This is a genomic window from Kitasatospora sp. NPDC023120 (genome assembly GCF_055560835.1).
The window spans coordinates 165,390-275,914 of record NZ_JBVHHY010000003.1 but is presented as its reverse complement, the minus strand read 5'-3'; the positions used below and the strand labels follow the sequence as shown (position 1 = coordinate 275,914).

The following is a 110,525-nucleotide window of genomic DNA, read 5'->3' as shown; positions in this document are numbered from 1 at the left end:
GATCCTGGACACCCCCGGCCCGCTCGGCGGACTCGGCTTCTACCTGCCGCCGGCCCCGCTCGACCACCTCGACCTGCAGACCGTCCCGCTCGCCCTGGTCGCCGCCCCCACCGACCCGCTCGCCGGCGCCACCGCCGTCACCCGCGAGCACCTGCGCGACCGGCGCCTCCTCGTCAACACCCCCGCCTGCTCCTTCCACCTCGCCGGCGAGCGCCTGTTCGGCCAGGACGTCGAGCGCGTCCGCACCGGCGGCATCGCCGTCACCCGTGCCTGCGCCGAGCAGGGCCTCGGCATCGCCCTCCTCCCCGAGTTCGCCGTCCACGACCAGCTCGCCTCCGGCACCCTGGTCCGCCTCCCCCTGCCCCTCCCCCCGCTGCACCTCCGCCTCGTCTGGCGCGCCGACCGCGAGACCGTACCGGGCCTGCGCGAGGTGCTGTACGCCACCCCGGCGTGAGCCTGCCTCAGCACCCGGACGGGAGGTCGGCGAGCCAGTTTCCGTGGAAGCCGAAGGGCACCCGGGCGGGCAGGTGGACGGTGGCGACCGGCGGGGCGGCGAGGTCGTCGGCGTCCAGGACGACCAGGTCACTGCGGTCGGTGGCGGCGTCGTGGACGTACGTCATGAGCCAGCCGGGCCCGCCGCCGGTCGCGTCGGCGGCCACATCACCCGGGTCCCGCGGGCCCGCCGGGGCGAACACGGCCTCGCCCGGGGTGCGGCCGGGACCGAACTCGTGCGCGGTCGAGGCACCGGTGCGCAGGTCGTAGCGGACCAGCGCGTCGCCGCAGGTGACGTGTCCGAAGTCGGCGCGGTGGCCGACCAGCCGGTCGTCGACCCGGGGGAACTCGCCGGGGCGGTCGTCGCACTGCTCCTCGGCGACGGTGCCGGTGCGCGGGTCGACCGTCCACTTCCACAGGACGGCCTGCCGGGCGCCGTCCACCGCGCCGTCGGCGGTCCGCCGCCACAGCTCGGGGTAGCGCATGGCGTGCACGACGACCGTCCCGTCGGGCGCGTCATGGGCGTTGAGGACGTGGAACACGTAGCAGGGGTCGATGCCGAACCAGCGCACCCGCCCGTACGGGTCGTCCCGGCGCAGCAGGCCGATCCGGGCGCCGTAGCCGTCGTCCCAGCGGTAGGGCATGGTGCGGCCGACCAGGCCGAGGTCGAAGACCACCGGCAGGTCCAGCAGGACGACGTGTCCGGCGGTGAGGGCGAAGTCGTGCATCATCGTCGGCCCGGGCACCTCGATCGGGCGGCTGATCACCAACTCGCCGTCGGCGTCGGCCCGGTGGTAGGTGAGGTAGGGCTCCCCGACCGCCGCGTAGCCGAAGAAGTGCAGCTCGCCGGTGTCGGGGCAGGCCTTGGGGTGCGCGGTCATCGCGGTGCGCAGCCGCCCGCCGAAGTCGTACGGGCCGACGGTGTCCAGATCGCCGGTCAGCTCGTACGGCAGGGCCGTCTCGACGAGGGCGAGGGTGCGGCCGGCGTGCCGGACGACGTGGGTGTTGGCCGGTCCGGCGGTGAGGTCGCGGCGGCCGAACTCGTCGTAGGGGCGGGCGCCGTCGGTGAGGCTGGTGGTGCGGACCCAGCGGTTGCGGTAGGAGACGGCCCGCCCGCCCTCCAGGCGGACGCCGTGGACCATGCCGTCGCCGAAGAACCAGTGCCCGGAGGCGGCGTCGGCCGGGTTGGGCCCGTTGCGCAGGTACCAGCCGGCCAGCTCGGGCGGGATGCTCCCGGTGACGTCCAGGTCGTACGCGGTCAACTCCTCGGCGACCGGGGCGTAGTTGCCCGCGAGGTGCCGCGGGGTGACCGGGGTGCTCGGAGCGCTCGGGGTGCTCGGGGTGCTCGTCACGACCGGGGTGCTCGTCACGACCGGGGTGTTGTCGGCGCTCACCGGGCACCGGCCTTGGCCTGCACCGCGGCGACGTAGCGGGTGGTGAACACCATCGGGAGGGCGAACCCGGCGACCTGGACGACCGTGGCGGCGGTCGAGTGGCCCTGGCCGGCGTGGGCCATGACCGCGAGCACGGCGGCGGTGGCGGCGAAGGCCGCGGTCCACACGGCGGTGATCACGGTGTTGACGCGGACGAAGGGCTTGAGGCCCCACACCTCGCGGGGCGTGCTCCGCTTGGCGATGCCGAGGGTGAACGGCTTGCGGATGAGCAGCGAGACACCGGCGATCAGCGCCAGGGTGCCCGAGGAGAGAGCGGCCGAGTAGCCGTGGACCGCGGAGTCGTGGTTCGCGAAGGCGACGGCCGCGAGGGCGGCGAAGTAGCCGGCCGAGCCGATTTCGATGATCAGCGCGTCGAAGCCCGCCCCGCCCTTGCGCTGCTCGGCGATGAGCCCCACCGCCACCGCCAGGGCGGCCAGCGCGGCCCACTGCCACTGCGCGGAAGGCAGCACGGCGAACACGATCCACGGCAGGAAGGAGCGTACGTACGACATTGCGGAGATCCCCCTCGATATTCCAGTTTCGACATGTCAAAACTAGAGGTTCTAGGTCTGACATGTCAATAGTGGAATGTAGGATGACCGGCATGAGCCTCCGACACGCCCTCCTCGGCCTGCTGTCCGAACGCCAAGCTAGTGGATACGACCTGCTCAAGACCTTCGAGACGTCCCTGGCGAACGTCTGGCCCGCCACCCAGAGCCAGATCTATACGGAGCTGTCCAAGCTCGCGGACGCCGGCCTCATCAGCGTCGCGGCCGAGGGCCCGCGCGGCCGGAAGGAGTACGCACTCACCCCCGACGGGCTCGCAGAACTGCGCCACTGGCTGACCGGGACCACCCCCCAGCGCAACACCCGCAGCGACATCCTGCTCAGGGTCTTCTTCCTCGGCGTCCTCCCCCCCGACCAGGCCCGCGGCTACCTCACCGGCCTGGCCGAGCTCTCCGCCCGCGAACACGCCGACCTCGCCGCCCTGGCCGAGTCCATCGACTGGGGCGACGACGACCTCTCCGTCCACGGCCGGATCGCCCTCGAATACGGCCTGCGCTTCAACGCGATGCGCCGCGACTGGGCCGAGTGGGCCGCCGCCCAGATCAAGTGACCCACCGGGCCCGTCGACGGGATCCCACCCCCGGGAGCCCCGACCCGGAGCCCGGGCACCACTTCGGGCCCCACCCCCCGTCGAGGGGTGGGGCCCGAAGTACGGGCCATGAACGGCGAGTACGGCGCCAGGCGCCCTCGGGCCCGGAGAGCTGCCACCCACACCCCGAGGCGCAGGGGCAGTTTGTGTGTGTCCAGTCAAGGCAATGCAAAGATCCATTCGGCCCCGCCCGACACAGCAGCCGTCTCCTTAAGCTCACTGGCACTCGCCGGACCGTCCGAGCGAGCCAAGGAGGATCACACGATGCGCCACAGGATCGCGGCCTTAACCGCAGCCACCGTTCTCCTTGCCGGCGGGGCACTCGCCGGCGCGACGTCGGCATCGGCGAGCATCGACCCGCCCGGCGGCAGCTGGGACCACACATGGACCACCGTGGACTCCGCACACGGCGGCACGGTCTACGTCGAGGAGCACGGCGACATCGTCTCCGTCTGCGACACGGCAGCCGACGGCATGGCCCCCAGGGTCGAAGTCTTCACCCAGAGCAGCTCCGGCCAGTACAACCACCGCTACACCATCGAGGCCACGGGCGGGCTCGGCTCCTGCAAGACTGTCAGCGCTTCGGACGGCGGCGTTTACGACCTTCCGGAGAACGACAACATCGCTGTCTCGATCTGGCTGGGCCCGAGCGTGGGGCATCTCGGAAGCGAGCACGTCTACTTCAACGACAACTGAGCCCAGGGCACTCCACACCGGGCCGGCAGCTGCACAGCAGTGGAGCCGCCGGCCCCACCCGGCCAAGCACGACGACCCGTCAAGGCTCAGCCGCCCTTCGGCAAGCTCTTCGGCAAGCCCTTCGGGCCCTGCCCCGGCAGGGGAAGGGCCCGAAGGAAGAAGAGAACGGCAAGTGGCAGTGACCTAGGCGTTCTTGGGACCGGCCGACTGGACGACGTCGAAGGACCAGAGCGTGGAGCCGGAGGCCGCGGGGCGCTTCGGCGCCTCGCCCTCACCGCCACCCTGGTGGGCCGCCTTCATCGGGCCCTCCATCCAGGCCTGGAAGGACTCCTCGTCACGCCAGCGCGTGTAGACGAGGTACTGGTCGGTGCCCTCGACCGGGCGGAGCAGCTCGAACCACTCGAAGCCGTCCGAGTTCTCGACCGCGCCGGCCCGGGAGGCGAAGCGCTTCTCCAGCACCTCGCGCTGCTCGGCGGGAACGGTCAGTACGTTGATCTTGACTACGCTCATGGGTCCATCCTGCCTCAACTGACAGGACGGGCAACGGACCGGCACCTCGGAGGCGCATCGACGAACCCGTCCACGCGCCCGCGCTCAGGCGATCCACGGCGGGAGGACGCGGTCGGCGTCGCGCGGGGCCAGGGCGCAGGCGCCGTCGGGGGTGCGGGCGTCGGGGTTGTAGGCGTGGGCCGGGGAGGGGGAGGTGACGACGGCGGTGAAGCCGTCGGCGGTGGTGATGCGGCGGGCGACGTCGGCGGGGAGGACGAGGGTGTCGCCGGCGGCGAGGGTGTGGGCCTCCCCGGCGATTTCGGCGGTGGCGGAGCCGGTGAGGAAGGTCCAGATCTGCTCGGTGTCCATGGCGTGCAGCGGACCCTGGGAGCCGGGCCGCATCTCGGCCTGCCACAGCGCCAGGGAAGTCGAGCCCTGGGTGGGCGAGGCGAAGGTGGTCATCTCGGCGTTCGGGGTCTCGGTGCGGCGGGCGTCGGATCGGCGGATCACGGGCATGGTGAAGGAACCCCCTAAGATGGTCAATGGCGTTGTCCATATGGTCAATGAGGTTGTCTATCGTGTCAAGTGAACCGGCCCCGCCGGGCTTCGAGCTGCCGCTGCGCCTGCTCCTCGCCTTCCGGACGATCATCGACGAGCTGCACGAGCGCATCGCCCGCGAGGGGCACCCGGACCTCCGGCCGATGCACGGCTTCGTCTTCCAGGCGATCGGGCCGGACGGCACCACCGCCGTCGAACTCGGCCGCCGCCTCGGCGTCTCCAAGCAGGCGGCGGGCAAGACCATCGAGGGCCTGGAGCAGCTCGGATACGTCGAGCGCGGCAGCGACCCGGCCGACGCCCGCCGCAAGGTGGTCCGGCTCACCGACCGGGGGGTGGACTGCCTGGTCCGCTCGGCCCGGATCTTCGACGAGCTGCGCACCGAGTGGTCCGCCACCCTCGGCGAGGAGCAGCTCCGTCAGGTGGAGGACGGCCTGCGGCGGCTCGCCCCCGGCGACCCGTTCCGCCTCGACACCCCCCGCTGGTTCGGCGCGCCGTGAGGACCCGGGCACGAACGCACTCGTGCCACCCGGCCCGGGTCGGGCGGGGTGGCACGAGTGCGCGCGGCTACCGGCCGGCGGTCGGCAGCTTCGCGGTGAGCACGGTCGGGACGGTGACCACGTCGTTCAGGTCGAACGTGCCCGGCCCGAAGTCACCGGCGGTCAACGCCTTCTTGCCGCCGCCCACGACCTGCCAGACGGTGGTGCTGTCGGGCGAGCGCCGCCGACCATCACGTACACCGTCGGGTCGGCGCCGGAGACGTTCTTGACGATCGTGCCGTTGGCGAGCGGGCGGGCCGTCAGCTTGCCCTCCCAGGTCTCCGTGCCCCGGCGACCGGGCGGCCGGCGCAGGGGCCGCTGAACTCGGGTCGGCGCCCGCCTGCCCCTTGATCAGGGTGCCGTCGGCGGGAGCGGCTGCAGCCGCGCGGCCCAGCCAGGCACCCGGCACGCCCACCGCCGGCTGGCTGCTGTAGCAATCGGCGGACCACTCGGACTCCACGATCAGTGCCGCCGCGCCGCCGGCCAGACCGCCGCCGGCCATCGCGTAGCGGTTCGGGGAGGTGCCGTTCTGGTCCATCACGACGGTGCCGTTCGGCAGCGACCTGGCCGCCGCGGCGCGCAGCCAGTCGCCGGGGACGCCCATCAACATCCGCCTGTCGTAGCCGTCGGCCGTCCTCGGCGCCGGAGATCGGCAGCGCGACGCCGTTGACCATCACGTAGCGGCTCGGGTCGGCCTCGGCGCAGCCGCTGGGCAAGGCCAACGCCAAGGACAGGAGCGGGCTGACCGCCCAGGAGGCGACGGTCGTCCGGCTGCTGGCCCAGGGACTCACCGACGACGCCATCGCCAAGCGGCTCGGTGCGCGCAGCCGGTTCGAGTTCGGCGTGCGGGCGGTCCAGACGGCTGGCTCCCCGCGAAGGCCTGACGGCCCGAAAGGACCGAAAGGACCGAAAGGACCGAAAGGACCGAAAGGACCGAAACACCTGAAATACCGGGAATGCCGGACGTCCTGAAAGCCTGAGAGGCCTCGGCCGGTACCGCGGGTCGCCGACGATGGCGGGCAGCGCGATGATCACTCCCAGCTCACCATGCCGTCAGGTTCGTCCCGATTTGTTCCGCCGGGTTGAGCCGAACGTGAGCACCGGGGACATCCGGGGCGTCAGGGACGTTCTCCGGGGAGCCAATCGGCACCAACCGGCACAACACCCCCGCGCGGGGCCGGACACCCCTGTCCACCCTCAGGGGCGTCCTGCATAATCAGGCGCGATCGTGCGCCCGGGCTCCGCCCCGGAGCCGCCGGGACCGTCCGCCGGACCCGCCCGTGCCACCGCCCGCACGACCACCCGCGAGACCCGCCAGACCCAGCCCGACCGTCCGCGAGAACGACGCGAAACCGAGGAGGACCGGCCGATGCCGGACCAGCACTGCCCGACGTGCGGCACCGCACGCTCAACCGGGTGCGGCTGCGTCCCGGACCCGAGCCTCACCGAGACCACCGTCCTCCCCCACGTCGAGGGCCCCCCGCTGGTCCGCCCGTACGTCCCGCAGGCGGCGGACCAGGTGGCCGAGGAGCCGCCGGCGAACGCCCCGGCCGTGGACCCGTTCGCGACCACCGTGCTGCCGCCCGTCGCCCCCGGGCAGCCGCCCGTCGCCATGGGACGGCCGCCGCTCGGACCGGACGCCGACGCCTACGCCACCACCGTGCTGCCGCCGATGCCGCCCGCCGGGCCGGGTGCCTACGCGGTCGCGCCGCAGCGGCCGCAGGCCCCGGACGGGTACGAGGCCGGGTACGGCGCCGGCGACGAGATCGGCCTCTTCCCCTTCGACAACGCCCCGGTGCTGCCCGGCCAGGAGCCCACCGGCGGCCGGGCCGCGCGCCGGGCCGCCGAGCAAGGGGCCGGGAACCCGCTCTCCGAGCGCAAGGGCCTGATCGCCGGGGTCGGGGCCGCGCTGGTGGCGCTCACCATCGGTGTCGCCTACGCGGTGACGCCCTCCTCCGAGCCGGACGCCAAGCAGGCGAAGCCGCTGCCGACCACCACCCTGGCGCCCGCGCCGGTGGACCCGGTGCCGTCGGCGGTGCCCACCGCGGCCACCTCGGCGCCGACCGGCGAGGCACCGAGCCCGTCGGCGACGCCCACCCGCAAGCCGACGCCGACGAAGACCGCCACCCCGACGCCGACCTCCACGCCCACCCCGACGGCGACGCAGGCCCCGGTCCAGACGCCCACGCCGACCCCCACCCCGACCCTGACGCCCACCCCCACGCCCACGCCGCCGTCCACGCCGCGCGTGCTGAAGATCGGGATGAGCGGGCCCGACGTCCAGGACATGCAGCAGCGCCTGTACGCCGCCGAATGCGGATTCGTCGACAAGTCGATCATCACCGGCACCTTCGACTACTGGACCCGGTCGGTGCTCAGCAGCTACCAGAAGGAGAACCGGATCAAGGGCGAGGACGGCGTCTACGGTCCCAAGACCCAGGCCTTCCTCACCGCCGACCCCGGCTGCTGACCCAGTCGGCCGACCCACTCCGCGACTCGGGCCACCGACCAGGTCCGCTGACCCAGTCCGCCGACCCAGTCCACCGACCCACCCCCGGACGCGCGAACGGGCGGCGCCCGCACCAGCGGACGCCGCCCGTCGACCAGTCCGTGGCCGTCAGCCGGTGATCGCCCCGAAGATGCTGACGCCCGCCAGCACCACCATGATCGCCGCCGCCACCCGGATGATCAGCTTCATCGGCACGTGCTTGAGCAGCTTCTGCCCGCCCACGATGGCGATCCCGCCGACCGCGCAGAGCGCCAGCCAGGAGCCGATGCCGACGGCCAGTGGATCGGCGTACTTGGCGGCCAGGTTGGCGGTCATGATCTGGGTCAGGTCGCCGAACTCGGCGATCGCGACGACCACGAAGCTCGCCCCGGCCACCTTCCAGAAGCTGTTCGAGGACGGCTCCTTGGCGGCGTGCTCGTCCTCGTCCCCGCCGCCGTGGAACAGCAGCATCGCCGCGCCGGCCAGGAACAGCACACCGGTGACGCCCTCCACCCAGCGGTGCGGCAGCATCGACAGCAGGTGCCCGGCGACCAGCGCGATGCCCACCTGGAGGGCGAAGGCGGCGGCGATGCCCGCGAAGACGTAGCTCGCCCGGTACTTGGTGCCGAGCACCAGACTGGCCAGCGCGGTCTTGTCCGGCAGTTCGGCCAGGAAGATGATGCCGAAGGTCAACGCGGCAACGGTCAGACTCATCAAAGGGATCCTCGGTCGGGCTGCCCGGCCTCCGCAGCTCCGTCAGGGGACGCTTCGGCCCGACAGCACTGGTCATGGTCACAGCACTGCGGCCGAAGGTCTCGCCGGCAACGCTCCGCGAGCGGTGCCCCGGGCGCCGGGCCCCTGAGGGCCAGTGTGTCGACGGTCCGGTGGAGGGCTACTCCCCTTCAACGCCCCCAAGGGTACCCGACACGGTTCGGTGCCCCGGCTCCGTCAACCGTCCGTCGTGACCCGCCCCCGGCCGACCAGTTCCAGCACCACCACGATCCCCACCGACTCCACCGCCAGCAACCCGACCAGCACGAACAGCTGCACCGCCCCCGCCTGGACCGGCGAGGCCCCGCCGAGCAGCATCCCGACGAAGGCCCCGGGCAGGGTGACCAGCCCGACCGTACGGGTCTGGTCCAGGGCGGGGACGAGTGAGGTCGCCGCCGCCGTCCGGCAGATCTCCAGCCGCGCCTCGCGCTCCTCAAAGCCCAGCGCCAGTGCCGCCTCCACCTCTCCGCGCCGCTGCCGCAGCTCGTCCAGGGCGCGCCGCCCGGCCAGCGAGGTCGCGGTGAGCGCGCCGCCGATCAGGATGCCCGCGACCGGGATGACCGACAGTCCCTCGGGCGGCAGCAGCCCGACGCCCAGTAGCAGCGCGAGCACCGGCAGCACCCCGGCCCCGATCGGGGCGGCCGCCCAGACCCAGCCCGGTCCGGGGGTCATCCGCCGCCCGGCGGTGCGCACCGCGACCGTGAACATCAGCAGCACGAACAGCGCCGACCACCAGAGCGAGCCGACCACCCAGGTGATCACCACGGCGACAGCCGCCAGCTGCACCACAGCCCGCAGCCCGGCCCGCAGCACCGCGTGCCCGTGGCCGAGCAGCCCCCGCCCGGCCACCGCGACGGCGGCCAGCAGCAGGACGGCGGTGACCACCCCGAGCACGGGGTCGACCGGCAGCAGTCGGCCGCCGGACGCCGCGAGGGCCGGCCGGACGAGCCCTGGGGACATCAGATCCAGCTGGTGAACCACATCCGGTCCTGCCAGGACGACATCGGGATCACTTCCGCCGTGTACAGCGGATAGAAGAAGGCGAAGCAGCCGACGATCGCCAGCACGATCGCCCCGGCCCCGATCGCGCCGATCCGGCGGCGCTCGCGGCTGCAGCCGGGCGGGCCGAGGATCGCGCCGAGCATCTGGGCGACGGCCAGGCACAGGAACGGCACCAGCACGACCATGTAGAAGGAGAAGATCGTCCGCTCCTGGTACCGGAACCAGGGCAGGTAGATCCCGGCCACCGCACACAGCACCGCGCCCGAGCGCCAGTCCCGCCGGAAGAACCAGCGCCACAGCAGGTAGACCAGCGCGAAGCAGGCCGCCCACCACAGGAACGGCGTGCCCAGACCCAGGATCTGCGCCGCGCAGCCGCCGGAGGAGGTGCAGCCGCGGGTGCCGTTCGGGACCTGCTCCCAGTACATGGAGACCGGGCGGGCGTCGACCAGCCAGGCGAAGGGATTGGACTGGTAGGTGTGCGGGGTGCTCAGACCGGTGTTGAAGTCGTACATCTGCGAGTGGTAGTGCCACAGGCTGCGCAGCGGCCCGGGCACCCAGCTCATCGGCACCTGCGGCAGCGGGATGCCGAGGAAGCTGTCCGGGGAGAGCCCGGCGCGGCCGTCGGCCCAGTGCCGGTCGTAGCCGCCGTCACCGTTGCCGCCACTGCCGCCACTGAGCAGCCAGCCGCTCCAGGCGCCGACATACACCACCAGGGCGGAGCCGACCATGGCCAGGAGGGCGGGTACGGCGTCCCGGCGCAGCATGGAGCGCCAGGGGCGGCGGGCACCGGCACCGCGACGGCCGGCCTGGTCCCACAGGACGGTCAGGACGCCGAAGGCGGCGAGGATCGGGGCGCCGTTCCACTTGACCGCGCAGGCGGCGCCGATGAACACCCCGGCGGCGATCCGCCAGGGGCGCCACCCGAGCCGCACCCGGTCGCCGTCGGTGGTCTGCGCGAGCCGGGCGCGGGCGTGGTCGCGGTCGATCAGCAGGGCGCCGAAGGAGGCGAGCACGAAGAACATCTGGATGCCGTCGAGCAGGCCGACCCGGCTCATCACCAGCTGCAGGCCGTCCACCGACATCAGCAGCGCGGCGGTGCAGCCGACCAGGGTGGAGCCGAAGAGCCGGCGGCCGATCCGGGCCAGCATCAGCACGGTGACGGTGCCGAGCAGGGCGGTCATGAACCGCCAGCCGAAGGGGTGCAGACCGAACAGCTGCTCGCCGATCGCCATCACCCATTTGCCGAGTGGCGGGTGCGCGATGAACTCCGGCGCGGAGCCGAGCGGGATCGACTGCGGGACGGCCAGGATGTCGGCGTTGGCGTGGTCGGGCCAGCTGCCCTCGTAGCCCTGCCGGAGCAGCGACCAGGCGTCCTTGGGGTAGTACGTCTCGTCGAAGACGAAGGCGTTGGGGTAGCCGAGGTTCCAGAACCGCAGCAGGCCCGCGAAGAGTGCGACGCCGATCGGCCCGAGCCAGCCTGAGCGGTCGGCCGCCCAGCGGACCGGGCCCCCGCGCGGGGCCGGTGCGGGGGCGGCGGGGGCCGGGACCGCCGGGGGGTGCGTGAGCGCCGCTTGCGTCATAGCCTCGCCGAATCGCCTGTCTGCTCTGCCCGGGGCCCGGCGTCGCGGCCGGATCCGGGCGGTCAACAGCCACTGACACTATGTGGCGGTGCTCGCGAAGCCAAGCGCGACGGGCGCCGACCAGGTGACCTGGTCGGCGCCCGTTTCGAACGCTCGTGCGCGCCGTGCCGTGGCTGACGACGGCGTGTCCGCTACGCGGCGGTCTGCAGCTCCCGGACCTGGACGGTGCGGACCACGGCCGGAGCGGCGTTGTCCTGCTCCGGGGTGAGGTGCGGGCGCAGCCGCAGCGCCAGGGTGACGATCAGCAGCGTCGAGCCCGCCATCGCCGCCAGGTAGAGCGGCCAGGTGCCGGAGCCGACCAGCAGCACACCGACGGCCGGGCCGACCGCGATCGCGATCTGCTTCACCAGGGCGTACCCGGCGTTGTAGGTGCCGAGCAGCCGGGCCGGGGCGAGGTCGGCCACGATCGGGCCCATGGTGGGCGCGAGCAGCGACTCGCCGACGCCGAAGAGGGCGTAGATCGAGACGATGGCGACCGTGGCGGCCATGGTCTCGGTCCGGATCAGACCGGCCACCAGGGCCATCGCCCAGGCGCCGAGCCAGACCAGGCCGGCCGCGGCCATCGCGGTGGTGCGGCGGCGGCGCGCCGTGATCCGCACCATGAACATCTGCAGCACCACGATGGTCAGCGCGTTGGCGCCGATCGCGAAGCCCAGGGTGGAGGGCGCGGTGCCGACGGTGTCGGTGGCGAAGGCCGCGACACCGGACTCGAACTGGCCGTAGCAGGTGAAGAAGATCAGCCCGGCGAGCAGGCAGAGCCGCAGCATCGCCTTGTCGGCGACCAGGGCGCGCAGGCCGGTCGGGCCCTCGCTCTTCCCGTGGACGACGCTGAGCTGCACCCGCGGCATCCGGGCGGTGCCGGTGACCAGGGCGAGGCCGAGGAAGGTCACCGCCTCGATGGTGAACAGCCGGGTGAGGCTGGCCGGGTCGGCGACGTCCACGATCTGCCCGCCGACCAGCGCGCCGATGCCCATGCCCAGGTTGACCAGGGTGAACTGCAGCGCGAAGGCGTGCGAGCGGGTGGCCGCCGTCGAGCAGCGGACGATCATCGTGGCGAGCGCCGGCTGGCAGGTGGTGACACCCGCGCCGAACAGGAAGGAGGAGACCAGCAGGCCCGGGGTGTCGGTGGCGTGACCGAAGGCGAACGCGCCGGTGGCGGCGAGCGCCGTCCCGGCCAGCAGCACCGGACGGGGACCGTACTTGTCGATGCCGCGCCCGGTGAACGGCAGGACGGCGAGGGCCGCCAGGGCGAAGACGGTGAACACCATCCCGGCCGCCAGCGATCCCAGCCCTCGCACCTGGTCCACGTACACGAACATGTACGGCATCGTGAACCCGCTGCCGAACGCACTGAGCGCGTTGCCGATCTGGACGCGGCGCAGCTGGCTGCCCGCCCCACGTCGCTGCTGCCTCTGCTGCTTCACCGTGCCGGTCACCGTGCACATCCCTTCCAAGGCTTCGACTGGATACTCTTAAGTCCAGAAGATTTCAGAGCTAAAGTCTGACGAGATAAAGTCTTAGCACCAGAAGGCTGCGGAGTCAAAGGCTTAAGGAGTGCACCCTCGTGCGACACTGGTCCGCATGACTACGGACAAGCCGGCGTCGGCTGCCGACAAGCCCGCCCCGGCCACCCCCCTGGAGCTCGGCATCGCCGAGCAGGTGGCGCTCTACCAGCGGGAGTTCCCCACCGTGGACCCCCAGGTGGAGACCATCGTGCAGACCCTCAACCGGGTCTCCCGGCGGATGGGCGTGGCGTACGACCGCCAGCTCACTGTGCTCGGAATCACCTCCGCCGAGTGGGAGGTGCTCAAGGCCCTGGTGGTCGCCGGCAGCCCGTACCGACTCGGGCCGAGCGAGCTGGCCAAGCGGCTCGGGCTCACCCCGGCGGCGATGACGCACCGGATCGACCGGATGGTGTCCGACGGCCTGGTGACCCGGGAGCGGGACGAGTCCAACCGGGTACGGGTGATCATCGAGCTGACCGAGACCGGCCGCGACAAGTGGCTGGAGTCCATGCGGATGGCCGCCGTGTTCGAGGAGGGGCTGCTCCAGGACATCACCGGCGCGGAGCGCACCGTCCTCTCCGGCCTGCTGGCCCGGATGCTCCGCCGGATCGAGGAGAGCCAGCCGGACGCGCTCGGCCGCACCACTGACCTGGGCTGAGTCCGGGCGGGAGGGCGGAGTGCCGAATTCCCGTCGGCGTTCAGCCTTTCGCATGCCAATCTGCGTGGCGCCGGAAGACTACTGACGCACCGTCACAGGATTGGCCTTCACCGTGCCGCTCAAGCGCACCTCCGCCCTGCTCACCACCGTGATCGTGGCCGCGATCGGGGTTACCGCCGGCAACGACGGGCGGCCCCGGACGAGATCCATGCTCGTCCGGGGCCGCCCGCGTTCGGTGCGAGGGTCCGTCAGGCCCCTCGGTCGCTCGGTGGTGCGTGGGTCAGCAGGGACCGTTGTCGGTCCAGACGCCCCACTGGCCGCTCAGGCTCGGGTCCTCGCCCTTGGTCCACCACTTGTTGGTGTAGTAGTGGCCCTTCCACGAGACCTTGGTGCCGCCGGCCGCGTAGGTGGTGTTCGGGTCCCAGCTCGGGGCGGCCGAGCAGGTGGCCGGCGAGGTCGGGGTGCCGGTCGGGGTGCCCGTCGGCGTACCGGTGGGGGTTCCGGTGGGGGTTCCGGTCGGCGTCTGGGTCGGGGTCTGGGTCGGCGTCGGGGTGCCGGTCGGCGGGGCCGGGCAGCCGGCCGCGGAGCCGTTGGTGGCGTTCACCATCGTGTCGAACAGGCCGGTCCTGGTGCCCAGGTCGTAGAGCGAGAAGGCGAAGGAGCCGCCGAGGCCGTTGCAGTGCGCGTAGTCGAGCTTGGCCTGGATCGACTTGGCGTCCTCACCGCTCCAGAAGGTGTTGCCGTCGTAGAAGTACGTGGCCTTGGCGTCGTCGTCCCAGAAGGTCTTGGAGGGGTTGTCGACGAAGCCCGCGAGCTCCTTGAACATCTGGATGCCGGGGACGTTGCCGGACATCGCCGCGCCGGCCGCGGGGCTGGCGGCGGGCTGGAAGAGGCCGTGCTTGCCGTTGTCCTTCACGCCGGTCCAGCCGCGGTAGTAGAACGGCACACCCATGTTGATCTTGTTGGCGGGGAAGCCGCCGGGGATGCCGTACTGCGCGTCGCCGACCGTCCACGCCTTGATGGCGTTGTCGACCGAGTACTTGCCGTTGCCCGGCTTGGCCGGGGTCGACGGGTCGTTCGGGCCGGAGTAGAGCGGCGCCTGGTGGTTGGTCGGACCCTGCGCGTCCCAGCCGCCGTGCATGTCGTAGGTCATGACGTCGAGGAAGGTCAGGTACTGGCCGACCTTGTCGGTCTCGACGTTCATGATCTTGTCCTGGCCGGCCCCGACCGCCGCCGACAGGGCGTAGGTCTTGTTGTCGGCCTTGCCCTGCGCGTCCAGCTGGGTGCGGAACTCCTTCAGCAGCGCCGTGAAGTTCTGCTTGTCGGCCGGGCTGGAGATGTTTCCGGTGTGGCCGCCGCCACCCGGGTACTCCCAGTCGATGTCGACGCCGTCGAAGATGCCGGCCGCCGAGCCCGGGCCCCCGTAGCCGGCGTCGGTCGGGAGGTTGCCCTTGAGGAACATGTCGAGGCAGGAGGACACCAGGTGCTTGCGCGAGGCGTCCGTGGCGGCGGCCGCCGAGAAGTACTTGGAGTAGGTCCAACCGCCCAGCGAGATCAGGATCTTGAGGTTCGGGTTCTTCGCCTTCAGCTTCTTCAGCTGGTTGAAGTTGCCCGCGATCGGCTGGCCCCAGACGTCGCCGACGCCGTCGACCGAGATGTCCGGGCCGAAGCTCTTCTGGTAGTCGGCGAACGCGTCGCCCGCGCCGTCACCCGCGTTCGGGTTGTTGTCGTCCCCGCTCGCCGCCTTGGTGGCCTCGAAACAGCCCAGGTCGGTCGGGTGGATGTTGGCGAAGGAGTAGATCAGGTAGTCCAGCTTCCCGGCGACGCCGGTGTCCTGGATGGTCTTGGGGTAGTACGCGTTCGCGTAGATCGACCACTGGTCGAAGTAGGCGACCTTGATGCCGCCGCTGGTGGCGGGCGCGCCGGTGGAGTTGGTGGTCGCGGCGTTGGCCGCGGAGCCGCCGGACAGCGCGAGGCCCGCGCCGAGCAGCAGGGAGGCGGTGGTGCCGGCCGCGACGGCGGCCAGGCTCTTCGGACGGCGTCGGCGGCCGCCCTGCGGAGCCGGGGTCCCGGCCCTTTCAATGCGTGAGCGCAGCATGGGTGCGTGACTCCTGGTTGTGGGGGTGTCCCGCCGGCCCGGGGGCGCGCGTCCGGGTGGGGCCGGACGACCGGGACATGACAGGAAAGGGTGGGGAATCGAGCGGGATCAGGCCATGACGGATGACGGATGACGGACACCGGGATGCGCCGAACCGGCGCCCCCGGCACGAGGCCGTTGACGCCGGTTCAGGGGCTCCCTGCACCTGGGGATTAAAAATGGACTAGACCAACTCGCCCGTCAAGGGGTCCTGTTGGGCCTTGAGTCCCGCTTAAGGTTCCACCCCCGCTCCGGGTCGGTGCCCGTCCGGCCGGATCCGCCGGACGGGCCCCTCGGCCTCAGTACCGGACGGCGTTGGCGACCTCGGCCTTGACCGTGCCGGAGAGCTCGAGGTTGCTGCGCGCGGTGGCCTGGACGCTCTGCCCGACGCCCAGGTCCTGGACGGTCACCACCGTGGCGTCGAGCACCTTGCCGGATTCGTCGGTGAAGTTCACCTGGATCACGTATCGGTACGACTGCTGGCCGTGGTTGGTGACGGTCAGCTGCGCCAGCGTCTTGTTGTCCGCGCCCGTGGTCACCGCCCCGACCGTCACGTCACCCTTGGCGTCCAGCCCGCCCTTGATCCCGGCGATGGCCGAGGAGGCCGCCGACACCGCCGACGAGGCCTGCGCCTCCACCGAGGAGAGCGCGGACGCCGCCCCGCCGGCCAGCGAGGCCAGCGCCGAAGCTGCGGAGGCGGCGGCGCTCGCGCCCTTCTCCAGCGCCGTGGACGCCTCGGAGGCCACACTGCTCGCGCTCTTGCCCGAGGAGCAGCCCGCCAGCACCGCCACGCCGAGCACGACAGGCGTCAACAGCCATGTCACCGCACGGTGTTGACGGCGCAGCGGCGGCGCGTCCACGTCCTGCGCGGTGACCCTCGGAGTCGGGGAAGCACCCCTCGGACTCGGCGAAGTGACCCTCGGGCTCGGAGAAGTGCCCCGGGTGGGCGGCTGGCGGTCCATGCGGTCCCTCGTTTCCGGTCGGCCGGTCGGCCGGTCCCGGGTCCGCCGGTTCCGGTCGGCGCCGGGCTTCCCGGCGCGCCTCCCCGCCCACCCTCCGAGGGCCCGGGGGCAGCCGCCAGCAGGGCTGCTGCCTCCGGGTGACTGCCGGCCCCGGCCACCGAACAGGGGCGGCGGTCGCGCACGGCCCCGGGGCCCAGGACTCCAGAGCCCCAGGACCCCAGGACCCCAGGACTCCAGGACCCCTGGGCTCCAGAGGCCCGGAGGCCGCGAGGCCCCCTCAGGACAGCCCCGAACCCTCCTGCTCGTCCGCCTCCACCGCGGCCCGCTCCTCGCGCAGGCGCACCACGTGCCGGCGCCGCGCCACCACGCCGTACGCCGCAGCCGCACTCGCCACGAAGGACAGCACGCCGACCCATTGCCGGTCGAAGACGTGCCCGGTCAGGTGGTCCAGCGAGTACCGGCCGGGGCCGGCCAGGCCGATCGCCAGCCCGGTCACGCCGAGGAAGGCCGGGTACTCGTAGCCCCCGGACATCGCGAAGAAGCCGGCCGGGGTATGCACCGCCACCGCGCCCGCCATCGTCCCGGCCACCACAGCGCCCGCCGCCGGGGTGGCCAGCCCGGCCACCAGCAGCGCGCCGCCGCCCGCCTCGCCCAGGCCGGCCGCGATCGCGCTCTCCCGGGCCGGGTGGAAGCCCATGTGGTCCATGGCCTGAGTGGTGCCCTCCAGGCCGCCGCCCCCGAACCAGCCGAACAGCTTCTGGGTGCCGTGCGCGATCAGCACCCCGCCGACGGCGCTGCGCAGGGCCAGCAGGCCCAGGTCCTTACGGTTCAGGCACATGTCGCATCCTCGATTCCGCGGCGGAGCGGTCCCTGCCTCGGTGGCAGTCCGGTCTCCATGGCAGTCCTGTCTCCATGGCAACCGAGACCGCCCACCCCTTCGAGCCGGGGCCGCCATCCGGGCGAATTCACCGCCGGCCGGGAATGAACCGCCGACCGGGAGATCCACGCCACGCCCGCCCCGGGGCGTGGCGGGCCGGCCGCAACGGGCGCCGCGGTCATGCTGGGCGCATGTTCGTCTTCAACCTGAGCAGCGCTTTCATCACCTTCTTCGCCGTGGTCGGGCCCCCGAAGGTCCTGCTGTCCTTCGCCCGGCTGGCCGCCACCCGCAGCACCCGCGAGCTGCGCCGACTGGCGGCGTGGAGCACGGTCATCTCGGCGGTGATCGGCCTGGTGCTCGGGTTCTCGGCGGACCAGGTGACGGCCCTGTTCCACATCAGCGACCAGTCGCTGCAGCTCGCCGGCGGTCTGATCTTCTTCGTCTACGCGGTCGCCCTGGTCTTCGGCGTCCACCTCGGGGCCGAGGACGAGCAGGCCGAGCACCTGCGGAACCCGCTGGTGGACGGCATCCGCGAGCTCCTGCTGCCGTACATCGCCAGCCCGCTCGCGGTGACCGCCGTGCTGGTCGCCTCGCTCAACCAGGACGGCGTGGGCTGGAAGGCCACCGTCGCCGGGGCGTACATGGCGGTGACGGTGATCAACTACGTCTGCGTGGCCCTGCTCGCACCGCTGATGCGGCGCACCCACCGCACCTCGCTCGAGGTGCTGTCCCGGCTGCTCGGGCTGCTGCTGGCGGCGGTCGGCGCGGAGCTGTTCCTGGAGGGCCTGGCCGGGCTCGGGGTGCCGCTGCCCGCGGCGCACTGAGCCCCGCGCGCCCTACGGCCGGGTCACGACCGGGCGGCGGTCAGGCGGCGGCCAGCTTGGCCAGCACCTCACCGATCCGCTCGCGGACCAGCGGGTCGGCGACCAGGCCGTCCGGGCCGACCGCCCCGCGTTCCAGCGGGATCCGGACGCAGGCCTCGTCCACCACGGCCGCGCCGGTGTAGCCGAGGACGGTGCGCAGGGTGGCCTCGGCGCCGCCGCCGCGGCCCGGGCCGGCGGCGTTGATCCAGGCGGTGGGCTTGTCCGAGATCTCCACCCCGCCGACCGTCCAGTCCAGCAGGTTCTTGAACGAGCCCGGCAGCGTCCCGGCGTACTCGGGCGTGCAGACCAGCAGCGCGTCGGCCGCCTCGATCGCGCCCCGCAGCGCTACCACCGGCTCCGGCAGCGGGTCGGTGTCGTGGTCCGGGTTGAAGTGCGGCAGTCCGGCCAGCCCGGTGTAGTACGTGGTCCGCAGACCGGGGGTGGCGGCGGCCACGGCGACCGCGGTGCGCAGCACGGTCTCGTTGGTGGAACCGGCCCGCAGGCTCCCCGGCAGCAGCAGGATGTGGCGCTCGTGGCACTCGTTCGACATGCCGTGGAACCTACTCCTTGACGCCCGCGTCAAGGCCAGCGGCCACAGCCGCGGCCGGCGTCCGGTCAGCGCGGCGCCAGCGGCCGCCACGGCACCGGGCTGGAGAGGATCATCGAGCTGGCCGGCTGGCCGTAACCGCCGAGCCGGTCGCACAGCGCCTCGAACTCGGCCATCGTCGGCACCGCGACCAGCAGCACGCAGCATGCCCCGCCGGTGACCCGGTGCAGCTGGAGCACCTCCGGCCAGCCCGCCACCTCCGGGTCGCGCAGCACGCAGCGCGGCCCATAGCACTGGATCTGCACCAGCGCGGTGATCGGCAGCCCGGCCCGGGTCGGGTCCACGTGGGCGTGGTAGCCGCTGATCACGCCCTCGGCTTCCAGTCTGCGGACCCGTTCGGCCACCGCGGGTGCGGACAGGCTCACCCGACGGGAGAGTTCGTTGTACGAGAGCCGGGCGTCGGCCTGCAGCTCGGCCAGCAGGCGGCGGTCGACGGCATCCATGGCCACTCCCCGGGCGGTCGGGATCAAGGGATTTTCATTCGTAAAGCGAAGCCGCCGAACGCATCGCGAACGACAGCTCGAACAGCGGTTGCGGTGTCCGTCGACCATTCAAGCGGGAGGCACCGCCGCCGCACAATGGGCACCCCGGTGGAACCAGACAGTCCGTCTGGTTCAACGGGAGCGGGCGACGAGGCCCGCACGGATCAGGAGGGATCGGGATGGGGCACGACACGGTGGAGACACCCAACCTGTCGTTCGGTCGGGATGGCGCGCCGGGTCGGAGCACGCCCTACGCCCGGTACGCACGGCTGGACGAGCTGCACAGCCTCCAGCACCCGCGCAGCAAGGAGCCCGCCGAGCTGTCGTTCATCGTCACCACCCAGGTCATGGAGCTGCTCTTCGACCTGGTGCGGCACGAGTGGACGATCGCCCGGCAGGCACTGCGCGAGGACGACCTGCCCACCGCGCTCGCGGCGCTGCGCCGGGGCACCCACGCGCAGGACGTGCTGGTGGACTCCTGGGACCTGCTGGCCACCATGACGCCGCAGGAGTTCAACTCCTTCCGCTCGCTGTTCGGCGAGGCCTCCGGCTTCCAGTCCGCGGCCTTCCTGCACCTGGAGTTCCTGCTCGGCAACAAGAACGCCGCGCTGCTGAAGATGTACGACGGCATGCCGCAGACCCAGGGCGAGCTGGCCGAGGCGCTGCGCTCCCCCGGGCTGTACGACGAGGCGCTGGCGCTGCTGGCGCGGCGCGGACTGGCGCTGCACCCGGAATCCTCCGAGCAGCGCTACCGCCCGTCCGAGGAGGTCGCCGCGGCCTGGCGGCGGGTGTACGACGAGCCGGAGTTCGCCGCGCTGCAGCCGCTCGGCGAGGCCCTGCTGGACGTCGCCGAGCGGGTCACCCGCTGGCGCCAGCGCCACCTCTCGGCGGTCAAGCGGACCATGGGCGGCAAGCCCGGCTCGGGCGGCTCCAGCGGACTGACCTGGCTGCGCAAGGCGGCCGAGCAGGACGTGTTCCCGGAGCTGTGGACGATCCGGGACGAGCTGTGACGGGACGGCCTGCGACGGGAGCGGCTTCGACGGGAGCGGCTTCGACGGGACCAGCGGTGAGCGGGCGAGCGGTGAGCAGGCGAGCGGTGAGCAGGAGCGACAAGGGAGAGATGGGCATGATCACGCGCGAGGAGTGCGAGGCGCTGGACGCCGTCGACCCGCTGGCGGCGTTCCGCAAGGAGTTCGCCCTGCCGGACGGGGTGATCTACCTGGACGGCAACTCGCTGGGCGCGCTGCCGGTGCGCACGCCGGAGCGGGTGCGCCAGGTGGTCGAGGAGGAGTGGGGCCGGGAGCTGATCCGCAGCTGGAACGACGCCGGCTGGTTCGAGCAGCCGTACCGGCTCGGGCAGCGGATCGCGCCGCTGATCGGCGCCGATCCGGCCGAGGTCGTCGTCTGCGACACCACCTCGGTGAACCTGTTCAAGGTGCTGTCCGCCGCGCTGCGGCTGCGCCCGGGCCGCGGCACGCTGCTCGGCGACGTCGAGGCCTTCCCGACCGACCTGTACATCGCCGAGGGCGTGGCCGGCCTGGTCGAGGGCGCACGCAGCGTACTGATCCGTCCGGAGGAGCTGGACCGACACCTGGACGGCGACGTCGCCGCGGTCGTCCTCTCGCACGTGGACTACCGCACCGGCGAGCTGCTGGACATGCCCGGGATCACCGCCCGGGTGCAGGCCGCGGGCGCGCTGATGATCTGGGACGTGTGCCACGCGGTGGGCGCCCTGCCGGTCGAACTCGGCGCCTCCGACGCGGACTTCGCGATCGGCTGCACCTACAAGTACCTGAACGGCGGACCCGGCTCGCCGGCCTTCCTGTACGTCGCCGAGCGGCACCTGGCGGCCGGTCCGCTGCAGCCGCTGAGCGGCTGGTTCGGGCACGCCCGCCCGTTCGCCTTCGAGCCCGGGTACGACCCCAAGCCGGGCATCGGCCGCTTCCTGACCAGCTCGCCCTCGCTGCTCGGCCAGGCCGCCCTCGGCGCCTCGCTGGACGTCTGGGAGCGGGCCGACCTCGCGGAGGTCCGGACGAAGAGCCTGGCGCTCACGGACCTGTTCATCTCGCTGACCGAGGGCCTGGACGGGATCGAGGTGGTGACCCCGCGCGAGCACGCCCGGCGCGGCAGCCAGGTCGCCCTGCGCCACGCCGACGGCTACCCGGTGGTGCAGGCGCTGATCGAGCGCGGCGTGATCGGCGACTTCCGCGCGCCGGACCTGATGCGCTTCGGCTTCACCCCGCTCTACCTCTCGTACACCGAGGTCTGGGACGCCGCCCGGCAGCTGGCCGAGGTGCTGGCGAGCGGCGAGTGGCGGGCGGAGCGCTTCTCCCGCCGGGGCGAGGTGACCTGACCGGAAGCCGCCCGCCGTCCGACGGGGGCCTGTCCGGCAAGATCCGCCGGACGGGTCCCGTGGACGGACCCTAGCGGGCCAGTTCGGCGACCAGCTTCCGGTAGGTCTCGAAGGCCGGTTTGCGCGAGTAGTCGTCGCGCAGCAGGCCGAAGTGGTGGAACAGCCCCGGGCCCGCGCTGTCGGCGTCGCGCAGGGCGAAGAACTCGTAACCGGTGACGGTGAGTTCGTCGGCCAGCCCGGCGACCGTCCGGACCAGCTCCTCCACCACCTCGGCCTGCCGCGCCTCGCTCCGCCCGGGGCCGGTGGGCCACCCGTTCTCGCAGATCCGCAGCGGGACGGCGGGCCCGATGCCGGCCCTGGGCAGCGAGTCCCGACGGAAGCCGGTGACCACCGCCCGTACGGCGTCGGCGAGTTGATCCGGCGGTACCGGCCGGAAGACGTCCGGAAAGAAGTCCAGGCCGACGTAGTCCAGGGCGCGGTGGAAGCGCTCGTCGGCGAGCTCTCCGAGCCCGGACCAGAAGGTGTCCGCGGGGTCGAAGGACGGCACCGCGTTGAAGCCGACGGCCAACTCGCCGTACCCGCAGGCCAGCGCCTCCTCCTTGGCCGCGACCACGCCCGCGACCAGCGCCCGGCGGACGTTCGGGATGCTGCCGTCCACGGGCGGCAGGTCGAGGTTGGGCTCCTCGCAGATCTGGAGCAGCGCGACCCGGTGGCCCTCGGTCCGGACCGCGTGCCGGACGAAGTCCAGCCAGCCCGCCAACTCCCCGCTGCGGTCGCGGTACTGGAGCACCAGGTCGAGCTTGCGCCCTTCGACGGCGTACTGCTCGGGCCGGGCGGGGGCGTGCCCGGGATCGGCGTACGAGCGGTAGGCGCGGACCAGGAACTCGGGTGCCTCGCCCTGGAGTTCGCGTAGAGCCTCGGTGATCAGCGCAGGATCGTCGGGGCGGACGGGAGCGAGGATGCCGGTTTCGTCGCCGAGCAGTCCGCCGGGGTAGATGCCGAAGGTGAAGGTCATGCCACCACCGTAGCCGATATTTTTGGAGTCACTTCAAGTTTGGTGCGACATCATGATTTCGGCATAGGATCCCGCCATGGGACTTCGCGAACTCAAGAAGCAGCAGACCCGGGACCTCCTGGCCGACACCGCCATGGGCCTGTTCGCCGAGCGCGGGTTCGACCAGGTCACCGTGGTCGAGGTGGCCCGGGCCGCCGGAGTCTCGCCGAACACGGTCTTCAACTACTTCCCGACCAAGGAGGACCTGTTCTTCGACCGGCAGGACGCCGTGGTCGCCCACCTGGCCGAGGTGGTCCGCCGCCGCCCGCCCGGCAGCTCCGCCGTGGACGCCGTCCGGGCCGACCTGCTGGCCGCGGTCGCGGACGGGGAGCCGACCGTCGGACTGGACCCGGGGATCGCGACCTTCTGGCGGATCGTCACCGACAGCCCGGCGCTGCGGGCCCGGCTGCTGGAACTCGGCGAACGGGCCGAGGCGGCGCTGGCCGCCGCCCTGGCGGAGGAGTCGGGAGCCGCCCCGGACGACCCGCTCCCCCGCGTGCTGGCCGGAGCCGTCGCGGGCGCCCACCGGGCAGTACTCGGCGAGATCCGGCGGGCCATGGTGGCCGGCGAACCGGCCGAGGAGGTGCGGCCCCGGATCGAGGCGACGGTGGAACGGGCCTTCGACCTGCTCGCCTCGGGGCTCGCGGACTACCCGGCAGGGCGGTAGGACGGCAGGACCGGGCCCGGGTACGACGCGGGCCGCCCGGTCCGATCGACTCGGGCGGCCTGGGCCGTCGGTCAGCCGTTCACCTGTTCAGGCGTTCGGCTCTTCAGGTGTTCGGCTCTTCAGGTGTTCGGCTCTTCAGGTGTTCGGCTCTTCAGGTGTTCGGCTCTTCAGGTGTTCGGCTCTTCGGGCGTTCGGCTCGTCAGGTGTTCAGCCGCTCAGCCGTGGCGGCCGCGACGGCGGGCGGCCATCACGGCGAGACCGCCGAGGCCGAGCAGGCCGACGCCCGCCAGGCCGAAGACCACCGGGGCATTGCCCGCGCCGGTCGAGGGCAGCTCACCGCCGCCGGGGTGGTGACCGGTCGACTGCTTGGTCGGGTGGTGGCTGGTCGGAGCCGGACCCGCGCTCGAGGTCGACGCACTGGCGGACGGCGAGTAGTGGTGGCTCGGGGACCACGCACTGGCGGACGGCGAGTAGTGGTGACTCGGGGACGACGCACTGGCGGACGGCGAGTGGTGGTGACTCGGGGACGGTGACGTCGGTTTCGAGGTCGGAGACGGCGAGGTGGGGGTGGGGGACGTCGGGGTCGGGGACGGCGACGTCGGTTTCTCGGTCGGAGACGGCGACGTCGGCGACGGCGACGGCGACGGCGAGGACGAGGTCGGCGACGGGCTCGGCGTCACCGTGCACTCCGGCAGGTCCCCGTCGAACGGGTAGCTGTGGATCTCGTAGCCGCCCGTTCCCGTGTGGATCAGGTTGCCCGCGAGGTACACCCGCCCGTTCAGGCCCGCCTGGGCGATGGTCGTGGTGCCGCCCGGGTTGCCCGCCATGACCGAGCCCTGGAACTGGGCGCTGCCAAGGAGCTGGGCCGAGGTCGCGGTCGGGAAGTTGTACAGCAGCTTCGAGCGCATCCCGGTGGTCTGGTCGCCCGCCAGCCCGGTGCCCGTGTAGGTGTTGATGATCGGGTTGTCGCCGAGCACGTTGACCACGACGGTGGCACCGGCCGGGATGTTGTTGAAGGCCAGGCCGATCTGCCCGCCGTTGGACGAGGCGAGGTTCCGGGTGACGTTGAAGACCTGCTTCATGCTGACCCCGTCGCCGGTGAAGGTCGCCGTGCCGAAGGAGATGTCGACGGTGCCGGTCGCGGTGGCCCGCCCCACGCAGTCGGAGACCTCCTCGATCCGGGTCAGCATCGTCCGGTAGGGCGCGGCGGCGTTGGAGTCCTGGATCGACTGCCCGGTGGGGTCGATGCTGACGGTGCCGGTGACGCTGCCCGCGTGGCGCAGGTTGCCGAAGGCCGGGCCGTGCGAGTCGCTGCCGCCGATCAGGATTCTGTTGCCGGACTTGACGTCGATGGTGCCGCCGGTGGTCACGAAGTCGCTGCCGTTGGGCGGCACGACGCGCGAGCCGACGCCGACGACGCCCATGTTGTAGACGCCGCCGCCGTTCTTGTCGACGGTCAGCTTCCCCAGCGTGACGATTTTGCCCTCGGCCTCGGCGGCGCGGCCGTTCACCGTGCAGTCGCCGCCGGTGAAGACGTTGATGCCGGCGTCCCTGCCGGCGAAGTCGCCGTTGTGCGGCGGCGTCGGCCTGGTGGCGGGGCAGTCGGGTCCGGTGCAGCCACCCAGCGGCGGGGCCAGCGGCGCTGCCGAACCGACCGTCAGCACGGCGGCCAGCGGCAGCGCGGCGACGGCGGTCGCCACCGCCATCCGGACGGCCCGGCGACCGCGGGTGGCCGGCGTCCTCACGGCGGTCGTTCTGTGATCCGGCGAACCGGTGGCCTGACCCATCGACAATTCCTCCGTGCATAAGAAAAGGCAGGCCTCGGACGACCTGCCGCGTTCCGTGATATCTGCTGTCGATCCCACAGATCCGGGATATCCAACCCCAAATCGGACTATTAACACCATATAGTTCATCAGATCGCGTCCGAAGTTCATCCCGCCGCCGCGCCGAGCCCCCGGAACATCCGGAACGTCCGGAATACCCGGAACGCCCGGTCGGCGAGAGAGGCGAGAGGCGAGGGAGGCGAAGCTCCCCTCCGACCGGGGCCGGGGTTGGAGCTAGGTTGGAGTCATGACCACCGAGGCCCCCGCGCCGACCGCCGACCAGAGCGCGCCGCTCGTCGCCGTCGCGTCCGCCGACGCCGTACTGCGGCACCCCGAAACGGGCGAGCACCTGCTGACCGCCCTCGAGCAGGAGCGCGCCGCGCGCTTCCGGCACGAGTCCGGGCGGGCCGACTTCACCGCCGGGCACCTGCTGGTCCGGCTCTGCGCCGCCCGGCTGCTCGGCGTTCCGGCAGCCGGCCTGGTGCTCGCCCAGCAGTGCCCGGACTGCGGGCTCGCCGATCACGGCAAGCCGTACCTACCGGACCACCCCGGGGTGCACGTGAGCCTGTCACACACCCGGGGCGTGGTCGCCGCGGGCGCCGGCCACCAGCCGATCGGCGTGGACGTCGAGCTCGCCGGCCGGGGCGGCTCGCTGAACTCGGTCGCCCGCCGGGTGCTCACCCCGGCCGAGCTCGCCGCGGTCGAGGCGGCCCCGGAGCCGGACCGGGCGTTCCTGCGGCAGTGGGTGCGCAAGGAGTCCCTGATCAAGATCGGGCGGGCCACCCTGGACACCCTCGGCGGGATCGACCTGTCCGCCCTGCCGCTGGACGTACCGCCCGGCGCCCCGCTGCGCAGCCGCTACGAGGATCTGCACCTGATCGACTGGACCGCCCCCGAGCACGGCGCCGCCGTCGCGGCGGTCAGCACCGCCCCGCCGCGGATCGTCGAGCCGTAGCCGTAGGGCCGTCGGGCCGTCGGGCTGTCGGGCTGTCGGGCTGTCGGGCTGTCGGGCCGTCGGGCCGTCGGGCTGTCGGGCTGTCGGGCCGTCGGGCCGTCGGGCTGTCGGGCTGTCGAGCCGTAGGACGGTCGGGCCACGGGGCTGGAGGCACCCGCGCGCGGGGCCGGTGGATAAGCGGTGTTAGCGTGCCTGGTCGTGGGCGCGCCGACCGCGCGCGCCCGCGGACCCCAACTGCCCACCGGATCCCAAAGGGTGCCCCGCCATGGCCAAGTTCCTGCTGAGCCTGCACGTCCTCGTGTCGGTCCTGTTCATAGGCCCGGTCGCGGTGGCCGTCAGCATGTTCCCGCGCCGGGCGAAGGCCGCGCTGGCCGGCGGACCGGACCAGGCCTCCGACGCGGGCGTGCTGCGCGTCCTGCACCGGATCACCCAGCTCTACGCGCTGCTGGGGGTCGCGGTGCCGGTGCTGGGCATCGGCCTGGCCCAGGTGATGGACGTGATGGGCCAGTCCTGGGTGATCGTCTCGATGGTGCTGACCGCGGTCGCCGCGCTCGCACTGCTGCTCTTCGTGCTCCCCGGCCAGCAGGCCGCCGTGGACGCGCTCGCCCTCGACCCGGCGGACGAGCAGCGCGCCAAGGCCGTCAACGGCCTGCGCCTGCTGCCGATGACGGCCGGGGTGTTCAACCTGCTGTGGGCCGTGGTCGTGGTGCTCATGGTCATCCGGCCGGGTTCCACCACCGGCGTCTGATCCCTCGGCTCCCCCGGATCCCCGCCCCTCCCGGAGTCCCTCACGACGCCCCGTTCCGCGGACCGGCCCGTTCGAGTACCGTCCCGGTCCATGACGATCATGGCAGGCATGGGCAGCCCGACGGGAACCGGAGTCGGCCCGCTGCTGCGCGGCTGGCGGGAACGACGGCAGCTCAGCCAGCTGCAACTGGCCCTGCGGGCGGACTCCTCCGCCCGCCACCTCAGCTTCGTCGAGAACGGCCGCTCCCGCCCTAGCCGGGAGCTGGTGCTGCGGCTGGCCGAGCAGCTGGACGTCCCGGTACGCGAGCGCAACACCCTGCTGCTCGCTGCCGGCTACGCCCCCGCCTACCCCGAGACGCCGCTGGACGACCCCTCGATGGACGCGCTGCGCGGCGGCATGGAACGGCTGCTGGCCGCCCACGACCCGTACCCGGCGGTGGTCGTGGACGGGAGCTTCCGGGTGCTGGCGGCCAATCGCTCGCTCGCGCTGCTCCTGGACGGGGTCGCCCCGCACCTGCTGCAGCCGCCGCTGAACGCGATCCGGGTCACCCTCCACCCGGACGGGCTGGCGCCGCGCATCGTCAACCTGCGGCAGTGGCGGCGGCACCTGCTGGAGCGGATGGAGCGACAGCTGGAGCTGGTCCGTGCCGAGCCGCTGCGGCAGCTGTACGAGGAGGTCCGCGGCTACCCCGAACCGGTCGACCATCCCGCGGACGACCCGGCCGAGGAGGGCTTCCCGTTCGCACTGCCGATGCGGATCCGCCATGACGGCCGGGTGCTCTCCTTCCTCTCCACCATCGCGACCTTCAACACGCCGCTGGACGTGACCGTCTCCGAGCTGGCCATGGAGACCTTCCTCCCGGCCGACGCGGAGACGGTGCGGTTCCTGCAGTCCGCGGTGGGTCCGGAGCGTCAGCTGTAGCGCCCGCCCGCTCCGGAGTCAGCCGTCACGGCCGCTGCGGCGCAGGGCGGTGAACTGCAGGACGGCGAACAGGCCCACCGTCGCGGCCTGCAGCGGGATCCAGACCAGCCCGGCCGTGGTCGGCTCCAGCCACACCTCCATCGCGACGAGGCTGAGCACCACCCAGACGAGGTTGAGGTCGATCACCGTCCGCACGCCCAGCCGCGGCGGCTGCCGACGGGCCGCCAGCACACCGACCGCGACGGCGTAGAGGGTGAGGAAGACCCCGATGTCGAGCAGGGTCGCGCGCCCGATGCCGAGCAGCTCGCCGAGCGGACCGGAGAAGGCCAGGTAGGCCAGGCCGTTGCCGAAGGTGGCCAGGGCGTCCAGGGTGAGGACGCCGCGCACCGTCCGCGGAGAGAAGGCGGAGTCCGACCTGGCGGGGGTGAGGATGTTCGCGTGGGCGGACATGGCGGATCGCCTCCTGTCTGGGTGGGATCCCGGGGCCGTGGCGGCTTCACCGGGTTGCCACCACCCTGCCCGGCCCGGCGGCAGGCGTCGATTACCCGATAGGTAAAGCCCGTGGTCAACGCGCCTGTGCCCGCCGCGGCGGCGGCTGCCGGAGCAGGACGCCCGCCCGCTTCACCGCGCGGGCCGTGATGGTGGTCTCGACGCGGGCGGCTCCAAGCGGGCCGAGGGTGTCGGTGAGGAAGCGGTACAGCTCGCCGTGGTCCGCGCAGAACAGCGTGGCCAGCAGGTTGGTCGGGCCGCTGGTGGCGAACACGCCGTGCACCTGCGGGTGGCGGGCCAGTGCGGTGCCGACCTCGGCGAGCCTTCCGGGCGGCACGTCCAGCCAGAGGTTGGCGTCCACCGCCATGCCGAGCAGCCGCGGGTCGACGGTGGCGTGGGTGCGCAGCTGCCCCAGCTCGTCCAGCCGGTGCAGCCGGCGGCGCACGGTCGACTCGGGCGCGCCGACGGCCGTGGCCAGGACGGCGTGGGACTGCCGGGCGTCCTCGCCCAGCCGCTCCAGCAGCGCGCGGTCCAGGGCGTCCAGCGGCGGGGGTACGGCGGGGCGGGGGACGACGGGCCGGGCGAGCGCGGCGGCCTCCGCTTCGGTGAGGTGGCCGGCCTGCCACTGCCCGGCGTCGGCGTAGGCGTGCAGCACGGCGTGGGTGGTGGTCTCGGTGACGGCGCTGGTCGCGGGCAGCTGCCCGTACAGCAGCCGGTCGCGCGCGCCGGCGTCGGTCAGCATGACCGCGCCGACCTCGTGGCCGCCGAGCATCACGTCGACGAAGGGGACGTCGGAGCGGTCCGCCAGTGCTTGCGCGATGGCGTCCACCCGACCGCTCAGCACCCGGACCCGCAGCAGCAGCGCGCCCACCGCGGCGTCCTCGACGTCGGCCATCCGGACCACCCGCAGCACGTCCGCCCGGCGCATCCGGGCCAGCCGGCGGGTGACCGTACGGGCGGAGACACCCAGCACCTCGGCGATCCGGCCGGGCTCGGCCCGTCCGTCCACCTGCAGGGCGCAGACCAGGCGACGGTCGAGGGCGTCCAGCGTGCTGTCCGGATCAGCAGTCGAGAGGTCCATAGTGTCCGATTCCCGTCGTTCTCTGCGGCTCGAGCGTCCTGTTCGGCAGCCCTGACGGTACTCCTTGTCCTGGGCGGGCCGGAACGACCGGCCCGGGAGCAGGGAGGAGTCACCGTGATCGACGAGCTGTGGGCGCTGGCGCAGGGTGTGGAGGACGCGGTCCGCGAGGTCGGCGCGAAGCTGGCGGCCCGCCGGTCCGGCGTGCCCGTCGCGGCACGGACGCTCGCGGAGGCCGGGGCAGCCTTCGCCGAGCTGGACGGCCCGGCCGCCGCCGAGCTGCGGGAGCGGCTGACCGCGCTGCGCCCGCAGGCCGGCTGGATGCCGGAGGAGCTGGACGGTTCGGTGCCCGCCGAGGGCGAGTGGTGGCTCTGCGACGCGACCGACGGCGCGGTGCAGTACCTGCTCGGCCACCCGCACTGGGCGGTCACCGCCACGCTGGTCCGGGACGGCGCCGCGCTGCTGGCCGTGGTGCACGCCCCGGAGCTGGACGGCGGGCGGACCTACCGGGCGGTGCTGGGCGGCGGGGCCGAGCTGGACAGGCGGCCGATCGCCCCGCTGGAGCGCGAGCCGGCGATCACCGTCGCCGCCACCAGCCAGCCGCCGGGGGTCGCCGGGGACGCCGTGGCGCTGCGCCGGGCGGGCGAGTCGCTGTCCGCGATGGCGGGCGCGGTGGCGGCGGTGCGCAACCTCGGCCCGACCGCACTCCAGGTGGCGCAGGTCGGCTCCGGGCACCTGGCGCTGTTCTGGGAGTACGGACGCGACGCGGGCAACCTGCTGCCCGGCGCGCTGATCGCGAGCGAGGCGGGCGCGGCGGTGACGGACGCCACCGGCGCCGCCTGGACGGCCGGCTCCGACAGCTTCCTCACCGCCGCGCCCGGGCTGCACGCCGAAGCCCTGGGGGTGCTGCGGGTGGTCAGCTGAGCTCGGGGCCGGCTCAACTTGGGATCAGCTGAGCTTGAGGTCAGCTCAGCTTGAACAGGGCGGCCGCGTTGTCGTGGCAGACCGCCCGCAGCCACTCCTCCCCCAACCCCAGGCCGGTCAGCGCCGCCAGCTGGTGGATGTACCGGTACGGGATGTTGGGGAAGTCGCTGCCGAGCAGGATCCGGTCCTGCAGCCCGCGCAGGCGCGGCACGTGCTCGCGTGGGAAGGGGGCGTCGACCTCGGCGAAGTCGGTGAACGCGATGGTGGTGTCCAGCCGGACGGCAGGGTGGCGCTCGGCCAGGTCGAGGAACTCGCGGTACTCGGGCATGCCGAGGTGGGCGACCACCACGACCAGCCCGGGGTGCCGCTCCAGCACCGCGCCGATCGGGCCGGGGCCGGTGAACCGGCCCGGCACCGGCCCGGAGCCGCAGTGGGTGACCACCGGGGTGCCGGTCTCGGTGAGCAGCCCCCAGACCGCGTCCAGCTGCCGGTCCGCCGGGTCGTAGCCGCCGACCTGCAGGTGCGCCTTGAACACCCGCGCGCCGTCCTCGATCGCGCGGGCCACGTACTCGGGTGCCCCGGGCTCGGGGAAGAAGGTCGCGGTGTGCAGGCAGTCCGGGGTGCGGGCGGCGAAGTCGGCGGCCCAGGCGTTCAGCCAGCCGGCCATGCCGGGCTTGTGCGGGTAGAGCATGGACGTGAACGCCCGCACCCCGAACTCCCGCAGCCGCCCCACCCGCTGCTCCTCGGCCTCCCGGTAGGTGATCGGCCAGGGGCGGTTCACCAGCGGGCCGGCCGCGTCGAAGTACGCCCACACCTTGTCGAGGACGTTCTTCGGCATGAAGTGGGTGTGCACGTCGATCAGCCCGGGCAGGCCCAGGGCCTGCCAGAACGCGCGGACCTCCTGGGACTCGCTCACGCCGGCACCGGCCGGGCGCGGTCGATGATCGCCCGGGTGTCGACCCCGGCCGGCAGGGTGCCGAAGGCCGTGCCGTGGTCGCCGCCCAGCCGGCTCGCGCAGAACGCGTCGGCCACCGCCGGGTCGCCGTACCGGACCAGCAGCGAGCCCTGGAAGGCCAGCGCCATCGACTCGACCAGCCGACGGGTGCGGTACTCCAGGTCGGTCAGGTCGGTGAGCTCCTTGCGCAGCGCGGCGACGGCCGCGTCCAGGCGGCGGTCCGCGCCCGCGGCGGCGTCGATCTCGCCGAGGAAGGCCTCGACGCTCTCCGGGCGCTTGGCCATGGCGCGCAGCGCGTCCAGGGCCGCGACGTTGCCGGAGCCCTCCCAGATCGACACCAGCGGTGCCTCGCGGTAGAGCCGGGGCATCCCGGACTCCTCCACGTAGCCGTTGCCGCCCAGGCACTCCAGCGCCTCGGCGGAGTGCGCCGGACCGCGCTTGCACACCCAGTACTTGGCCACCGCCAGGCCCAACCGCCGTACCAGCGCCTCGGTTTCGTCCCCGGCGAGGGCGAGGTCGGTGGACTGCGCGAGCCGCATCGCGACGGTCGTGGCCGCCTCGGACTCCACCACCAGGTCGGCGAGCACGTTGCGCATCAGCGGCTGGTCGACCAGCGCCTTGCCGAACGCCCTTCGGTGCAGGGCGTGGTGGACGGCCCGGGTCGCGCCGTAGCGCATGCCGGAGGCGGCGCCGACGGTGCAGTCCAGGCGGGTCATGTTGACCATCTCGATGATGGTCGGCACCCCGCGGCCCTCTTCGCCGACCAGCCAGCCGACCGCGCCGTCGTACTCCAACTCGGCGGAGGCGTTGGACTTGTTGCCGAGCTTGTCCTTGAGGCGCATCAGCTGCAGGCGGTTGCGGCTGCCGTCGGGGAGGATGCGCGGCAGCACGAAGCAGCTGAGCCCGCCCGGAGCCTGGGCGAGCGTCAGGAAGAGGTCGGACATCGGCGCCGAGGTGAACCACTTGTGGCCGGTGATCCGGTAGGTGCCGTCCGGCTGCGGGGCCGCGGTGGTGGTGTTGGTGCGGACGTCCGAGCCGCCCTGCTTCTCGGTCATCGACATGCCGGCGATCAGCCCGCGCTTGGTCCGCGGCTCGCGCAGCCCGAAGTCGTACTCCCTCGCGGCCAGCAGCGGCTCCAACTCCGCGGCCAGGGAAGGGTTCGCGCGCAGCGCCGGGACGGCGGCGTAGGTCATCGAGATCGGGCAGGTGTGGCCGGCCTCGACCTGGCCCCAGACGAAGAACTTGGCGGCGCGGGCGGCGTGGGCGCCGGGGCGCTCGTCCCGCCAGGGCGCGGCGTGCAGGCCGTACGAGACGGCGGTGCGCATCAGCTCGTGCCAGTACGGGTGGAACTCGACCTCGTCGATCCGGTGGCCGAAGCGGTCGTGGGTGCGCAGCACCGGCGGGTTCTCGTTGGCCAGCCGGCCCCACTCGGCGGCCTGCTCGGAGCCGGCCAGCCGGCCCAGCTCGCGCAGCTCGGGCTCGGCCCAGCCGGCGCCGGCCCGCTCCAGGGCGGCGAGCAGGGCGGGGTCGGCGGCGGTGTCGTGTCCGTACGGCAGGGGCACCTGGTTGGTGACCTCATGCGTCGCTGTCATCGCGTCCTCCCAGGGCACGCAGGGTGAAGGAGACCAAGGCGGGGACCACCTCGGCGGCGGACCCCCGGGGATCGGTGGCCCCGTGGGCGTCGGGCGTGACCCCGTGGGCGTCGGGCGTGACCCCGTGGGCGTGGGGCGTGGCCCGGTGGGCGTCGGGCGTGGCCTCGTAGTTGTCGGGCGTGGCCGCGAGCGGGCCGGCCAGTGCCTCGCCGACCGCGCCGACCAGGGCCGCGGCGGTCAGCACCGGGTCCTGCTCGGGCAGTTCGCCGCTCGCCACGGCGGCGGCGATCTCGGTGGCGATCACGTCCCGGAACGCCCGCCGGAACACCAGGCGCTCGCCGTCCACCACCGCGTCGGCCGGTTCGACCAGCAGCGCGTACGCCAGCCGGGGCGCGCGCAGGGCGCGGGCGGCGAAGGTCTCGACCACGGCCGCGATCCGCTCCTGCGGGGTGTCCCGCCGGGCGACGGCCGCGTTGACCGCGTCGATCTCGCGGGTGACCACCCGGCGGAACAACTGCACCGACAGCTCGGCCTTGTTGGCGAAGTGCTGGTACAGGCTTCCGGTGGCGATCCCGGCGCGGTCCGCCACCGCGGCCATCGTGCAGCCCCCGTAGCCGCGCTCGGCGAGCAGCCCGACCGCCGACTGCAGCACCGCCTCGCGCTGGGCGTCCAGGCGGGCTTGTACGGCGGGCGTGCGTCGGTAGGCCATGGAAGCATTGAAGCACTGATTCATCTCTTCGGGGAGGGGTCCCGCACGGCCCGGCAGGGCTCGGAGAAGGCCCGGGCAGGGCTCGGAGAAGGCCCGGGCAGGGCTCGGAGAAGGCCCGGGCAGGGCTCGGAGAAGGCCCGGGCAGGGCTCGGACAACGGGAGGAGGCCGCCCCGGGCAGCGGGGCGGCCTCCTGTCACGGGTGGCCTGACGGCGTTCAGGCGTTACAGCGGGCGGCGCTCCTGCTCCAGCCGCTGGCCCTCGACGTCCAGCGGGCCGAAGGCGGGGGCCGTCTGCGGCGACTTGGCGAGCGAACGGGCGGTGTCCTGGTCGCCCAGCCCGGCCCACTCCAGCACCTTGGCGGTGGCCTCCGCTGACTGCGCGGCGGGGAGCTTGCCGATGTTGGAGCCGTGGTTGCCGCCGGGCACGGTGTAGACGTAGCTGTCCTCACTGCCGCGGCCGAGCCGGAACGGCTTGGCGCCCCAAGGGTCGTTGCCGCCGTAGACGTACATGATCCGCTCGCCCTCGCGCTTCACCCAGCGGTCGATGTCCGGCATCGCGTACGGGTTGAAGGCGGTCGGGATCTCCTTCGGCACATAGCTGCGGGCCGAGTAGAGCTCCTTGTAGTCGTAGTGCAGCACGTCGCCGAGGTACGAGACGTCGAAGAACGGCGCGCCCAGCTCGGTGGCGGCCTGGTAGTAGTACGCGGTGTACTTCGCCAGCGACTGGTCGCTGTTGCCGGTGATGCCCGACTGGGCGTCGAACCAGGCGTACAGCTCGTCGTCGGTCGCGGTGGCGGCCACCGGGACCTTGGCGCAGTCCGACTCCAGGCTGTACTGCCAGAACGCCCAGACCACGTCCAGCACGCCCGCCTCGTACGCGCGGTCCGGGGTGCCGAGGGTGTTGAAGGTGGAGCCGGCCGCCTTGTTGTCGGCGACGTAGCGGGCCTCCAGGCGGTCACGCCGCACCAGCAGCTCGTGCTGGGCGGCGTTCAGCTTGGCCCGGCACTCCGGGGTGCCGACGGTGCGGAAGAACTCGGTGTAGGCCGCGTAGTCGTTGACGTCGGTGTTGTTCGGCGCGACGTAGGCGATGGTGCCGGCCACGTCGTCCGGGTAGAAGCGGCGGTAGAAGGTGGAGGACATGCCGCCCTTGCTGGCGCCGGTGGACAGCCACTCCTGGTGGTAGATCCGCTTGAGCGCGGTCACCAGCTTGTGCGAGTCGGCGGCCTGCTGGCGGATGCCGGCCTTGGACCAGTCCGCCGGCTCCGGGCGAGACGGGGTGAAGTAGCGGTACTCGATGGAGACCTGGTTGCCGTCCACCAGCCGGGTGGGCTCGGTGCGGGACGGGTTGGTGCCCAGGGTGTAGCCGTTGGTGTAGAAGACCGTCGGACGGTCGTAGCCCCGGTGCAGCACGCTGAAGCGCTGCTGGAAGGTGCCCAGCCAGGGGCGGAAGTGGTCGATCGGCTGGGTGTAGGTGGCGAGGAAGTAGCGGTGACCGGTGGTGGTCGGCTTCTCCTCGGTGATGGTCACCCCGGGGATCGCCGCGAGGCGGTCCTTGATGTCGGCGTTCGGGTCGTCGGCGGGGCTCCGGCCGTGGGCCGCCCCGGCCGCCTGGGCCCCCTGGGCATCGGCGGCCAGCGCCGGGGACGCCAGGCCGCCGAACGCGAGCAGCGGTATCAGCAGGGTGGAAACCAGCAGCCTTCTCAGCGCGGTGGTCATCAACTCTCCATCTGGTCAACGGACATGAATGCCGCCTCGTGGGCACAACTCTGCGGTGCGGGTGGTGCGACGGCCGCCCGGCGGACGGCCGAATGGGCCACCCGCCATCGCGGGTGGCCCATCGCGGTAAAGGTGCTGGTCACTGGGGTTGCACTGCCCTGCTGGTGGCTGGTGGCCGGTGGCCTGTGGCTGATGGCTGGCAGTCGGCGGGGTGCCCGGTTGCGGTGTCCGGCTGCGGTGTCCGGCTACGGCTACGGGCGGGGCAGCGTGCAGCCCGGGAGGGTGAGGTCGAACCGGTTGCCGGCGGCGAAGCAGGCCGGGATCCCGTACGTCTCCTGGGCGTAGCCGATGCCCGGGCGCACCGTCACGGTGCCGCTCTGGTCGACCTCGCAGGGGTTGTCCAGGGTGCAGCGCTCGCCGTTCTCGTTGATCGTGTTGTTGACCGCGACCACCTGGCCGGAGGAGGCGTCGACCACCGGCGAGCCGGAGGTGCCGCCGATCACGTCGCAGCCCGAGGTGTAGCGGACCGAGTCCTTGAAGGTCCAGTCGGCTTCCTTCAGCTGGTAGGCGAAGCCGTCGACCGAGCAGGAGTAGATCTTCTTCCAGTAACCGGAGACGACCTTGATCGAGGTGCCCTGGACGGGGTGGGTGGCGGCGACGGTCAGCGGGGCGATCCCGTACCGAGACTGGATCGAGGAGTAACTGGTGTTCAGCTGGTAGATCGACACGTCGGTGTCGGTCATCGCGCCGTAGACCACCTTGGTCGCGCGCAGGGTGGCGAGGCGCCCGCCGGTGGCGCTGAGCAGGGTGAAGGAACGGCTGGACGGCTGGTTGAGAACCACCTGGCCGGGGCCGGGCATGCCGCTCTCCAGGCAGTGGCCGTTGGAGAGCACCAGCGCCGGGTCGCTCGCGGCCGAGCCGGGCATCCGCACCAGCGAGCCGGAGCAGTTGCTGAGCGCGACCGTTCCGGCGAAGTTGACGGTGGCCGTGGGGGCGGCCTGGACCGGGGAGGCGCCGAGGAGGGTGGTGGCCCCGGCGGCCAGGAGCGTGGCGAGCATGCCTATGAGCGGCTTCTTCATGAGAGACCTCTCGGTGTGGGGGGTCCACGTGTGGGGGGTGCACCAAAGCTGTCGCGGACATGACCCACTGTCAAGAGTCAAAGCGAGACCCAGAAACCATCCCGATCGCAATGGCCGGTTACCGCCCCCGCCGGGGCCACCGAGCCGTCGGGGCGCGGAGGCCATCAAGCCGTCGGGGCGCGGAGGCTGCCGAGCCGTCGGGGCGCGGAGGCCGCGCGGGTGCACGGGGGCCGCGCCTGCGGCCGCGCAGGCGTGCGGGCGCCCCTACGCTCCCCGCTTCACCGGGTCAGCCCCCCCCTGCCAGTGCCGCCGGCCCAGGCTGATCAGGCGCAGCTGCAGGCGCGCGGTGGCCGCGATCCGCCGCTCCCGCTCCGGACCGGCCTCCTGCGCCTCCAGGAAGGCGGAGGCCGTCGACACCATGTGGTCCACGTACAGCTCGGCGAGCATCCGCAGGTCTTGCTCGCTCCACCCCCGCGACACCGGCTGCAACTCCAGCGCGGCCCCCACCTCGGCGGCGAAGCGGCCGAGTTCGGCGTCGATCGCCTCGCGCACCTGCCGGACCCCGCCGTGCCGCTCGCGCGCCAGGAAGCGGACGTGCGAGCGGTTCTCGCGGACGTGCCGCTCGATCACGTCCACGGCCCGGTCGATCAGCTCCTCGGCACCGCCGGCCTCGGCGAGCACCGAACGGATCATGACGTGCAGGCTGGCCAGCGACTCCTCGACCAGCGCGACCCCGAGCGCGGCGAGGTCCGGGAAGTGCCGGTAGAACGCGGCCGGGGAGAGGCCGGCCTCCCGGGTGACCTCACGGACGCCCAGGCTCGCCAGGTTCTGATCGGCCAGCAGGTGCAGCCCCGCGTCCAGCAACGCCCGCCGACTCTGCTGCTTCTGGGCCTGTCTGGCCCCTACGGTGTGACTCACGCCATTCAGTAAACAGTCGTTTGCCGAACTTGGCCAGCCGGGGTACAGTGATGCCGAAGTCAGTGAACACTTGTCAACCGAAACTGGGCTACCACAGCCGCAGCCGAAGGAGTCAGCCGTGATCCTGTTCTCCGCCCTGGTCGCCATGGCCGTCCTGATCGGTACCGCCGCGCACACCTCGCTCCCGGTCTTCCTCACCGCCTCCGCCGCCATCACCGCCTGGCTGCTCGCCTTCGGCGCCCGCGAGGGCATCGCCCGCCTGCGCCACCGCTGACCGGACGCTCCCCGGACCGTACCCGCGTCCACTCCCCAGAGAGGACCCGCACAGCCATGAGCACCATCACCACCCCCAGCACCCAGAACCCCGTCCGCCGGGACGCCGGCCTTCGGGACGTCAGTCTTCGGGACGTCAGCCCTCGGGAGACCGCCGAGGCCGACAACCTGGCCATCGCCTCCTTCCTCCTCGGCCTCCCGGGCCTGCTGCTCTTCAACATCGTCCTGGGCCCGATCGCCATCACCCTCGCCACCCTGGCCCTGGTCCGCGGTACCAGCCGCCGCGGACGTGCCGTCCTCGGCCTGGTGCTCGGCATCACCTCGCTGGCGATCCTCGCCGTCACCACCGCCACCTCCCACGGTGTGCTCATGGACTTCAGCTCCTGAGCCGACCTCAACTCCCCGGCGACGCCGGACGGGGCGGGCGACGGCGGTCGCGCAGGTGCCGCCCGTCGAGGCAGGCACGGCCGACGAGGGCAGACACCTCCGTCGAACATCTGATCCCGTCAACCCGCCCCGCTCCCCCGGCCCGCCACGTAGGGTGGCCACATCGGCCGGGCGACCTCAGGGGGCAGGAGTGACTACGGAGAACCGCAGCGACGCACAGCCGGCGCGGCCCGCCCCGACGGGCGGACGGCTGCTCGCGGTGAGCGATCTGCACATCTCCTACCAGGAGAACCGCGACCTGGTGGAGAAGCTGCAGCCCACCCATCCCGACGACTGGCTGCTCGTCGCCGGTGACGTCGCCGAGCTCACCACCAGCATCGAGTGGGCCCTCGGCCTCCTCGCCGAGCGCTTCGCCCGGGTGGTGTGGGTGCCCGGCAACCACGAGCTGTGGACCCACCCCGAGGACCCGGTGCAGCTGCGCGGCGTGGCCCGCTACGAGCACCTGGTGGAGCTCTGCCGCAGGCTCGGCGTGGTGACCCCCGAGGACCCCTACCCGGTCTGGCAGGGCGCGGACGGACCGGTCCGCATCGTCCCGCTGTTCCTCCTCTACGACTACTCCTTCCGTGCACCGGGCACGACCACCAAGGAGGAGTCCCTGGCGGTCGCCTACGAGAGCGGCATCGTCTGCGCGGACGAGCGGATGCTCCACCCGGACCCGTTCCCGGACCGCGACTCCTGGTGCCGCGAGCGCGTCCGGCTGACCGAGGAACGGCTGGCGGCCTGCGACCCGGACGTCCCGCTCGTCTTCGTCAACCACTACCCGCTGGTCCGCCACCCCACCGAGATCCTCTGGTACCCCGAGTTCGCCCAGTGGTGCGGCACCGAGCTGACCGCCGACTGGCACCGCCGCTTCAACACCGCGGCGATGATCTACGGCCACCTGCACATCCCCCGCAGGACCAGCTACGACGGCGTGCCCTTCGAGGAGGTCTCGCTGGGCTACCCGCGCGAGTGGCGCCGGCGCGGCCTGCCGGACCCGCTGCTGCGCGAGGTGTTCCCCCAGGCCTCGGGCTGACCCTGCGAACCACCGCCTCCCTGGGCCCACGCTCCTCCTACGCCATCCCTACTCCTCCGCCTGTGCTCCTCCGTCCCTCCTACTCCGTCGCGATCGCCCGCAGCACGTCCAGCCGCGCCGCCCGGCCCGCCGGGCGCAGGCCCGCCACCGCTCCCGCCAGCAGCCCGGCCGTCAGGACCACGGCCAGCTGCGCGGGCGGTATCGCGAACGACCCCGTCCCGGCGCTGTCCGAGGCTCGCACCAGGGCCCAGCCGAGGAAGGCCCCGAGCCCCAGCCCGCCGACCGTCCCGAACGCCGCCACCAGCACCGACTCCCAGCGCACCATGCCGCGCAACTGAGCCCTGGTCTGGCCGACCGCCCGCAGCAGCCCCAGCTCCCTGGTCCGCTCGTGCACCGCCAGCGTCAGCGTGTTGGCGATGCCCAGCAACGCGATCAGCACCGCCAGCGCCAGCAGCGCGTAGACCACCGAGAGCATCATGTCGACGCCGGAGGCCGCACTCTCGGCGTACCCCGCCCGGTCCTGCACCTGCGGACTACCGAAGGGGACCAGCGCCTTCTCGACCGCCGCCTTGCCGGCGCCTGGCGAGACGCCGTCGCGCAGCCCGACCGCGACCATGGTGTCGGCGTCCTGCCCCCGGTGCGGGGCCCAGGCCTGCCTGGTCATCAGGTAGTCCCCGGCCAGCCCGCCGCCCTCGTAGAGCGCGCGGATGGTGAACGGTCCGCTCGCGCCGTCGGTGAAGCCCACGGTGACGGCCTGTCCGAGCTGCCAGCCGTGCTGCTGCGCCTCGCTGCGGGAGACCGCCAGCCCGTCGGTGCCGAGAGCGTCCAGTGAGCCGTCGACCCGGCCGAGGTCGACGATCCCGGGCAGTCGGGCCGGGTCGGTGACGTCCAACGTCCGCCCGTGCCCTTCGATCCGGGCGACGCCCCGCCCGAGCCCGACGGTCTGCCGCACCTCGGGCAGACCGGCCAGGGCGTCCGCCACCTTGGGGCTGATCCCGCTGCCGCCCGCGCCGAACGAGGAGGTGGTGACGGCGAGATCGCCCGCGAAGGACTTGCTCACCGTGTCGTCCAGGGTGGCCTTGATCGAGGCGCCGAAGACGGTGAACAGCGTGACCACCGCGACCCCGATCATCAGCGCGCTCGCCGTGGCCGCCGTCCGGCGCGGGTTGCGGGCCGCGTTGCGCCGGGCCAGTACCCCGGAGACCCCGCGCAGCCTCGGCAGCGGCGCCCCCAGCGTCCGGACCGCGGAGGCTGCCGCGACCGGCCCGAGCACCACCGTGCCCGCCAGGACCGCCAGCGCCCCGACCGCGGTCACCAGCACGGACGGGCCGTCGGTCGCGCCGAGGACGGCCACCGGCACGCCCCCGGCGAGCAGCAGCCCGCCGAGCGCCACCCGGACGGTGCCGGACCGCCCCTGCGCGGCCCGGTCGACGCCGGTGTCCCGCAGGGCCGCCAGTGGAGCCGTCCGCCCGGCCCGGACCGCCGGGAGCAGCGCCGAGCCCACCGCGACCAGCGTCCCGACCAGCAGCGGCAGGAGGACGGCGGCCGCGCTGATCACCATGCCGCCGGTCGGCAGGGCGAAGCCGAGCGCCGAGAACAGCGCCTTGAGACCGGTCGCCACCCCGATCCCGCCCAGCAGTCCGCCGAGCGAGGCGAGCAGGCCCACCGCCAGCGCTTCCGCGAGCGTCGCCCCGAGCACCTGGCCGCGCACCGCGCCGAGCGCCCGCAGCAGCGCGTTCTCCCGGCTCCGCTGGGCGACCACGATGGCGAAGGTGTTGTGGATGGTGAACGTCGCCACCAGCAGCGCGATCCCGGCGAAGACCAGCAGCAGCGTGGTGAACATGGTCAGGAACCGCCCGGACACCAGCTGGGTGGACTCCTGGGTGGCCGCCGTACCGGTGATCGCCTGGACGCCGGAGGGCAGTTGCGGGGCGACCCGGTCGACCAGCTCCCGCTGGGAGACCCCGCCCGCCGCGCGGACCTGGATCGTGCTGGCCTGCCCGGCGCCCTTGGGCGTGAGGTAACGCTCGGCGTCCGCGAACGTCATCGCGGTGAAGGTGCTCGGCCCCATGCCGTCCGCACTCGCCCCGAAGGTGGCGATGCCGACGACGGTGACCGGCACCGGATCGGGGGTGCGCAGCACGGTGGTCGAGCCGAGGTGCAGGCCGCCCGTCTTCGCCGCGCCCCGGTTCACCACGACCTCGCCCGGGGCGGCCGGCGCCCGGCCCTCGGCCAGCCGGTACGGGTTGAGCCGGCCGTCGGCGAGCCAGTTGCCCGCCAGGGTGGGCGGGCCCTGACCGCCGATCGGTTTGCCGTCGCTGCCGATGAGTTGGCCGGCGCCCTGGACGGACGGTTCGGCGGCCGCCACCCCCGGGATCGCGTGCAGCCGGTCGGCGAGCGCCGCCTCCACCGGCGCCCGCACCCCGCCCGCCGTGCCCGGGGAGTCCAGGACGTCGGCGCTGCGGACCACGACGTCGGTGCCGGCGTTGGCATCGGCGAAGAGGGTGTCGAAGTTGGCGCGCAGGGTGTCGCCCAGCACCATCGTGCCGGTCAGGAAGCTCACCCCGAGCAGGATGGACAGCAGGGTGCCGGCCAGTCGCCGCTTGTGGGCGCGCAGCGAGCGCAGGCTGAGCCGGAGCGTGACAGCGTTCATGACCGCCCCCGTTCGAAGGCCTTCATCCGGTCCAGCACCAGCCCGGCGCTGGGCCGCTCCATCCGGTCGACGAGCCGCCCGTCGGCGAGGAAGAGCGCCTCGTCGGCCCAGCCGGCGGCCGTCGGGTCGTGGGTGACCATGACCACCGCCTGCCCCATCTCGTCCACCGCCCGGCGCAGCAGGCCGAGCACCTCGCCGCCGCTGCGGGAGTCGAGGTTGCCGGTGGGCTCGTCGGCGAAGACCACCTGCGGCCGCCCGGCCAGCGCCCTGGCCACCGCGACCCGCTGCTGCTGGCCGCCGGAGAGCTCGCTCGGGCGGTGCTGCAGCCGGTCGCCGAGGCCGATGACGTCGATCAGTGCCTCCAGCCAGGCCTGGTCGGGGGCGGCCCCGGCCAGGTCGAGCGGGAGGGTGATGTTCTCCCGGACGGTGAGCGTGGGCACCAGGTTGAAGGCCTGGAACACGAAGCCGATCCGCTCCCGGCGCAGCAGCGTGAGCCGCCGGTCGCTGAGCGAGCCGAGCTCGGTGTCGCCGATCCAGGCGCTGCCGGCGGTGAGCGTGTCCAGCCCCGCCGCGCAGTGCATCAGGGTGGACTTGCCCGAGCCGGAGGGCCCCATGATCGCGGTGAAGCGCCCGGCCGAGAACTCCACCGTGACGTGGTCCAGCGCCCGGACCTCGGTGCCGCCGACGCCGTGGATCTTCACGGCGTCGACGACCCGCGCGGCGGTGCCGCGTACGACGTCGAGGGTGGTCACGCGGCGCCACCTCCCCGGGCGTCGTCCCGGTGCGGCTCGCTGAGCACGGCCCGCTTGGCGCGGTACTCCTCGGCGTCGATGTCGCCCTCCGCGTAGCGGCGGCCCAGGACGGCCAGCGGGTGCTCCGCGGCGGGTCCGGCGCCGTACCCGAAGCCGCAGCCGCGCCGCCGCCAGACCGTGCGGCGCAGCACCACGATCACCAGGAACACCACGGCGATCCAGACCAGGGGGACCAGCAGGATCCACGGCCCGGGGCCGTGCCAGTCGGCCAGCTGCGTGTACATGGTCGTTCATCTCCTCGGCGGTGGGCCTCCAGGACCTCGGGTGGTTCCCGAGGTGCCTAGAGCGTCCCGCCGAGGGGTCTCATCACGCGTCCTACCAGCAGCGGCAGTTGGGATACTCCCGGGAGAGTACGGACCGCCCGTGACACGCCGGGCAGGGAGTAGGCCCCGGCTCGGAGCACCCCGGCCCGGATGTCCCGCCCCGGATGCCCCGCCGGATGCCCCGCGCTCAGCCCAGCCAGCCCGGCCGCACCAGCCCCGACTCGTAGGCCAGCACCACCAGTTGCGCCCGGTCCCGCGCGCCGAGCTTCACCATCGCCCGGCTGACGTGCGTCTTCGCCGTCAGCGGGCTGACCACCAGCCGCCGGGCGATCTCCTCGTTGGACAGCCCCATCCCGACCAGCGCCAGCACCTCGCGCTCCCGCTCGGTCAGCATCGAGATGTCCGAGAGCCCCTCCGGCGCGGCCTCGGGCGCTTTCGACCGGGCGGCGAACTCGCCGATCAGCCGCCTGGTCACTCCCGGCGACAGCAGCGCGTCCCCGGCGACCGCGACCCGGATCGCCCGCAGCAGGTCGGCCGGTTCGGTGTCCTTGACCAGGAAGCCCGCCGCCCCCGAGCGCAGCGCCTCGAAGACGTACTCGTCCAGCTCGAAGGTGGTCAGCACGACCACCCGTACGGAGGACAGCGCCGGTTCCTCGGCGATCCTCCTGGTCGCCTCCAGCCCGTCCATCCGCGGCATCCGGATGTCCATCAGCACGACGTCCGGCACGAGTTCGCGGGCGAGCTGCAGCGCCGCCTCCCCGTCGTCCGCCTCGCCGACCACCGTGAGGTCGTCCTGCAGGTCCAGCAGGGCCCGGAAGCCCGCCCTGACCAGCAGTTGGTCATCCGCCAGCAGTACCCGAATCACTCGCTCTCCGCCTTCGGTGTCGGCAGCTCCGCCCGGACCCGGAAGCCGCCGCCGGGCAGCGGCCCCGCCGTGATGGTGCCACCGAACGCGGCGGCGCGTTCCCGCATCCCCACCAGCCCGCTGCCGGAGCCGCCGGCGTCGGCGAGCACGGCCGGCCCCGGGTCCTCGATCCGGACCACCAGGAGGGACGGGTCCCGCCAGTCCAGCACCACGACCGCCTGCCGGGCCGCCGAGTGCCGGATGACGTTGGTGAGCGCCTCCTGGACGATCCGGAAGGCGGTGAGGTCGACGGTCGCGGACAGCGCACGGCGCTCGCCGCGCTCCTGCACCTCGGCCTCCAGGCCCACCCGGTCGGCCTGCTCGGTGAGTTCGTCCAGCCGGTCCAGCCCCGGGGCCGGACCGCGCGGCGCCGCCCCGGGCCCGCGCAGCGTCGCGAGCACCTGCCGGACCTCGCCGAGCGCCTCCTTGCTGGTCGACTTGATGGTGACCAGCGCGGTGCGGGCCTCCTCCGGCCGCCGGTCGAGCAGCGCGAGCGCGACCCCGGCCTGGATGTTGATCAGCGACAGGCTGTGCGCCAGGATGTCGTGCAACTCCCGGGCCATCCTGAGCCGTTCCTCGTTGGCCCGGCGCTCCTCCAGCTGCTGCCGGTAGGCCTGGTGGGCGGCCATCCGCTCGCGTCGGAAGCGGACGATCTCGGCGATCGCCATCACCAGTAGCAGCCAGGCCAGCAGGCCGAGTTCCTCCTGCCAGGCGACGCCGTGCGAGGGTGCGCGCTGCCAGTTCTCCGGCAGGACGAAGGTCACCAGCACGTGCACCAGGTACACCCCGGCCAGGCCGGCCCAGGCGGCCCGGCGGTGCCCGGCGCCGATCGCCACGCTGCAGGCGACCAGCCAGCTCAGGAACACCGGCCCGTACGGGTACCCGGCGGCCAGGTACGCCGCGGTGGCCACCGAGGTGCCGGCCACCACCGCGACCGGACGCCGCCTGCGCAGCACCAGCAGGGCCGGCCCGAGCAGCAGCAGGACGTAAGCGAACGCGTCCAGCGGGGCCCGCCCGGGCTGGTTGTGCGCGGCGACGGTCGAGCCGGCCACCTGGACCACCGCGGCGCCGGCCGCCAGCCCCACCGGCAGGCGCGCGTGCACCCACGGCGGGCGCCACGGCTCGGGCGGCTCGGGCGGTTCCGGCTGCTCGGGCCGGGGCGCCGGTGACGGGGACATGGGCGGCATCATGCCCAGAACGCTAAACCCGCGGTCCGCCCCGGCGCGTCCTCCACCAGTGGCGTTCGGGCGTACTCCCGCTGGAGTACGCCCGAACCCGGTCCTGCTTCCCTCAGCGCTCCACGGCGGCAACGGTCCGCAACGGTCCGCGACGGCAGCGGTCCGCGACGGCAGCGCTCCACGGCGGCAACGGTCCGCAACGGTCCGCGACGGCAGCGGTCCGCGACGGCAGCGGTCCACGGCGGCAACGGTCCGCGACGGCAGCGGCCTCAGCGCTCCCCGGCCTCAGCCCTCCGCGGCAGCCGCAGCGTCGGCAGCCTTCTCCTCCGCCTCCTCGAAGGTCGCCGACCCGCCCGGCCGTGCCGACGTCACCACCAGCTCGCCGTCGCTCACGTCCGCGATCAGCGTGTCCCCCTCTCGCGCGGACCCGTCCAGCAGCAGGTTGGAGATCCGGTTGTCCAGCTCCCGCTGGATCGTCCGGCGCAGCGGTCGGGCCCCGAACTCCGGCTGGTACCCGCGGTTGACCAGGTACTCCTTGGCGGCCTCGGTGACCTCCAGGCCGACGTCCTGGGCCCGCAGCCGACGCCGGGTGCGCTCCAGCAGCAGGTCCACCACCGACAGCAGGTCCTTCCGGGTCAGCGCGTGGAAGACGATCACCTCGTCGATCCGGTTGAGGAACTCCGGCCGGAAGTGCTGCCGCAGGTCGCGCATCAGGTCGTCCCGGATCTCCTCCACGTTCCCGGAGTGGGCCAGGATCCGCTGCGAGCCGATGTTGCTGGTCATGATCACCACGGTGTTGCGGAAATCGACCGTACGCCCCTGGGAGTCGGTCAGCCGCCCGTCGTCCAACACCTGGAGCAGCAGGTTGAAGACGTCCGGGTGCGCCTTCTCCACCTCGTCGAAGAGCAGCACGCTGTACGGCTTGCGGCGCACCGCCTCGGTCAGCTGCCCGGCCTCGTCGTAGCCGACGTACCCGGGCGGGGAGCCGACCAGCCGGGAGACGGTGTGCTTCTCCTGGAACTCGCTCATGTCGAAGCGGATCATCCGGTCCGGGTCGCCGAACAGCAGCGCCGCCAGCGCCTTCGCCAGCTCCGTCTTGCCGACGCCGGTCGGGCCGAGGAACAGGAAGGAGCCGGTCGGCCGCTCCGGATCGCCCATCCCGGCCCGGCCGCGGCGCACCGCCTGGGCGACCGCGGTGACCGCCTCCTCCTGCCCGATCACCTTCTCGTGCAGGTGCTCCTCCAGCTTGAGCAGCCGCTCCTTCTCGGTCGCGTTCAGCTCCGCGACCGGGATGCCGGTCCGGGAGGACAGCACCTGCGCGATGTCGTCGGCCGTCACGTCGACGACCTCCTCGCGGGACTCGGCGAGCGCCGCCAGCTCCTCCTCGGTCTGCCGCAGCTCGGTCTTCAGGTTGGCGGCCCGGACGAACTCCTCGTCCGCGACGGCCTCCTCCAACTCCCGCTTCAGCTTGGTGATCCGGTCCTGCACCCCGGTCGCCTCGGTGGACCCGCTCAGGCTGCGCAGCCGCACCCGCGCCCCGGCCTGGTCCAGCAGGTCGATCGCCTTGTCGGGCAGGAAGCGGTCGCTGACGTACCGGTCGGAGAGCGTCGCCGCCGCGACCAGCGCCCCGTCGGTGAACCGCACCTGGTGGTGCGCCTCGTAGGCGTCGCGCAGCCCCCGCAGGATCTCGATCGTCTCCGCGACGCTCGGCTCGGGCACCAGCACCGGCTGGAAGCGGCGCTCCAGCGCGGCGTCCTTCTCCACGTGCTTGCGGTACTCGTCCAGCGTGGTCGCGCCGACCACGCTCAACTCACCGCGTGCGAGCGCCGGTTTGAGGATGTTGCCGGCGTCCATCGAGCCCTCGCCGCCACCGCCCGCGCCGACCACGGTGTGCAGCTCGTCCAGGAAGAGGATCACGCTCTTCTCGGCCGCCGTGACCTCGTCGATCACGCTCTTCAGCCGCTCCTCGAACTCGCCCCGATACTTGGAGCCGGCCACCAGCGCGGTCAGGTCGAGGGTGACGACCCGCTTCTCCCGGAGGCTCCGCGGCACGTCCCCGGAGACGATCCGCTGGGCCAGCCCCTCGACGATCGCAGTCTTGCCGACGCCCGGCTCACCGATCAGCACCGGGTTGTTCTTCGTCCGCCGGGAGAGGATCTCGACGGTCTGCTCGATCTCCTCGGCCCGCCCGACCACCGGGTCCAGCCGGCCCGAGCGCGCCTCCTCGGTGAGGTCGCGCCCGTACTCGTCCAGCGTCGGCGTCTCGCTCGGGTACGCGCCCGTGCTGCTGCGCTCACCGCCGGTGCCGCGCTCCTCCAGCACCGACTTCAGCGCCTCCTGCGAGGGCGCCGCATTGCGCAGCGCCACGCCAGCCCCCGACCGCTCCTGGTCCAGCAGCGCGCCGAGGATGTGCTCCGGGCCGATGTACGAGGCGCCGACCGCCTGCGAACGGGCGTGCGCCGCGAGCAGGGCGCGCTTGGCCGAGGGGGTGAGCGTCGGCTGCCCGTCCACCGCGTCGGTGCCGCCGGACGGCAGGGCGTGCTCCAGGTCGCCGGACAGCCGGTCCGGATCGATGCCCGCCCTCTCCAGCATCCGCCGCGAAGGCTCCACCCGGGTGGCCGCCCAGGCCAGGTGCGCGGTGTCCAGGTCGCTGGAACCGTCCTCGGACGCGCGCCGCGCCGCGAGCGCCAGCAGCTCCTGGGAGGACTCGCTGAGCAGCCGCCCGATCGGCACCCGCTGCACGGCGGGCGGAGAGGCCATCGGGCTCATCCCGAAGAACCGGCTGAGCAGGTCGGAGAACGGATCGTTCGACCCGAACGGGGGCATGGTCACGGCGTTTCACCTCTCCCAAGCGGTTTGCAGCCACACAAACACAGGCCGCACGACCCCGCCTGTCGAGCCGGGCGGAGCCGGCCGGAGCCGTGGCGCCCCCGCCACCGGCCCGCCACCGTGCTTCGATCGAGGCCCCGATGCTGGTACTCCGAGGCCGGGCCCGCGGCGTTGACGTGCGGGGGGTCGCCGGCCATCAGATCTGGTGGCGTACGGGAAGCGGGGGTCCTCGTCCTGGACGAACAGGCCGGGCCGGTCGTCGTGCCGGTAGGCGGGCAGGAGCTCCCGGTCCGTGCCGCCGCGGTGGAGGCTCAGCACCATGTCCGGGGTGCCGAGGTGCTGGACCAGGAAGTAGTGGGGCTCCGACAGCTCCTTGCGCCGGGACTCGGATGTGCCTGGAAACTCCCATGACTTCGTCCATTTCGGAGGTCGACGGTCTCGACGAGGGACTTCGACCGCTGCGCCGCGAGCGCACTTTTCGGCTCTTCTGGCTTTCTCGCGTCCTGTCCGGGGCCGGGTCGGCCGTCGCGTACGTCGCCATGCCGGTCCTGGTGTACGAGAAGACGGGCTCACCCCTGCTGGTGTCCTTCGTGGCGGCCGACGAGGCCATGCCGTACGTCTTCTTCGGGTTGCTGGCCGGAGCGCTCGCCGACCGGCTGGACCGGCGCCGCATCATGGTGGCCGCCGACCTCGCGAACAGCGTCTGCCTGGCGAGCGTCCCGCTGGCGGCAGCCACCCATTCGCTGACCGCGGCCCACATCGTGGCCATGGCCTTCCTGTCGTCGACGCTCTACGTCTTCTTCAACGCGGCCGGGTACGGCGTGGTGGCCGCCGTGGTGGGGCGGCACCGCCTGGCCCAGGCCAACAGCCTGATCTGGGGCGCGGAAACCACGGTACGGATCGTCGGAACGGCCATGGCGGGCCTGCTCATCGGCGCACGCAGCCTGTGACGGTCAGCCAGTTTGCCTGGCGGGCCAGGACGGGCTGACATCAGCCGTTGCTGTCAGTTGTTGCAGTCAAAAGGCCCGCAGCGTGATCGCTGCGGGCCTTTTGCGCTGGTGGGCGCGGACGGTTTCGAACCGCCGACATCTGCTTTGTAAGTTTTCCCCGGGCAAGCCTCTGACCTGCGGAAACGCCGATTAATTGGCCTCTGACCTGCGAGAATGCCTCTCTCGGGCTCTCGCGATTTCTCCGCGTTTCTCGGCCTCATGTGTGCCGATTCCGTGCTGTGAGGTGGTCCACCGGTCTTCCGCCGCCGCCGACTACCTCGCTGCTCGGCCGCTCAACGGCCCTCCAAGTATCGCAGGCCCACCGCCCCCTCGCGGGCACCGAACAGGGCTGGAGATCGCTGCGAACCTACGGGTGGCAGCGCCCCCTCACCCACCCCAACCATCACGGAACGTGACCAAGGAGCTGACCTTGCACATCGACACCATCACCCCTCAGCGGTTCGACGAACTGATCTCGGACTCGACCATTCCTGTCGCTCACCGCGCCTTGTGGGTGCTGCTCTCAGAGGTCGAGTTCAACCTCACGGACTTCCTTTCTCTCGACGTCCGGGACGCGATCGGCAGCACGTTGTCCGCCGCTGGCGCTTCGAAGACTGGGCTGACGGAGATGCTCATCCCGGAGAGTGCCTCGGTCCTACTCCGGGAGACCATCGGCGACCGCATGGAGGGCGCCATCTTCACAGAAGGAGGGAAGGCCATGTCCCGAGAGGCAGCGGTCCGGGCAGCACGCCAGTACGCCGGGTGCTCGATACACGCCTTCCGGAATTCTTGGCTTCCCTCGAAGCGGCCAGCTCTCGGGGCTGATACTGGGAAGCTTCCGCCTTCGTCCCAGATCTGAGAACTCGCGGCCTTGGCGAAGCCGAGTCGGCCGGGAAGCGCAGCGCACTTGACTCTGGCCTGTCGGCGGCAGTCTGTACCATTCGCCGGTGATTATTCAGAACAGCGTTCTCCCTGCTCAGAGCCGCAAAAGCGGCCCCACACTCCGCCCGGACTCCGTGCGGCCCATCCGCTATCGCGACGCGGACCTGAGGGAGAGGATTGGCGCCTTGGTCGGTCACGCCAGCGACGACACGCTGTTGGCAGGGTTTCTGTGGATCTCCGAGGGCCAGGCCGGCCGGGAGGCGCTTGAGAGCATGGATCTGTGGACGGAGTGGCTCGATTCGGCGATTCAGACCTGCCTGGATTGGCTCACCGAGGAACGTCAGCTCTCGGCGGTCGCCGAGTGTGCCGTTCAGGAGATCGACCATCTTCGAAGAGCGGACATGCGCGTGTACTCCGACGCCCTGACGACGGTGCGCTCCGCGAAGGCCGCAGCCCAGCACGCCTTCGCGGAGTTGCGCGACCAGTTCGGCGCCGACCCCATCACGGAGTTCAGGGCAGGTACCGGCCGTGAATCGCTGGCAGATCTCATATTCGCCGAGTGGGAGCGCGCCTTCCGAGCCGGCCGGGAGGCCGAAGCCCGTTGGCGAGTCAGCGAGCAGAAGTTCCGCCGGTTGAAGACTCTCGCCCGGCGCCGTCATGAATTCGCCTCCGGCCCCGACAGCTACCCTGCCGACGCCCTCGCTCGACTCAACGGGACCACGATCGAGCAGTTGACAGCACAGTTGCTGAATCGCGATGGACTGACGGTCGTCCGTGAGGCTGGCGGAGCAGGTGACCAAGGTGCCGATGTGATCGCCGAGACATCGGACGGACGCCGTCTCGTCTTCCAGTGCAAGTATCGTCAGCGCGGGGCTGTCGGCCCGAAGATCATCTATGAGACCAACGGCACCGCCCGCCAGATCCACGGGGCCGACGTGGCAGTCGTAATCACCAATGCCGTGTTCACGGCGCAGGCTGCCGCCGATGCCCGCAGTCAGGGCATCTACCTGATCGACGGACATGGGCTACGCTGCTGGGCCACATGGGGTGACAGCATCTACGACGTACTGACCATCCCCACCCCGGAAGCGCCGATCCTAAGCTGACCACGGAGCCCTGACAGAGCAGAGCACAGGCGGCCGTTGTCCGTCCCCTCGGGAACTGACACCTCAGAGCTCGCCCTCATCACCCTGGTCGACGTCGTTCAGCGTCTCGCCGAACCGCTCCAGTGCCTCCTGCGGCCCGCAGCCGAGGGCGCGGCCGATGTACTCCCAGGTCATCAGATTGCTGCGGGCCTTGCGGCCGGCCAGCAGCGCGGTCGAACCGGGCGGCCGCACGGACGGCGGCGTACGGGCGGCTCTCCGTCAGGTCGCAGATCCGGTTCACCAGCGCCGCGACCAGTTCCTCAACCTCGCGCGGCACCACATCTTCGCTCAGGTCTACGTGCCCACCTGGGCCGGCAACGACACCAACCACTGTCCCCACGGCAACGTCATCGACGCCAGCGGGCGATAGATCACCGAATCACCGAGAACCACCGCGGCGGGTCGTGAGCTGACCGTGGTGAGGTGTCCGGACGGCGGTTCCCTTCACCATTGACCAGCCTCCACCCGCCGCCCGGCCGGGCGGACAGGTTACCGTCCGGCCCGCGGCAGCACTCCTCAGCCGTGGACCGAAATCCCGCCACCGTTCTGGTGGACCACCGGGTACCAATCGAGCACCGGGCAGTTCATGGTCAGGAGCGTCTCCAAGCCGTCCAGCCCATGCGCGCGCAGACGGTCGTCGATGTCCTCCTGCAGGTAGAAGTCGCCCTGGAGCGCATCGCAGTGGATACAGCCGTTGGACAGGTAGCGGCCCATGACGCTGCTGTACCGGATCTTGACCGTCCCGGCGAGGTCCGCCCTGCCGCCTCGATGCAAGAGCTTCTGAATCAGCGCCAGCGTGATCTCGTCTCCCGTGTGCAGAGTGTCGAAACCACGGGCTGGCTCTTGCGGGTAGAGCCCGACCAGACACGTCGTATCCCCGTGGCACTTCCAGCACTCACGGGTCAGCCCGAGCACCCGCAAGGTCAGGAACGTCGCGGTCAGCGGCGGCCTCACCTTCGGCAGGTGCCGTTCGAGGTCGGCCGGGTCAAAGTCCTCCGACTCCCACAGCTGGGCGAAGCCATGGCAGACCAGGCACTGCACTGCCCAGGCGCCTTCGGCCTTGCGAAGGCGCCCACCGCGTTCGAAGACCCACACCGAGCACGTCACGCAGCGGTCTGCGTATCGGTTTTGCATGCTCCCCGCCTCGTCGTCCCGCCGCCAACCCACAATTGACCCGTCCGTGTCCAGCCGACACGGTACCCGGCGCCTCCCCAGCAGCCGAGTGGGCCCAGGACAAATCCGAACCTGGTGGGCGCTCCGGGTCGCGCGTCCAGCACGCCGCAACGACGGGTTCCGCCTGACTGGGACCAAGTACAACATTCCGCGAGTGGACGCCTCGGAATCGTTCATCGCTGGCAGTGCCGGGGGCGCGGAGAACGTCGCGGTCGTGGCGGGGACCGGTCAGACCGTCCTCGTCGGCGTCGGCAAGATGGCGAAGTCGGCGGAGACCGCCGCCGCGGTGGACGGTCTCGCCCAGCAGCTGAGGGATCAGGACGGCTGAGCCCTGCCACCGCTTCCCGCTCATTCGCCGCCGGCGGTATCCGGCACACGCAACGGCCGCATCCCCTCGGGCGGCCCAGGCAGCTGGAAGGAGCAGCGGCCGAGCATGTTGAAGTGGTGCCGGACGAACGGTGAGAGCCGGGCCACGTCCTGCTCACCGGACCGCGAAGCCGCCGGCGCGCAGTCGGTTGAGGACCAGGCCGAGCACGCCGATCTGGTCCTCAACGCCCTCGTGGTAGTTCTGGTAGAGCGGAAGTAGGTCAGCAGCGAGGGGTCGAACGCGGTGTCGTGCAGCCCAAGCCCACACGCCGCCTTCCACCGCAGGTCGCACTGCAGCTCCCGCACGGTCTCGAAGTCGGACAGCCCGTACAGGCTCTGCAGCACTACCGTCGCGGCCAGCACCTGCGGCGGCATCGAGGGCCGCCCGTTGGTCGAGGGATACATGTCCACGAACATCGACTTCGGGAACAGCACCTCGCGGTGCTCGGCCAGGAACGCGATCACACTCCCAGCCGGGATCAGCTCCCGGCAGGTCTCCCACACATCCTCGCCGACGCTCTCCCCGCCCCGATCCCCCCCCTGCGTAACACAATACTGGCCCCACTTCACCCCCAGAGCGGGGCCAGAACCCGTGATTTTCAGGAGCGTTCTAGTCGGAGTCGTCCGTCTGCTCCGTCTCTGGGGCCGGAGTGTCGGATGGCGCGGGTACAACAGTGAAACCCTCCCAGTCGGTAATTAGGGGAAGGCATTCCCTCAGATCCCGCAGGACAACGGCGACTGCCAGAGCGGTGGCGAGGACTCTCCCGGTCGTGCCGAACAAATCTGCCATCGCCGAGCAGAGGGCGAGCACGAAGACCGCATATCCGACTGCCCCTGCGATCTCCCGTCCCATCAGCGTGACCTGCCTTCCTACCGCCCGAAACAGCAGTGGGCCGACAAGCAGGGAAAGCGAAGCGGCGAACAAGAGGTTTCGAGTAATGGGCGAGAGCTCAGTGACCGGGAACGTCGCTGCCGTTGAGAACACCACAGTCCACGCCGCGAGAGCGATCGCGCCGCTGATCATCAGTGCATCCTGCGCGTGCTGGGCTGCGGTGACGAACCGCTCATGCCGCTTAGGTAGCTGGGCAGGGGCGCCGGGCCACACCTGGGCGCTGAGGGCCTGAGTCGCCCGCTTGAGCGCACCGGAAGGCCCTTCCTTAGTCGCTCGCTTGAACGCGGGTAGTCCTGCCTTTTTGCTATTGGCAAGGAACACGACGTAGTACGCGGCGAACCAGATGATGCGCGGCACCACGACGAGTCCGACCGCACAGTAGAGAATGACGTCGACCCACCCAGGACCGGGGTGACACCCGGAGACAACGATTCCTACGGGTTCGTGCACGGGGGCAGCGCCTGACAATCGGGAGGGATGCATGAGAACCGGTTGTGACGGCAGTAACCACCTGCGAACCCTTGGAGACGGATGAATCCGGCTACTTCTTGAAGTTGCCCCAGAGATACTCTGCCGGCCTCTAGATCGCCGAGCCCCAACTGTGCCGACAGGAGCCCCGACAGTGCGCGGACGTGTTCAACCTGCCAGGGGATCTCTGGACTTGTCTCACTGGCCTGCTCGTCCTGCCACGCGGCCTCCGCACCAGCTACCTCGCGCGCCTGAGGCATTGACGAAAATGCCTCATTGATCAGCTGTATTGCCCCTTTGCTCTGCGCAAGCGCCTGCTCGTACGAACCCTGATAAATCAGTTCCGCGACCTGCATAAGCAGCAGACGCACGTGTCCAAATTGCCTGCCGTCCGTCATGAGCCAGCCTCCTTCTCCCCCGTCATCCCTCTCGACGAACATGCGTCAACCCCAGAGGAGGATCAACTACCGACCCGGTCCCGACAGCGGAATCATCCCGATGGCTGGCGCGGCTATCAGGCGAGCGCGCCCCCGCCCACCAGTGTGTTCTCGCCGAAGGCCCAGCCGCCGTCCGCCATCTGCCGGCCTATTAGGTAGTGGCACATGCGGCCTCGGCAATGGCACTTCTTCGAGGTCTATTAAGGACCTGGAGCGCGTCAAGTCCGGACGTATGGAAGGCGTTAACACCTGTTGCTGCCGGTTGCGTCATCATGCGTGGTGTTCTACACCGGTGTCCGGAGGAGGTGCGATGATGCGCCGTTTCGTGGCTCGTGGTCCTGTTTCGCTGGTGGTGGCGGCGGTTGTTCCGCTGGTGCTGAGTGTGGTGCTGCTGCCGTTCCGCGGTGATCTGGCGAACACCAATGTCGCGCTGATCCTGGTGGTGGGGGTGGTCGCGGTGGCGGCGCTGGGGCACCGGCCGGCGGGGGCGGTGGCCGCGTTGAGTGCGGCGCTGTGGTTCGACTTCTTCTTCACCCGTCCGTACGAGCAGGTGACCATCAGCAATTCGGCGGACATCACGACGGCCGTGCTGCTGCTGGCGGTGGGGCTCGCGGTCTCGCAGCTGGCGGCCCGGGCACGCCGTTTCGAGGTGATCGCGGTCACCGACGCGGGCTATCTGGACCGGCTGCACGAGACGGCGGTGCGGGCGCGTTCGGCGAACTCCGCCGTCGCGGTGGTCGACCACGTGCGCGACGAGCTGATCGAACTGCTCGGCCTGCGGGCCTGCCGGTTCGAGTTCGGCTCGCTGCTGGGCCGCCCGCCGCGTCTGGAACACGACGGTTCCATCGTGGTCGGACGCAGGGAGTGGGACGTGGAGCGGCTGGGTCTTCCGCAGGAGGAGGTCGAGCTGCGGGTGTTCAGCAGCGGCCGGTATGTCGGCCGGTTCATGATGGAGCCCGGGCCCGGTGGCGCTGTGCCGTCGCGGCAGGCCCGTCTGGTCGCCGTGACGCTCGCCGACCAGGCCGGCGTCGCGTTGGACGCCTTCCACCGGCCGTCGAAGGTGGCCTGAGCCGCACGGGGCGGCCCAGGCCGGTCGCGCGCGTGCTCCGGCGGGTCAGCGGTACTCGCGCAGGCGCGGCCGTACGCCCAGTGCGGTGGCGGCGAGCAGGGCGGCGAGGACGAGGCCGCCGGCTGCTGCGGTCGTGGTGTCGAGGTCGTCGTCGGCGTCGTTGACGGCTTGGGAGAGTGCGTCCTTGTTGATGGCGAGGACGCTGTCGAGGGCGTCGCTGAGCTGGTTGAAGTCGGCGTTGGACTGGCCGGGGGCGATGCCGGTGTTGAAGGTGACCGCTTCCTTGAGGTGGCCCTGGTCGCGCATCGCGCGGGTCTTGCGGTCGTCGAGCTGGTACTGCTGGAAGGTCGTCAGCACCCGCTCGGCGGCGTCCTGCTCGCCGTGGAAGGTGATGTTGCGCAGTTCGGTGCCGAGGAAGCCGTCGAAGGGCACCGCGCTGTGGTCGGCGTGGTGGGCGTCGGCGGCGGCGCGCAGGCGGGCGTCGTAGGTGGTGATGGTGGCGCCGTCGACGCGGACGATGGCCTGGCTCTTGTCGAGGAAGGTCTGCTCGTAGGCGGCGGCGCGGGTCGGGTCGGTGAGGTAGCGGCTCTCGTCGGCGTTCATGTCGTAGGCGACGGCGCGGGCGCGGCTGAGGGCGATGACGGAGTCGTAGGAGTTGCTCTTGGCGACGACCAGGTGGTCCTCGGCGCGGGAGTCGAGGACCAGGCCGCTGATCAGGGCGACGGCGGTCAGCAGGGTCGCGGCGGCGAGCGGCACGTTGATCAGGCGGCGGAAGCGGACGGTCAGGGTGCGCTGCAGGGCGGCGAGCGCGCCCAGGGTGAGCAGGCCGGTGGCCAGGATCCACCACCAGCCGGCGTCGAGGTCGCCTCGTCGGCCGGTGTAGAGGTGTTCGACGGTGGCGTCGTTCGCGGCGATCACCTGGTCGGCGGCGGGCAGCAGCTGCTGGCGCAGCAGGTCGGTGGCCTGCCGGTAGGCGTCCAGCGCCTCTGCGGAGGGCTTGCCGGCGGGTGCGTGGGCCTGGTCCTCCAGCAGCTGGGTGCGGGCGACCAGTGCCTCGTAGCGGCCGAGCTGGTTGATGACGGTCTGGACCGCCTTCTGCCCGGCCGGGTCGTCGGCGGTGGCCTCGGCGGCGCGCTGGAGGCTGGTGTCGGCCTCGGTGCGGCGCTGCTCGTAGGTCTCCAGGGTCTGTCGGTGCAGCGTCGTGTAGTCGGGGTCGGCGCCGAGCAGGAGCAGGTTCGCGGCCTGGGCGTCCATGTCGTTGAGCGCGAAGTACAGGTCGGCCGAGCGGACGGCCTGCGGGGCGGCCTGGTGGCCGATGGTGTCGATGTCCTGGCGGGCGCCGCCGAGCACCGTTGCCGCGACCGCCGCGAAGATCACGCCAGTGGCCAGGGCGGCGGCTGCGAGCGCGCGTATCAGGCGGGGGGTGTTCCACCAGATGCGGCCGAGCCACTCGGGGGCGCGCCGACTGCCGGCGGCCCGGGAGGCCCGGGGGTGGGGGACGCGCGATGCGGACGCCGCCTCGGCCGTACCGGGGCTTGTCGCCTCCGGCGCGGTTGCATTGCCCGGTACGGTCGTTCTGCCGGCTGCGCCCATCGACGCGTCCCCTTCCCCCCACGGGTGGCCGCCGGAGCGCGGCTCTCGCTTTCCACCATCGAGTGCCCTGGAGCTCCGGCGCGGCTTCGCGCGCTTTCCCCACGAAAGCGTGCGGAACCGTTTCCTCGCAGGTGACGCTATGCCCCTCAAGGTGCCGTTCGGCGTTTTCCTGACGGACCCCTAACGCGGGCCGTGGTGGCCTTGACGTCTCATTAGCGCTGTCTCACTAGCTGCCGTCCGATCTCTGTCGAGGTCAGGGTTCGTAGCGGTAGCCCATGCCGGCTTCGGTGATCAGGTGGCGGGGGTGGGCGGGGTCGGGTTCGAGTTTGCGGCGCAGGGCTGCCAGGTAGACGCGCAGGTAGTTGCGCTGCTTCTCCGCGCTCGGGCCCCAGACCTCGCGCAGGATCTGCGGGCCGGGGACGAGGCGGTGGGGGTTGGCGAGCAGCAGGGCGAGGATCTTCCACTCGGTGGGGGTGAGCCGTACGTGCCCCTGCGGTCCGGTGACGGTGGCGGCGCTGAGGTCGATCTCCAGGTCGCCGATCCTGGGGTTGGTGATCTGTTCGACCTGGGGTGGGCGGCGTAGGACGGCGCGCAGGCGGGCGAACAGCTCGTCGATGTTGAACGGTTTGGTGATGTAGTCGTCGGCGCCTGCGTCGAGGGCGCGGATCTTCTCGTCGGCGGACTCGCGGCCGGAGAGGACGATGATCGGCACGTCGAGGGTGGAGCGCAGGCCGCGGATGATGTCCACGCCGTCGAAGTCCGGCAGGCCCAGGTCGAGGAGGACGGCGTCGGGTGTTTCGCGGCCGGCCAGGTCGAGTGCTTTCTGGCCGGTGCTGGCGGTGAGGACGGTGTAGTTGCGGGCGCGGAAGTTGATCCGCAGGGTGCGAAGGAGCTGGGGCTCGTCGTCGACGAGGAGGACACGGCTCACTGGTCGCCTTCCTTCGGGTCTGCGGGGGTGTCGTCGGGGGCGGCCGGGAGGGTGAGGAGCATGGTGGTGCCGCCGCCGGGGGTGTCCTCGACTTCCAGGTGGCCGCCCATGGCTTCGGCGAGGCCGCGGGAGAGGGCGAGGCCCAGGCCGACGCCGGTGGTGTTGTCGGTGTCGCCGAGGCGTTGGAAGGGCAGGAAGACCCGGTCGCGGTCCTCGGGGGCGATGCCGGGGCCGCGGTCGACGACGCGGATCTCGACCTGCTCGTTGTGGTGGCTGGCGGTGACTAGGACGGGCGCGCCGGGGGCGTTGTGGCGCAGCGCGTTGGCGATGAGGTTGGCGAGGACGCGCTCCAGCAGCGGCGGGTCGGCGAGGACAGGCGGGGCGGTGTCGAGGTCGAGCGGCTGGACGGGGGCGGCCGGGTCGGCGAGGGAGTCCATGGCTTGGATGAGTGCGTCGTCGAGCCGGACGGTGTCGAGGTGGAGGGTGAGGGCGCCGGCCTGCAGGCGGCTCATGTCGAGGAGGTTGTCGACCAGGGCGGTGAGCTTGAGCAGTGATTCGTTGGCCAGGGTGAGGAGTTCGTCGCGGTCGTCGTGGGAGAACTCGACGTCGGGGCTCAGGAGCGAGCCGACCGCGGCGAGTGCGGTGGCGAGCGGGGTGCGCAGGTCGTGGCTGACGGCGGCGAGCAGGGCGGTGCGCATCCGGTCGGCGGCCTTGATCGGTTCGATCTCGGCGGCGGTGGCCGCGAGCCGGTCGCGTTCCAGGGCTGCGGTGATGTGGGCGGTGAAGGCGGTCAGCACGCGCTGGTCGGCGGCGGGGAGCCTGCGGCCGGTCAGGATCAGCAGCGCATCGGGGCCGGCGGGCAGTTCGGTGACGGCTTGGTCGGCGGCCGGCTCGCTGTCGGAGTCGCTGCGGGCGATGGCGGTGCCGGCGCGGTCGAGGAGGGCGACGCAGTCCATGCCGAAGGCGGTGCGGGTCTTGTCCAGCAGGGCGGGCAGGGCGTCGGCGCCGCGCAGCACGCTGCCAGCCAGGGTGGAGAGGGTCTCGGCCTCGGCGGTGGCGCGGGCGGCGCGGGTGGTGAGGCGGGCGGCGTGATCGACCACGGTGGAGACGGTGAGCGCGACGACCGTGAAAACCATCAGGGCGATGAGGTTGTTGGTCTCGCCGATGGTGAACGTGTGGACAGGCGGGATGAAGTAGTAGTTCAGCAGCAGCGAGGCCGTCAGGGAGGCCAGCAGCGCCGAGGCGGCCCCGCCGAGCAGGGCGACGCCGACGACGCCGAGCTGGAAGATCAGGGCGACGGTCGTCAGGTTGAGTCCCTTGTCAAGCTGGGACAGCAGCATCGTCAGCAGCGCCGGCACCACCAGGCCCGCGGCGAAACCCGCCACCGTACGACGCTTGGAGTGGCGGCGGCCGAGGGCGGGCAGCTTGCCGCGGCCGGTGAACTCGTGGGTGACCATGTGGACGTCGATGTCCTCGGAGGCGTCCACGGTGGTCTCGCCGATGCCGGGGCCGGTGAGGAAGCGGTTGATCCGGCCGCGGCGGCTGGTGCCGAGCACGAGCTGGGTGGCGTGGTGGGCGCGGGCGAAGGCGAGCAGCGCAGTCGGCACGTCATCACCGACGACCACGTGATAGGTGCCGCCGAGGGTTTCGACCAGCTGCCGTTGTTCGGCGAGCGCTCCAGGGGAGGCGCCGGCGAGGCCGTCGCTGCGGCTGACGTGGACGGCCAGGAGGTCGCCGCCGGCGGTGCGGTCGGCGATCCTCGCGGCGCGCCGGATGATCGTCTCGCCTTCGGGGCCGCCGGTCAGGGCGACGACGACGCGTTCGCGGGTCTCCCAGACGCGGTCGATGTTGTGGCTGTTGCGGTAGTCGCGCAGGCCCTCGTCGACCCGGCCTGCAACCCAGAGCAGGGCGAGCTCGCGAAGCGCGGTGAGGTTGCCGACGCGGAAGTAGTTGGAGAGCGCGGCGTCGACCTTCTCGGCCTGGTAGACGTTGCCGTGGGCCATGCGGCGGCGCAGCGCCTGCGGGGCCATGTCGACGAGTTCGATCTGGTCGGCGCGGCGGACCACGTCGTCGGGGACGGTCTCGCGTTGGGGGATGCCGGTGATCTTCTGGACGACGTCGTTCAGTGATTCCAGGTGCTGGATGTTGACGGTGGTGATGACGTCGATGCCGGCATCGAGCAGGTCGTCGATGTCCTGCCAGCGCTTGGCGTGGCGGCCGCCGGGGATGTTGGTGTGGGCGAGCTCGTCGACCAGGACGACGGACGGGCGGCGGGCGAGGATCGCATCCAGGTCCATCTCCTCGAACTCGGCGTCCCGGTAGGAGCGGTGGATGCGGGGGACGACCTCCAGCCCGTCGAGGATCTTTGCGGTGTGCCGGCGCCCGTGGGTCTCGATGAACCCGACCACGACGTCCGCCCCCCGCTCGCGTCGGCGGTGGGCCTCGTCCAGCATCCGGTAGGTCTTGCCGACCCCCGGCGCGGAACCGAGATAGACCCTCAGCCGGCCTCGGCGGTGAACGATGCCGGAGGTGAGGTCGCGGGACATGGTTGCTGCTTTCTCCCATCGGTGGACCTGGGCAAACGGCCGGACCGATCCGGCGCGTGCGGCGCGCCGGATCGGTCCGGGTCTCAGTCGGTGTCCCGTGTCATCACTTCTGCTCGGCCACGGCCTTGTTGAGGAGGACGACGTTGACGCCGTCCTGGCCGAGGAAGCCGAGCGAGCGACCCTCGGTGTACGTGTCGACCAACTTGGCGACCGTGTCGACCGGCAGGTTGCGCTCCTTGGCGACCCTGGCGATCTGTTCCTTGGCGTAGGCCACCGAGATGTGCGGGTCCAGGCCGGAGGCGGAGGAGGTGACCGCGTCCGCCGGGACGCTCGCCGCATCGACGCCGTCGAAGGCGGCGATCTGCGCGCGGCGGTCCTGGATGGCCTTGGTCAGCTTCTCGTCGTTGGGGCCGAGGTTGGTGGCGCCCGAGGACTTCGGGTCGTAGTTGCCGGCGGAGAAGCGCGGCTGGAACCACTTCGGGTCCGGCACCGCCTCCTCGTTCGGGTCGTCCGGGTTCTTCTTCGGCAGGTTGAAGTTCTGGCCGAGCAGGCTGGAGCCGATCTCCTTGCCGTCCGCCTTGACGATCGAGCCGTTGGCCTTGTCGCTGAACACGGCCTGGCTGATGCCGGTGATCAGCAGCGGGTAGGCGATGCCGCACAGGACGGTCATCACCAGCAGCGCCCGCAGCGCGGTGAGGTGGGTGCGCACGATGGTGGGCATGATTCTCGTTCTCTCAGCTCAGGCCGGGGATGAACTGCACGATCAGGTCGATCACCTTGATGCCGACGAACGGCACCACCAGACCGCCGACGCCGTAGACGCCGATGTTGCGGGCCAGCAGCGAAGAAGCGTCCGAGGGGCGGTACTTCACGCCGCGCAGGGCGAGCGGGATGAGGCCGATGATGACCAGGGCGTTGAAGATGATCGCCGAGGTGATCGCGGACTGCGGGCTGTGCAGGCCCATGATGTTGAGGTGGCTCAGGCCCGGGTACACGCCGGCGAACATCGCGGGGATGATCGCGAAGTACTTGGCCACGTCGTTGGAGATCGAGAACGTGGTCAGCGCGCCGCGGGTGATGAGCAGCTGCTTGCCGATCTCGACGATCTCGATCAGCTTGGTCGGGTTGGAGTCGAGGTCGACCATGTTGCCGGCCTCCTTGGCCGCCATGGTCCCGGTGTTCATCGCGACGCCGACGTCGGCCTGGGCGAGCGCGGGGGCGTCGTTGGTGCCGTCGCCGGTCATCGCGACCAGCTTGCCGCCCTCCTGCTCCTTCTTGATCAGGGCCATCTTGTCCTCGGGCGTGGCCTCGGCGAGGAAGTCGTCCACGCCCGCCTCCTCCGCGATCGCCTTGGCGGTCAGCGGGTTGTCGCCGGTGATCATGATGGTCTTGATGCCCATCCGGCGCAGCTCGTCGAACCGCTCCCGCATGCCCTCCTTGACCACGTCCTTGAGGTAGATCACCCCGAGGACGCGAGGAGCCTGGTCACCGGACTTCGCGGCGACCACCAGCGGGGTACCGCCGGCGGCGGAGATGCCGTCCACCAGCTGCGCCACGTCCGGTCCGACCGTGCCGCCGTTCTCGGTGACCCAGTTGGCGACCGAGCCGGCCGCACCCTTGCGGACCTGGTTACCGTCCACGTCCACGCCCGACATGCGGGTCTGGGCGGTGAACGGGACCCAGGTGGCGTGTGCCAGCTCGCCCTGGGCGCGGGCCCGCAGGCCGTACTCGGTCTTGGCGAGGACCACGATCGAGCGGCCTTCGGGAGTCTCGTCGGCGAGCGAGGACAGCTGCGCGGCGTCGGCGAGCTCGCCGATCTCGATGCCTTCGGCGGGCAGGAACTCGGCGGCCTGGCGGTTGCCCAGGGTGATGGTGCCGGTCTTGTCGAGCAGCAGGGTGTTGACGTCACCGGCGGCCTCGACGGCCCGCCCGGACATCGCCAGCACGTTGCGCTGCACCAGCCGGTCCATGCCGGCGATGCCGATCGCGGACAGCAGCGCGCCGATGGTGGTCGGGATCAGCGCCACGATCAGCGCGACCAGGACGACCATCGACTGCGGGGCGCCCGCGAAGGTGGCCATCGGCTGGAGCGTGACCACCGCGACCAGGAAGACGATGGTCAGCGAGGCCAGCAGGATGTTGAGCGCGATCTCGTTCGGCGTCTTCTGCCGGGCGGCGCCCTCGACCAGGGCGATCATCCGGTCGATGAACGACTTGCCGGGCTCCGAGGCGATCTTCACCACGATCCGGTCGGACAGCACCTTCGTACCGCCGGTGACGGCACTGCGGTCACCACCGGACTCGCGGATCACCGGCGCGGACTCACCCGTGATCGCCGACTCGTCCACGGACGCGACGCCCTCGACGACGTCGCCGTCGCCCGGGATGATCTGCCCGGCCTCGACCACCACGTGGTCGCCGAGCCGGAGCGCGGTGCCGGGCACCTCCTCCTCGTCCTGGCTCTTGGGCCAGTCCAGCAGGCGGCGGGCGACGCTCTCGGTCTTGGTCTTGCGCAGGGTGTCGGCCTGGGCCTTGCCGCGGCCCTCGGCGACGGCCTCCGCCAGGTTGGCGAAGATCGTGGTCAGCCAGAGCCACACGGTGATCGACCAGGCGAACACGGACGGGTCGGCGATCGCGGAGACGGTGGTGACCACCGAGCCGACCTCGACCACGAACATGACCGGGTTCTTGACCATCACCCGGGGATCGAGCTTCTTCACCGCGTCCGGCAGCGAGGAGACGATCAGCTTCGGGTCCAGCAGGCCGGCGGAGACTCTGTGCGGGGCGTGGCTGTGGTCCACGGGCGCGGGGTTGTGGGTGGTGGACATCAGTGGAGACCTTCTGCGAGCGGCCCGAGAGCCAGGGCCGGGAAGTAGGTGAGGCCGACGACGATCAGCACGACACCGGAGAGCAGCCCGACGAACAGCGGCTTGTGGGTGGGCAGGGTGCCCGGGGTGGCGGGGACCGGCTGCTGCTGCGCGAGCGAGCCGGCCAGCGCCAGAACGAACACCATCGGCAGGAAGCGGCCGAGCACCATGCACAGACCCAGCGCGGTGTCGTACCACGGCGTGTTCACCGTGATGCCCGCGAACGCCGAACCGTTGTTGTTGCTCGCGGAGGTGAACGCGTACAGCACCTCGGAGAAGCCGTGCGCACCGCTGTTGAGCATCCCGGCCCGCTCGCCCGGCAGGGCCATCGCCACACCGGTGCCGACCAGCACCAGGATCGGCGTGGTCAGGATGTAGAGGGAGGCGAACTTCATCTCCCGGCCGCCGAGCTTCTTGCCCAGGTACTCCGGGGTGCGCCCGACCATCAGGCCCGCCACGAACACGGCCACGATCGCCAGGATCAGCATGCCGTACAGGCCCGAACCGGTGCCGCCGGGCGCGATCTCGCCGAGCATCATGTTGAAGATCGCGAGGCCGCCGCCGAAGGGCGTGTACGAGTCGTGGAAGGAGTCCACCGCACCGGTCGAGGTCAGCGTCGTGGAGGCGGCGAACAGCGAGCTGGCGGCGATGCCGAAGCGCTGTTCCTTGCCCTCCATCGCGCCGCCAGCGGCCTGCAGGGCGGTGCCGTGGTGCTGCGATTCGGCGAGGGTCATGAGGGCGACCGAGGCGACCCAGAACAGGCTCATCACGGCGACGATCGCGTAGCCCTGGCGGTTGTCGCCCACCATCTTGCCGAACGTGCGGGGAAGGGCGAACGGGATCACGAGCAGCAGGAAGATCTCCAGCCAGTTGGTGAAGCCGTTGGGGTTCTCGAACGGGTGGGAGGAGTTGGCGTTGAAGAAGCCGCCGCCGTTGGTGCCGAGCTCCTTGATGACCTCCTGGGAGGCCACCGGGCCGCCCGGGATCGCCTGCGGGTCGCCGGCCAGCGTCGCGACCTCGTGGAAGCCGTGGAAGTTCTGCACCACGCCGTTGGCGACCAGGACGAGGGCGAACACGATCGAGATCGGCAGCAGCAGGCGCAGCACGATGCGGGTCAGGTCCACCCAGAAGTTGCCGACGCGGTCCGTCCTGTTCCGCATGAAGCCCCGGATCAGCGCGGCCATGACCGCGATGCCCACGGCGGCGGAGACGAAGTTCTGCACCGTCAGGCCCGTCATCTGGACCAGGTGGCCGAGGGCGGATTCACCGGAGTAGGACTGCCAGTTGGTGTTCGTGGTGAAGGAGATCGCCGTGTTCCACGCCTGGTGGGCCTCCATCTCGGGCATGCCCAGGCTCAGCAGCAGGTGCGTCTGGAGGCGGATCAGGCCGTACAGGAAGAGCACGGAGATCGCCGAGAAGGCAAGCACCGAGCGCAGGTACACCGGCCAGCGCTGGTCGGCGTCACCGTCCACGCCGATCAGCTTGTAGACGCCGCGCTCGGCTCTCAGGTGCTTGGCGGAGGTGAGGAGGTGGGCGATGTAGTCGCCGAGGGGGCGGTAGCACAGGGCCAGCGCGCCGACGAGGGCGAGGGCCTGGAGCCAGCCCGCGAGGGTGGAGCTCATGATCAGAACTTCTCCGGGTAGATCAGCGCGACGACGAGGTAGCCGACGAGCGCGACGGCCACGATCAGACCTGCGATGTTCTCGGCGCTCACAGCTTCTCGACCCCCTTCGCGATCAGGGCGATGACGGCGAACACGGCAACCGTGAGACCGACGAACACGAGATCGAGCATGGGTTCCACCAGATGGGAGGTGTGGGGGACGCCGCGGGGCACTCCCGGAGGCGTGTGCGGCACCGGCGGACGAACCGGCAGACGGCAGCAAACCACCCGTATGGACCGCGTCATCGTTTCCTGACGCCTTCCATACGGGTGGTGCGGAACTTTGATGCGGCTTTGACGGCCGCGTCATGCGAGCGAGACCAACGGGTGGCCGAAACGTGTCGAGCGCCACCGGGCCCGGGGCCGCCCGGCTCACGCGGTGGTGCCCGTGCTGGTGTGGTGGCGGCGGTGCGGATGCCGTCTGCGGGCGGCTTCGGAGTGGGTAACGACGTAGACGTCGATGTCGTCGCCGGAGCCCTCGATGATCGCCTCGCCGGTGCCGCGGGTGAACAGGCGCTTGAGGCGGCTGCGGCGGGTGGCGCCGATGACGATCTGAGTGGCATTGACCTGCCGGGCGAAGGCGAGGACGGCTTCGGCGAGGTCGTCACCGGCCAGGGTGTGCCAGCTGCCCCCGAGGCTCTCCACCAGGGCACGCTGACGGGCCAGCAGTTTCGGCGAGGCGCCGGCCAGGCCGTCGTCGCGGGCGACGTGGACGGCCAGGAACTCGCCGCCCGCCCCGCGGGAGGCGGTGCGCTTGGCACGGCGGATCAGGGTCTCGCCTTCCGAGCCGCCGGACAGCGCGACCACCACCCGCTCGCGGGTGGACCACGGCTGCTGGATGCCGTGGTCGTGGCGGTAGCGCAGCAGCGCCTCCTCCACCCGGTCGGCCGCCCACAGCAGGGCGATCTCGCGCAGCGCGGTCAGGTTGCCGGCGCGGAAGAAGTTCGCCAGCGCCGTCTCGATCTTCTCAGGCGGGTAGATGTTGCCGTGTGCCATCCGCCTGCGTAGGGCCTCGGCGGACATGTCGACCAGTTCGATCTGGTCGGCTCGGCGCACCACGTCGTCCGGGACGGTCTCGCGCTGCCTGATCCCGGTGATCTGCTCGACCACGTCGTTGAGGGACTCCAGGTGCTGGATGTTGACCGTGGAGATGACGTCGATGCCGGCTTCCAGCAGCTCCCCGACGTCCTGCCACCGCTTCTCGTTGCGGCAGCCCGGGACGTTGGTGTGCGCAAGTTCGTCGACCAGCGCCATCTGGGGACGGCGCGCCAGCACGGCGTCCACGTCCATCTCGGTGAAGGTGCGGCCCCGGTAGGTCATGGTCCGGCGCGGCACGGTCGCCAGGCCCTCGGCCATCTGCCGGGTCAACGCTCGGCCGTAGTCCTCGACGAAGGCGATGACCACGTCGGTGCCCCGCTCGGCGCGGCGATGACCCTCGCTGAGCATGTCGTAGGTCTTACCGACCCCGGGCGCCGCCCCGAGGTAGACCCGAAGCCTCCCGCGCGGCACGCCGGCCTCCCTTCCACGGCGCCCTGTCGGCGGCAGGGGCTGCACCTCCATGGTCATCCCCCGCGCCGTTGGGCGGCGCGGCCCCAGCCGAAAGCGGAGAACCGGCGCGGCTGCTCGCTCCTCATCGCAGGCCCGGACGGTAGGCCACGAGCCGGTCCAGACCGAGCTGGTGGAGGGTGTCACGGGCCTGGGCGTTCGCACCTCGTACAACGACCGGCACACCGGCGGTGTGAGCTGCGCGCACCCCAGCGAGAAGGGCCGCAGCGCCGTCACGGCTCAGCCGGGTCACACGGGTCATGTCGATGTCGACGGTGGCCCGTCCCCGTTCGAGGGCAGCAGCCATGCGCCGTGCGGCTCGCCCCGCGCTGCGGGATCCGACCTCGCCGTGGAGCTTGACCGTGACGGTGCCGGCCAGACGGCGGCGCAGCAGACGCAGAGGGTGGCGCATGTCGCGAGCGGCGGTGCGCAGGATGAGGGGGCTCGCGAGCACCAGGGCCAGGTTGGTCCACGACTGCCTGGTCAAGGCGGTGGTCAGCCACGCGGCGAGAGCTGCGGTGCCGGCCAGGGCGAGGGCGGCGAGCGCGCGTGTCGCTCTCATCCGCACAGGCCCGAGCACGAGTGCTGGTGGCTCTGGTGCACAAGTGGCTCCTGCGGGCGCGTCGGATCATCGCGCCGACCAGGCTTCCCGGCTCACCAGGGCGTGATGCTAGCCGCCGACACCGATCCGGACACGCGAGCACGCCGGTGATTCCTCCACCGCGCTAGTTAAAGGACTATCAGGGAAGCGTAAAACTCGTATAAAGTCGCGGACGGAGTGCCGGGAAGCCTGGTCGGCGAACAAGGGGACAGCTGTCTCTCTTGTGACATCGCTGATCCGGGGGTGACCTTTCGTGGTGCTCGTTGCCGTGTTCGGGGCCGCGCTGCTCGTCGCGGTCCTGCTGTCGGGCCTGGCGGCCCGCTCCGTTCTCTCCACATCGCTGCTGTTCCTGGCTGCCGGTGCGCTGGTCAGCGACGGCGTTCTGGGCCTGATCCACGTCACTCCCGACAGTGCGATCGTGGCGACGACGGCGGACCTCGCGCTGTTCACGGTGCTGTTCACCGATGGCATGCACGTCTCGTTCCCCTCGCTGCGCTCGGCGTGGCGCAACCCGGCCCGGGCGCTCGGTCTCGGGATGCCGCTGGCGTTCGTCGGCATGGCGCTGGTGACGCACTTCCTGGTCGGGCTGGACTGGACGACCTCGTTCCTGGTCGGAGCGGTGCTGGCGCCGACCGACCCGGTGTTCGCCTCGGCGATCGTCGGCCGCAAGGAGGTTCCGGCCCGCCTGCGGCAGTTGCTGAACGTCGAGTCCGGGCTGAACGACGGCCTGGCCCTGCCGGTGGTCCTGGTTCTGATCGCCGCCGCCGGCCCGACCTCGCCACACTTCGAGGCGTCACTGCCCACCATCGCCCTGGAACTCGTCGGCGGCCTGGTCCTGGGCGCCGTCCTCCCGGTGGTGATCAGCGCCCTGGTCCGGGTGCCGGTCCTGGGAGCGGAGGCGAAGCTGCAGCCACTGCTGCCGCTGGCCACCGGCGTCCTGCTCTACGCCACGTGCCACCTCACCGGCGCCAACCCCTACCTCGCGGCGTTCTCCGCCGGCGCCGTCCTCGCCTCCGTTTCGCCAGAGTCGAAGGCCGCATTCGAGCCGCTCGGCGAGGCACTGGCGGAGCTGAGCAAGTTCGCCGCCCTCCTGGTCTTCGGCGCCCTGCTCACCCCCAGCCTCTTCGGGGACCTGTCGATCGGCGGCTACCTGGCCGTGGCCTTGGCGATCCTGCTCATCCGGCCCGCGTCACTGCTCATCTCGCTGATCCGCTCGCGCATCGACCGGCGCGAACAACTGGTCGCCGCCTGGTTCGGCCCCAAGGGCTTCGCCTCCGTCGTCTACGGGCTGCTCGTCCTGCAGGCCGGCATCCCCCAAGGCGAACAGGCTTACACCCTGATCGCGGTGTGCATCGCCGTCTCCATCGCCGTGCACTCCAGCACCGACGTGCCCATCGCCCGGCTGTTCGACGTCGACGAGCCCGACCTGACGCCCGTCGCAGACGATGAAGACGCGGCACCGGCGCCAGCCGCGCCGATCCCCGCACAGGCCGGCGTCGACACCCTCGCCCAGGAGCATCCCGATGCGCGCACGTGATCTCGCCGAGCCGTACCCCACGGTCGGCCTGGACGCCCAGGCCCTGGACGCCGCCCGCCTGCTGGCCGAACACCGCCTGCCCGGTGTCCTGGTCGTCGACGCGGCCGGCGCTCCGCGCGCCCTGCTGCCCGCCTCCCAACTGGTCAAGCTGCTCGTGCCCGGCTACGTGCTGGAGGACCCGACCCTGGCCGCGGTGATCGACGAAGCCCACGCCGACCGGCTCTGCGAGGCACTGGCTGGGCTGCGGGTGCGCCAGTGCCTGCCCAAGGACGCCCCCGCGCCGGCGGTCGCCGACGCGGACGACACCGCCGTGGAGATCGCCGCCCTCATGGCCCGCACCCGCAGCCCGCTGGTCGCCGTCCTCGAACACGCCGCTGCCGGCAACGGCCGCAGCCCGCTCCTGGGCGTGATCACCGCCTCCCACCTGCTCCACCGACTCCTGGGAAACCCGTGAACAACTGGCAAGCCTGGGCGTCGCTCGCCGTCTTCGCCGCCGCCTACGTCCTGATCATCACCGAGTGGGTCCACCGCGTCGCCGCCGCCCTCGGCGGCGCCGGCGCCATGCTCGCGATCCGGGCCACCAACGACGAATCGGCGTTCTTCTCCACCGACTCCGGCATCGACTGGAACGTCATCTTCCTGCTCGCCGGCATGATGATGATCGTCGGCGTGCTCCGCCGCACCGGCGTGTTCGAATACCTGGCGATCTGGTCGGTCAAACGCGCCCGCGCCAAGCCGTTCCGCGTCATGGCCATGCTCATGGTGATCACCGCGCTCGCCTCCGCGCTGCTGGACAACGTCACCACCGTGCTCCTGGTCGCCCCGGTCACCCTGCTGGTGTGCGACCGGCTGGCATTGAAGGCCGCGCCGTTCCTGATCGCCGAGGTGTTCGCCTCCAACATCGGCGGCATAGCGACCCTGGTCGGCGACCCGCCGAACATCATCGTCGCCAGCCGCGCCGGCCTCACGTTCAACGACTTCCTCGTCCACCTGGCCCCGCTCGCGCTCGTGCTCACCGCCGTCCTCGTCGGGATGTGCCGCATCCTCTTCCGCCGGTTCTTCGTCTACGACGAGGACCGGGCGGCCGAGGTGATGGCGCTCAATGAGCGCGAGGCCATCCGCGACCCGAAGCTCCTCGTCCAGGGCCTGGTCGTTCTCACCCTGGTGATCGCCGGGTTCGTTCTCCACCCGGTCGTCCACTACGCGCCCTCGGTGGTCGCCCTTCTCGGGGCCGGCCTGCTCGTCGCCGTCTCCAGAGTCGAGACCAAGGACGTCCTCGCCGAGGTCGAATGGCCGACCCTCGCCTTCTTCGCCGGCCTGTTCATCATGGTCGGCGCCCTCATCGAGACCGGCGTCATCGGCGAGGTCTCCCGCGCACTGGCCGACGCCACCGGCGGCGCGCCGCTCGGCGCGACGATGCTCCTGGTGTGGGCCTCCGGCCTGCTGTCCGCGATCGTCGACAACATCCCCTACGTCGCCACCATGGCCCCCATCACCGCCGACCTCGTCCACACAGTCGGCGACACCCACGGCCACGTCCTGTGGTGGGCACTCGCCCTCGGCGCCGACCTCGGCGGCAACGCCACCGCCATCGGCGCCTCCGCCAACGTCGTCGTGCTCGGCATCGCCGAACGCAACCGCCAGCCCATCAGCTTCTGGACCTTCACCCGCTACGGCATCCCCGTCACCCTCGTGACGATCGCCATCTCCACCCTCTACCTGTGGCTGCGCTACTTCGCCCTCGCGTGAGCGCGACTGCGCAGCCCGCCGGCATCCGTTCCGCGGACACGACACGCCAGGAACCCCCAGTACGGCCCGCATCGCCGAGGAGAAGCATGCGCTCACGCCGGATGTACGCCCTGCTCGGCGCCGCCAACGCGGTTCTGTTCGTCATCGCGGCCGCAGCAGGGACGACCGCCGACCAACACCGGGTCGCCTGGCTGTCGAACGCCTGCGCCTACGCGGCCGGCCTGCCGCTGGGCATCGCCGTGGTCATGTCCGGCCGGGCAGTGCTGCCGAACGGCCGCCTTCGCCGGGCGATGTTCCGCATCCCACCGCCATGTCCTCTGCCACTGAACCTTGACTGCGCGGGTCACGACCCGTTGGAGGCCGATGCACCGACCCCAGTAGGGGGCCCGCGCAGCCCCGGTTCCACCAGAGATGGTCACGGCCAGGAGCCCCGGGTCGCCGTCGAGGAGACCGGATGGGCGCGGTTGTGCTGCGGGCGGCTTTGCTGGCGCCAAGGATCGAGGGACCGGATCGATACCGTTCGTTAGGAAGTGACGACGTTGAACAAGTCGGTCGTTCGAACCGCCGTGGCCGCGGCTGGTCTTTCGCTGGTGGCACTCTCCGGTTGTACCTCTACCCACACGACAACTAGTCCAGCGAGCTCGGTGTCCACTCCCAGCACCAGCGCTGCGGCTAGTGCCATGGGGCCACAGACGTACAAGATCGGGACATCGGTTCAGATCAAGAACGACCAGGGGCAGTACACGGAGACAGTGAGCCAGGCTCACTACACCACTCAAAGCGGGAACAGCGTCGTCACAGCCCAGCATGGCGGCTGGCTGGTCGCAACGGCGGACATCACCGTGACGTCTGGCAAGACATCATTCAACCCGCTGTACTTCACACTCATCGCTCCCGACGGTTCTCGGTGGGACGCAGACGCGACGGCGGGCGGCTACGCGCCCGCCTTGGCATCCGGTGAGCTCAACGCCGGCGACAAGACTCATGGCTACATTGCCTTCGACTCTCCGAGGACAGCATCAGAGCCAGGCGCCAAGATCGCGGCGACAGCCCCTCTCGGGGATGTGATCGCCTCCTGGTCGCTTTCCTAGGACAGTGTCGGACGGTCCTCGCGGAGGTTCTCCCCGCAGGCTGGCCGCCGCTGGCCGCTCGTCCGGGCGCAGCCCGTGGCCTGCCCATGTCGACCAGCACCTCGACCGGCCTCCGAAGCCACTTCCAACGGTTCGCTGACCTGCGCAGTCAAGGGTCAGTGGCAGAGGACGCCAGAACACGAGAACAGGCCCGGCTGACTTCGGCCAGCCGGGTTCCCGGGAGCGGGCGACCGAAGCCGGCATCTGCCAGTCACTGCGGCCGCAGGTCTGCTCGCCTTCGCCGCCGAGTGTCGACCGCCGGTTCAGGAGTCATCACGGACGATGACGACCGGGCAGGCCGCGTGCTGGGCGCAGGCATGGCTGACCGATCCGAGACGAAGCCCCGCGAACCCGCCATGTCCTCGGTGGCCGACGACGAGCAGATCGGCACCGCGCGACCTCTCCACCAGCACCTCCGCCGGATTGCCGGTCAACGCGCCCTGCCGCACCTCCACCGCCGGGGCCGCACCGGCCACCTCGGCAACCGCTGCCGCAAGGCTCTTCTGCGCCGCCTCGGCGTGCCCGGAGTCCTGGCCGTGCACCGCCCACTCGTACATCGAGGCAGGCCGCCAGCACGCCACCGCCTCCACCACCGCACCGGTGCTCGCCGCCTGCCCGAGCGCCCACCGAAGCGCCCGCTTCGACGACGGCGAACCGTCGACTCCGACGACGATCCGGCGCCGCGGCACAGCATCCTGGTCCATCGCGCACTCCCGTCCGCCACACGCCGACGCCCGACACGCGGGGCGCCACCAACGCGCAACCCTGACCCCCGCGCCTCCCCCTCCCGTCAGTCTGCCCCGCCCCGGCCCCGGTGGCAGGAAACGCCCTCCCACCCCGTCCGGCGCACGAACAGAAACAGCCGCGGGGAGCCGACGCCGAGGGCCCAGAAATCGACCTACCGGCGAAGCCGGACGTCCGAACGGCCCGGCTGTCCGACGTCCGCCTTGGCGGAATCTTGACGACACCTTGATGCCGTCCTTGCAGAATCTTGTCGTACCGTTAGCGGCTGGTGTGCCGGGAAGTCTGGTCGGCGATGACGTTGTCCTTCTCTCTTCCCGAAAGGGCCTGTTGCCATGGCCGCGCCCACTGGAACCCCCGTCTCCGCAGCCGCACCGCCGGACCTGGTCCGCCGCGGGCCGCGCCGCTCGGTGCTCTTCTTCGCCTTCGCCTTCGCGGTGATCGCCGACCCGGTCTCCTCCGTCGCCTACGCGATCGAGGCCGCCCTGCGGGCCCTGAACGGCGACCTCGCGCTGCTGCTGCCCACCATGGGCCTGGTGATCGGCCTCGTGGTCCTGGTCACCGCGAACTACTGGCAGTTGGTGCGGCGCTTCCCCAAGGGCGGCGGCGCCGCAGCCGCCGCCGGACGGGCGTTCGGTCCGCGCTGGACCTTCCTGCCGATCGGCGCGCTCGTCGTCGACTTCGTGCTGACCATCGGCATCTCGATCGCAGCCGCCGCCAGCGCGGTGATCGCACTGTTCCCCGGCCTGGCGCCCATACGCATCCCGCTGGCTCTCGTGCTGCTCGTGATCGTGGCGGGCCTGACCTGGTTCGGCCACGGCGGCAGGCTCCTGTTCGCCGCGATGACCGTGCTGTTCGTGCTGGCCGCCGTCGCCGTCATCGTCCTCGGCTTCGCCGCGCCGCACACCGCGGGCGCCGCCGCCACCCACGCTGATCCGGGCCACTCGGCCGCGCTCGCGGTGGTCATGGCCTTCCCCGTGGCGATGGCGCTGGCCACCGGCATCGAAGCCCCCTCGACCGCGATCGCCCAGCTCGGCCAGCTCGACGACACCCACCGGCGCCGCTTCGGCCGCGGCACCCTCGCCCTGCTGCTCGTCATCGTCGGCGGCCTCACCCTCGCGCTGACCGCCCTCGCCGTGAAACTGCACGTCGGCCTGCCCGGCGCCGACTCCACCCAGATCGCCGACATCGCCCATGCCGCCGCCGGCCCCGGCTGGCTCTACGACGCGTTCCAGCTCACCAGCTCCCTGCTCCTGCTCGCCGCCGCCAGCTCCTCCTTCCAAGCCGGCCCCGGCCTGCTCAAGGCCCTCGCCGGGACGGCGGAGAACCCCGGCGTCCTGCCCCCAGTCCTCGGCCGCACCAACAAGCACCACACCCCGTACTGGTCCGTCGTGGTCTACCTGGCCGCCGCCGCCGTGATCATCCTCGCCGCCGCCGGCCAGGAGCAGGAACTCGTGCTCTTCTACGCTGTGGCTGTCTTCGTCAGCTTCCTCGTCGGCCTCCTCGCCATGGCCCGCTTCGCCCGCACCGAGCGCAAGCCGTGGCTCGCCACCGTCAACGCCCTCGCCGCCGCAGCCGTCGCCTTCACCCTGCTGGTCAACTTGCTGCGCGGTTGGCCCGTGCTCTCCCTCGTCGCCACCCTTCTCATCGGCTGCGGCCTCTACGTCCGTTGGGTACGGGCGGGCCGCCCGAGCGGCATCGAGGACATCGAGGTCCAAGCCGAAGCGGACTGAACGTCGCCTCGGCGTGTTCGACGGACCAGCGCCCGCAGCGGGGCCGCGCTGGCTGCGGAGGGCGGTCGTGGAGGAGGCCGCCTGGCGGCCGAGGGCGTCGGCGAAGATCTCACTGCCGCACGGCGCTGCGCTCGCTGCCGGCCGGGGCCGGTAGCCCCGATGGGCCCTGGCCACGAGTCGCCTCGGTCTGCCGGAGGGCTGCCGGTCGTCAGGGCCGGCGAATGCCCTCACGCCCGTACGCGCCAATCTTCCAGCGGCTGGTCCCGGGCTGGCCGCCGCCAGTGATCGGCGCTCTGCCCAGACGCCTCGGCGCGGTCACAGTAGGAAGCTCAGCCGCTCGTCCGCCACCCCGGGCGCGATCTCGATGATCTCCGCCGTGACGACGTCGTGGGCGACGAACGGGTCCTCCTCGACGCGCTTCTGCAGTTCCTCGGGCGAGGTGTTGTGGGCGAGGACCGCGCCGCCGAGTCCCGGCTGGATGCTGCCGACCAGGAGAAAGACCCCGTCATCCAGGCCGCGCTGGATCCACTCCTGGTGGTCGGCCATGTGCTGGCCAGCGGCGGCCTTGTTGTCGGAGAACCGGAGCAGGACGACGAACATGGGATCTCTCATTTCTCGTAGGTGCGCAGCCACTCGCGCATTCGATCAACTTCGCGCTGGATGAACGCCTCGTCGTGGAAGGCGTTGGCCATGACGGCAACGCCCTGGCTGAAGGCGAGCACGTGCATCGCGAGCGCGTCAGCCTGCTCCGCCTGTCCGAGCAGGGCGAACTGCTCCCGGAGCCAGGTGCGGAACAGGGTGAACAGGCGGGCGGCCTGGCCGAGCATGGCGTGCTCCAGCTTGGCCAGCTCCGTGGTCAGGGTGCCGACCGGGCAGCCGTAGTCCTGGATGTCGGCGCGGTTGGCCAGCACGATCTCGACATAGCGCATGATGCGGCCGGCCGGGGTGGATGCCTCGGCGTCCCACTGCTCCAGCATCCGCCGGGTGTCGGCCAGGCGGGCGTCGATCACCGCGTCCAGGATCGCGTCCTTGGACTTGAAGTGGTAGTAGAAGTTGCCCCGCGACAGGCCAACGGCTCCCGCGATGTCCGCGAACGAGGTGTGCTCGTAGCCGCGGTGGTAGAACAGCCGGTCGGCCGCCGCCACGATCTGATCCCGGGTCGCCACAGCAGGCATACTGATCCGCTTCCGTCGTAGGACGACTGACCTAGGGCCCTCAACCTAGGACAGTCGTCCTAGATCGTCAACCCGTTGGCAGCCCCACCGCGGCCGACCTAGCGTGACGGCGGCCTTTCGGCCCCCCAGCACCTTGTTCCGCGGCCGGCGAAGTACAACGGTGCCAGCACGCCGGCGTGGCGAATTGCTGACCGAAGCGGGCACCCCTACCCTCGTGTTGGGCCCGGAGGTGGTCCACGGCTGGCCGTTCGCCCGGACGAATTGTGCTAGGGAGCCGGCGGGTGGGATGCCCAACCTCCTCGCGATTCGCCGTGCCCTCAGACGACATCACCGTCTCACTTCGCGGCGCAGTCCGGGCTGTCGCCAGCGAGGATCTTCAATGCCGCATGTCAACGACCGTGCGCGCCTCAAGCAGTACATGGCCCTCATGTCCGTGCCCCAGCACGTGCTGCGGGCGGCCACGGTCAACGGACGGATCGAGCTGGATACCAAAGATGTCGGCCAGGAGAGGTTCCAGGCCCTGCTCTGGGACCTGCTGTTCAGCTCCGGTCGCTCTCACCCGTGGGACCACCGCGGCGGAAGGTCCTTCCGCGAGCTCGCCGGGTACTACGAGTGGATCATGCCCACGCCGCACCAGCTGACGATCCAGGCGAGCGTGGCTCCACGGGTAGCGCACTACCTGCTGCCGCAGACCGTGACCTACGCTGACGGCTCACATGTGCACTTCGGCATCCCGGGCCTGCGGGTCGAACGTGTCTCTGCTCGCGCCGTCCACTTGCTTCACCTGCCCACGCAGGGCCGTCTTGAACTGCGCGAATCCCACCCTGGCACCGTGCGTTCGATGCACTCGCGCCTGCGGTGGGAAACCGGCTCCGACGAGACCCCGGAGAACCTCACGTTCTGGCGCACCTCGGGTCTCACGGATGCAGAGGAGAGTGCTTCCGCCCACTGGGCCCCCACTCCGTGTACGCCGTTGCGCAGTCGGCTGATGGTACGCGCGAGCACCTGGTGGAGGCACTGGCCCCACACTGCCGAGATCGTTCCCGCGCGCCGGAGCAACACCAGCCGTTGCCTGACATGGCGAAAGGGGCCGTCCTGCGCGGAGGTGGGGGATCTCCTGGTCAACAGCGCCATCCGAATCGCCGACGCCGTCCACGTCTCCGACCCTGACGGGCTCAATGTCAGTGTCCTCAGGCTCGGGCCGGCCGCCATCGAGCTGGCGCGGTCCAGTTAGCGGGCCGCCGAGCCGCGTTCGGCAGCCCCACTCGGAGGGTTCTCAGCGTGCGCTCTCCAGGCGCTGCGAGCACCGTCGAGGTATGGGTGTACTGGTGCTGCTGGAGGTTCTTGAGGGGTTCGACCCGGATGAAGCGGACCCCGTCTTCATCCGGTCGGTCCACGCCGCCGCGAGCGATCCTGAGGTGCCGGAGGACCCGCTGCCGACGACGCTCTGTGGCATCCGTAGCGACCCGTTGGTGCACACCCACTACCGGGCCGGTTACGGGGAGCCCTGGTATCCAGCAGAGTTCGAGGACCGGCGATGCCGTGAGTGCGAGAGGGCGCTTCGGCGGCTCTGACCTCGGCGCCGGGCCAGGGAGCTTCGGCCTCGAACGGTCATGATCGTCAGCGGATGCGCGGACCGTGCTGGTCCTGACGAGCTTGCGGCGGCTGCTGGATCTGCTGCTGCGGAGCGGCGTGGCGCTGGGCCGGGGCCTGCACCTGGCGCTGTTCAACGGGCTCAGGCCGGCGGCCAGGCGCATGCCTGGCGGTGCGGGTGGGCAGTCCCCCGCGCTTCTGGAGCTGGTCGCGGTGGGCCTGGCGCTCGGCCTGGCGGCCGGCTCGGCGGCGCTCGGCGAGGGTCGGCTGGTGCTGGTCCTCCGCCTGCGGCTGCTCGGGCTGGACGGCCTCCGCGGTGAGCTGGCGGCGCTCAGCGAGCAGGGTGGTGACCTGCTCGGCGACGTTCTGCTGGGTGAGGGCGGCGTCGTCCAGGCGCGGGAGGCTGGCGAGCCAGCTGGCGCCGGTGCGGGTGGCGACGGTGCGCAGGATTTCGGCCTGGTCTGCCTCGGGCAGGGCGCGGTAGACGTCGGCGGCGAGCTGGTGGCGGGCCTGCTGGTCGGTGGTCGCCGTGGTGGTCTCCGCGGGTGCCGGTGCGGCGGCGATGCGTCGGGCGGCGATCACAGCGGCGGTGGCCTGCCAGTAGGCGTCGTGGCCCGTGCGTCCTTCTTCGATGTAGGGGCCAGCGGGCTGGGCGGCGTTGTCGTCGGTGATCTTGTACTGGTCGCGGTAGGCGGCGACAAGGGCGAGCTGCTGCTGCCACTGGGCGCGCTGGGTGGGGTCCTGCGGGGCTTCGCCGAGAGTCCGGCTCCACTCCGGGCGGTTCTCCACGGTGCGGTCGGCGAGCACCGAAAGCCGGTTCGCGATCAGGGCGGTGCTCTCAGTGAGGTAGTCGTGGTGGCGCGGGTTGGCCGCGGTGGAGCGCGGCACGGCGCTGATCCAGGCCGGGAGGTCGGCCCGGCCGGAAGCGGTGCGGGTGTGGGCGAGGGCCTGCTGCTGGGCGTACTGGAGCAGGTCGGGCAGGGCAGTGCGGCCGGTTACCTGGGAGAGGGCGGTCTCCGCGGGGATGCCGGTGTTCTCGATGGCCTTGAGGGTCCAGGCGAGGGTGCGCCACAGCTCGGCTTCGGCGCGGTCGCTCTGCTCGCCCGCAGGCGCGGGGGCCTGCGCGGCAAGGGAACGCCCGATGCGCCAGGCCAGGACCTGGCTGAGGCTGTCGGCGCCGGTGAGCGGGCGGCTCTCGGCGACCTGGCGCAGCAGGGTGGCGGGTTCGTGGCCGGCGGTCTCGGCGCGGCGCAGGGCTGCGGTGAGGGCGGGCCAGGTGTTCTCGCCCAGGGCGCGGGTGGCGTGCTCGTCGCCGAGGATGGTGGCGGCGAGGGCCTGGTGGCGGAGGGCCTCGGGGGCCTGCTGGTGGTGCTCGGGGATGCCGTCTGCGGCCAGGGTGGTGCGGGCGGCGCGGGTCAGGGCGGTGACCGGGTCGCTCGCGCCGATGGTGTGGGTGGCGGCGGTGGTGAGCAGGGTGGTGGTGTCGCGGCCGGTGCGCTCGGCGGCGGCGAGGGCGCCGGCGAGGCGGGGCCACTGCGGGTGGACGGTGACCTTGTCGGTGGCCGTGTTGAGCGCGGTGGCGGCGGTGGCGGCGTAGCGGTTGAGGGTGTCGGCGGAGACGTGCGGGTGCGCGTCGGGGGCCTGGGCGGCGGCGGGCGCGATGCGCAGGGCGGTCGGTTCGGCGGTCGCGGCCTCGGGGTCGAAGCGGCGGGCGGGCAGGCCGGTGTGCGCCGTGACCAGGGCGGCGTAGCGGGTGGTGTCGGCGGTGGTCGGGGCGTTGAGGTGGGCCGGGGCCGGGCGGTCTTCGGTGATGGTGTTCAGGCGCCAGGCGAGGGCCTGGGCCGGGGAGTCGGCGGTGGTCAGTTCGCCGCGCCAGGTGGCGGCGGCGAGCAGGCGCTCGGGTTGCCAGCCGGCGGCTTCGGCGGTGCGCAGGGCGCGGGTGACGGCGGTCATCGCGTCGTCGGTGGTGATCTGCTCGGCGAGGGCGGGGCCGAGGAGGCGGTGGATGAGCTGGTGGTAGTGGGGGGTGGTCAGGGTCTCGACGGCGTGCTGGTGGCGGGGGGCCAGGGTGGCCAGGGAGACGGCGTCCTCCTGGGCATTGCGGATCGTCTCGGTGGCGGAGAGCTGGGCGCCCTCGCGGCTCAGAACGCGCTCCAGCACTTCGCGGGCGGCGAAGGAGTCGGGGTCGTTCTTCGGCTGGTCGAGCTGCTCGTCGGTGTCGAACGGGAGGAGTTCGTGGGTGGCGGTGTAGAGGGTGGTCGTGTGGCGGGCACGGGTGAGCTGGACGTACAGCTCCTCGCGGGTGGTGTCGTCGGTGACCAGGGGGTGGGCGGTATCGACGGTGCCGCCCTGGGAACGGGTGATGGTGGAGGCGTAGAGCAGCTGGACGTTGGCGGCGACGTACTCGGCGGGCAAGGTGAGGCTTCCGCGGTGCTCCATGTGGCGGACCTTGAGGGAGCCGTCCTCGTGGCGCTTGAGGATCTCCCAGGCGTCGCCGTTCTTGAGGAAGTCGCGGCCCCGGTTGGTGGTGAGCTTGCGGTCGTTCTTGCGGGTGACGATCCAGTCGCCGCGTCCCGCACGGTTGCCGTCGTGCAGCAGGACGCCGTCCGCCTCGACCTGGCCGGCGGCCACGCGGTCCTCGCGGGCGCGGGCGGACAGGGCGGTGACGTCGGTGCCGACGCGGGCGCTGATCAGGGTGGTGCGGCCCGCGAGCATGTCGGTCTTCCAGCCTTCGTAGGCGGCTTCGACCATCGCGGTGCGCGAGCCGCTGACCACCCGCTGGTTGGTGAAGTAGAAGTCCAGCCCGGCCGTGTCACCGGTGCGGATCTTAAGGGTGGCGGCGGCTTCGGCCTTGTCGCTGAACCGGTGGAGGGTGGTGAGCTCGACGGCGCCGGCTTCGGCGGCGATCAGCCGCAGCGCGCCGCCCGCTTCGACGCTGCTGAGCTGGCGGTAGTCGCCGAGCAGGCGCACGGTCGCGCCGCGCTGAGCAGCGATCTTGACGAGGCGGTCCAAGTTGAGGGTGCCCGCCATACCTGCCTCGTCCACCAGGACGACGTCGCCCGGGTTCAGGACGAAGCCCGCCCGGCTCTTGGGCACCTTCTGGCCCCTGAGCAGCTCGCCCATGTACTTGCCGCCGGTGTACTCCCAGAGGAACTTGTGGAGGTTCTCGGCGGGCTGCTTGAGGTCCTTGGCGAGGACGGCGGCGGAGGCTGCGGAGGTGGCGAGCGGGACGACGCGCTGGCCGGCCTGGTTGGCGACGTGGACGTACGCCTGCATCGCGGTGGTCTTGCCGGAGCCGGCCGGGCCGAGGCCGAGGGAGACCAGCCGGGGGTCCGTGACGAACGCGGTGACGAGGGCGCGCTGGCCCTTGTCGAGTGCTCGGTTGCGGGCCTCGAAGCCGTCCAGGGCGGCGCCGACGAAGGCCGGGTTCGGGCCCTCGGTGACGGGGGTGAGCGCGGCGGTGACCAGACGGCGCTCGGCGTCCAGGATGGCGGTGCTGGTGTAGCGGGTGGAGGCGTGCTGGACGAACACGGAGTCGCCGTTGGCCCGGCGCAGTTCCTCGGGCTCGGTGAGCAGGGCGGGGGCGTCGATGCAGACGCTGCGCGTCGGGGAGATGGCCTCGGTGACGATCGCCTCGACCAGTTGCCGGTGCTCGGCGGTGCTGGTGGTGGGGTGCTCGGAGCGGGCCAGGCGCTCGGCGTGGGCGCGCAGGTTCCACACCGTCCACACCGCGCGCTCCTCACCGACAGCGGAGATCACGGCGGCGGCGAGAGTGGGGATCTCGATGGGCTTCGGCTCCTCCTGGGCGGGGGCCGGGGTGCTTTGAGGCGCGGGAACGGCCGCCATCACGCGCTGGACGATGTCCTGGCCGTGGGCGGTGGTGACGGTGTGGGTCCAGTCGGCGCGCATCTCTTCGAGGGAGCGGGCGGCCTTCTTGCCCTCGCGGGTGTCCAGGTTCGCCTGGCGGGCGAGCTGGTGGGTCATGCCGCGGGAGGGGTCGTGGCCGTGGTCGCGGCGGTACTCGCGAAGGAGCTGCTCGTAGCGAGCTTCGATCTCGGTCCGGCGGGAGGAGAAGTGGGTGATCACCTCGGTCGGCACTCCGACGATCTCGCGCACCGGCTGGCGCTTGGTGGCGGAGTCCTCCCGGGCCTCGAAGGTGACGCCGAGCCGGGCGGTCAGCTCGGTCTCGAACCGCGAGTTGTAGAACTCGGAGGTGGCCACGGTCATCGCCAGCAGGCCGCGGGCGTCGAGCGAACGCCACTTCCCGTCGACGCCCTGGATCTTGTTGGCGACGACAAGGTGCGTGTGCAAGTTGGGGTCGCCGGCCCGGCTGTCGTAATGGTCGAAGGCGACGGCGACCAGGCCCTTGGTGTCGATCTGGGCCTGGCCGGTGCTGCCGGTGCGGGTGTAGGCGGCGTGCTCCTCCAGCAGCTCCAGCGCGGCGTCGCGGGCGGCCTCGTGGGCAGCGCGGACGGCAGCGCGAATCTCGGGGCGCTCGTCCAGCGCCCACAGGACCGCGGCGGACTTAACCGGGGCAAAGACCAGGTCGAACCCGGCGACGGCGGCGCGCTGACGACGGGACTCCTCGTGCTGGACCTTCTTGATCTCGGCACTCGTGGGCGCCCGCCGGGCTTCCTTCTCGATGACGGCCAGGCGCCGCTCGACGCGCTCGGCGAAGGGGTCCAGCGGCTCGTACTCGGGGTACTTGCGGCCGAGGGTCGCGGCCTTAATCGCTGCGGCGCGAACGGCCTGGAGCTGGTCGTCGTCCATGTCGGCGCGCACGTTGGCGGCCAGGTGCTCGTCGATGATGCGCTGCGCGTCGGGGTGCTGGCCGAGGCCGAACAGGTGCTTCATCTGCTGCTCGGTGACGGTGGTCCCGTCGAGTTCGAGCAGGGGGGCGCCGCGGCCGAGCCAGACGCCCGCCGGGTTGCCCTTCTGGGTGTAGTACTCCTCGGCGGACTGACCCCGCTGACGCTGTACGTCGCCGCCCGCGACCTGGCGCGTCAGGTAGGTGTAGCCGTTGCCGGCGGTGAGCTTGTGGATGGTCATCAACGCGACCACCCCCAGCTTTCCGGAACCTGGATGAGGGTAAGTGCGACGGCTATTCGAGCCGCCGATTCACCCGCCTCATCAAATGCCATGCGAGTACTTTAGCCCCGCGCAGCGGACCATGCTCAGAATATCTGCAAGAGGTGTCTGGATGGCTTAGCCTGAGGGACATATGTCCAGCTCAGAGGCTCCGTGAGGCTGGCTTCATGGCGCTCACTTCGGTTTTTCTATCGAGAACTCTCGATGTTTATCAACGTTTATCGAGAGGGAATCCATGGGGTTTTCCACCCGGGTTTCGCAGCTATGGTGTCGGCATGAGCGGACGAATTTCGGCGTCGCGGGCCAGTGCGGTTCGAGCGGCGCAGCAGGCGAAGGCGGAGCGGGACGCGAAGCGTCTCCAGCGCGAGCGGCAGGTGGAGTCGGCCTTGGTCGACTACTACGAGCAGACGGGGAAGGCGGAGCAGTTGCGGGCGAGCGCGAGCGCGCGGGCGGCGAAGGTCCTGGCGGACGCGGAGGCGGCTGCGGTGGAGCCGGAGCGGCGGGCTCGGGAAGCGGTAATGGCGCTCCATGATCTGGGTGAGCCGCGTGATCAGATCGCGGAGCTGACGGGGCTGGCGCTGACGGAAGTCCGGGCGATCCTTGCGGGCGCGGCCGGCTCGGCGGCGCCGCGTGACGGTGGGCGCGGGGCGGGCTCGGCGGCTGCGGTGGTGGCGGGACCGGTGAGCGCGGCGGCTGGCTCCGGCGCCGCCGGGGTCGGTGAAGCGGTGCCGGGGTGAGCGGATGGTCCGGGCGCTGGTGGGCGGCGCCTGGAGTGAGGAACGACGACGGCTCTGCCGACCGTGTGGTCGGCAGAGCCGTCGTCGTGTTTGGGGTCGGGGCTACTTGCGCCAGAAGGTGTCGAACTCCTTGGGGGCGTAGCGCGTGCCGTCCTCGGTTTCGATCGGGGTCGGGCGGAGGGGGTCGTTGGTCTCCCGGGCGCGCTTGAGCCGCCGGCTGACCGCGCTGAGGGTGACGCCGTAGTGGGCGGCCAGCTCGGTCGCCGAGCGGAGGGGTCCGGCCAGCCAGGCCCGGTGTTCGACGGTGCCTTCGGGGTCGTAGCCGAATTCGAGCAGCACGGCCGCCTGCTCGGGGGTCGGCTTTCCCTTCGCGGGGAGGTAGCCGAGTTCGACGAGGACCGCGGTCTGTTCCGGGGAGAGGGGGCCCGTCTCGGGCAGGTATCCGAGTCGCCAGAGCACCGGCAGCAGGGCGGCGGCGGGCCACACTCGTGAGCGGCCGACCTTGCCGCTGCTGAGACCGGCGATCTCGGGGCGGCGGACCAAGGTCTTGACGGCTTCTTTGCCCCGGCCGGTGAGCTGTTCGATGGCGGTGGTGGTGAGCACGTCCGATGCCGGCGCGGTGGTCGGCTTCTTCGCCGGTGCCGGAGTTTCGATCGGGCCGCGGGGGCCAGTGCGGTGGTGGCGTCGGCTGAGCCAGGTCTTGACGTCGCCCCAGTTGTACGTGCCGAGGGCGTCGGCCTCCGGGAACGGGTTGTTGCTGTCCTTGTACTTCGCGGGCAGCGGGCTGATCGAGCCGCGACCGACGCCGGTCCGGGTCGCGATGTCGGTGATGGTGACCCGGTCGCTGTCCGCCCCGGGCAGCTCGGTGACATCGATGCGGGCGGCCTGGTGGTCGCGCATCCATTTGACGCAGGCGTCGCGCGCGAACCGCTGCTCCCCCGCGTTCTCTGGCACGGAGCCCGCCGGCCACTGCGGGTCCTTGGTGAGGCGGCGGACGGTGAACTCGGACAGGCCGGTCGCGCTGGCGATGTCGGCGACGCTGAGGCTGTCGGACGGAGCGGCGGCCAACCGCTCGGCAAGCGTCACGGCGGGGGCCATCGGCTGGGTCTCCTTCGGGTGGGGCCGGCGGGAGTGTCGGCCTCCCCGCTCCGGCATGGACTAATCTACCTGCGCGAGGTAGCGGTCTTTCGGGATCGGTCTTCGTGGGAGGGGGCCAGACAGCTTGCCCAGCCGATCCGAGAGGTCGGCACGGCTTCGGCCGTGCTGCTGGCCCCCGCTTTCCGTTCAGGTCACGCCGCGAGGGTGACCTGGCGCCGGGTTCCGAGCACGGCATGGTGGTGGAGTCGTCGCCACCAGAAGCCGAACGCGGGCCGTTCCTTGTCGCGGACTCCGGCCGGTGCGAGGGCGAGCGCCATCTCGATGGCCGGGTAGCCGCTGGTGCGCGGGATGATCTCGGCCCTGGTGATGCCGTACGTGTCCGTGACGGCGGCTTCGGCGGAGGTCGTGCGGAGCATGAGCCGGGCGTCATCGCGGCCCCCGGTGAACACCGTGCGGACGCTGCGCCAGGCCGTGCCCTTGGCCGCGGGGTCCTCGCGGCGGGGGTGGACGATGCGGCGCACCTCGTAGACGCTCCACCGTTGCCGCTGGAGCTCCTCCTCGAACCGGGTGAGGACGTCGGTCAGGCCGTGGGTGCGGGCGAGGTCCTGGGCGGCGACGGTGCCGTAGAGCTTCGAGCGCGGGTTGAGGGCCATGGCGGTGTACTCCAAGGCGAGGGCTTGGGCGCCGATGGCCGGCTCCGCGCGCCAGCGTTCGATCAGTTCGGCCCGGCCGCGGTGCCCGGCGGAGAAGGGGCAGTACCCGCACGCGGAGCGCGACCAGGGCTCGCCGAAGCGGTCGAGCAGGTACTGCGCGCACTGGTGGCGGTCCCATCCCCAGGGGTCGATCAGGGGGTACTCGGGGCGGCGGCCGGTGGCAGTGAATCCCTCGTCGCGTTCCGCGCGGCGCAGTTCCTCGGCGGCGAAGCCGAGGACGTGTCGGAAGGGCTGGCCGCCGAACTCGTCGGCCAGCCACGCGTCGAGCACCTGGCCTTTTGCGTGCAGGCTGCACAGCCGGCGTTTGGCCGCGATCTGGGGGACGGTACCGCTGGCGCGGAGCTCGTCGGACAGCCGCCACGGGCCCTGCATGATCAGTCGGCGCGGGGACCGGGAGTCGTCCAGCACCGTGTACCCGCCGCTCTGGCTGGTGCGGCTGATCTGGACGAAGCGCGTGCCGGTGTCGCGCAGCAGAGGCAGCACGTGGTCCTCGTTGAGGCGCCGGGTGACGTCCGGCTCGTCGCCGGTCATCGCGGTGAGCACCGTCAGCTTGTCGAGCGGGAAGGTACGGGTGGCCGGCTCGGTGAGCCAGCGGGTGAGGACGGCGGCGCTGTCCAGGCCCATCCCGTAGCTCAGCACGATGGGCATCTCGGTGTCGGCCCGTACGGGGGCGGTGTGGGTCATGCAGCGCAGCCCTCCGTACGGCGCCGGGGCGTCCGGGTCGGTGTCCCGCAGGGGCGCAAGGCCCGTACGGGGTTCTCGTCCGTACGCTCGGCCGCGTCGATGATCTCGGCCATGGAGAGGTCGCGGCGGAAGGGCTTGCGGATCTCGTCCTCGACCAGGGCGTAGTCGAGTGCGGTGTCCGGTGCCAGCCGTGCGGCCGTGATGAGGTGGGCGCGTCCGGCGAACGGGCACAGGCGGCAGCTCAGACGGGGTAGGTGCTGGTAGACGGGGTGGGGCGGGATGCCGCTGGCCCGTACGGTCTTCCACACGTCGTCGGTGGTGAGCTGGTGGATGGGCAGCCATGTGGTGATCTGGCGTCGTCCGGAGCTGGCCGCCCGGTCCAGGGCGATGGCGGGGCGGCGGGCCCGTACGGTGCTCTCGTCGGCCCGTAGGCCGAGTTCTGTGACGATGTGCGCGGGTCGGCCGGTGATGCCGAGTCGGGTGGTCAGCTCGGTGTAGAACTTCCTGGCCACGTCTCGTTTGAGGTAACTGCGGCAGAAGGGGGTGCCGGGCCCGGGCCAACGGCCCCGGGCCCGGACGAGGTCGAGCAGGCCACCGCGTTCGCGGCGGCGGACCTCGAAGGGCAGTCCGTACGCGGCGGCCTGCTCGCTGGCGAGGGCGGGCACTCCGTCCCACTCGGCCCCGCCGAGGTCGAGGTGGAGCACGACGGTGCGCTCCAACATCTCGGCGGTGGCGGTGGTCGCCCACAGGTGGAGCATCGCGGCGCTGTCCTTGCCCGCGCTGTTGTTCAGCACGTACGCGTCGGCGTCACGCAGCTGCGGCGGTATGTGGAGGGTGGTGCTCACGTGCGGGTTCCTTGTACGGGTTCGGTGCGGGCTGGGAGGTGGGGGGTACGGGCTGGTCGTCGGCGTCGCGGGGCGTACGGACCGGGTGGAGGGGCTGCGGCTCGCCCGTGCGGGCGGCGGCCTCCTCGGGGGCGGCAGTTTCCGTACGGCCCCGGTGGAGCGTGCGGGCTTCGCCCACACGCTTCTCGCACCACGACCGGCCCCAGCCGGTCGTACGGATCAACTCGTCGTAGTCGGGCTTCCAGTTCGGGTCGGCCCTCATCGCGGCGAGCAGCTCGGTCATGACGTGCAGCCTGCTCGGGCGCTGCTGGATCGGCGGTGCCGGGTCGGTCTGCTCGTCGTCGGCGGGCTCGTCCTCGACGTCCGGCTCGGCCGCCTCCGGTTGCTGGGGCTCGTCGGCCGGCGCTGGGCCAGGCTGCTGCGCTGCAGCCTCGGGGCTCTGGTCGGCGCCGGTCTCTTCGGCGGGGTCGGCGGGCGGGCCGCAGGTTGCGACGGGTGGCACCGCCGTAGCTGGCCGGGCTGAGGAGCGGAACTCGATGATTCCGGCGGCGGCCAGGAACGCGACGGCGGGCCAGGCGGCCATCACGTACCCCCACGGGGTGGGCTGGGCGACGGCGAGGTTGGCGGCCAGGCTCATGCTGATGCCGAGGACCAGGACGGCGCGGGGCCAGCGGGCGGGGTGTCCGTGGCGTTTGCGGCGGCGGAGTTCGGAGACGGCGCCCAGGGCCATCAATTCGACGGAGATGGCGATGGCGTAGGCCACCCATCCGGTCTGGCCCGATCTGCTGGCGGTCTGGACGACGTGCTTGAAGCTGACCGCGAACGCAGCAACTCCGAGGACGCCGACGACGATGTCCGCGGTGAGCGCGTCGCCGTCGCGCGGGCGTTGGAGCCGGGCAGGTGGGGACTCTGCGGGTGCGGCGGCGCGGACCGCGGTGTCGCCGGGGTGGGTTGGGGTGGTCACGTGGTGCTGATCTTCCGGGTTCGTGGGAGGCCGTCGCGGCCCGGTTGCCCTCCGGGCCGCGACGGTTGATCGGGCTGGTGTGCCTGGTCAGGGGTGCTCGCGCAGGTGCCGCTTGCGGATCTCGTCCGTGTAGCTCTTGACCGTGCTGCGGGTGGTCCAGCCGCACGTGCACGTGGCAGTGGAGTACTTTCGCCCGGGGCACCCCTCGGTGAGGGGTTTGCCCGCGCTGGTGTGCCTGTGGGTGGGCGGGCACTCGGTGCCGTCTGCGTGGTGATCGGTGCGGGGCGCGCGGTACTTGGCCGCAGGGACGTTTCTCCTCGGCTGGCGGGCCGGGGGTGGGGTGTGGTGAACCCCGTGCTCCCTGTGCTCGGCGGCCTTCTTCATCGCGGCCCACTCGGCCTCTTGGACGACCCATTCGTCCTCTGTGAAGGCGTCGCCAGCCACGGGTTCAACAGCGTGGTGGAAGTAGGTTTCCCAGTCGGCGGCGACCAGGCGCTCGGCCGCGGCCTGGGCCGCTTCGGGGGTGGCGGCGTCGGTGGTCACCACGTGCACGGTGATGTGGTCCACGGGGACGGTGTACTTCGTCATGGTGCTCTCCTGGGCTGGTTGGAGGTTGGGCCTGAGATCTGATCTGAGCCCGGTGCAGCCGAGAGGGTCCGGGCCGCGCCGGGACGGGGTCAGGACTCGGCGGCGGCCGTCAGGGGCTCCCAGCTGCTGCCGTTCCAGAACTCCGTCACGGCGCCGAGGGTGAGCGGTTGGCCGAGGGCTTCACGCAGCCGCTTTCGGCCGGCGGCGGAGTCGGGCATCTCGACGGTGCCGGTGATGCGGGTGCCGTCCTCGGTGACCTCGCGCAGCATCGTGCGGCCGTGGCGCAACTGGGCCCGGAGTGAGCGGGCGACGTTGAACTCCTCGATCAGCAGGTCGAGGAGAAGCGAGAGGCTGACGGGCTTGCCGTCGAGGCGGCAGGCGTCGGCGAAGCTCGCGAAGTCCGCCGCGTCGAAGTCGCCGTGCGGCACGAACTCGGTGAGGTCGCCGTCACCATAGTTCTGGGCGGTTCCGATCTCGCGGTGGCCGTGGCTGATGGTGGCCAGGAACGGCGTTCCGCGCAGAAGCACCAACTCGCGGCAGGCGGTGACCTCGTAGCGGGGCTGGTCGGGGGTCTGGAGCCCGGTGTGGGGCAGGGTCGGCATGTGGTTCTCCTGGTGGTGCGTGAAGGGGGAAGTCGGGCAGCAGGGAGCGCCGCACGGGGTTGGGCCGAGGTGCGGGGTCGATCCCCGCAGCTCGGCGCCCCGGGCCGGGGGCCGGTTGGCCACGGGCGGCAGAGGCCGGCGGGCGGTGCGGCGCTTGGTGCTGCGGTGGGAAAGCGGCGGGAGGGGTTGGGCCGAGGTGCGGGGTCGATCCCCGCTCCTCGGCGCTCCCGGCCGGAGGGCCGCCCGGCGTCACGCTGGGCGGCGGTTGGCCCGGTTAACCGGGCTGGTCGGCCTCGGGCTCGGGCTCGGTGTCCGTCATCTCGCTGATGACCTTCTCGATGCCGATGGTCGTCCGGTACAGCTGGTCACGGGCCTCGGCGGCGCGGTCGCCGCACAGCTCGAAGTAGCGGACTTCGTCGCTCGGTTCGACGGGGAAGTCGTCGCGAAACGGGTCGTAGGTCGGGAGGGCTGCGCGCAGCTTCTCCTCCCACTCCTCTTCGAAGGTGGTGACCTCGGCGACCAGATAGTGCAGGCGGTCGGCGGTGGTGTTCATGGCGGGGTCTCCCTCGGGCGCGCTGGGCTGCGGCTGGTGGTCTGTGACGGGCCGCCCGGCCCTTTCGGGCCGGGCGGCGGGGTGGTCACAGCGAGGCGGCCAGCTCCATGGCGCGGATGCCGAGCGATTCGAGTTCGTGGGCCTCGTCGGCGTCGGGCAGGGTCTGGGCGACGGAGGTCACGGCGTGCATGACGCCACCGGCGGACAGGTCGGCGCCCCGGATGAAGTGGGAGAACACGTCGGCCCGAACCGCCTCGGAGAAGCGCAGGCGCTGGCTGACGGTGGTGATCGCCTTCTCGGGGTCCGTGATGCGGGCTCCGGCCTTGTCCTCGATGTCACGAATCTGCCGGAGGATGTAGTCACGGTCGAGGAAGGTTCGGACGGCGTCGGCGGTCTGGGAGGTGACCAGGTCGAGGGTGCGGTCCTGGGTGTTGCCGCTCCACTGGATCACGCCGTCCGCCTGGCGTCCGCCGATGTGCACGGACTTCATGGCGTCCTTGGTGATGGTCATGCCGTTGTCGCAGACCTGGACGACCAGCCGGGGCACGATCGTGAACGCCCCGCACCCGGTCTCACTGTTGCTGATCTCGAACCCGGCGAAGACGGTCGGGTTGTCGCTGCCGCGCGCCTCGGTGAACGGGGAGCGGTAGTTGCGCAGCAACTCCGGGGCGTAGGCGCGGACTTCGTCGGCGACAACCCGGACGTACATCTTCTGGTCGGTGAGGTCGCAGCTGTCCAGGCGGACCTGAACGCCCGCGTCGTAGACGCCCCGGAGTGCGGCGGTCAGGATGTCCAGGTTGTCGATGATCCGGTAGCTCGCGCTCAGGAACGCGCGGGCCGTACCGGTGTCCTCGCCCTGGCCGGGCCGGAGCGTACGGATCATGTAGCTCTTGGCCTCGCGGCTCTCGTGCGTGAGCCAGCCGTTGACGTTCTGGTCCCACAGCTCCGGGGCCTCGACGCGGGTCTTCCGCAGGTACCCGACTGGGATGCCCAGCTTCTCGGCCAGCCCCGACTCGGCGACGCCGGTGAGGCGGAGTTCGGCGGCCTTGCGGGTGACTCCGTCCAGGGTGATGTCGTAGTCGTAGTCCGCGCCGCCGACGATCAGTCGACCGCCCTCGGCACGGATGTTCTGCGCCGGGGTGATGATGTCGGCCTTGCGGGGCTGCTGCTCCCGCAGGATGTCCACGATCTCGCGCAGACTGGCGTTACGGGTGGAGGTCTTGGCCAGGGAGATGGTCATGTACGAGGTCCCTTCACACGGATTCAATTCATGGGCGCTGGCCGGGGTTGCCCTCCCCGACCAACAAAACAAGAATACCTCAAAGAGGGTTTTTGGTCAAGCATGAAGGCAGGGTCCGCCACCCGGGAAAGCCGGGTGACAGACCGTCAGATTCAAGGGCGCACCTCCCCCGTCCCCCCGACAGCTGCCTGGGGTCCGGGGCAAAGAGGCCGTCCGGGTCAAGGGCCGGCCGCAGGCCGGTGGCGAAGCCACGCGACCGCAGGGAGCGCCCTTGAGGCGGGCGGACGGCCCCGGATACTGGGCCGCGAAGGGGGGCCGGGGGAACCGCGCAGCGGGGCGCCCGGACCAAAAAAGGCAGCCGCGCCGAAGGCGCGCCCGAATCCCGCCACCCCCGGCGGCGACCACCACCACCGAGCCCGATCCGGTGGTGATGATCACGGGCTCACGCCGCGAGCGGGCTTTCCTCCTCGGGGGCGGGGATGTCCACGGCGAGCGCCGGATGGGTGGCGGCGATGCGGCGCAGACGAGTGCGGGCGTCGGCGCGGGCTGCGGGGCTGGGCGCCTGCCGGGCAGCCTCGGTGAGGTGGACGGTGAACGCTGCGAGCGCGGCAGGGGTGTGCAGGATGATCCTGCGGGGCTGGAAGACCGCTGCCGGGTCGCCGAGTCGACGGGCGGCGGTCCAAGCCCGGTAGAACTCCTGGGTGCCGGGGGTGAGGGGCTGGTGTCCGGCGAGTTGGCCGCTGAGCCAGTCGGCGAGGAATCCGCCGACTTCCACGGTGGTCGGGCTCGCCTGGGGGGCTCGGAGTCGGGTCCAGCGGGTGAGGAGGGTTTCGAGCTGGGCCAGGCGGCGGACGGCGGGGCGAAGCTCGTCTGCCTCCCGTGCGACCCTGGTGAGCTGCTCGTCGGCTGCGGCTCGCAGGTAGTTGGTGTGTTGGGCGTGGCGATGGGGGTCTGCGCGGTACTCGGCGATGAGCTTCTCCCCGATGTCCCGGGCGCGGGCGCGGGCGCTCTCGGTCGCTACTTCGTAGGGGCTGCGGTGGAGCCGTTCCCACGGGTCGCGGGTGCTGGTCGAGCCGGGCGGCGGCAGGGTGATGCCGTCGTAGATCCACGCGTTGTAGACCGCGAGTCGGTCGGTGTACCCGCTCGGGTTCTCGGTCGGGTCGTAGCGGCCGGAGATGAGGCGAAGGCTGGTGTAGGCGTCGGGGTCGTCGCGTTCACCTGGCGCAGGCTCGGGGTGCACGGTGACGGTGCCGAAGACGTGCGGGGCGCGGACGGCGTAGTACGTGAGGCCGTTCTGCGCGTATTCGACGTCGTAGCGCAGCAGCAGGCGGGTTGCGGTGTAGGTGGTGATCAAGGGTTCTCCGGGTGGCCGGCCGGACCATGGCGGTCCCGGCCGGCTCGGGTTCGTCAGCGCCGGGCGGCTGGGGCGCTGGGGAGGATCGGCGGGATGCCGTGTGCTTCGGCGGCGGCGTTGATGAGCTTCGGAAGGCCCAGGGTCACCGTCTGGAGCCACAGGATGCCGCCGACGACGGCCAGCAGAGCGCCGGTGATGAGGAGTTGGTCCTGGATGGCGCAGGCCGCGCCGAGCCCGGTGAGGGCGAGGACGGCGGCGAACAGGGCGCGCTGGATGGTGTTGATTGTGCTGGTCAGCCCGGACTCGGGCAGGGCGCTGCTCACGGGTGGGGCCTTTCGGCGCCTGGATTCGGCGGGCCGGGCGGCTCGGTGCCGCCCGGCCCGGGTGATCATCCCGCCATGGCTGGGGTCGGCCAAGGGCTGGCGGCGGGCGGGGTGGTGGGGCGGGGCGGCCACGTCGCGGCGGGCGACCCTTGGGCGGGCGCCGCCTGCTGAGGGGCGGGGCGCTTTCCGGTCGCCTTGACGACCTCGGCGGTGGCGAAGCGCAGGGCCGGGCCGACTTCGTCGATCAGCAGCTCGGTGTAGATGCGGCGGGGCCCGTCTGCGGGCTGGTACGAGCGCTGCTTGAGCGTGCCGGTGACGATCACGCGGGTGCCCTTGGTCAGGCTCGCCGCGATGTTCTCGGCATACTGGCGCCAGGCGACGCACGGCATGGAGAGGGAGTCGCCGTCCCGCCAGACGCGGGCCGTGCTGTCGTACGTCTTCTCGTTCGCGATGACGGTCATGTTGACCACCGCCGCGCCGCCATCCGTGTACTGGAGGGTCGGGTTGTCCGCGAGGTTGCCGATGAGGGTCATCTTGGTCTCGCCTGCCATGTCGCTGCTCCTCTTGGGGTTCGGTACGGGCGCTGTGGCCTCGGTCTGCCGATCGGGGGTGCCCTCCCCGATCAACAAGACAAGAATACCTCAAAGAGGGTTTTTGGTCAAGCATGAAGGCAGGGTCCGCCACCCGGGAAAGCCGGGTGACAGACCGTCAGATTCAAGGGCGCACCTCCCCCGTCCCCCCGACAGCTGCCTGGGGTCCGGGGCAAAGAGGCCGTCCAGGTCAAGGGCCGGCCGCAGGCCGGTGGCGAAGCCACGCGACCGCAGGGAGCGCCCTTAAGGCGGGCGGACGGCCCCGGATACTGGGCCGCGAAGGGGGGCCGGGGGAACCGCGCAGCGGGGCGCCCGGACCAAAAAAGGCAGCCGCGCCGAAGGCGCGCCCGAATCCCGCCACCCCCGGCGGCGACCACCGCTATCGAGCAAATCGCCGTGTATTCTTCCGAGTTAGGGCACCCGGCGTGGGGAGCCTTGGCGGGGAAGACGAACCAGCCAGAGCCGGACACTCGTCTTCCGGGAAGCCAGAACAATTCGGTTAGCGGACCTGCTCGCGCTGGCGGTTCTCAGTTAGACCACTTCTACCGGTGGTCGGGCTGAGGCTGCCCGCCTCCGGTTCGATCGCCAGAGAGGCTATCGAACCGTGGACTGGGATGGCATCACCTTGTGGCTGCTGGCAGCCTTCGGAATCCTGAGCCTTGCGATCACGCAACTCGTCTCACTGGTGAAGCAGTTGCCTGATCTCCTGGCGGCGTTCCGGAAGCTGCGGGCGGCGTGGCGTGACGGCGGAGGTGCTGACTGAGGCGCCGCACCTGGCGGGCCTCAGTGCTCTACCCTGGAGGTCCGCATGCTCCTCCGTTCGCGGAGGTGCTGTGGTCTCTGGCCGGTGGACCGTGCCAACCCGTTCGCGGGGGTGTCCACCGGCCGCCATGCTTTCCGGCATCAGCGCCGGATGGTCGGCTGGTTGGGGGGCTGGACCGGCGGCGGGGGCTGGATCACCGGCGCCGGTGTCGGCGTCGGGGTTGCCCTGGCGGTCACGCTGGTCGCGGTAGCCGCCCGGGTCCTCGGTGCCGGCTGGTCGACGGTGAGGTCCGAGAGCATCGAGCGCAGCGGGCCGTTGTTGCCGTTGAAGCTGGCGATGGACGCGAGCGTGTTGCGGTCGGGGTCGAGCCGCGTCCAGTCGATCGGGTGTCCGGCCTCCGCCGCGAGCTGTCCCAGGAAGGCCCTCTGTGTCCGGCCGTTGCCCTCCCGGAACGGGTGTAGCGCGTTCACGTCGCCGTAGAGGTCGGCCAGGCCGGTGAGGAAGCTGTCTCGGTCGAGGCCGCGGAGGTGGTTCTGGCGGCGGGCGAGGCGGCCGAAGGTGTCGTTCGCGAAGTCGGGGATCATGCGGACGAGGCAGAACCGGGTGTTGTCCTTGGCGATCTCGATGCTGCGGATCTGGCCGGCCCACGGGTAGATGCTGCCGAAGACCTCCCGGTGGAACGCCTGGAGGTGCGCCAGGTCGTAGGCGCCAGGGATCGGTTTCTCGGCGAGGCGGGTAAGGCGGGCGGCGGTGATGTCGGCTTCGGCGGCGGCGAGGGCCTCGGGGTCGGTGATGCCGAGCTTGTTGCGCAGGACGCCGCTGTCCGGGTCGGCGTACGGGTCGGCCATCAGGGGGCCGGCTGCTCGGCGTCCGGTGCGCGGTGGCGGGCCTCGGCGCGGGCCACAAGTTCGTCGGCGGAGATCTGTCCGGCGGCGTACTCCTCCGCGTCGGCGGCGTAGTCCGTGGTGGGGGTGAGCCCCTCGGCCTGGACGGAGCCCAGCGCGGAGGACAGCGCGCGGCGGCGGCTCTCCGGGGTGGCGGGGTCGTGCATCGGTGGTGCTCCTCGTCTTCGCGCCGGGCGGGCGCGGGTGGTTCTCATCAGCGTACGTGCCCGGCTCTGGCGGGCGCGCTGGTGCTCCGGGTGGCTGGTCGGGGCGGGCGCGGCAGGTGGCCGGACCCGGTCGGTGGGCGCGTGCGAGGGGGAGGGGGCTCGATGCCCCCTCCCCCTCGGTGCCGGCCGCCGCTCTGGGCGGCCGGGTCAGGCGGCGAGCGGCTGGGGCTCCACCACCGGCGTGCGCAGAGCTGTCAGGCGGACCCCGCCGGTGTCGGTCTCGATCATGGCGGCTTGCGCTGCTGCCCGCTCTCTCTCCCGGTTCAGCTTCGCCTGGAGCTGGGCCGCCTCCTCCTCCAGTGCACGGATTGCCTTCTGGTGGTGGCGGTACCGCTCGGGGGCTTGCCGCTCGTCATGGGCGCGGCGCAGCTCGTCCGCCCACGGGCGGGTGAGCATGTGCTGAGTGATCGTGTGGACGATGGCGGCGGTCCTACGCTGGGTGCCCTCCGGGGCGCTGGGGGTGTAGTGGCTGCCGATCTCCCGCCGGACGACCAGCCACCGGTGATTCGTCGGGCTCATCGTCTCGGGATGGAACACCGCCCGGTCGGCGAGCAGGACACCGTAGACGGTCGGCGCGTCCTCGAAATGGTGAGTGAACGGGGACCGCTCGGGCTTGCCGTAAGTGATCTCGACCGCGTCGCCGTCGCAACAGTTCAGGTAGTAGTGGCCCGACTGCCACCCTACGGTGATGGTGCCGCCCAGCTCCGCGATGCGGTACAGGGCGGCTCCCTGCTCCCAGTCCGGGGTGACGGTGGCGTGCATCCGGTAACCACCTTCGGTGACCAGGGTGACGTACTGCGGGCCGGTCGGCCGGGCGCTGCTCATGCCGCCGCCCCGGCGAGCACGGGGGCCTCGGCGTCCTCGAAAGTCGGTACCTTCCCGGCGGAGAGCTCCTCGATGTCGGGCAGTTCCTTGCACCAGCGGCGCGCGGCATGCCGGTAGGCCGTGGTCCACAGGTTGAGCTGGCTGGCGAAGGCGTCCATGTCGGTGACGATGGTCAGCAGACCGCCGATGCTGACCCGCAGCTGTGGCGCGCGCGTCGGGCTGATCTTCGCGGGCAGCGTCTCCACGACCGCCGGGCGGACCGGGGCGTCAAAGCGCAGGTATCCGGATATCTGGCCCTCGGCCTCCGGGACGACGCCGGACCCTACCCGCGCGAACAGTTCGGCGGCCTGGTCGGCGGCGCCCGACCACGCGGCGTACGCCTCGTAGGCGGGTTGCGGGTGGGCGAGCCGGATGCGGGCGGACGGCATGGTCATCAGGATCGTCCGGGCGAGCAGCACGGCGTGCGTTTCGTGGCGGCCAGCGAGGTGAACGGCGAGATCGGTCCGGACGGTGAGTGGCGGGTCGTCGGTGGTGGCGAGGTACAGGTGCATGCGGGCCTCCGGCGTGGGTGGTGTGGTCTGCGGGGCCGGGGGTGTCCGGTGCCATCGGACACCCCCGGCATGGTGGGGAGGGAGCCACCCCTCCCGGTGGTCAGGCCGCGATCGGTTCGTTGATCTCCGGGTAGCGGGCCTCCCAGTCGTCGGCTGCCTCAGCCTGCTCCCCCATGTCCTCGCTGGCCGGGTCGTCGGACTCGCCGTCCTCCACGATCGCGAGATACCTGTCCAATGCGTCTTCCTGGTCCTCGTCCTCCCCCGTCAACTCCTCGCCGTCCTCGTCGTCCTCGGTGTCGGCCTCCGCCTCGGCCGCCGCCGTCACCTCCTGGCCGTCCTCGTCGTCCTCGTCCTCCTGGTCCCCGTCCTCCCCCGTCAACTCCTCGCCGTCCTCGTCGTCCTCGGTGTCGGCCTCCGCCTCGGCCGCCGCCCGCGCCTCGGCTTCGGCGATCTTCGCCCGGAGTGCGTCAACCAACTCGATCTCGGGCTCGCTCAGGTCGTGGCCGTAGGCGGTCAGGAGCTCGAACCAGGCGAGAGCTGCCCACGTCTTCCCCCAGCCGCGAACCGCGTCGCTCACGTGGCGCTCGGCCCGGACCGCCACACTGGCGAGCAGCACCAACGGCAGCCGGGCCTCAGCCGTACGCCCGACGAATCGGCCGTACCGCGCGCTGCGGTCGTCGTCGCCCGGCGCCTTGAGGAACTCCAGAACCTCAGGGCTCGTCTCGTCCGACCCGAGCTTGTACAGGAGCCCGAGCACCCGCTTGGTCAGCCCCTTCGGCACCTTCTTGGACCGGCAGAGTTCCTGAATGAACTCGTGCCGGATCTCCCGAGCGATCGCCAGCCCTTCCTGACGCTCGCGATCAGCCTGCTCGGCCGCTGCCCTGGCGGCCTGCTCCTCCGGGCTGAGGAACGAGTAGGAGCCGGACACGTGGTGGCCGTACTGGTGAGGGTCGCGGCACAGGAACCTCGCCTTCACGTCACCGGGCGTGTTTTCGTGAAAGAAGGCTGCGTTGCCGGGGCAGTTCTTGTGGCTCTCTGGAGTCAGGAGCACCCCGTCCGCATCGGCGAGACGGTCAAGGCCGACCTCCTTCGACCCGTTCCACCCGAACCCGTACGGCTCGCCGACCATCCGGACACCGGCCGCCTTGAGTGCCTGGGTGGTCTCCTTCCGCAGCACGGCCGTCACTGCCTTGCGCCTCTCGTTCGCGAGGGCCCATTCCAGCTTTCCGCCCCGCTCGATCGTGTCGAGCAGCCGCTTGTACGCCTTCGGGTCGCTCTCGAACTCGGCCAGCTTCTCGGCGTCCTCCAGCGTGAGTTCGCCGTGGTCCACGGCCTGCCGCGCGCTCTTCGGCATCGCGGACAGCGCGATAGAGGCCCTGACCTTCTTCGGGTCCTGAGCGACCCGCGCCGCGATCTGGTCGGCGTCGAGGCCGAGTTCCATGGAGAGCTGTGCGTACGCGTCCGCGATCTCGCTCTCGCGCATGTCCTCGCGGTGCATGTTCTCAATGAGTTGCGCAACGATCCGCGCCTCTTCGGCGCTCAGGTCGTTGCGAACGATGACGTCGACGGTCCGGCCCACCTCGATCGAGCCCTTGGCGCGCCGGTTGCCCAGGATGATCGCGATCCCGGCCTCGTAGGGTGTCCCGATGATCGGCTGGAACAGGCCGTGCTCCGCAATCGAGTCGACGAAGTCCGGCGTCAGCTCGGCCTTGCGGACGTTGCGCGTGAAGATCAGTTCGGACGGGTCGACGCCTTCGAGAAGGATCTTCGTCGGGGACTCCCCCTGGTCGGCGCCCTCCTCGACGGACTCAGTCTCGATCGACTCCGGCGAGAAGGTCTCGTCGTCCAGCAGCTCAGCGGGGGCAAGTACGGTGGTCACAAATCCTCCAACAGGTGCCTGGTCTCTGCCTGTTGAGCGGGGGTGCCATCCCCTCCCAACAAGAACAATAATACCCCAATAAGGGTTTTTGGTCAACCGAACTCGATGGCTCCAGGCGCTTCGGCCGAGGCGGATTCATGATCGTTTTGCGGCGCCCGGAAGACATGGCGATGCAGCTGAAAGCCCATACACACCTCCCCCGTCCCCCTGATAGCTGCCTGGGGTCCGGGGCAAAGAGGCCGTCCGGGTCAAGGGCCGGCCGCAGGCCGGTGGCGAAGCCACGCGAAGCGCCCTTGAGGCGGGCGGCCGGCCCCGGATACTGGGCCGCGGAAGGGGGACGGGACCCGGCCACCCCCTGGCGCCGCCCCACGGAGGAGCCAGCGGATCGCCCTGCCGACCGACTGACGCCCGGCGCACATCCGGCGCACAGGGGGCGCGCACAGGTTCCGGCGAATGCGCCCCCTGGCGTTCGCGCCGTGGTAGACCAGGAACGTGATCACAGCAGTGGGTAGGGCGGCCAACGGGATGGTGCAGCAGGGCATCCCGCGCGAGAGCGTGATGGTGCCCAGGTACGACCCGCAGATGGAGCAGCTGTGCTGGGCCATCGCCGAGGACTCGACGATGAAGTCCCCCGTCGTCTACCCGAAGACGATCTCCCCACAGGTGGCCGGGTGCCCGCGGCCCCCGTGTCGCACGGTCAGTGGGTTCATGGCGCAGGGCCAGCCGGATGGCACCCTGCTGCTGGTCTGCCCGCGCTGCGGATCGGACTGGGCGCCGACCTGGGGCGGGCTGTGGCGGCTCGATGGCGACCCCGAGCAGTTCAACCAGGACCTGCTGGCCGATGCCTTGGCGGATGACGGTCGGCCGATCACCGAGCTGGCCGGCGCGGTGCGGGACCTGCGGGCGGCGATGGCGGCCGGGACATGGCGGCCGACCCGCTCTGATCACGACTTCGCCTGGAACTGGCGCTACTGGGGTCGGTTGGTGTTCAGCGCCGAGGCGCTGCGGCGTGCGATGTGGATCGAGGGCAACAGCGACCGCAGTAGCGAGGTCTCGATGATCTTGGCCCGTACGATCGGGCTACTGCTGCTCCCCGAGGCCGACCGGTTCGGGCAGGCTGAGGAGGTCGGCGTCGAGCTGGTGGCGCTGGCTCCCGAGCTGGAGCGGTGCTGGCCGTAGCACTGCGACGCCCGTCAACAATTGTTGTCGGGCGTCGCGGCGTTCAGGACGTCAGGCGAGACCTTCCGGGAGGTCGCCACGGTTGATCACATGCCAGTGCATGTGCTTGCTCTCCTGGTAGTTGCCCTCGTTGGTGACCACCGAGGCGGCGCCGTGCTCGGCGGTGACCTGTGCGGCGACCAGCCGGACGACCCGCAGCACCTCCAGCAGCAGGTCCTCGCCGCCGTCGCCGAGGTCCACCAGGGACGGGATGTGCTGGCGGGGCACGACGACGATGTGCACCGGGTACGACGGGCGGGTGTGCTTGAAGGCGAGCACCCGGTTGGTCTCGTGGACGACCTCGACGGGGGCGAGGCCGTTCAGTGCCTGCTCGCAGTAGAAGTCGGACATGGTCAGGCCGCCTTGAGCAGGTCGAGGTAGTGGGCCAGGTACGGCGGGACCAGCCGGCTGACGGCCTGGTCGAAGGGCACCCATTCGACGGCCTGGCCTTCATCGCCGAGGCAGATCGCTGCCGGGTCGCCGTGGTAGACCGCACACAACACCCGCGACAGGGCGCCGACCCGTTCGTGGCGGGGGCCCTCCACCGGCCGGACGTCGGTGACGGTGATGCCCGCCTCCTCCAACACCTCGCGCGCCGCGGTCTCGGCGGGGTTCTCGTCGCCCTCGCGCCAACCACCGATCGGGGTCCAGTGGTTCGGCCACGCAATGCCGTCCTTCTGGTCCCGGTGGTGCATCAGCAGGTGGCCGTGCCGGTTCGTCACGAACACGATCACGCCTTCGAAGTCCTGCTCCGGTGGCACCGGGCGCTCCAGATAGAGCACACGGCCGGAGCGGGCGGCGCGCAGCACCTGGAGGTCTTCCCGGTACTCCTCGGGCGTCATGTAGTGGCGCCAGTTGTACTCGGTCTCGAAGCGCCACTCGCTGTGTTCGGCCGGGTCGAGGACGATGCGGGCCTTCTGCTCCTCGGTGAGCACGCCGCCATCGAAGACCCAGCCGATCGAGGGCACCGGGCGGACGTGGTTGGCCTGCTGGTGGATCACGGCAATCAGCCGCTGGCGGCCGACCACCTCGGGGTTCTCGGTGAGCAGGTCGAGGCCGATCTCTTCGTGGGCCTCGCGCAGCGCGGTCTTGAACGGGGACTCGCCGGGCTCGGAATTCCCGCCGGGCCAGTCCCATCGGTCGGTGTCCACGGCGTTGCGCATGCCCAGCACCCGGCCCTGCTCGTCGCGCACGAGGACGCAGGCGTACGTCATCGGCCGGTCGATCGTGGCGAGGTAGCGGCTGGCGGGCTTCCAGCCGGCGGCGAGGCGGTGGGTGAGCCAGCCGATCATCTCGCGGTAGCCGTCGCTGGTCGGCGGCAGCTCGTCCGGGTGGAACCAGCCGAAGTCGTCGTGCTCGGAGAGCGTCACGGCGGTGTCGTCTGGGACGGTGCAGGTGAAGACGAACTGACGGGTCAGGCGGCCCCGCGTGTTGGTGAACTCCAGGGCCCGGACGTACTCCATTGCGGCGCAGCGGATGCCGGTCTCCTCGGCCAGCTCCCGGATCGCCCCGTCCCTGGGGTCCTCGCCGTCGTTCAGTCCGCCGGCCGGGTAGTCCCACAGGCCGGGCAGGACGTCGTCCTGCTTGCGGCGAAGCATGAGGAGGCGGCCCTGCTGGTCGCGGACGACGGTTCCGGCGGCAAGCTTCTGGACGCCTTCGGCCAGTGCCTGTTCGGCGAGCAGCTTGTACGAGATCACGTTGGGGGGTTCTCCTTGCTGTCGTTCCAGCCACCCCAGGGGGTGACCTGCTGGCCTGCCAGGGCTTCGGCGATCTGCCAGTGCATCCCCGAGCGGGAGCCCTTGACGAGGACGACGTCTCCGGGCTGCACGATGCGGGCCAGCAGCTCGATGGCGGTCGGGTTGTCGGCGACGATCGCGGTGGTGGGTACGCCGTGGTGGGCGGCGTGCAGGGCGAGCTGCTTGGCCATGTCCTGGCCGACCGCGATGACCACTTCGACACCGCGTTCGGCGGCCTCGCGGCCGATGTCGCGGTGGGCCTGGAGGCTGTCGGGGCCGAGTTCGGCCATCTCGCCGAGGACGGCGATCGTCCGGCGCGGGTCGGACATCGCCCCTCCCTTCTGATAGCTGGGGGTATCCAACTAGACGCCGAGCGTTACCGCTTGGTTGCGGGGTCGGCTTCCTCGCCGTCCCGCTGCACCGGGATGCCCGTACGGTCGTTCTGAAGGTTCCACAACTCCCTGAACCGGCCGGCCTCGTCGGCCACCAGCTCCTCGAACGTCCCCGACTGGATGATCCGGCCGTGGTCCAGGACCACGATCCGGTCGGCGATGGCCACGTTCGTGAGCCGGTGCGTCACCAGCACCACCGCCCGGTCGGCCGCGACTTCGCGCAAGTTGGCGAAGATCCGGTGCTCCGCGCGGGCGTCGAGCGCCGCGGTCGGCTCGTCCATCACCAGCAGCCCCGCCTTGCGGTAGAAGGCGCGGGCGAGGGCGATGCGCTGCCACTGGCCGCCGGACAGTTCCTCTCCGCCCAGCCACTCCACCGCGAGGAGCGTGCCCAGGCCGGAGCGCAGCTCGGCCAGCACCTCGTCCGCCCCGGAGGCGCGGGCGGCGGCCCACAGTGCCTCGTCGTCGCCTTCGTCGTGGGGCTGGCCGAGGGTGATGTTCTCCCGGGCGGTCAGGGGCCAGCGGGCGTAGTTCTGCGGGACGACGGCGACCTGCTGCCACATCGCCTGCGGGTCCATGGTGCGGGTGTCGGTGCCGTCCCACTCCACCGCGCCGTCACCGGGTTCGGGGGTGTAGAGGCCGGCGAGGCACTTGGCGAGGGTGGTCTTGCCGGAGCCGTTCTCCCCGACGAGCGCGACGATCTCGCCCCTGTCGACGTGCAGGGTCACGCCGTCGAGGGCGGTGCGCTCGCTCGCCGGGTACCTGTACGTCAGCCCCTTCACGCTCACCTGACGGGGCGGCTCGGGCCGGTGGGTGCCGGTGCGCAGTGCGAAGCCCCCAGCACTGTCCAGGAAGTGGAAGAAGTCGTCCAGGTACATGCCGATGCGGAACAGGTAGGCCCCGTAACCGACGATCCCGGCAAGGCTGTTGGAGACCGCGGTGAGGACGACGACCGCGGCGCCGCCGTGCGGCAGGCTCATCCGGCCGCTGATGACCAGCCACGCCATCGTGGCCCACACGATCGCCGCGCCGAGGCCAGAGGCAAGCGCCCCGACGATCGACACCTTCGCCGTGGCCGTCGCCGCCTCCCTCGCCGTGCGGTCCAACCGCTGCCCGACCTGGTTGTACTTGGCCAGCAGGAAGCTGCTCATGGTGTCGGAGCGGATCTGGTCGGCCTGCGCCTTCACGTGGATGTACCAGCGCAAGTTCGCCATGACCCGCCGGTCGGCCATGGTGTCGCGGCTGGCGAGGTACTGCACCCGGGCGGCGCGCACCGAGGCCAAACCCTGGGGGAGGGCGGCCAGGACCAGCAGGGGCAGCAGCAGCGGGTGCAGGTAGGCGATGACGGAGGCCGCGCCAATCAGCGAGCCGATCGAGGCCAGCAGGTTCTGGGCCTCGCCCAGGATCTCGGCGCACTGCTCCGCGCCCCGGTCGGCCGCCTCCAGGTCGTCGGAGTAGCCGGAGTGGTCGTAGGCCGTCAGCTCGGTGCCGAGGGTGGCGCGCAGCACGGTGGCTTCGGCTTCGAGGGCGATGCGGGGGGACAGGCGCACTGTGATGGCCTGGTTGACGATGCCGAGGAGACGGCGCAGCCCAGTGGTGGCGGCGATGACCAGGATGGAGGGCAGGGCGGCCGTCAGGCGGGCGGTCGTCGCCCCGCCCGCGAAGACCGCGCTGATGCCGTTGGCGGTGGCGAACAGGCCGCCCGCGCCGAGGGCGGCGGACAGGATCTGGCAGGTGAGCAGGAGGGCGGCGGAGCGAGGTTCGATGCGCCAAGTGAGGGCGTAGGCGCGGGCGACGATCTGGGGCAGGCGGCGGGCCATCGCGGTGACGGTGATGGCTCGGGTCGCCTCGACACGGCGCTTGTCGGCGTTGAACTCCAGCTCCTCGGTCGGAGCCGTCTCGGGTGTGGCGGTTGTGGTCAAGCGGTGGCCTCCCAGCCCTCGGCCTTGGCCTTGATGCCGCGCAGGTGCTCGGCGAGGAACCATTCCGGGTCGCCGCCCATCATGTGGAGCAGCACGAGTGCGGTGAGGGCGGTGTCGCACGCCTCGGCGCGGACGTGGTCCCAGGTGTGGGAGTGGCCCTTGTTCGGGTTGACTCCCAGGGCTCCGATGACGGCCTGCGCGACTTCGCCGGCCTCTTCCTGGAGCTTGAGGGCTTGCAGGGACCAGCGCTGTTCGGGCGTGCCGTCGAAACGCGAATTCAGCTTATTAGCAACCAAGTTGGCGACTTGCAGCAGCTCTTCCATGGGGGTTGATCCTGCTCCCTGTTCGATTTCGTATCCAAGTGCCGGGAGGTTCCCGGCGGTTCTCGGCGAGCCCGGGTCGAAGGGCACGTTTTCGATTCAGGCCGGGCTGCTCACCACAAGGTCGGGTCCTCCTCCGGGACGGGGTGCCCGGGCAGCAAGGGGGGCACCGCGGCGGCCACCAGGGCGCTCCAGGAGGCGTACTGACCCGCGAGGTGGAGCAGCAGCAGCGCGGCGGCGTGGGCGTCGTACGCGGCCCGGTGGCGCTTCCCCGGGACGGCGGACAGGTTGATGCCGCACAGCTCGATCAGCGCGTCGAGGCCGTACCCGGGTGCCTTCGGGTAGGTCGCGCGGGCCAGGCGCAGGGTGTCCAGCACCCCGGCCGGCTGCCACCCCGGCAGGTGCCGGGACAACACGCCGTAGTCCACGTGGGCGTTTTGAGCGCAGATCCACGCGCCCTCCAGGTCGGCGCGCACCCGCTCGCCGATCTGCGGCCAGGTGGGCGCGTCGGCTACGGCCTGGTTGGTGATGCCGTGCACCCGCACAGCCATCGGGCTGATCGGGCGGGGCGGGCGGACCAGAGTGGAGCGCGTCGAGGCGGGTACCGGCCGGCCGTTGAGCACGGGGACGGCGGCGAGCTCCACCAAGTCCGGCGGCTGCTGGCCGTTGCCCTCCACGTCCACGACCAGGATCAGGGGCCAGGTGCTGTAGTCCATGGGTTCCCTATCGGCTGGCGGCCAGGCTGCGGGTGAGCGCCGTGGCGGCGCGGTCGAGGGCGGCGATGAAGGTGTCGTGGAGGTCGGCGGGCAGCTCGCCCCGGTCCAGGCCGCAGGCGGCCACCGTCTCGGTGAGCTGCTGGCGTTCGACGCCGGTGAGGGCGGCGGCGACGGCCGGGTGGGCGAGGATGTCGCGTGCCGCGTACCCGTCGCCGTGCTCCAGCGTCCGGGCGATCAGGAACCGAGCGGTATCCCGGGCGCGGGGGTGGACGCCGGCTGCGGTGTCGAGGAGGGCGAGGCCGAGCCGGGTGTTGAAGACCGCGTTCTGCGGGTCAACGGCGTGCTGCTCGTAGGAGTCCAGCATCTCGGTCGGGTTGGTGACGGGCTGGCACGCGGCGGTCAGGCAGGCGGTGACGGTGCCTTCCCACGGGTCGCCCGGCAGGGTCGCGGCCAGGAGCGCGAGCGCGCCTGCGGTGTCGCCGTCGATGGCCGTGGCGAGCACGGCGATCTGGCGTCCTTCGAACATGCGCCGGCCGACCATCCCCGGGCGGTCCAGATGGGCGTGGGCCTCCTTCCACCGCCCCGCGCGGGCCAGGGCCCGGGAGCCGTCGACCAGGAAGGTGCCGCGCGTCCACTGGATGATCTCCTGGTGGTCGTCGTCGTTGGCGGTCAGTGCGGTGACGGGCACGGCGATGCCCGCCACGGTGGTGTCGGTGCGGGTGGTGACGGCGTCGTGGAGTGCCCAGAGGACGTCGAACGCCTCGTTGGCGTCGCCTTCGCGGATCAGGAGGTTGGCGACGTTGACGACGGGCGCAAGGGAGTGGCAGGCGTCCTTGGCCGTCAGCGGCGCGGCGTCGTAGAAGAGCCGGGCGTGGTCGGCGCACAGGCGGCGGGCGAGGTCGTGCAGGCCGAGGTCACAGGCGATCAGGGCGGCGAGGTTGTGCACGGCGGAGGCGCCGGTCGCATCGCCCGCCGCCTCCGCCTTGCGGGCCTGCTCGTCCAGGCCCCGTATCCGGACCGGCAGCGGCGGGCAGGGGGGCCGGTGCCGGGGTGCGAGGGGGAAGCGAGCGGCGATCGAGAGCGGGTCCATGTCACTCCTTGCCGAACACGAGGCTGCTGGCGGTGGACGCGATGGCGCCCTGAACGGCGGGGCCCAGGCCCATCCGGTTGAAGTGGAAGAGCACGTGGTGCGCGAGGACCGCGCGAAGCCCCCGGGTCAGCTGCCCGTCGTGGGCCAGGCGCACCAGTTGTCGGCCGGCTCGGGTGTGGACGTCGAGCCACGGGGCGGCGAAGGCGAGCGGCCCGCTGTACAGGGTGCTCCCCGGGCCGGTGTCCACGCTGACCAGCCGCTCCAGGGCCGGGCCGAGGCGGGCCAGCTGCTCCGGGTCGTCCTCGGCTTGCCGGTGGGCCGCGACCTTGGCCCAGACGTCGCCCTGCTCGTACCACTCCTGCCCGGCGCCCCGAAGGAGCGCGGTCACCAGGAGGATCGCCAGCTCGCGCCGCCGGTCCCGCGCGCCCGGGGCGGCGAGGTGGTCGAGCACCCGGCGGCTGTCCTGATGGAAGAGCAGGTGCGCGGCGTCCATCCCCAGCGCGCCGCCGAACGCGTGGACCTCGGGCTCGTAGACGACCTGGGTCCAGCCGCGCACCCTGGCGTCGGCGAGCGCGGCGGTGAGCATGCCGGTGACCGGGCTCGGGTCGGCGCCGTCCGGGACCTGGTAGCGCAGGCGCCATACGTCGCCCTTGCGGACGAAGTGCCAGCTCTCCAGGTATCCGGCGGCCTCGGCACCGCGGAGCGCCGGGCGCAGCCGGGCGAGGGCCGCCGGTTCGGCGGCGGCCTGGTCGGTGAAGCGGACGTACAGCTGGAGCATGCTGGTCGCGGTCACGGCACCTTCCGGATCGGTCAGTTGAGGAGCAGGCAGGAGTCCCAGCCGGACAGCGCGGCGCCGGCGGCGGCGGTGGCGAGGGCCAAGGCGGTGCCGGTGGTCCCGTCGAGCAGGCCCGCCAGTACCTCGCCGGGCTCGGGCAGCAGCCCGGCGAGCACGTCCAGGTGCTGGTCGAACGCCGGATCGGTGCTGTCCTGGGCGATGCGCCACACGCTCTGGTAGAGCCCGGCGGTGCCGTGGCACAGCCCGCCGTCGTCGGGAAGCCGGTCGAGCTGGTGCGGGTCGGTGAGGCAGCCGAGCACCGCCGCCTCGGCGAGCTGCCGGCGGGCGGTGTCGGCGAGCGCGAGGCCCGCGAGCTGCTGTGCGCGGGCGAGCCCGGGGGTGCCGTAGCACCACGACGGGCGCAGCGGTCCGGGCTGGCGGGTTTGGCGGGCTGCTTCCTCGGGGCGGGTGACGGCTTCGGGCCACCACGGTCCGGTGGGTCCGTCCTGACGCCAGGCGTCGAGCCACGCCAGGATGCGGCGGATGGCCACCGGTTGGCCGAGCACGGTGACGCCGTGGCGGGTGGCCAGCGACAGCAGGGCCAGGGGGCCTGCGATGCCGTGGGCCAGGCCGAGGTTGCCGTGCCCGCCCAGGTACTCGGGTGAGCGCTCGCCGGAGGGGGCGAGGTGGGTCCACCAGCCGGGCAGGCCGTTGGGCAGTGGGTCGGTCAGGCGCACCAGGTAGGCGAGGACTTCCTCCAGCAGCTCGCCGCCTCGGTGATGGCGCAGCAGGTGAGCGCCGATGCCGGTCAGCCCGTACAGCAGGTCGAACTCCGAGAACTCCGGGGTGAGGCCGCGGTCGATGCGGTCATGCGCGGCGGCAAGCCGGGCGCGGGTCGTCGACTCCACGGCTGCGTCCAGGGCCTGGATCGCCCGTTGGTAGCGGCCGGGGCCGATGGTCGCGGTGTGGACGGCGTAGGCGGCGGCGGGCGCCCCGTAGAACAGCCCCATGCCGGGGCCCGCGCTGACGCCGCCGGTCATCGCCTCGGCGAGGAGGGCATGGACGCTCTTCCAGCTCCCCCGCCCGGCGGCGGCCTGCTCGATGCTCAGCAGGGCCTGGCCCGCCGCTCCCTTGGCCAGGGACTGGGTGGCCCGGGTCACCGCGTGGCCTTCGCGGTGTAGGAGAGCGCGGCTGCGCGGGCCAGGCGGTGGCACAGCCGTTCCCGGTCCCGGTCGATCCCGAGGGCCCGCACGTGGTGCATGTGCAGCAGAGACAGGAGCACCTGGTCGTCGTCGGGGTCGGCGGCGGTGAGGTGGTCGCGGTAGTCGGCAAGCACCAGGTCCCGCTGTGCCCAGGCGTCGGCGACGTCGGCTCCGGCCGGGGTCTCGCGAAGGGCCGACCGGTCGTGGTCGGGGTTGGCGAGGCGGACGGCCTGCCGGTGCACCTCGCGCGGGACCGGGCCGGGTGAGCCGGGCGGGATGGTGGAGGTCAGCCAGCGCATCCCCGCGTCGGCGCCGCCGTGGAAGCCGGTGGCCAGGGCCGCCATCCCGGCCGCGGTGACCGCTCGCGGGTCGAGCCCGGAGGTGGCGATCAGGTGCAGCTGGGCGATGGCGGCTCGGGAGTCGGCGGCGAAAGCCGTCTCGGCGGCGGCCAGCGCCGGGCCGCGGCCGTAGCGGCCGGCCTCGGGTTGGTAGGTGTCCAGCTGGAGGTGGGTGATGAGGCCGAGGTCGCGCAGCTGGGCGGCCCAGGCTCCGAGGAGCAGGGCGGCCGGGCCGTAGGCGGAGGTGTCCGGCAGGGGAAGGCGCAGCCGCAGGTGCGGGTCGGGGTCCTTGTAGCGCAGGAACCACCACTCGGGTGTGGTGACGAACTCGGCGAGCAGCGCGGGCAGGTGGGCGGTCAGGATCTCGGTGTGCCGGTGGGGGTGGCCGTAGATCTTCGCGGACAGGTAGGCGGTGGCGCCGGGCAGGTGGCCTTGGGCGCGCAGCAGCACCGGGTGGCGGCGGGCGGTGGGTACGGGCGGGAGGGTGGTGGCCAGCGGCATCGTGATCTCGTGGGGGCAGCCGTCGATCCAGCCGAACGCGTCGTCGGCGGGCGCCTCGGTCAGCTCGGCCGCCGGGTGGCTGGCCAGGTGATCGCGCAGCAGGACCAGGTGGGCGCTCTCGCTCAGGTCCAGGCGAAGGCGCAGGTCGTGCTGGGTGAGGAACACCCGGTCCGGGACGCGGTAGAGGGTCAGCCACCGTTCTGCGGCCTCGCGCCACTTCGGCCATGGGGCGGTGGCCGGCGGAAGCACGGCGGCGGTCAGGCGCCAGCGGGCCGGGGCCAGGACGGTGCGGCCGTAGCGAATCCGGGGCAGGAAGGGCAGCTGGGCGGCGGCGCCCCAGTCGAAGCCGGTGTAGGTCGGGGTGTGGGCGGTGGTGATCTCGCACAGGAACCGGGCGAGGGGCTGGGTGGTGTTGCGGAACTCGACTGCGCTCATCACCCGCGCCTCTACCGGGCGGCCGGTGGACAGGGAGACCAGCCACATGCGCTCGTCGTTGCCGCACACCGCCAGGTCGTGAAGGTCCAGCACCTCGGGCCCGGCGGGGGCCGGATGCTCGGCCAGGGGCACGAGCAGGGGGAGGACGGCGGGAGCGCGGCCGACGTTCTGGACCCGGGTGTGCAGGGGCGGGGCGGACACCTGCACGGAGATCGCTTCGGCGGCCAGGGTCGGCAGGGCGGCGTACGCGGCGATCATGCGGTCGCGGTCGTCGGCGTCGAGCAGGGGCAGGAACCGGCCGGCGGTGGTCCCGGCCGCGCGGGGCGTTCCGGTGACGGTGAGGGTGAAGTCACCAGTGTCCAGGCGGGCCCGGGTCGGCGCGGTGATGGTGAACGTCAGCTCGGCGTGGGGCTGGGCGTGGTGGCCGGCGGGCACGCGGGCGAGGTCGGTGACGGCCTGCTCGTCCAGGACGGTCTCGGTGCGCCCCTCGACGGCGGCGGCCTGGGCCAGGGCGAGGAGCCGGGCGTCGCGGCCGGTCAGGGACGGGCGGGGGATCTCGTGCAGGGCCTCGCGGTAGCGGGCGGGGAAGCCGATCCCGGCGTCCGCGTTGGTGATCTCCAGGACGGGCACGACCGCGCCGGTGCCGTACCGGTCCAGGTAGCGGTCCCGGTAGTCCCGCCACACCGGGTTCCCGTCCGGCTGCGGGGTGAGGCGGGTCAGCACATTCACCGCGGCCTCGGCCTCGGCCGCGACCTGGCGGGGCAGCGTGAGGGCGGCGTCGAGCCGCAGATCCAGCATCACCGGCTTCTCGCAGGCCAGGGCCTTCGTCATGGTGGGGGCGAGACGCGCGCGCAGCTCGCGCCGCTCGCCTGGGTTGTCGGCGCCGTTGTGACGCTGCAGAGCCCGGTGGGTCTCGCGCAGCAGGTCGAGCAGCGGGGCGACGGCCGGCACGGTGTCGGCCTCGGCCTGGTCCAGGACCGCGAGGACGTGGGCGAGCGGGTCGGTGGCCGTCATCGGCGGCCGAAGGGCGGTCAGCAGAACCCGCTGGGCGACCAGCGAGGACAGCAGGCCCCGCACGGAGCCGGGCGCGGCGGCGGGGAAGTCCGCGGTGAGCTGCCGGGCCAGCACGGCGACGCGCACCGGGACGGCGGCGGTGCCGAGCACCGCTTCGACGGGCCTGGTGCGCCGCACGGCCACCTCCACCGGATCGCCCCCGGGCCTTGGGCTGGCCTGCCACGGCACCACGAGGCGGTCCCCCCGGGCGAAGCAGAGCGGGTTCGCCACGACGGTCAGGCGGTCGAGAAGCTGCGCGTCGGACTCCAGAGCGGCGATGGCGTCCGATAGCCACGCCGCGTCCGGCCTGGCCACCGCCCGGTGCCCGCCGCCGAGGGACAGGGCGAGCCGGTCCCCGATCCGGGCCGGGGCGATGCCGGCGAACAGTCCGAACGGCGTCGCCCTCCCGCCGGCCCGCAGCAGGTAGCGCAGGACCGACACCGTCAGGCGGCGCAGCTGCCGGTCCGGCAGGGCCTGTCCGGCTGCCACCGTCCGGACCCGGTCGGCCACGACCGGGCTCGCCATCGTCACCGCCTCGGCGAACTCCTCGTTCGACCAGACCCGTTGTAGCCAGGTCCGCCACTGCCCGGCGTCCCCACCGGCCAGGTCCGGCCATTCCTGCTTGACCGGCACGGCCGCCGCCCTGAGCAGGACGGCATCCACGGCGCGGTACAACGCTCATCACCCCCACAAGAGACGGAGAAAGGGCCCGGCGGGCGGGCCGGGACGCAATCTGTCCCGGCCCGTCCGCCGAACGTTCAGCGGGTACTCAGATCAGGCGACGTTGCCGCCCCCGCTCGCGCACGCGGAGCCCGAGCAGGTGCTGCCGCAGTTGTCGTTCGTGTCGCGAAGCAGGTTCGCGAACACGTCGCCGCTCTCCACGATGGCCGGGTCGAGGTCGAAGTCCGAGCCGTCGAGGCTAACGACCGAGGCGTTCTCGGTCTGCGGCGCGATGAGCGTCTGAGGCGCCATGCTGATCCCCTCCTTGGGTAGTTGGATTCCTTCTCCTGCCTGGCCCGTTGATCAGGGCCAGGAGATCGTGATGCGGGTGTGCCGCTTGTCGATGACGCGGCCTTCACCCAGCAGGTCGTCCGGCGTCCCGGCCGGGTAGACCGTGAACTTCGGCGCCGGTCCGGAGCGGTGGCTGCGGTCCCAGACCCGGACCTGCTCGGCCAGCTCGGCGGCGAGCTTCGCCCCCTCGGGCCCGTGCCCGCGCGCGCCGAACTCGAACGTCTTCGGCTCGTCGCTGACCTTGCGCAGCGCCAGGTAGGCCAGGCTCGACCCGTCCGTGAACGCCGGGCAGGCCATGCGGTTCTGAGGCGCGACGAGCGTGGTCTCCGCAGTGGCGGACAGCATGCAGAAGCCGCTCAGCGCGCTGGCCAGCCACAGGTGCAGGGAGTCGAACGGCTCCGTCTGCCCAACCGTCACCGCGCTCCACTCCTCGGCGCGCTCGGTGTCCAGCGCACCGGTGAGCAGCTCCGCGCCGGTCGGCGGCTCCTCGTCGAACCGCAGCCCGACCTCCTCGCCGTCCAGGAGCAGCAACTGTTCCTCGTGCGCGCCCTCGCCCTGCATCCGCACGAAGCCGGCCATCTCGGCGGACACGCTCACCAGGCGGTCGCCCTCGCGGCGCAGGGTGATCGAGCGCGAGACACCGCGCATCCGCAGCGGGACCGTGATGGTGCCGTGCTCGGTGAGCTGGTCCACCCAGGCCGGCGGGATGTCCCAGGCCCCGACCGTGACGAGGATGCGGTCGAAGGGCGCGCGGGCGGCACAGCCGTGCTCGCCGTCGCC

The 110,525-nt window shown here is 71.7% G+C and carries 108 protein-coding genes and 3 pseudogenes (2 of these 111 cut by a window edge); 33 read left to right on the top strand and 78 right to left on the bottom strand.

What is annotated here, in order from left to right; all coding sequences use genetic code 11:
• On the top strand, positions 1-454 hold the 3' portion of the coding sequence (locus tag ACZ3TI_RS06175) for a LysR family transcriptional regulator (RefSeq protein WP_465723902.1). The gene continues 425 nt to the left of window position 1, outside the view; 454 of the gene's 879 nt are visible here — the last part of the coding sequence; its start codon lies beyond the left edge, outside the window; its stop codon occupies positions 452-454.
• 7 nt (positions 455-461) lie between these two features.
• On the opposite strand, the gene ACZ3TI_RS06170 is transcribed toward ACZ3TI_RS06175, so the two are convergent.
• Positions 462-1,844 carry a carotenoid oxygenase family protein gene (locus ACZ3TI_RS06170; protein WP_465724227.1) on the bottom strand — a complete coding sequence of 461 codons (1,383 nt, stop codon included), beginning with the start codon at positions 1,842-1,844 and terminating at the stop codon, positions 462-464.
• Between the two features lie 38 nt (positions 1,845-1,882).
• Entirely contained in the window at positions 1,883-2,437 is a 555-nt protein-coding gene (locus ACZ3TI_RS06165) for a hypothetical protein (protein WP_465723900.1), read from the bottom strand.
• Positions 2,438-2,529: 92 nt separating this feature from the next.
• On the opposite strand from ACZ3TI_RS06165, the gene ACZ3TI_RS06160 reads away from it, so the two are divergent.
• Both ACZ3TI_RS06160 and ACZ3TI_RS06155 read left to right on the top strand, forming a co-directional pair.
• Positions 2,530-3,042, top strand: a complete 513-nt coding sequence (locus tag ACZ3TI_RS06160; RefSeq protein ID WP_465723898.1) for a PadR family transcriptional regulator — start codon at positions 2,530-2,532, stop codon at positions 3,040-3,042.
• Positions 3,043-3,345: 303 nt separating this feature from the next.
• Complete coding sequence (locus tag ACZ3TI_RS06155) at positions 3,346-3,777, top strand: hypothetical protein (RefSeq protein ID WP_465723896.1); 432 nt, start codon at positions 3,346-3,348, stop codon at positions 3,775-3,777.
• A 183-nt stretch (positions 3,778-3,960) separates the two neighbouring features.
• Here the strand turns inward: ACZ3TI_RS06155 and ACZ3TI_RS06150 are convergent, their stop codons facing one another.
• Positions 3,961-4,287, bottom strand: coding sequence for an antibiotic biosynthesis monooxygenase family protein (locus ACZ3TI_RS06150; RefSeq protein WP_465723894.1), 327 nt, complete (start codon positions 4,285-4,287; stop codon positions 3,961-3,963).
• 84 nt (positions 4,288-4,371) lie between these two features.
• A complete protein-coding gene (locus tag ACZ3TI_RS06145; RefSeq protein ID WP_465723892.1) occupies positions 4,372-4,776 on the bottom strand; it encodes a cupin domain-containing protein in 405 nt (134 codons plus the stop codon).
• 68 nt (positions 4,777-4,844) lie between these two features.
• On the opposite strand from ACZ3TI_RS06145, the gene ACZ3TI_RS06140 reads away from it, so the two are divergent.
• Positions 4,845-5,321 (top strand): MarR family winged helix-turn-helix transcriptional regulator, encoded by a 477-nt coding sequence (locus tag ACZ3TI_RS06140; protein WP_465723890.1) that lies wholly within the window; start codon positions 4,845-4,847, stop codon positions 5,319-5,321.
• A 67-nt stretch (positions 5,322-5,388) separates the two neighbouring features.
• Here the strand turns inward: ACZ3TI_RS06140 and ACZ3TI_RS06135 are convergent, their stop codons facing one another.
• Complete coding sequence (locus ACZ3TI_RS06135) at positions 5,389-5,964, bottom strand: hypothetical protein (RefSeq protein ID WP_465723888.1); 576 nt, start codon at positions 5,962-5,964, stop codon at positions 5,389-5,391.
• 765 nt (positions 5,965-6,729) lie between these two features.
• On the opposite strand from ACZ3TI_RS06135, the gene ACZ3TI_RS06130 reads away from it, so the two are divergent.
• Entirely contained in the window at positions 6,730-7,830 is a 1,101-nt protein-coding gene (locus tag ACZ3TI_RS06130; RefSeq protein WP_465723886.1) for a peptidoglycan-binding domain-containing protein, read from the top strand.
• Positions 7,831-7,977: 147 nt separating this feature from the next.
• On the opposite strand, the gene ACZ3TI_RS06125 is transcribed toward ACZ3TI_RS06130, so the two are convergent.
• From ACZ3TI_RS06125 to ACZ3TI_RS06110, 4 genes are all read right to left on the bottom strand, one after another.
• Positions 7,978-8,565 (bottom strand): TMEM165/GDT1 family protein, encoded by a 588-nt coding sequence (locus tag ACZ3TI_RS06125; protein WP_465723884.1) that lies wholly within the window; start codon positions 8,563-8,565, stop codon positions 7,978-7,980.
• Between the two features lie 231 nt (positions 8,566-8,796).
• Entirely contained in the window at positions 8,797-9,579 is a 783-nt protein-coding gene (locus ACZ3TI_RS06120; protein WP_465723883.1) for an ABC transporter permease, read from the bottom strand.
• Complete coding sequence (locus ACZ3TI_RS06115) at positions 9,579-11,201, bottom strand: dolichyl-phosphate-mannose--protein mannosyltransferase (protein WP_465723882.1); 1,623 nt, start codon at positions 11,199-11,201, stop codon at positions 9,579-9,581. The genes ACZ3TI_RS06120 and ACZ3TI_RS06115 overlap by 1 nt, the downstream gene beginning before the upstream one ends.
• 191 nt (positions 11,202-11,392) lie before the next feature.
• Positions 11,393-12,697: an MFS transporter gene (locus ACZ3TI_RS06110; protein ID WP_465723881.1), complete on the bottom strand. Its 1,305-nt coding sequence runs from the start codon at positions 12,695-12,697 to the stop codon at positions 11,393-11,395.
• Positions 12,698-12,842: 145 nt separating this feature from the next.
• Between ACZ3TI_RS06110 and ACZ3TI_RS06105 the strand changes: the two genes are divergently transcribed.
• On the top strand, positions 12,843-13,424 hold the full coding sequence (locus ACZ3TI_RS06105; protein WP_465723880.1) for a MarR family winged helix-turn-helix transcriptional regulator: 582 nt from the start codon (positions 12,843-12,845) through the stop codon (positions 13,422-13,424).
• 280 nt (positions 13,425-13,704) lie between these two features.
• Here the strand turns inward: ACZ3TI_RS06105 and ACZ3TI_RS06100 are convergent, their stop codons facing one another.
• From ACZ3TI_RS06100 to ACZ3TI_RS06090, 3 genes are all read right to left on the bottom strand, one after another.
• Positions 13,705-15,522 (bottom strand): glycosyl hydrolase family 18 protein, encoded by a 1,818-nt coding sequence (locus ACZ3TI_RS06100; RefSeq protein ID WP_465723878.1) that lies wholly within the window; start codon positions 15,520-15,522, stop codon positions 13,705-13,707.
• 338 nt (positions 15,523-15,860) lie between these two features.
• Positions 15,861-16,373 (bottom strand): FxLYD domain-containing protein, encoded by a 513-nt coding sequence (locus ACZ3TI_RS06095; protein ID WP_465723876.1) that lies wholly within the window; start codon positions 16,371-16,373, stop codon positions 15,861-15,863.
• Between the two features lie 427 nt (positions 16,374-16,800).
• Positions 16,801-17,361 (bottom strand): DoxX family protein, encoded by a 561-nt coding sequence (locus tag ACZ3TI_RS06090; protein WP_465723874.1) that lies wholly within the window; start codon positions 17,359-17,361, stop codon positions 16,801-16,803.
• 230 nt (positions 17,362-17,591) lie between these two features.
• Here ACZ3TI_RS06090 and ACZ3TI_RS06085 point away from each other — a divergent pair, with 230 nt between their 5' ends.
• Complete coding sequence (locus tag ACZ3TI_RS06085; RefSeq protein WP_465723872.1) at positions 17,592-18,224, top strand: MarC family protein; 633 nt, start codon at positions 17,592-17,594, stop codon at positions 18,222-18,224.
• Positions 18,225-18,264: 40 nt separating this feature from the next.
• Here the strand turns inward: ACZ3TI_RS06085 and ACZ3TI_RS06080 are convergent, their stop codons facing one another.
• Together ACZ3TI_RS06080 and ACZ3TI_RS06075 are read right to left on the bottom strand one after the other, a co-directional pair.
• Positions 18,265-18,813, bottom strand: coding sequence for an NADPH-dependent FMN reductase (locus ACZ3TI_RS06080; RefSeq protein WP_465723870.1), 549 nt, complete (start codon positions 18,811-18,813; stop codon positions 18,265-18,267).
• Between the two features lie 65 nt (positions 18,814-18,878).
• Positions 18,879-19,313, bottom strand: coding sequence for an Lrp/AsnC family transcriptional regulator (locus ACZ3TI_RS06075; protein WP_465723868.1), 435 nt, complete (start codon positions 19,311-19,313; stop codon positions 18,879-18,881).
• A gap of 218 nt (positions 19,314-19,531) precedes the next feature.
• Here ACZ3TI_RS06075 and ACZ3TI_RS06070 point away from each other — a divergent pair, with 218 nt between their 5' ends.
• Both ACZ3TI_RS06070 and kynU read left to right on the top strand, forming a co-directional pair.
• On the top strand, positions 19,532-20,362 hold the full coding sequence (locus tag ACZ3TI_RS06070; protein WP_465723866.1) for a tryptophan 2,3-dioxygenase: 831 nt from the start codon (positions 19,532-19,534) through the stop codon (positions 20,360-20,362).
• Between the two features lie 116 nt (positions 20,363-20,478).
• Positions 20,479-21,705: a kynureninase gene (kynU, locus tag ACZ3TI_RS06065; RefSeq protein ID WP_465723864.1), complete on the top strand. Its 1,227-nt coding sequence runs from the start codon at positions 20,479-20,481 to the stop codon at positions 21,703-21,705.
• A 70-nt stretch (positions 21,706-21,775) separates the two neighbouring features.
• Here the strand turns inward: kynU and ACZ3TI_RS06060 are convergent, their stop codons facing one another.
• A complete protein-coding gene (locus ACZ3TI_RS06060; protein WP_465723862.1) occupies positions 21,776-22,720 on the bottom strand; it encodes a hypothetical protein in 945 nt (314 codons plus the stop codon).
• A gap of 76 nt (positions 22,721-22,796) precedes the next feature.
• Between ACZ3TI_RS06060 and ACZ3TI_RS06055 the strand changes: the two genes are divergently transcribed.
• Entirely contained in the window at positions 22,797-23,426 is a 630-nt protein-coding gene (locus ACZ3TI_RS06055; protein WP_465723860.1) for a TetR/AcrR family transcriptional regulator, read from the top strand.
• 215 nt (positions 23,427-23,641) lie between these two features.
• On the opposite strand, the gene ACZ3TI_RS06050 is transcribed toward ACZ3TI_RS06055, so the two are convergent.
• On the bottom strand, positions 23,642-25,171 hold the full coding sequence (locus ACZ3TI_RS06050) for a choice-of-anchor A family protein (RefSeq protein WP_465723858.1): 1,530 nt from the start codon (positions 25,169-25,171) through the stop codon (positions 23,642-23,644).
• A gap of 328 nt (positions 25,172-25,499) precedes the next feature.
• On the opposite strand from ACZ3TI_RS06050, the gene ACZ3TI_RS06045 reads away from it, so the two are divergent.
• The 3 genes from ACZ3TI_RS06045 (at position 25,500) to ACZ3TI_RS06035 (ending at position 27,876) form a co-directional block, all read left to right on the top strand.
• The gene (locus ACZ3TI_RS06045; protein ID WP_465723856.1) at positions 25,500-26,207 is read left to right on the top strand and encodes a 4'-phosphopantetheinyl transferase family protein; all 708 of its coding nucleotides are present in this window, start codon (positions 25,500-25,502) and stop codon (positions 26,205-26,207) included.
• Between the two features lie 265 nt (positions 26,208-26,472).
• Complete coding sequence (locus ACZ3TI_RS06040) at positions 26,473-26,955, top strand: DUF2269 family protein (protein WP_465723854.1); 483 nt, start codon at positions 26,473-26,475, stop codon at positions 26,953-26,955.
• Positions 26,956-27,045: 90 nt separating this feature from the next.
• Entirely contained in the window at positions 27,046-27,876 is an 831-nt protein-coding gene (locus ACZ3TI_RS06035; RefSeq protein ID WP_465723852.1) for a helix-turn-helix domain-containing protein, read from the top strand.
• An 18-nt stretch (positions 27,877-27,894) separates the two neighbouring features.
• Here the strand turns inward: ACZ3TI_RS06035 and ACZ3TI_RS06030 are convergent, their stop codons facing one another.
• Entirely contained in the window at positions 27,895-28,326 is a 432-nt protein-coding gene (locus ACZ3TI_RS06030; RefSeq protein ID WP_465723850.1) for a hypothetical protein, read from the bottom strand.
• Positions 28,327-28,441: 115 nt separating this feature from the next.
• Positions 28,442-29,446, bottom strand: coding sequence for an Lrp/AsnC family transcriptional regulator (locus tag ACZ3TI_RS06025; RefSeq protein WP_465723848.1), 1,005 nt, complete (start codon positions 29,444-29,446; stop codon positions 28,442-28,444).
• A 114-nt stretch (positions 29,447-29,560) separates the two neighbouring features.
• On the opposite strand from ACZ3TI_RS06025, the gene ACZ3TI_RS06020 reads away from it, so the two are divergent.
• Positions 29,561-30,367: an inositol monophosphatase family protein gene (locus ACZ3TI_RS06020; RefSeq protein ID WP_465723846.1), complete on the top strand. Its 807-nt coding sequence runs from the start codon at positions 29,561-29,563 to the stop codon at positions 30,365-30,367.
• Between the two features lie 40 nt (positions 30,368-30,407).
• Here ACZ3TI_RS06020 and ACZ3TI_RS06015 read toward each other — a convergent pair whose 3' ends face one another.
• The 6 genes from ACZ3TI_RS06015 to ACZ3TI_RS05990 all read right to left on the bottom strand — a co-directional run bounded on the left by ACZ3TI_RS06015 (position 30,408) and on the right by ACZ3TI_RS05990 (position 37,336).
• The gene (locus tag ACZ3TI_RS06015) at positions 30,408-31,283 is read right to left on the bottom strand and encodes an amidohydrolase family protein (RefSeq protein ID WP_465723843.1); all 876 of its coding nucleotides are present in this window, start codon (positions 31,281-31,283) and stop codon (positions 30,408-30,410) included.
• On the bottom strand, positions 31,280-32,914 hold the full coding sequence (locus ACZ3TI_RS06010) for an acyl-CoA dehydrogenase family protein (protein WP_465723841.1): 1,635 nt from the start codon (positions 32,912-32,914) through the stop codon (positions 31,280-31,282). The genes ACZ3TI_RS06015 and ACZ3TI_RS06010 overlap by 4 nt, the downstream gene beginning before the upstream one ends.
• The gene (locus tag ACZ3TI_RS06005) at positions 32,898-33,623 is read right to left on the bottom strand and encodes a TetR/AcrR family transcriptional regulator (RefSeq protein WP_465723839.1); all 726 of its coding nucleotides are present in this window, start codon (positions 33,621-33,623) and stop codon (positions 32,898-32,900) included. The genes ACZ3TI_RS06010 and ACZ3TI_RS06005 overlap by 17 nt, the downstream gene beginning before the upstream one ends.
• A gap of 222 nt (positions 33,624-33,845) precedes the next feature.
• Entirely contained in the window at positions 33,846-35,339 is a 1,494-nt protein-coding gene (locus ACZ3TI_RS06000) for a S28 family serine protease (protein ID WP_465723837.1), read from the bottom strand.
• Positions 35,340-35,590: 251 nt separating this feature from the next.
• Positions 35,591-36,418, bottom strand: a complete 828-nt coding sequence (locus ACZ3TI_RS05995; RefSeq protein ID WP_465723835.1) for a S1 family peptidase — start codon at positions 36,416-36,418, stop codon at positions 35,591-35,593.
• A gap of 264 nt (positions 36,419-36,682) precedes the next feature.
• Positions 36,683-37,336: a TetR family transcriptional regulator gene (locus ACZ3TI_RS05990; protein WP_465723833.1), complete on the bottom strand. Its 654-nt coding sequence runs from the start codon at positions 37,334-37,336 to the stop codon at positions 36,683-36,685.
• Between the two features lie 118 nt (positions 37,337-37,454).
• Here ACZ3TI_RS05990 and ACZ3TI_RS05985 point away from each other — a divergent pair, with 118 nt between their 5' ends.
• The 3 genes from ACZ3TI_RS05985 (at position 37,455) to ACZ3TI_RS05975 (ending at position 39,071) form a co-directional block, all read left to right on the top strand.
• Positions 37,455-37,610 (top strand): hypothetical protein, encoded by a 156-nt coding sequence (locus ACZ3TI_RS05985; RefSeq protein WP_465723831.1) that lies wholly within the window; start codon positions 37,455-37,457, stop codon positions 37,608-37,610.
• A 56-nt stretch (positions 37,611-37,666) separates the two neighbouring features.
• A complete protein-coding gene (locus tag ACZ3TI_RS05980) occupies positions 37,667-37,996 on the top strand; it encodes a hypothetical protein (RefSeq protein ID WP_465723829.1) in 330 nt (109 codons plus the stop codon).
• A 190-nt stretch (positions 37,997-38,186) separates the two neighbouring features.
• A complete protein-coding gene (locus tag ACZ3TI_RS05975; protein ID WP_465723827.1) occupies positions 38,187-39,071 on the top strand; it encodes a metallophosphoesterase family protein in 885 nt (294 codons plus the stop codon).
• Between the two features lie 79 nt (positions 39,072-39,150).
• On the opposite strand, the gene ACZ3TI_RS05970 is transcribed toward ACZ3TI_RS05975, so the two are convergent.
• The 7 genes and pseudogenes from ACZ3TI_RS05970 to ACZ3TI_RS05940 form a co-directional block, all read right to left on the bottom strand.
• Entirely contained in the window at positions 39,151-41,724 is a 2,574-nt protein-coding gene (locus ACZ3TI_RS05970) for an ABC transporter permease (protein WP_465723825.1), read from the bottom strand.
• Complete coding sequence (locus ACZ3TI_RS05965; RefSeq protein ID WP_465723823.1) at positions 41,721-42,476, bottom strand: ABC transporter ATP-binding protein; 756 nt, start codon at positions 42,474-42,476, stop codon at positions 41,721-41,723. The genes ACZ3TI_RS05970 and ACZ3TI_RS05965 overlap by 4 nt, the downstream gene beginning before the upstream one ends.
• Entirely contained in the window at positions 42,473-42,760 is a 288-nt protein-coding gene (locus tag ACZ3TI_RS05960; protein ID WP_465723822.1) for an SHOCT domain-containing protein, read from the bottom strand. Before ACZ3TI_RS05960 ends, ACZ3TI_RS05965 begins: the two co-directional genes overlap by 4 nt.
• Positions 42,761-42,986: 226 nt before the next feature.
• Positions 42,987-43,664, bottom strand: a complete 678-nt coding sequence (locus ACZ3TI_RS05955; protein WP_465723820.1) for a response regulator — start codon at positions 43,662-43,664, stop codon at positions 42,987-42,989.
• On the bottom strand, positions 43,661-44,881 hold the full coding sequence (locus tag ACZ3TI_RS05950; RefSeq protein WP_465723818.1) for a sensor histidine kinase: 1,221 nt from the start codon (positions 44,879-44,881) through the stop codon (positions 43,661-43,663). Before ACZ3TI_RS05950 ends, ACZ3TI_RS05955 begins: the two co-directional genes overlap by 4 nt.
• A 285-nt stretch (positions 44,882-45,166) precedes the next feature.
• Positions 45,167-47,707: an ATP-dependent Clp protease ATP-binding subunit gene (locus tag ACZ3TI_RS05945; protein WP_465724225.1), complete on the bottom strand. Its 2,541-nt coding sequence runs from the start codon at positions 47,705-47,707 to the stop codon at positions 45,167-45,169.
• 12 nt (positions 47,708-47,719) lie between these two features.
• A pseudogene (locus tag ACZ3TI_RS05940) lies at positions 47,720-48,082 on the bottom strand (DUF6002 family protein); the annotation flags it as partial.
• Between the two features lie 35 nt (positions 48,083-48,117).
• Between ACZ3TI_RS05940 and ACZ3TI_RS05935 the strand changes: the two are divergent.
• The 3 genes from ACZ3TI_RS05935 to ACZ3TI_RS05925 all read left to right on the top strand — a co-directional run bounded on the left by ACZ3TI_RS05935 (position 48,118) and on the right by ACZ3TI_RS05925 (position 50,687).
• Positions 48,118-48,660 (top strand): MFS transporter, encoded by a 543-nt coding sequence (locus ACZ3TI_RS05935; protein ID WP_465723816.1) that lies wholly within the window; start codon positions 48,118-48,120, stop codon positions 48,658-48,660.
• A 451-nt stretch (positions 48,661-49,111) separates the two neighbouring features.
• Positions 49,112-49,558 (top strand): hypothetical protein, encoded by a 447-nt coding sequence (locus tag ACZ3TI_RS05930; protein WP_465723814.1) that lies wholly within the window; start codon positions 49,112-49,114, stop codon positions 49,556-49,558.
• A gap of 88 nt (positions 49,559-49,646) precedes the next feature.
• Positions 49,647-50,687, top strand: coding sequence for a restriction endonuclease (locus ACZ3TI_RS05925; RefSeq protein WP_465723812.1), 1,041 nt, complete (start codon positions 49,647-49,649; stop codon positions 50,685-50,687).
• Between the two features lie 63 nt (positions 50,688-50,750).
• On the opposite strand, the gene ACZ3TI_RS05920 is transcribed toward ACZ3TI_RS05925, so the two are convergent.
• Both ACZ3TI_RS05920 and ACZ3TI_RS05915 read right to left on the bottom strand, forming a co-directional pair.
• On the bottom strand, positions 50,751-50,918 hold the full coding sequence (locus ACZ3TI_RS05920) for a hypothetical protein (RefSeq protein ID WP_465723810.1): 168 nt from the start codon (positions 50,916-50,918) through the stop codon (positions 50,751-50,753).
• A gap of 324 nt (positions 50,919-51,242) precedes the next feature.
• On the bottom strand, positions 51,243-51,860 hold the full coding sequence (locus ACZ3TI_RS05915; protein ID WP_465723808.1) for a hypothetical protein: 618 nt from the start codon (positions 51,858-51,860) through the stop codon (positions 51,243-51,245).
• Between ACZ3TI_RS05915 and ACZ3TI_RS05910 the strand changes: the two genes are divergently transcribed.
• On the top strand, positions 51,859-52,227 hold the full coding sequence (locus ACZ3TI_RS05910) for a profilin family protein (RefSeq protein WP_465723806.1): 369 nt from the start codon (positions 51,859-51,861) through the stop codon (positions 52,225-52,227). The genes ACZ3TI_RS05915 and ACZ3TI_RS05910 overlap by 2 nt on opposite strands.
• Positions 52,228-52,247: 20 nt before the next feature.
• Here the strand turns inward: ACZ3TI_RS05910 and ACZ3TI_RS05905 are convergent.
• The 4 genes and pseudogenes from ACZ3TI_RS05905 to ACZ3TI_RS05890 form a co-directional block, all read right to left on the bottom strand.
• Positions 52,248-52,476: pseudogene (locus ACZ3TI_RS05905) on the bottom strand (hypothetical protein); the annotation flags it as partial.
• Between the two features lie 56 nt (positions 52,477-52,532).
• A pseudogene (locus tag ACZ3TI_RS05900) lies at positions 52,533-52,700 on the bottom strand (transposase); the annotation flags it as partial.
• 175 nt (positions 52,701-52,875) lie between these two features.
• Positions 52,876-53,607 (bottom strand): hypothetical protein, encoded by a 732-nt coding sequence (locus ACZ3TI_RS05895; protein ID WP_465723804.1) that lies wholly within the window; start codon positions 53,605-53,607, stop codon positions 52,876-52,878.
• Positions 53,592-54,023, bottom strand: coding sequence for a hypothetical protein (locus tag ACZ3TI_RS05890; RefSeq protein WP_465723802.1), 432 nt, complete (start codon positions 54,021-54,023; stop codon positions 53,592-53,594). The genes ACZ3TI_RS05895 and ACZ3TI_RS05890 overlap by 16 nt, the downstream gene beginning before the upstream one ends.
• A gap of 349 nt (positions 54,024-54,372) precedes the next feature.
• Here ACZ3TI_RS05890 and ACZ3TI_RS05885 point away from each other — a divergent pair, with 349 nt between their 5' ends.
• Positions 54,373-55,131 (top strand): DUF4118 domain-containing protein, encoded by a 759-nt coding sequence (locus ACZ3TI_RS05885; protein ID WP_465723800.1) that lies wholly within the window; start codon positions 54,373-54,375, stop codon positions 55,129-55,131.
• 45 nt (positions 55,132-55,176) lie between these two features.
• On the opposite strand, the gene ACZ3TI_RS05880 is transcribed toward ACZ3TI_RS05885, so the two are convergent.
• The 9 genes from ACZ3TI_RS05880 to ACZ3TI_RS05840 all read right to left on the bottom strand — a co-directional run bounded on the left by ACZ3TI_RS05880 (position 55,177) and on the right by ACZ3TI_RS05840 (position 66,834).
• Positions 55,177-56,724 carry a hypothetical protein gene (locus ACZ3TI_RS05880; protein WP_465723798.1) on the bottom strand — a complete coding sequence of 516 codons (1,548 nt, stop codon included), beginning with the start codon at positions 56,722-56,724 and terminating at the stop codon, positions 55,177-55,179.
• A 253-nt stretch (positions 56,725-56,977) separates the two neighbouring features.
• Positions 56,978-57,652, bottom strand: coding sequence for a response regulator (locus ACZ3TI_RS05875; protein ID WP_465723796.1), 675 nt, complete (start codon positions 57,650-57,652; stop codon positions 56,978-56,980).
• Positions 57,649-60,198 carry an ATP-binding protein gene (locus tag ACZ3TI_RS05870; RefSeq protein WP_465723794.1) on the bottom strand — a complete coding sequence of 850 codons (2,550 nt, stop codon included), beginning with the start codon at positions 60,196-60,198 and terminating at the stop codon, positions 57,649-57,651. The genes ACZ3TI_RS05875 and ACZ3TI_RS05870 overlap by 4 nt, the downstream gene beginning before the upstream one ends.
• Positions 60,199-60,301: 103 nt before the next feature.
• Entirely contained in the window at positions 60,302-60,919 is a 618-nt protein-coding gene (kdpC, locus tag ACZ3TI_RS05865) for a K(+)-transporting ATPase subunit C (RefSeq protein ID WP_465723792.1), read from the bottom strand.
• A 13-nt stretch (positions 60,920-60,932) separates the two neighbouring features.
• Complete coding sequence (gene kdpB / locus ACZ3TI_RS05860) at positions 60,933-63,026, bottom strand: potassium-transporting ATPase subunit KdpB (protein ID WP_465723790.1); 2,094 nt, start codon at positions 63,024-63,026, stop codon at positions 60,933-60,935.
• The gene (gene kdpA / locus ACZ3TI_RS05855) at positions 63,026-64,687 is read right to left on the bottom strand and encodes a potassium-transporting ATPase subunit KdpA (RefSeq protein ID WP_465723788.1); all 1,662 of its coding nucleotides are present in this window, start codon (positions 64,685-64,687) and stop codon (positions 63,026-63,028) included. The genes kdpB and kdpA overlap by 1 nt, the downstream gene beginning before the upstream one ends.
• A gap of 2 nt (positions 64,688-64,689) precedes the next feature.
• On the bottom strand, positions 64,690-64,779 hold the full coding sequence (gene kdpF, locus ACZ3TI_RS05850; RefSeq protein ID WP_097237446.1) for a K(+)-transporting ATPase subunit F: 90 nt from the start codon (positions 64,777-64,779) through the stop codon (positions 64,690-64,692).
• A gap of 320 nt (positions 64,780-65,099) precedes the next feature.
• Positions 65,100-66,236, bottom strand: coding sequence for a universal stress protein (locus tag ACZ3TI_RS05845; RefSeq protein ID WP_465723786.1), 1,137 nt, complete (start codon positions 66,234-66,236; stop codon positions 65,100-65,102).
• Positions 66,237-66,357: 121 nt separating this feature from the next.
• Positions 66,358-66,834 (bottom strand): STAS domain-containing protein, encoded by a 477-nt coding sequence (locus ACZ3TI_RS05840; protein WP_465723784.1) that lies wholly within the window; start codon positions 66,832-66,834, stop codon positions 66,358-66,360.
• Positions 66,835-67,126: 292 nt separating this feature from the next.
• Here ACZ3TI_RS05840 and ACZ3TI_RS05835 point away from each other — a divergent pair, with 292 nt between their 5' ends.
• The 5 genes from ACZ3TI_RS05835 to ACZ3TI_RS05815 all read left to right on the top strand — a co-directional run bounded on the left by ACZ3TI_RS05835 (position 67,127) and on the right by ACZ3TI_RS05815 (position 71,250).
• Entirely contained in the window at positions 67,127-68,410 is a 1,284-nt protein-coding gene (locus ACZ3TI_RS05835; protein ID WP_465723782.1) for a cation:proton antiporter, read from the top strand.
• Entirely contained in the window at positions 68,397-68,864 is a 468-nt protein-coding gene (locus ACZ3TI_RS05830; RefSeq protein ID WP_465723780.1) for a CBS domain-containing protein, read from the top strand. The genes ACZ3TI_RS05835 and ACZ3TI_RS05830 overlap by 14 nt, the downstream gene beginning before the upstream one ends.
• Entirely contained in the window at positions 68,861-70,159 is a 1,299-nt protein-coding gene (locus ACZ3TI_RS05825) for an ArsB/NhaD family transporter (protein WP_465723778.1), read from the top strand. The genes ACZ3TI_RS05830 and ACZ3TI_RS05825 overlap by 4 nt, the downstream gene beginning before the upstream one ends.
• Positions 70,160-70,260: 101 nt before the next feature.
• The gene (locus tag ACZ3TI_RS05820) at positions 70,261-70,686 is read left to right on the top strand and encodes a hypothetical protein (protein ID WP_465723776.1); all 426 of its coding nucleotides are present in this window, start codon (positions 70,261-70,263) and stop codon (positions 70,684-70,686) included.
• Positions 70,687-70,689: 3 nt separating this feature from the next.
• The gene (locus tag ACZ3TI_RS05815; RefSeq protein ID WP_465723775.1) at positions 70,690-71,250 is read left to right on the top strand and encodes a DUF4352 domain-containing protein; all 561 of its coding nucleotides are present in this window, start codon (positions 70,690-70,692) and stop codon (positions 71,248-71,250) included.
• A gap of 302 nt (positions 71,251-71,552) precedes the next feature.
• Here ACZ3TI_RS05815 and ACZ3TI_RS05810 read toward each other — a convergent pair whose 3' ends face one another.
• Positions 71,553-71,993 (bottom strand): universal stress protein, encoded by a 441-nt coding sequence (locus ACZ3TI_RS05810; RefSeq protein ID WP_465723773.1) that lies wholly within the window; start codon positions 71,991-71,993, stop codon positions 71,553-71,555.
• 372 nt (positions 71,994-72,365) lie between these two features.
• Between ACZ3TI_RS05810 and ACZ3TI_RS05805 the strand changes: the two genes are divergently transcribed.
• Positions 72,366-73,763: an amino acid permease gene (locus ACZ3TI_RS05805; protein WP_465723771.1), complete on the top strand. Its 1,398-nt coding sequence runs from the start codon at positions 72,366-72,368 to the stop codon at positions 73,761-73,763.
• 315 nt (positions 73,764-74,078) lie between these two features.
• Here ACZ3TI_RS05805 and ACZ3TI_RS05800 read toward each other — a convergent pair whose 3' ends face one another.
• Positions 74,079-74,363 carry a YciI family protein gene (locus ACZ3TI_RS05800; RefSeq protein WP_465723769.1) on the bottom strand — a complete coding sequence of 95 codons (285 nt, stop codon included), beginning with the start codon at positions 74,361-74,363 and terminating at the stop codon, positions 74,079-74,081.
• An 8-nt stretch (positions 74,364-74,371) separates the two neighbouring features.
• Positions 74,372-74,938 carry a TetR/AcrR family transcriptional regulator gene (locus ACZ3TI_RS05795; protein WP_465723767.1) on the bottom strand — a complete coding sequence of 189 codons (567 nt, stop codon included), beginning with the start codon at positions 74,936-74,938 and terminating at the stop codon, positions 74,372-74,374.
• A 379-nt stretch (positions 74,939-75,317) separates the two neighbouring features.
• Here ACZ3TI_RS05795 and ACZ3TI_RS05790 point away from each other — a divergent pair, with 379 nt between their 5' ends.
• Together ACZ3TI_RS05790 and ACZ3TI_RS05785 are read left to right on the top strand one after the other, a co-directional pair.
• Positions 75,318-76,172, top strand: a complete 855-nt coding sequence (locus ACZ3TI_RS05790) for a hypothetical protein (RefSeq protein WP_465723765.1) — start codon at positions 75,318-75,320, stop codon at positions 76,170-76,172.
• Between the two features lie 82 nt (positions 76,173-76,254).
• Positions 76,255-76,512, top strand: coding sequence for a hypothetical protein (locus ACZ3TI_RS05785; protein ID WP_465723763.1), 258 nt, complete (start codon positions 76,255-76,257; stop codon positions 76,510-76,512).
• A gap of 46 nt (positions 76,513-76,558) precedes the next feature.
• Here ACZ3TI_RS05785 and mobF read toward each other — a convergent pair whose 3' ends face one another.
• Entirely contained in the window at positions 76,559-81,580 is a 5,022-nt protein-coding gene (gene mobF / locus ACZ3TI_RS05780; protein WP_465723761.1) for a MobF family relaxase, read from the bottom strand.
• Positions 81,581-81,894: 314 nt separating this feature from the next.
• On the opposite strand from mobF, the gene ACZ3TI_RS05775 reads away from it, so the two are divergent.
• Complete coding sequence (locus ACZ3TI_RS05775) at positions 81,895-82,356, top strand: hypothetical protein (RefSeq protein WP_465723759.1); 462 nt, start codon at positions 81,895-81,897, stop codon at positions 82,354-82,356.
• A gap of 102 nt (positions 82,357-82,458) precedes the next feature.
• Here the strand turns inward: ACZ3TI_RS05775 and ACZ3TI_RS05770 are convergent, their stop codons facing one another.
• From ACZ3TI_RS05770 to ssb, 11 genes are all read right to left on the bottom strand, one after another.
• The gene (locus ACZ3TI_RS05770; protein ID WP_465723758.1) at positions 82,459-83,454 is read right to left on the bottom strand and encodes a hypothetical protein; all 996 of its coding nucleotides are present in this window, start codon (positions 83,452-83,454) and stop codon (positions 82,459-82,461) included.
• Between the two features lie 191 nt (positions 83,455-83,645).
• Positions 83,646-84,851, bottom strand: coding sequence for a hypothetical protein (locus ACZ3TI_RS05765; RefSeq protein WP_465723756.1), 1,206 nt, complete (start codon positions 84,849-84,851; stop codon positions 83,646-83,648).
• A complete protein-coding gene (locus ACZ3TI_RS05760) occupies positions 84,848-85,696 on the bottom strand; it encodes a phosphoadenosine phosphosulfate reductase domain-containing protein (protein WP_465723754.1) in 849 nt (282 codons plus the stop codon). The genes ACZ3TI_RS05765 and ACZ3TI_RS05760 overlap by 4 nt, the downstream gene beginning before the upstream one ends.
• Positions 85,659-86,660, bottom strand: a complete 1,002-nt coding sequence (locus ACZ3TI_RS05755) for a DUF2637 domain-containing protein (protein WP_465723752.1) — start codon at positions 86,658-86,660, stop codon at positions 85,659-85,661. The genes ACZ3TI_RS05760 and ACZ3TI_RS05755 overlap by 38 nt, the downstream gene beginning before the upstream one ends.
• A gap of 87 nt (positions 86,661-86,747) precedes the next feature.
• A complete protein-coding gene (locus tag ACZ3TI_RS05750; RefSeq protein ID WP_465723750.1) occupies positions 86,748-87,248 on the bottom strand; it encodes a hypothetical protein in 501 nt (166 codons plus the stop codon).
• Positions 87,249-87,337: 89 nt separating this feature from the next.
• A complete protein-coding gene (locus tag ACZ3TI_RS05745) occupies positions 87,338-87,850 on the bottom strand; it encodes a hypothetical protein (RefSeq protein WP_465723748.1) in 513 nt (170 codons plus the stop codon).
• 274 nt (positions 87,851-88,124) lie between these two features.
• Positions 88,125-88,403: a hypothetical protein gene (locus ACZ3TI_RS05740; protein WP_465723746.1), complete on the bottom strand. Its 279-nt coding sequence runs from the start codon at positions 88,401-88,403 to the stop codon at positions 88,125-88,127.
• A gap of 85 nt (positions 88,404-88,488) precedes the next feature.
• The gene (locus tag ACZ3TI_RS05735; RefSeq protein WP_465723744.1) at positions 88,489-89,643 is read right to left on the bottom strand and encodes a DUF932 domain-containing protein; all 1,155 of its coding nucleotides are present in this window, start codon (positions 89,641-89,643) and stop codon (positions 88,489-88,491) included.
• Between the two features lie 442 nt (positions 89,644-90,085).
• A complete protein-coding gene (locus ACZ3TI_RS05730; protein ID WP_465723742.1) occupies positions 90,086-90,997 on the bottom strand; it encodes a hypothetical protein in 912 nt (303 codons plus the stop codon).
• A 53-nt stretch (positions 90,998-91,050) separates the two neighbouring features.
• Positions 91,051-91,320 carry a hypothetical protein gene (locus ACZ3TI_RS05725; RefSeq protein WP_465723740.1) on the bottom strand — a complete coding sequence of 90 codons (270 nt, stop codon included), beginning with the start codon at positions 91,318-91,320 and terminating at the stop codon, positions 91,051-91,053.
• 65 nt (positions 91,321-91,385) lie between these two features.
• Entirely contained in the window at positions 91,386-91,871 is a 486-nt protein-coding gene (gene ssb, locus ACZ3TI_RS05720; protein ID WP_465723738.1) for a single-stranded DNA-binding protein, read from the bottom strand.
• Between the two features lie 643 nt (positions 91,872-92,514).
• On the opposite strand from ssb, the gene ACZ3TI_RS05715 reads away from it, so the two are divergent.
• Positions 92,515-92,673, top strand: a complete 159-nt coding sequence (locus ACZ3TI_RS05715; RefSeq protein ID WP_465723736.1) for a hypothetical protein — start codon at positions 92,515-92,517, stop codon at positions 92,671-92,673.
• A gap of 140 nt (positions 92,674-92,813) precedes the next feature.
• Here ACZ3TI_RS05715 and ACZ3TI_RS05710 read toward each other — a convergent pair whose 3' ends face one another.
• From ACZ3TI_RS05710 to ACZ3TI_RS05690, 5 genes are all read right to left on the bottom strand, one after another.
• Positions 92,814-93,521: a Fic/DOC family protein gene (locus ACZ3TI_RS05710; protein WP_465723734.1), complete on the bottom strand. Its 708-nt coding sequence runs from the start codon at positions 93,519-93,521 to the stop codon at positions 92,814-92,816.
• Complete coding sequence (locus ACZ3TI_RS05705) at positions 93,521-93,724, bottom strand: antitoxin VbhA family protein (protein ID WP_465723732.1); 204 nt, start codon at positions 93,722-93,724, stop codon at positions 93,521-93,523. Before ACZ3TI_RS05705 ends, ACZ3TI_RS05710 begins: the two co-directional genes overlap by 1 nt.
• A gap of 207 nt (positions 93,725-93,931) precedes the next feature.
• Positions 93,932-94,609 carry a hypothetical protein gene (locus ACZ3TI_RS05700; protein WP_465723730.1) on the bottom strand — a complete coding sequence of 226 codons (678 nt, stop codon included), beginning with the start codon at positions 94,607-94,609 and terminating at the stop codon, positions 93,932-93,934.
• Positions 94,606-95,160 (bottom strand): hypothetical protein, encoded by a 555-nt coding sequence (locus tag ACZ3TI_RS05695; RefSeq protein ID WP_465723728.1) that lies wholly within the window; start codon positions 95,158-95,160, stop codon positions 94,606-94,608. The genes ACZ3TI_RS05700 and ACZ3TI_RS05695 overlap by 4 nt, the downstream gene beginning before the upstream one ends.
• Before the next feature lie 100 nt (positions 95,161-95,260).
• Entirely contained in the window at positions 95,261-97,135 is a 1,875-nt protein-coding gene (locus tag ACZ3TI_RS05690; protein WP_465723726.1) for a ParB/RepB/Spo0J family partition protein, read from the bottom strand.
• A 396-nt stretch (positions 97,136-97,531) separates the two neighbouring features.
• Here ACZ3TI_RS05690 and ACZ3TI_RS05685 point away from each other — a divergent pair, with 396 nt between their 5' ends.
• On the top strand, positions 97,532-98,218 hold the full coding sequence (locus tag ACZ3TI_RS05685) for a hypothetical protein (protein ID WP_465723724.1): 687 nt from the start codon (positions 97,532-97,534) through the stop codon (positions 98,216-98,218).
• 51 nt (positions 98,219-98,269) lie between these two features.
• Here the strand turns inward: ACZ3TI_RS05685 and ACZ3TI_RS05680 are convergent, their stop codons facing one another.
• From ACZ3TI_RS05680 to fxlM, 12 genes are all read right to left on the bottom strand, one after another.
• A complete protein-coding gene (locus ACZ3TI_RS05680) occupies positions 98,270-98,608 on the bottom strand; it encodes an HIT family protein (RefSeq protein ID WP_465723722.1) in 339 nt (112 codons plus the stop codon).
• Between the two features lie 2 nt (positions 98,609-98,610).
• Complete coding sequence (locus tag ACZ3TI_RS05675) at positions 98,611-99,954, bottom strand: NUDIX hydrolase (protein WP_465723720.1); 1,344 nt, start codon at positions 99,952-99,954, stop codon at positions 98,611-98,613.
• Positions 99,951-100,322 (bottom strand): glutamate ligase domain-containing protein, encoded by a 372-nt coding sequence (locus tag ACZ3TI_RS05670; RefSeq protein ID WP_465723718.1) that lies wholly within the window; start codon positions 100,320-100,322, stop codon positions 99,951-99,953. Before ACZ3TI_RS05670 ends, ACZ3TI_RS05675 begins: the two co-directional genes overlap by 4 nt.
• A 47-nt stretch (positions 100,323-100,369) precedes the next feature.
• On the bottom strand, positions 100,370-102,304 hold the full coding sequence (locus ACZ3TI_RS05665) for an ABC transporter ATP-binding protein (RefSeq protein WP_465723716.1): 1,935 nt from the start codon (positions 102,302-102,304) through the stop codon (positions 100,370-100,372).
• On the bottom strand, positions 102,301-102,627 hold the full coding sequence (locus tag ACZ3TI_RS05660; RefSeq protein WP_465723714.1) for a MazG-like family protein: 327 nt from the start codon (positions 102,625-102,627) through the stop codon (positions 102,301-102,303). Before ACZ3TI_RS05660 ends, ACZ3TI_RS05665 begins: the two co-directional genes overlap by 4 nt.
• Before the next feature lie 110 nt (positions 102,628-102,737).
• Positions 102,738-103,340, bottom strand: coding sequence for a 3'-5' exonuclease (locus ACZ3TI_RS05655; protein ID WP_465723712.1), 603 nt, complete (start codon positions 103,338-103,340; stop codon positions 102,738-102,740).
• Between the two features lie 7 nt (positions 103,341-103,347).
• A complete protein-coding gene (locus tag ACZ3TI_RS05650) occupies positions 103,348-104,430 on the bottom strand; it encodes a hypothetical protein (protein ID WP_465723711.1) in 1,083 nt (360 codons plus the stop codon).
• A 1-nt stretch (position 104,431) separates the two neighbouring features.
• Entirely contained in the window at positions 104,432-105,223 is a 792-nt protein-coding gene (locus ACZ3TI_RS05645; RefSeq protein WP_465723709.1) for a thiopeptide-type bacteriocin biosynthesis protein, read from the bottom strand.
• A 17-nt stretch (positions 105,224-105,240) separates the two neighbouring features.
• Positions 105,241-106,365, bottom strand: coding sequence for a lanthionine synthetase C family protein (locus ACZ3TI_RS05640; RefSeq protein WP_465723705.1), 1,125 nt, complete (start codon positions 106,363-106,365; stop codon positions 105,241-105,243).
• Positions 106,362-109,409 (bottom strand): lantibiotic dehydratase, encoded by a 3,048-nt coding sequence (locus tag ACZ3TI_RS05635; RefSeq protein WP_465723703.1) that lies wholly within the window; start codon positions 109,407-109,409, stop codon positions 106,362-106,364. Before ACZ3TI_RS05635 ends, ACZ3TI_RS05640 begins: the two co-directional genes overlap by 4 nt.
• A gap of 99 nt (positions 109,410-109,508) precedes the next feature.
• On the bottom strand, positions 109,509-109,706 hold the full coding sequence (locus tag ACZ3TI_RS05630; protein ID WP_465723701.1) for an FxLD family lanthipeptide: 198 nt from the start codon (positions 109,704-109,706) through the stop codon (positions 109,509-109,511).
• Positions 109,707-109,757: 51 nt separating this feature from the next.
• Positions 109,758-110,525 carry the 3' portion of a methyltransferase, FxLD system gene (gene fxlM, locus ACZ3TI_RS05625; protein ID WP_465723699.1) on the bottom strand. It continues 456 nt past the right edge of the window, so only the last 768 of its 1,224 coding nucleotides appear in the window; its start codon lies beyond the right edge, outside the window — the gene reads right to left on this strand; its stop codon occupies positions 109,758-109,760.

Bases quoted from the DNA above. Each gene is read 5' to 3' on its own strand.
- ACZ3TI_RS05800 (WP_465723769.1), bottom strand. From the start codon at position 74,363: ATGTTCGTCGTCCTGCTCCGGTTCTCCGACAACAAGGCCGCCGCTGGC.
- ACZ3TI_RS06055 (WP_465723860.1), top strand. From the start codon at position 22,797: ATGGGACTTCGCGAACTCAAGAAGCAGCAGACCCGGGACCTCCTGGCC.
- ACZ3TI_RS05650 (WP_465723711.1), bottom strand. From the start codon at position 104,430: ATGGACCCGCTCTCGATCGCCGCTCGCTTCCCCCTCGCACCCCGGCAC.
- ACZ3TI_RS05745 (WP_465723748.1), bottom strand. From the start codon at position 87,850: ATGCCGACCCTGCCCCACACCGGGCTCCAGACCCCCGACCAGCCCCGC.
- ACZ3TI_RS06130 (WP_465723886.1), top strand. From the start codon at position 6,730: ATGCCGGACCAGCACTGCCCGACGTGCGGCACCGCACGCTCAACCGGG.
- ACZ3TI_RS05935 (WP_465723816.1), top strand. From the start codon at position 48,118: ATGACTTCGTCCATTTCGGAGGTCGACGGTCTCGACGAGGGACTTCGA.
- ACZ3TI_RS05735 (WP_465723744.1), bottom strand. From the start codon at position 89,643: ATGACCATCTCCCTGGCCAAGACCTCCACCCGTAACGCCAGTCTGCGC.
- ACZ3TI_RS05950 (WP_465723818.1), bottom strand. From the start codon at position 44,881: ATGTCCCCGTCACCGGCGCCCCGGCCCGAGCAGCCGGAACCGCCCGAG.
- ACZ3TI_RS05830 (WP_465723780.1), top strand. From the start codon at position 68,397: ATGCGCGCACGTGATCTCGCCGAGCCGTACCCCACGGTCGGCCTGGAC.
- ACZ3TI_RS05740 (WP_465723746.1), bottom strand. From the start codon at position 88,403: ATGAACACCACCGCCGACCGCCTGCACTATCTGGTCGCCGAGGTCACC.
- ACZ3TI_RS06075 (WP_465723868.1), bottom strand. From the start codon at position 19,313: ATGGATGCCGTCGACCGCCGCCTGCTGGCCGAGCTGCAGGCCGACGCC.
- ACZ3TI_RS05770 (WP_465723758.1), bottom strand. From the start codon at position 83,454: ATGGCCCCCGCCGTGACGCTTGCCGAGCGGTTGGCCGCCGCTCCGTCC.
- ACZ3TI_RS05670 (WP_465723718.1), bottom strand. From the start codon at position 100,322: ATGTCCGACCCGCGCCGGACGATCGCCGTCCTCGGCGAGATGGCCGAA.
- kdpC (WP_465723792.1), bottom strand. From the start codon at position 60,919: ATGCCCACCATCGTGCGCACCCACCTCACCGCGCTGCGGGCGCTGCTG.
- ACZ3TI_RS06105 (WP_465723880.1), top strand. From the start codon at position 12,843: ATGACTACGGACAAGCCGGCGTCGGCTGCCGACAAGCCCGCCCCGGCC.
- ACZ3TI_RS05980 (WP_465723829.1), top strand. From the start codon at position 37,667: ATGAGCACCATCACCACCCCCAGCACCCAGAACCCCGTCCGCCGGGAC.
- ACZ3TI_RS06000 (WP_465723837.1), bottom strand. From the start codon at position 35,339: ATGACCACCGCGCTGAGAAGGCTGCTGGTTTCCACCCTGCTGATACCG.
- ACZ3TI_RS05805 (WP_465723771.1), top strand. From the start codon at position 72,366: ATGGCCGCGCCCACTGGAACCCCCGTCTCCGCAGCCGCACCGCCGGAC.
- ACZ3TI_RS05820 (WP_465723776.1), top strand. From the start codon at position 70,261: ATGTACGCCCTGCTCGGCGCCGCCAACGCGGTTCTGTTCGTCATCGCG.
- ACZ3TI_RS06070 (WP_465723866.1), top strand. From the start codon at position 19,532: ATGGGGCACGACACGGTGGAGACACCCAACCTGTCGTTCGGTCGGGAT.
- ACZ3TI_RS06165 (WP_465723900.1), bottom strand. From the start codon at position 2,437: ATGTCGTACGTACGCTCCTTCCTGCCGTGGATCGTGTTCGCCGTGCTG.
- ACZ3TI_RS06010 (WP_465723841.1), bottom strand. From the start codon at position 32,914: ATGACAGCGACGCATGAGGTCACCAACCAGGTGCCCCTGCCGTACGGA.
- ACZ3TI_RS05630 (WP_465723701.1), bottom strand. From the start codon at position 109,706: ATGGCGCCTCAGACGCTCATCGCGCCGCAGACCGAGAACGCCTCGGTC.
- ACZ3TI_RS05700 (WP_465723730.1), bottom strand. From the start codon at position 94,609: ATGAGCAGCGCCCGGCCGACCGGCCCGCAGTACGTCACCCTGGTCACC.
- ACZ3TI_RS05915 (WP_465723808.1), bottom strand. From the start codon at position 51,860: ATGCAAAACCGATACGCAGACCGCTGCGTGACGTGCTCGGTGTGGGTC.
- ACZ3TI_RS05695 (WP_465723728.1), bottom strand. From the start codon at position 95,160: ATGCACCTGTACCTCGCCACCACCGACGACCCGCCACTCACCGTCCGG.
- kdpA (WP_465723788.1), bottom strand. From the start codon at position 64,687: ATGAGCTCCACCCTCGCGGGCTGGCTCCAGGCCCTCGCCCTCGTCGGC.
- ACZ3TI_RS06120 (WP_465723883.1), bottom strand. From the start codon at position 9,579: ATGTCCCCAGGGCTCGTCCGGCCGGCCCTCGCGGCGTCCGGCGGCCGA.
- ACZ3TI_RS06035 (WP_465723852.1), top strand. From the start codon at position 27,046: ATGACGATCATGGCAGGCATGGGCAGCCCGACGGGAACCGGAGTCGGC.
- ACZ3TI_RS05995 (WP_465723835.1), bottom strand. From the start codon at position 36,418: ATGAAGAAGCCGCTCATAGGCATGCTCGCCACGCTCCTGGCCGCCGGG.
- ACZ3TI_RS06160 (WP_465723898.1), top strand. From the start codon at position 2,530: ATGAGCCTCCGACACGCCCTCCTCGGCCTGCTGTCCGAACGCCAAGCT.
- kdpB (WP_465723790.1), bottom strand. From the start codon at position 63,026: ATGTCCACCACCCACAACCCCGCGCCCGTGGACCACAGCCACGCCCCG.
- ACZ3TI_RS05870 (WP_465723794.1), bottom strand. From the start codon at position 60,198: ATGTCCCGCGACCTCACCTCCGGCATCGTTCACCGCCGAGGCCGGCTG.
- ACZ3TI_RS05705 (WP_465723732.1), bottom strand. From the start codon at position 93,724: ATGCACGACCCCGCCACCCCGGAGAGCCGCCGCCGCGCGCTGTCCTCC.
- ACZ3TI_RS05960 (WP_465723822.1), bottom strand. From the start codon at position 42,760: ATGTACACGCAGCTGGCCGACTGGCACGGCCCCGGGCCGTGGATCCTG.
- ACZ3TI_RS05775 (WP_465723759.1), top strand. From the start codon at position 81,895: ATGAGCGGACGAATTTCGGCGTCGCGGGCCAGTGCGGTTCGAGCGGCG.
- ACZ3TI_RS06060 (WP_465723862.1), bottom strand. From the start codon at position 22,720: ATGACCTTCACCTTCGGCATCTACCCCGGCGGACTGCTCGGCGACGAA.
- ACZ3TI_RS05785 (WP_465723763.1), top strand. From the start codon at position 76,255: ATGGGTGTACTGGTGCTGCTGGAGGTTCTTGAGGGGTTCGACCCGGAT.
- ACZ3TI_RS05810 (WP_465723773.1), bottom strand. From the start codon at position 71,993: ATGGACCAGGATGCTGTGCCGCGGCGCCGGATCGTCGTCGGAGTCGAC.
- ACZ3TI_RS06005 (WP_465723839.1), bottom strand. From the start codon at position 33,623: ATGGCCTACCGACGCACGCCCGCCGTACAAGCCCGCCTGGACGCCCAG.
- ACZ3TI_RS05890 (WP_465723802.1), bottom strand. From the start codon at position 54,023: ATGACGGACGGCAGGCAATTTGGACACGTGCGTCTGCTGCTTATGCAG.
- ACZ3TI_RS05945 (WP_465724225.1), bottom strand. From the start codon at position 47,707: ATGCCCCCGTTCGGGTCGAACGATCCGTTCTCCGACCTGCTCAGCCGG.
- ACZ3TI_RS05710 (WP_465723734.1), bottom strand. From the start codon at position 93,521: ATGGCCGACCCGTACGCCGACCCGGACAGCGGCGTCCTGCGCAACAAG.
- ACZ3TI_RS05840 (WP_465723784.1), bottom strand. From the start codon at position 66,834: ATGAGAGCGACACGCGCGCTCGCCGCCCTCGCCCTGGCCGGCACCGCA.
- ACZ3TI_RS05680 (WP_465723722.1), bottom strand. From the start codon at position 98,608: ATGTCCGACTTCTACTGCGAGCAGGCACTGAACGGCCTCGCCCCCGTC.
- ACZ3TI_RS06150 (WP_465723894.1), bottom strand. From the start codon at position 4,287: ATGAGCGTAGTCAAGATCAACGTACTGACCGTTCCCGCCGAGCAGCGC.
- ACZ3TI_RS06045 (WP_465723856.1), top strand. From the start codon at position 25,500: ATGACCACCGAGGCCCCCGCGCCGACCGCCGACCAGAGCGCGCCGCTC.
- ACZ3TI_RS06025 (WP_465723848.1), bottom strand. From the start codon at position 29,446: ATGGACCTCTCGACTGCTGATCCGGACAGCACGCTGGACGCCCTCGAC.
- ssb (WP_465723738.1), bottom strand. From the start codon at position 91,871: ATGGCAGGCGAGACCAAGATGACCCTCATCGGCAACCTCGCGGACAAC.
- ACZ3TI_RS05655 (WP_465723712.1), bottom strand. From the start codon at position 103,340: ATGGACTACAGCACCTGGCCCCTGATCCTGGTCGTGGACGTGGAGGGC.
- ACZ3TI_RS05765 (WP_465723756.1), bottom strand. From the start codon at position 84,851: ATGACCCACACCGCCCCCGTACGGGCCGACACCGAGATGCCCATCGTG.
- ACZ3TI_RS06155 (WP_465723896.1), top strand. From the start codon at position 3,346: ATGCGCCACAGGATCGCGGCCTTAACCGCAGCCACCGTTCTCCTTGCC.
- ACZ3TI_RS06100 (WP_465723878.1), bottom strand. From the start codon at position 15,522: ATGCTGCGCTCACGCATTGAAAGGGCCGGGACCCCGGCTCCGCAGGGC.
- ACZ3TI_RS06080 (WP_465723870.1), bottom strand. From the start codon at position 18,813: ATGTCGAACGAGTGCCACGAGCGCCACATCCTGCTGCTGCCGGGGAGC.
- ACZ3TI_RS05880 (WP_465723798.1), bottom strand. From the start codon at position 56,724: ATGGGCGCAGCCGGCAGAACGACCGTACCGGGCAATGCAACCGCGCCG.
- ACZ3TI_RS05970 (WP_465723825.1), bottom strand. From the start codon at position 41,724: ATGAACGCTGTCACGCTCCGGCTCAGCCTGCGCTCGCTGCGCGCCCAC.
- ACZ3TI_RS05885 (WP_465723800.1), top strand. From the start codon at position 54,373: ATGATGCGCCGTTTCGTGGCTCGTGGTCCTGTTTCGCTGGTGGTGGCG.
- ACZ3TI_RS06090 (WP_465723874.1), bottom strand. From the start codon at position 17,361: ATGTGCCTGAACCGTAAGGACCTGGGCCTGCTGGCCCTGCGCAGCGCC.
- ACZ3TI_RS05910 (WP_465723806.1), top strand. From the start codon at position 51,859: ATGCTCCCCGCCTCGTCGTCCCGCCGCCAACCCACAATTGACCCGTCC.
- ACZ3TI_RS05790 (WP_465723765.1), top strand. From the start codon at position 75,318: ATGCCGCATGTCAACGACCGTGCGCGCCTCAAGCAGTACATGGCCCTC.
- mobF (WP_465723761.1), bottom strand. From the start codon at position 81,580: ATGACCATCCACAAGCTCACCGCCGGCAACGGCTACACCTACCTGACG.
- ACZ3TI_RS06085 (WP_465723872.1), top strand. From the start codon at position 17,592: ATGTTCGTCTTCAACCTGAGCAGCGCTTTCATCACCTTCTTCGCCGTG.
- ACZ3TI_RS06030 (WP_465723850.1), bottom strand. From the start codon at position 28,326: ATGTCCGCCCACGCGAACATCCTCACCCCCGCCAGGTCGGACTCCGCC.
- ACZ3TI_RS06135 (WP_465723888.1), bottom strand. From the start codon at position 5,964: ATGGGCGTCCCCGGCGACTGGCTGCGCGCCGCGGCGGCCAGGTCGCTG.
- ACZ3TI_RS05795 (WP_465723767.1), bottom strand. From the start codon at position 74,938: ATGCCTGCTGTGGCGACCCGGGATCAGATCGTGGCGGCGGCCGACCGG.
- ACZ3TI_RS06115 (WP_465723882.1), bottom strand. From the start codon at position 11,201: ATGACGCAAGCGGCGCTCACGCACCCCCCGGCGGTCCCGGCCCCCGCC.
- kynU (WP_465723864.1), top strand. From the start codon at position 20,479: ATGATCACGCGCGAGGAGTGCGAGGCGCTGGACGCCGTCGACCCGCTG.
- ACZ3TI_RS06040 (WP_465723854.1), top strand. From the start codon at position 26,473: ATGGCCAAGTTCCTGCTGAGCCTGCACGTCCTCGTGTCGGTCCTGTTC.
- ACZ3TI_RS05660 (WP_465723714.1), bottom strand. From the start codon at position 102,627: ATGGAAGAGCTGCTGCAAGTCGCCAACTTGGTTGCTAATAAGCTGAAT.
- ACZ3TI_RS05750 (WP_465723750.1), bottom strand. From the start codon at position 87,248: ATGACGAAGTACACCGTCCCCGTGGACCACATCACCGTGCACGTGGTG.